We start from the raw sequence: 115,343 nt of genomic DNA on the forward strand, positions 1-115,343 counted from the left end.
GTTAGGCGGGCAGCTTCACCTCTGCGTAGTCCTGTCGTTCTTACCAATTCGTATAGAAACTCTCTCTACGGCCCCGTCATGCCTTCAATGCACTTAGTTGAGTTAGCGGCGGCAGGAACTAGAAGTAAAAACTCCTCGTCGTTCAACGATCGTCGCGGATGCCGAATATCGACCTGCACATTCCACATCGGCAGGTGCACCAACGGGTCTTCGTACTTGAAACGAACGCCCAGGCGGCGAAGCCCAATGCCTTGTTCATCATGTCCGTTGACCAAGGCTTTTGCGATTTTGGTTTCACCGGGAATCCGGCGATCCGAACGTGCCATCTCGATCAACCGGCCGCAGTGTCGGCTGTCTTTGCAAATTTTGTCGTGGCTCCGGCCTGTTCGTCTTTGCGGATACAGCGTTCTTTACTGGCGAGAGCATTCAGCCACCAGCGAGTGGGCGTGCCCATGCAGGGCAGTCTTCATCCCTACGAGGCTCTCATGTCTGCATGGCTCAGGCCTGCTGGCTATGACACATTCTGCTCAGGCAAGCGTGATCTGGGCGACCACTTCGCTTCTCTTCCTGGGAGGTAGCGCGCGGAAGCCGCATGACGCATTTCGTTACTCGCGTGTCGCAAAAACGCAGTTGCGTAGCGTTTTTGTCGAATACAGTTGACTTCGCAAATCAGAAACAATTTTGCCGATTAAGTAGATTGCGTGACCGACAGGCTTTCTTGGTTCAGCTATACTGAACGGATATATCGCTATTATTAGTGCACGAATCTGCGTATTTCGATGGCCGATTGTGCCTCCAACGAAACGAACACCACATGAACAAATTGTACCAAGCATTCACTTTTTTAATTCTGCTGTCTGTGTCTGTTGCTGATGCCAATGCAGATTTAGTTCTCATGATGGATGATTTTAGCGCAAATACCGTTGAACAAAGTACACGTTTTAATAATGGAGATATTGATTCGGGCAACTGGATAAAGCGCAACGCTGATTGGTCCGTGACAGGCGGTGCGCTGGTGAACCCAGGGAACGATGCGGATGATGAAAGAGGTGCGCATCTGATTAATTCGGTAACCAGCACGGATACAAGCCTGACGCAGATCAAGGTTTCGTTCGACTATTCGGTAGGGGCAGGAACCACGCTGTATTTCTCTTCCAGCCTGTTTACTGGAGACCCTGCTGCTGCCGGCTTAAATGCGAGAGTGACCCAAACGAACGGCGCATGGTTTGCTAGCGACTTTAATAACGAGAGTGGTTCTTTCGGCGGTTTTGTCGGCTCAGATTACAACCTCAACGATGGAAGCAACCCTTCAGGCGGCACTGGCGGTGCCCTCGCTTCATTTGCCGGTGCAACTACCGGGACGTTTAGCCAGACTTACGATATTTCAGGATTTGGCGGCGGACCCTTCAGCATTGCTGATGTCAACCATGTGATGGCCGTTTTCACATCGAACAACGATACCACTGGTGGCGAAATCTCAGTCACCAACTTCAATATGACGGCAACTGCAGTCCCGGAACCGTCCTCATTCGCCTTACTCGGTGGTGCTCTCGCTTGCTTCGCAGCCGGACGTCGCCGACGCCGCGCAAAGGCCGCAGGCTAGTCGACTTTGTCATGTCAAATCCCCGGACGCCCACGCGGCATCCGGGGATTTTTTTTCGCGCTCTGAAACATTGGTGCGGGAGTAGTCAACGCACGAGACGAGCTAAGCGAGCGTTGCCCGAACCAATGATTGAATATCAGGAAATGGTGAAACGAAAATCAAACGACTCAAAACTGCAGTGCTTACTCTGCTGGTATGCGTTCTCGCAATTGCGGTCACTCCCCTATCTGCTTCGGCAGACCAGCGACCCAATGCCCTCATCTTCTAGGTGGACGATCTCGGATGGCAGGACATCCAGCTCAATGATCTGGACGCGCCGTGTCCGTACGAAACGCCGAACGTCGTTAAGATGGCGAAGCAGGGCATGAACTTTACCCAAGCATATTCCGCGGCGCCGACCTGCCGACCTGCCGACCTGCCGACCTGCCGACCTGCCGACCTGTGCTCAACGCGAAACCTGGGCTGACAACCATCGGCTGATTCATCCATTTAACCAATAGCCACGGTTTTCCCGCTCGCATTCCCGCACAACCCTCGTTCGCACGAAAAACATTTCATGATACGACTCCACTTGCTGCTTGCGACGGCTGTTCTTTTTCAGACCGCAACGTCCTGCGCTCAGTCGATCGATTGGCCTGAATTTCTTTCACGACACGACATGGTTTGGGATCAGATTCCCAATCGGTGGGAACTCGCACCTTACAGCGGAAACGGCAATGTTGGTTTTCTGTTTTATCAAGCCGAAGGCGAAGCCAAAAATGTGATCTCGATCCATGCCGGTCGCCATGACTACTACGACCATCGCTTGCCACACGAAGGCGAACAGATGCTGTGGATTTACCGCAGTCGACTACCGCTGGGGCATTTCAAACTGCAATCAAAGGGCGACATCGAGTCGGTGGATCTACGACTGGGATTATGGAATGCCGAACTGACCGGAACGATTAAGACCTCCGTCGGTTCGTACAAGTTGCAAGGACTCACGCACAGCGGGCACGATGTACTGTTCTTTGAAACCGATGCGACCGACGAGTCGATCCAAATCAGTTGGCATCCCGACGCACCCTTCGCGCCGGTCAAAGAGAAGCTTGATGCCGGCGGCGGACCCAAAGGCGTTAGCTGGGACAAAATGCGCAATGCTCCTTACCCGCTACCACCCGAGCCGACCCTGAGCGAAGAAGGTGGCAATTACTTCTGCCGACAACTGCTGTATGAAAACCGTGGTGAGACCACGACCGGCTGGCAGGTCACGGGCGATGCTGCGGGGAAACAACAATTCACTGCCAGCGTTCACCACAGCTTTCCGGCGCACGATAGTTTGGAAATCGTCAAACAGAATTTGATCGACGCGCAGGATTTATTGGACAACGAATCGTTTGTCAGCAGCCATCGAACGTGGTGGCATGACTACTATCCACAGAGTTTCCTGACGCTCAACGACCCGGAAAAGGAATCCTTTTATTGGATTCAAATGTATAAGCTCGGATCGGCAATGCGTGAGAACGGTCCGATCCTGGATTTGATGGGGCCCTGGTATCACAAGACCTTTTGGCCGATGGTTTGGGGCGATTTGAATGTGCAGCTAATTTATTGGACACACTTGACCGCCAACCGCATGTCCCTGGGCGAATCGCTGCCAAACAACCTGGACAAATACGCGGACAATCTGGCGAAGAATGTTCCGGATCGCTGGAAAGACAGTGCCTCGATCGCAGCTTGTTTTCCACAAGATTGCCTGGCTTCCAACCGCGCGAACACGCCCGACATGCTGGCGTGGGTACTGCACGATTACTGGTTGCACTGCCAATACGCCGCTGACGACACACGGATGCGCGACGGATTGTTTCCACTGTTGCGTAAGACCGTCAACGGTTACCTGAACTACCTGCGTGATAACCCCGTCGCATCCGACGATGGAAAGATCCACATCAAAAACAGCTGGTCTCCGGAATACCCCGAAGGCCGCGGCCAGGACATCAATTTCACCATTGCGCTGTTACGTTGGAGTTGTCAAACGTTGGTGGATATCAATCACCAACATCAGCTGAACGATCCGCTGGAATCCGAATGGCAAAGGATTCTTGATAACCTGGTCGAATTCCAAACGGACGAGAACGGCTTGCGAATTGGCAAAGACATTGCCTTTGAAAAACCCCACCGTCACTACTCACACCTGCTGGGTTTCTATCCGCTGTCCGTCATCACGCCGGAAAACGATGTCGACACTAAATTACTGCGAACGTCACTGGATCATTGGTTGAACGTTTCGATCAATAGCAAAGTGAAAGTCAAAGCGATGCCGGTCACCGGATACACAGCTACGGGCGCGGCCTCGATGTATGCCTGTCTGGGTGATCCCGAGCAAGCCTATCACTATCTGGACTTTTTGATTCAGCACAAAAACGTTTCGCCCACGACGATGTACGCCGAAGGCAATCCGGTGATCGAAAGCCCGCTCTCGTTCGCGACCAGTTTGCACGACATGTTGCTGCAAAGTTGGGGCGGCAAGATTCGTGTCTTCCATGGAACGCCAGCAAGGTGGGGCGACGTCGCGTTTGAACACCTTCGCACGCAAGGCGCGTTTTTGGTGAGTGCGAAGAAGAAAGGTGGTGTGACCCAATTCGTGTTGATTGAAAGCTTAAAGGGCAAGCCCTGTCTGGTGCAGACCGATATCTCGCATCCTAAGATTTACATCAACGGTGTGTTAGCAAACGAAACACAAGTGTTCAAAAACGAAGGCTTCTACGAACTGAAAATCCAGCAGGGCGATATTGCGATTCTGACTCCGACCACGATCGAGGAAACGGACATGAACATTCAACCGATCCCTGTCAGCGCCGCCAGCCGCAACCTATTTGGTTTGAGTAAGAAAACTCAGCGATTGCCCAGCCACAAATTCTATTACCAATAGGTAGGCGGTCTGCATCAGGTCGTTGAAAACATGACAAGGAATAAACATGATTCACATTAACGCAGGACTGCCGTTTACACTCGGCATTTTCATAGGGTTTTTCTCTTTCGGGATCACGGAAGCGGCCGGGCAGAAGACGGACTCGGCCACAGTTTCGTACGGCAAACCCAACATCGTTTTGATCCTTTGCGATGACCTTGGTTACGGTGACGTCCAATGCCTGAATCCCACGCGCGGAAAAATCAAGACACCAAGCGTCGATAAACTGGCGGCCGAAGGCATGATCTTTACCGATGCCCACTCCGGTTCATCCGTCTGCACTCCGACGCGATACGGATTGTTGACGGGCCGTTACAGCTGGCGCACGAAGTTGCAACGCGGAGTGGTTCAGGGGTTTGCGCCCAACCTGATTGTTGAAGACCGCCCGACGGTGGCGAGCTTCCTAAAAGCGCAGGGCTATCACACGGGGATCATTGGTAAGTGGCATCTCAACTTCCAATACGTCGATCCCGCGACAGGCACTCCGATGAAGAAATTGAGGAAGAAGGCGCCAGCGCCGGTTGGTTCCACGATTCCAGACGGACCGGTCCAGCGTGGGTTCGACTATTTTCATGGCTTCCATCATGCCGGCAGTATGAAGTGCGTCATTGAAAACGAAAAGGTTATCGCTCACGACGATCAAATTAACATGCTGCCGCGTCTGACTCGCAAGGCAGTTGATTTTATCGACGAGCGATCCACCGAAAAGGAGAAGCCATTCTTTCTGTATGTTCCGTTTGGTTCGCCGCATACGCCGATTCTCCCTACCAAAGAGTGGCAGGGAAAAAGTGGGCTCGGTGACTACGCCGATTTCGTGATGCAGACCGATGCCGGAGTCGGCGCGATTACTGACGCATTGGAACGCAACGGCTTTGCGGATAACACGCTGGTCATCTTTAGCAGCGACAACGGCTGCTCCAAGGCTGCCAATTTCAAGAGATTGGAATCGCGCGGGCATTTTGCCAGCGCTCACATGCGTGGGTCGAAGGCAGACATTTGGGACGGCGGACATCGCATTCCGTTTATCGTTCGTTGGCCTGGGAAGGTAACGCCCGATTCGTCTTCCGACCAATTGATCTGTTTGACGGACTTTTTTGCCACATTTTCTGAGCTGATCGGCAAACCTCTGCCCGCAGACTGTGCGGAAGACAGCGTCAGTATTCTGCCGGCGTTGTCGGGGAAACCAATTGTATCTTCCCGCGCAGGCGTGATTCACCATTCGATCGATGGGCACTTCGCCTACCGGCAAGGAAAATGGAAGCTGTGCCTGGCGAAAGGCTCCGGCGGTTGGTCGGCTCCGAAAGAAGAGGACGTTCCGGCCGATGCCCCCAAGGCACAGCTCTATGATTTGGAAAAGGATCCTGGCGAAATCACCAACCTCTATACAACGCAACCTGAAGTCGTAGAGCGTCTTCTGAAACAGTTGGAAGCGGATGTCATGGGCGGACGCAGTACAGAAGGGTCGCCTTCAAAAAATGATGCAGAGATTGACCTCTGGAAACTCAATGCAGCGGAGCGTGGAAAAAATTCCAGGAAACAAAAAGAAGAAGCGAACGGAAAATAGTGAAAAAGCATAACACAATATTACTAGTCTCTTTATTCGCTTGTTTTCTAAGCACGGCGCTAACATTGCCTGCCCAAGAAGTGGCGGAAGATCCGGGGGAAACGGCTCTGCCACAAACGGGTGATTACTATCGTGCAGATCCGGCATCTCAGCCAGTCAAGTTGCGACTCAATGATCTGACCACCATCGTTGCAGCTCGCGCTAAACTCGACGGCGCCGTATTCGAGGGGAAGGGCTTGACCGGGCAGCACGGCGTTGCAGGTTTCTACTCAGAGAAGGACCAACTGACATTCTACGTGGATGCACCAGAAGCCGATGATTATGCGCTTAGCATTATTTTGGCCTCACCAGCTGGCCAGACGATGGAGTTCAAGTGTGGCGAATCTGTGATCACAACGCCTTCCTTGAAGAGAACGTGGAGAGGTTCGCCCAAGAATTGGCGTCAGCAAGTTCCCGGAGTGCTACACCTCAACGAAGGAGTGAATCAGATTACGTTTCGTTTACCGGAATCCACCGTCAAGCCAACGAAGAAGAATAAGGAATTGGCGACACATCGAGACCAAGGGCAGTTTATGCTTTATTCAATCGAGCTGGGAACTCCCTCAGCTCGACATGAGCAGCTTGAGCGAGCCAAAGAAATTCGCGGTGATTCTTCTTGGATGGTCGAAGGGAAGTATGGACTCTTCATACATTTCTCGGCCAATATGTATGGGTGGAAAGGCGATAAGAAGAGAGCTGAATGGTTTCAGGAATCGATCGACATGTTTGATGTTCAGCACTTCGCGGATCAAGTCGAACGCACGGGCGCGGCATGGGTGAATTTTACCGTTACTCATCAGGGTTTTTATTGGCCCGGTCCAAACAAGGCGGTCGATGCAGTCATGCCCGGGCGGACGACGGAGCGGGATTTGCTGATGGAGATTGTCGACGAGCTGGACTCGCGCGGTATCGCTACGTTGTTCTATCTACACAGTGGCTATAACGGATTCGAAGCTGCAGCTTGGCGTGATGCCTTAGCGGCAGATTATGGTGCGGCGGATGTTTCTAAATTTAATGACAACATGGTCGCCATTCTACGTGAATGCAGCCTGCGCTACGGCAAGAAGATCAAGGGCTTCGGTTATATCGACGGCTGTCTCATGCACGATTATCCCTTGGATCCACACTGGGAAAGTTGGGCTCGTGCGATCAAGGCGGGCAACCCAACAGCCGTGATTGGTTTCAGCTCAAATCAAGGGCCCGCAGTCAGCCCCTTCAGTGATCTATCCACCCGAGACGGTGGATCTTCGCTCGCTGAGTTTAACTCTGATCTGGTGGGTCCTGGCAAACAATATGGAATCATCGATCCGGCTTGGTGGTGTTACATGGATACATGGATTCCCAAGAAACCTATGAGCGAAAAATGGGGGAAGGGGCCTCGTCGCCCGACGAAGGCTTATGTGCAATATTTCAAAAAGATGGCTGAAAAGGGAGTGCCTGTGACCATCAACCTTTCGATGACGGCGGATGTCACTGATGATCATCCGATCTTCAATCCCAAGTGCATGGCCGTGATGGAAGAGGTGCGTAAGGCCATTCGCGGAAAAGAATAAGAAAACAGGAATCACAATTAGTGAAAACAAAAACGAGCATGCTCACAACCATGTCCTTAATCCTCACCCAATATAAATCTATGGAAAAGTGGTATGCAAGAACGATGAACATACAAACAAATAAAAGCATCCTGGCTTTTTGGGTGGTGGCCTTATTGGCTGTGGGGCTGTGTGCCGAAGCGTCTGCAGCGGAGCGGCCCAATATTGTTTTCATTTATGCCGATGATCTCGGCTACGGCGATGTTCAGTGTCTGAATCCCGAACACGGGAAAATTGCCACGCCAAAAATGGATCAGCTGGCAGCAGAGGGCATGGTGTTCACCGATGCGCACACCAGTTCGTCGGTCTGCACGCCATCGCGTTACGGCTTGTTGACCGGGCGCTACAACTGGCGCAGTGAACGCCAGGCGGGTGTGATCAATGGCTATGGCAAGCCACTCATTCCGACCGAACGCATGACCGTCGCGAGCCTGCTGAAGGCTCAGGGATACAGCACGGCGATGGTCGGCAAGTGGCATCTTGGTATGAACTTTGTGAAGAATGGTAAAGGTCAGCACCAAGTTGACTGGAAGGCCCCGATTACAGGCGGCCCCAGTGATTTAGGCTTTGACTATTACTTTGGTATCTCCGCGTCACTGGACATGCCTCCCTATATCTATATCGAGAACGACAAGTTTGTTGGTGAATGTACAACTACCAAAGACTTTAGGCGTACGGGGCCGGCACACGAGGATTTCGAAAGAATTGATGTCTTAGATGATTTTGCTGACAAAGCCGTTGGTTACATCAACAAGCAGGAAGCTGCGAAGCCATTCTTTCTATACGTTGCGTTGGCTTCACCGCACACACCCATTGTCCCGACGCCAGCATGGCAAGGCAAAAGTAAGCTCGGCGCGTATGGCGATTTCGTCATGCAGACCGATGCGGCGATCGGCCAGATTGTTCAGGCCGTCGATGCCGCACGGCTCACCGAAAACACACTCGTTATCGTCTCTAGCGATAATGGATGTTCGAAAGCGGCCAATATTAAAGGGCTCGAAGCGAAGGGGCATTATCCCAGTGCTCAATTCAGGGGTTCCAAAGCTGATTTATGGGACGGCGGGCACAGAGTTCCCTTCATTGTGCGTTGGCCGGCTGGCGTCAAACCGGGAAGCCAGTGCGATCAAACCATCTGCCTGACTGACTTGATGGCGACCTGTGCTGATCTTGCCGAAGTCAAACTGCCGGATACGGCAGGCGAAGACAGCGTCAGCTTTCTGCCCGCGTTGTCGGGGGAATCTATTGAGTCTTCCCGCGCGGGGGTAATTCATCATTCCATCAGTGGGCACTTCGCTTACCGGCAAGAAAAATGGAAGCTGTGCTTGGCGAAAGGCTCCGGCGGTTGGACGGCTCCGAAAGAAGAGGACGTTCCGGCCGATGCTCCCAAGGCGCAGCTCTATGATTTGGAAAAGGATCCTGGCGAAACCACCAACCTATATACGACGCACCCTGAAGTCGCCGAGCGTCTTTTGAAACAGTTGGAAGCTGATGTCATGAACGGGCGCAGCACCGAAGGCTCGGAAGCAAAGAACGATGTTGAAGGGATCAAGCTTTGGAAGAGTGGGCGCTGACGCGCCTCGCCATTTTTACGAGAGCTACCGAGGTTCACTGGAAAGAATACATGAAAAGAAGCATCGTTTTAGCAATTGCCTGCCTGTTGACGATTTCGAGCACAGTGGTTGCGGAGGAGGTCTATATCAGTCCTTCCGGACGTGATACCAACTCCGGCGAAAAAGATAATCCGTTGGCATCTCTGGATGGCGCACGGATAAAGATTGCGTCCGAAAAACATGCTGGAAAAGAACCGGTGACGGTATGGGTCCAGGGAGGCACGTATCATTTGGATAAAGCCTTCCATCTGGGAGCAGAGGACTCGGGTACGGCAAAGGCACCCATCACCTATCGCGCGGTGCCGGGCGAAGAAGTGCTGCTCAAGGGCAGTCTGCCGCTTTCTTCCAATGAATGGAAGCTTTGGAAAGATGGCATCTACATGCAGTCGCTCAAGGGCACTGCCCTGGAAGGGAAGGAGATTAACCAGCTCTTCATGTCAGACAAGCGGATGGTTCGCGCGCGCTTCCCCAATTGGGATTTTGAAAATCCGCTGCGCACCGGGTTGGGATACCTGCATGCAACGAATGAAAAATCGATGGAGATGCTCACATTTGACTCGGCGGACCTGAAACAACGTGCAGCGCAATGGAAGGACCCGCAGACGGGGATCGTGCATGCCTTTCACGCTCACAACTGGGGGAACTTCCAGTTTCGTATCAAAGAAATCGACACAGCAAATCAGACGATTCATTTTGGCGAAGGCGGCTGGCAGGCGCAGCGTCGTTATGGGGTCGGTGCGGGGAAGAGTCACGGTGGCTCTCCATTCTATATCGATAATATTTTTGAAGAGTTGGACGCCCCACTGGAGTGGTTTCATGACGCGAAGACCGACACGCTTTATTTCAAGCCACCGGCCGGAACCGATCTGAAAGATGTTTCCGTCGAGGCTGCGGTGGTCGACCGCATCATCGAATGTGTCGGCTCGGAGCATATCCATTTTGACGGATTTCATCTCACGCAGACACATACGACTTTTATGGATGCTTACGATGACATCGCGCGCGGTGACTGGGCGGTCCATCGGGGCGGCGCGGTGTATTTTAACGATTGCCAAAACTGCTCCGTTCGCAATTTCCATATCGAGCAGGTCGGCGGAAACGGCATCTTTGTGGATGGGTTTAACCGTGAAATTCATATCACAGGTTGTCTGGTTGAAGAAACCGGCGAGAGTGCAGTCTGTTTCGTAGGAAATCCTGAATCCGTTCGAGACTACCAGACGTGGGAGAAAGCGGTACGCAAGATCGTTGACCTGGAACCCGGACCCAAAACGAAAGATTATCCCGCGAACTGCAGTGTGAAAAATACGATCACCCGCGATGTCGGGGTCTATGGGAAACAGACCTCCGGCGTGTTGGTTTCCATGGCCATGGATATCACGATCGATCATTGCAGCGTGTATCGCATTGCCCGCGCCGGCGTGACATTGAACGACGGTACCTGGGGCGGTCACGTAATGTCGCATTGCGATATCTACGATACGATTCTTGATACGGGTGAACACGGCCCCTTCAACGCTTGGGGACGGGAACGTTTCTGGAAAGGAAGACACCTGAACAAAGATCTGGTGCTGCTCGATGCCATGAAGCCGGTGAAATTGCATAACAACCGGGTGGGCAACTATCGCTCCGGAGTCAGTGCGGGTAACTGGACCATCGACCTGGACGATGGCTCGTCAAACTTTCAGATCTACAACAACCTGATGCTCGGCTCCACGCTCAAGCTGCGCGATGGATATCATCGCGAGGTGTGGAACAACATCATGGTGAGCGCGGTTCCGATCGGTTTACATTGCTGGCCGGCGGACAATAGCGAAGATGTTTTCGAGCGGAACATTGTGGTGGTCTCAGGTGCCGTCGAAGGTTCCAAGCGGATATCAACAGGCATGATCGGTTCAGCCCGCATGCCTAAGGATTATGGGAGTTGGGGGCGGTTCGATTCCAACATTTGGTGGAATACAAATGCGAAAGATTTTTCAGCGGGGAATCAAGTAAAGAGTCTGGCGCAGTGGCAGGAAAAACAAGGCGAAACCGATGCGTTTGCCGACCCGCTGTTTGTTGATCCGGAAAATCGAAACTACAACGTTAAAGCTGACTCGCCGGCGTTGAAGCTAGGCTTCAAAAACTTCCCCATGGACCAGTTCGGTCATCAGATGACGCGGGTCATGTGTGGCAGCACCGAATTTGAAGATTCCATCGAAGTCGTGATTCGCCCCGATGCCCGTGGAGGCGAGGTGCATTATTCGCTCGATGGTTCTGTCCCGACGGTAGATTCGCCGACCTACAAAAAGCCGCTGAGTATCGGGCAGACGACCACACTGATTGCGAGCTCCTTTGATGCACAGGGCCATGAGGTCGGGTTTGCCGATAAGGTGATCTTGAAGAAAGTGGACGCCGTCGTGCAACAGAGCTGGTTGGCTTCGTTGTTGGCGGGGAAGCATGTGGGCTCCGCAGAAAAAAGAACCGCATCCTCCAAACGGCCCCGCAGTTGGAACTGGGCCGGGATGGAGCTAGTCACTATTTCTGACTTCCCCGACTACATCGATGCGTCTGGTGGCCAAGACTACGGTGCGTTTGTCGTGAAGCTGGATGCCGATTCTCCGGCCGCTAAAGCGGGTCTGAAAAACGGGGATACAATTATTCGGGCGGGCTCAACGGAGGTTCAAAACCTGGAAGATCTGAAGCGTGCACTGACGTCAGCCAAAGGTGCCGTGACTGTGAAGGTTTTCCGCGACTACAAGCAGTACGATTACACGTTGGCACAGTCGTCGATGCCATGGACGATCGATACGCAAGCTGAGTGGGAACAAAGTGTCGACTCGAAGAGTCAGCTTGAAATAAAGGACGGCATGGCCACGCTAACGGCGAAAACCGCGACGTTTCGGAGCACGCTGAAAACCTTCGACGATAAGCGTTCGGCGGAGTCGATTACGATTGCCCAGTCTCCGGTTTGGGAAAACTGGAACCCGATTGGGCAGATCGGGCCGAAGAACGTCAAGAATGCACCTGTATTTCTACGAATGGGAGAAGACGATTACTGGTTGTTTGCTGGGTATAAGGAGAGTAAGGATGCCGAGCCTGTAGCATCGGCTACCCTGGAAGGGTTTGATGTTCCGCTCATGAGCACGAAGAATCCACACCTGTTTATCGCTCCTGGAGGAGTGAATCCTAAGCGCGGAGGTTACTACGGCTGGCAGAGCCGAGATATGGTTAACTGGGTATTCCATGGGCCGATGTCACCTCCGAAGGCGGGAAATGCGACAACTGCTGAACTCGTGGATGGTAAGGTCTATCTTTACTATGACTATCCCAATGACCAAGACCCGCATTTGGCAATCGATGCTGATTTAACCGATGGCGAACCAGGGGTAGATATGGGAATGGCTTTTCTCGATCCTTCCCATGGGTCCGATTGCGCGGTGATTCGTGACCTGGATGGAAACTTTCATCTGATTGTGGAGGACTGGAATCCGATCGATGCGTCCACCCACGCTTGGGATTCTCCGCTCGCTACGCATGCGGTCAGCAAGGATGGCAAAGGGGATTTCAAAATATTACCGCCAGTGGTCGATGAACGCACGAAACCGACTGGGAAAATGGGCGAGTACTTTCATCCGCACTGGCATAGAGGAGCGCGCAAAGACGAATTTCCCGCCAAGCCAGTGCCGCAGGACATTCCGCGACAAAGAATTAAGAAGGGGGATATTCGTGCGTTTGCAGAATACGAAATTCACGAGCCGGAGCAGAACGCTTTTGGTGACTGGGCGGCCATTTCTATCGGTGGCCAATATTATCTCTTCGGTGATTTCGACCCCGCCACTGCTCATGGCGATAAGAATGCCATGAGTGTCGCGTGGTTTACTTCCTCTGACATCAATGAGCAGTTCACCTTCTGTGGAAACGTTGGGGCTGGCCATCCCGATCCAGATATTATGTTCGCGGAAGATAGATTCTATCTGATCACTCAGACCACGCAGGATTTCGTAAGCACTGGTCCCTGGGTAGAAGGCGTCGAAGTCCATGTCGGCGTGGATACCAACAAAGACGGAGCCATCGACCAGTGGACAGACTGGCAGACGATCAAAGAAACGTACGGACCGATCCCCGGCTTCGCCAAACAGGTGGCGAAAACGCCGGCACAAATGGATCTGTCCAGTCTCCCGAAGGGCTATGGTTTTCAGTTCGAGCTTCGTCTGACGGACACGACAGAGAACAAGTCCAAGCCGATAATCCAAGCGATTAAGATGAACTTCCGATAAAAAGTCAGGTTGGCAACACGGTTTTCAGTCACGACAACGACGACAAGCAATAGCCACTAAGTTCGATGAAAAACCCTTTTATAAACAGAGCCTAGCTTCGCTCGCCGCGGAATGTCGTATGAAAATTAAGATCGTTTTGGTGCTGGCCAGCCTGCTGAGCGTCGCATGTATCGCCCAGGCAGAACCCGTCGATCCGCCGGATGCGTCTTCCCGACCGAATGTCATCTTCATCAAAACGGATGACCAGCGATTCGATTCGCTCAGCATGACCGGGCACCCGGTGACCAAGACGCCAAACATCGATCGGTTGGCCGCCGAAGGTGTCTTTTTCAATCAAGCCTTGATCACTAGCCCGATTTGCGGTCCCAGCCGGGCGAACTTTTTCACCGGACAATGGGAACGAAAGAATCGGGTTGGCTTCACGAACGTCTCGAAGAATTTCATCTCCAACGGTCTATTTGACAACAGTTGGCTGATGCAGTTGAAACGCGCGGGCTACTTTGCCGGGTATCTCGGCAAGCATCACACCAATATCGGTGAGATCAAGCAGCGAAATCGTTACATGCAAGAGAGCCTGGATTTTTGTTACATGAAACCGGGGCATCTGGGTTTTGATCTGATGAAGTGGAAACAGTTTCAAAACCTGAAACACAGTTCGCAGATTGAAGGTCTGTTTGAGGCGACCGACGCGTTCATTCGGCCAGACAAAGACAAAGACTATTTCTTTGAGAATACCGACGCATCGGTGAAAGACTTTTTGCAGCACCGCGATCCAGACAAGCCGTTCTGTCTGTCGATCAATTTCAATCTGCCCCACGCCGCCAGCATTGGCGGGATGGGAGCGGGGCCGACCGATCCCGAGATGTACCGGTCGCTCTACAGCGACCAGGCAGACGACTTTGCGTTCCCCGCAGGGTATCCGAATATCAAAGTGCCACTTCCCGCCAGCGTTTTTGAACAAGACGATTTGATGGGCTACTATCACACAACGAATCCGCGGAAGTTGCTCGATAAGAAAACCAAAATGGCCCGCGCCGTGGCCGGGATTGACCTGTTTGTTGGCAACCTGCGGCAGGTGTTGGATGAAATGGATCTGGCCGGCAACACCACCCTAGTTTTCATTTCGGACCATGGACTGCTGCTGGGAGAACATGGCCTGGGCGGAAAGACGTTCCTGTACGAAGAGTCGATCCGCGTTCCGCTGATCGTCTACTCGCCGCACTTTGACCAGAAAGAGCGGGGGAAAACGATTGATAATCTGGTCGTGGGACAAGACGTGCCTGCGACGATACTGGAATTGTGCGGACTGCCGGTTCCGTCCACATATCAAGGCAAAAGTCTGTTGCCGCTTATTCAGGGTCGCCAGGTTCCGTGGCGCGAGGATGTGTTCTGCGAAAACCTGTTTACCGATCAAGGTTATCCGCGTATGGAAGCTGTCCGCGGGAAGCAATGGAAATACATTCGGTATTTTTCGCGTGAGCACGATCGCACAAAGTATTTGCCAGACGCGTCCATTAACGGCGAACGGCCGATTTACGAGGAGCTGTTCGATCTCAAGAGCGATCCTCAAGAACAAAACAATCTGGCCAACCTCCCGGAATACGTATCCGTGTTAAAAAAACACAGAACGCGATGCCAAGTGTTGGTGACGGAATTGGCGAAGTAAAGCAGGCGTTGCCTGACGGATTAGCCGAATTCTAAACGCGTATGAAACGGAAAAAAGTCAAGGAAGTTGTTTCATCCCAACATCCTGAACGAACTCAGTAAGAATAGAAAACAGACGAATACAAATCAAACGAGGACGATGAATATGAAGCTGCTTCGAACGACAACAATTGCACTGCTGATGTGTGCTTCGGCAACCGCGTTCACCTTGCGTGCTTCAGCAGAGATGCGCCCCAACATCATCATCTTTTATGTGGATGATCTCGGGTGGCAGGGAAGCCAGCTAAACGACGTGGATTCACCTTGTCCTTATGAAACACCAAATGTGGTGAAGCTGGCAGCGCAGGGTATGAATTTCACCCAAGCGTATTCCGCCGCGCCGAGTTGTGCGCCTTCGCGGGCCGGAATCATCACGGGTCAGCATCCGGGTAAGCTCCGGTACACGCACGTTACGTTTGACAACTTTCCAAAAAATAGGCCGACGGAAGAATTCTCTGAACCCTATCTGGGTGCTCATCTTCGGATGGATGCACTCACCTTGGCAACGGCACTAAAAGACAATGGATATCACACGGGCCATGTGGGCAAATGGCACCTGGGATTGAGTTCGTCTCTTTTCGGCTTTGATTTCAGCCATGAGGATCGCGGGGTGCATCGAAAGACGGCCGATCGAACGAAGGACTTTTCAACCGCCGATGATCCAAAGTATCCGCTGAGTAAAATCAAATACCCGCCGTTTAGCACCAAGAAGCCAGACGGAATTTCTTATCCTTACGACGGGGTCACCGAGTCCGCTCTTCAGTTCATGGAAGAGAGCGATGACAAACCTTTCTTTCTCTACTTGGCCCACTGGATGGTTCACTGGCCGGCGATGACCCGCAATGGTGAGCTTTTGGAATACTACTGCGACAAGCTCGGGCAACCGTTCCCGCCCAAAAAAGGAGCTCAGTCGCTCGAAGGTCAGAACAACCCCTATTTCGCGTCCATGGTCAGCACGGTCGACTGGAGCTTGGGACGAATCGTGGATCATTTGGAAAAGACAGATGATCCACGCAATCCTGGCAAGAAGCTGATCGAAACGACCTATCTGTTTTTCAGCTCAGACAATGGAGGCGCAACGCGCCATGGCCAAGAAGTTCTGTCCGATAACGCTCCGCTGAAATTCGGCAAGACACATGGCGAAGAAGGCGGTATTCGTGTCCCGATGGTAATTCGAGGACCGGGCATTCCGAAGGCGTCGCAGTTTGATGGATTGGTGAATCAGCTCGACTACTTCCCTACGATCCTGAATTTGACGAAGTCCGCGATTGCACCGGAAGCAAAAAAAACGCTGAGCGGCTTGGACATCACTCCTGTGCTTTTGGAAGGTGCCCCGCAGATTGTGGATGGACAAGGGGCGGCACGAAAAAACCTATTTTGGCATTTTCCGCACGGTCAGGATTCGATGAAAGCCGCGCTTCGCGAAGGAGACTTTAAGCTCCTCAAGAACTATCAAACGCGGGACCACAGTCTGTATCGTCTCTACAAAAATGGGCAACGAGCGGATCTCGAGGAGATGAAGGATCTGGCGACGGATCCCCAGTACACTTCGGTTCTCAAAGACCTTTCAGCAAAGCTGGATCGCCATCTCGAAGAGAACCAAGTCGAAGGTCCGTACCTGAACCCTGCTTTTAAGAGCAAAACGAAACCATCCGCCGAGATCCAGAAGGTGGCATTCAAAGCGGAGAGTCGTCGGGCAAGCGTGAGGCTGAGGAGCCCTAGCCCCGCGATTGAGACCGCTTATGTCATTTACCGTGATCCGCCGGGGGTGGATAAAATCAAAGCGAAACGTGGCAAGGAATCATTCGATGAGCGTCTCGGCATGAAGATGCCCGCCACCATCGCCTCTTCCGGCAACACAGTCGTCGCCCAAATTCCGGAAGGAATCGACGCTTTTTGCTTTCTGTTGATCGACGAAAACAACTACCAATCCTTCAGCGATATCCAGCTAGCTCGGTAGTCGTGTGGTGACGTTCACGCCCGTCTCCATGAGCAACAAGAATGTTTCAGCCCGGGTCGCTATCGCGGGCGTTAGGTTTTCGGTTTTCCGCGAAGCGTATCATATGTCGTCTTTCACAAATGTGTTTGTGCGACTTGCCCCTTCAAACCGAGAGGCTCGACAGTGGTGCTCCGCTCCAACGACGACAAATCCGAGCCGCGATTTCTCGGCCAGCCGCCTGACTGCGAAATCCTACGTATTTCCTCTGGGGTGATGCCATGGTTTGCAGCGGTTGCCGCGATGATCTCGTCAGGTGTGATTGCTTTCAGTAGATGTAGGGCCGGTTCCGGGGCTAACCCCTTTAATTAGCCCGACTTCAACCAGCAACTCTCAGGATCGCAAAGCCGCTGGGAAACGTCATTCGCTGCGACGTGCTCGATCCCAAACGTTCCCCAAACCGCTGGCTTGTTCGGCGGCAGCTTTCTTGCGTTTCCGCTCGTCGAAGGCGATTGAGTACACGTACAACCGCTCGACCTTCGTCCGCGCCCAATCCGTCTTGCGAAGAAACTTCAAGCTACTGTTGATGCTCGGATTGGAGTTAAAGCACTGGATGTTGATCCGTTCGCCCAATCGCTCCCAGCCGTACTCCGCGACCAAGTATTCCAGCATCGCCTTGAGCGTGACGCCATGCAGAGGATTGTTGGGTTGGGATTGGTTCATGGCTATCTCGGTGACTCTCGATGTCCCGATCGCTTTTCGTCAAAGGGCAGGTCATGTTAACTAGCTGACCAAGTTAACAGAATGACATCGAGAGATTCGAATACCGGAGTGAACAGAGCGGCAGACAAACTTGTTGACGCACGCAAGAATCAAAGAGTCCTGACCCATTTGATACTTGGCCCATTTGATACTTGGCCCATTTGATACTTGGCCCATTTGATACTTGGCCCATTTGATACTTGGCCCATTTGATACTTTCTAACTCCACCTGCAGTGATTGCGTCGGGCTCCGCCCTAGGTCAACGGAAATCTGTCAGGAACAAACGCACGTCTCCAGGTTAGAAAAGGAACGCTGTATCACGTAGGGCCGGTTCCCACCGGCCGAAATGTGTTCACGATGGAATCAATTGCTTGTGACCCGCGGTTATCACGTACGCGACGATTCGCTCAGTAGAGGCGGGCGACAGGAATCGGCTTGCTCTGACCATATCAGGAGAAAGTGCCGCCGGGGTTCCACGTTGCATGGAATCCCGGCGAGCACAGCCGTTTGCCAGCACGATGCCAGCATCAAGAAACTAGTTCTTGATCAGGACACTGTCCAGCTCGTTCAGACGCTTCAAGTCTTGTTCGGTGAAGACGCCAAAGTGTTCGTTTTGCTCAAAACAGCGATCATTTGCTCATTGGTCTTGCATCCAACGACCTCTCTCGCACGACCCAGATATGTCCTGATCGTAGACGAAGTGATGCCAACCTTCTCGGATATTTCTGCCTGCGAATCGCCTTCCGCCAATAGCCTGACAATTTCCCATTCACGTTCGTGAATGCCTTCTATTGGTGCATCGTAAATGGCAAATGCAATCATCTGCAGTGGTTCAACAAATTCTGCGGTAACGTAGAGCGCCGTTCCATCCAACGCTTCGACCGAAATTCCCTCACAGATCCGATCATAAGTTGCATTTGCCAAAAACTGCTGCACTTTGTCTTTGTAGCGAGGAGGAAACAGCTGCCAGACGGGAACAGGACGATCAGGATTCGTTGTATCTTGACCAAGCGCAATTCGTGCTCCGCTGTGCGACACACCTTGCATGTCAACAAAAAGCACGTTTCGAAGATTGAGCTGTTGAAGACGATGCAGCTGCTTTTGAGTGAAGCCCATTTTTTTGCGTGCTAGTTCTTTGGACAAAAGTAAGTGAGATTGCTGTGAGCAGGCGTAACGTGTAGACGCCCTGCAATTCGTTAAGCACGATCCGTCAACGTCCAGATGCCGCTTCACGCAGCAGGCGTATTGTCGGCAAATCCAGCATCATTGCGGCAACAAAAAAAAACTTTTTCTTTGCGACGCATCCTTGGTCGGTACTCAGCGTTAATGTGTCAGGTACTAGCTTTCGCTGCTAGGCACGCTCACAGTGATTCAGGGCAACTCAGTTGCTTAATCTGCGCAGGATTTTGAGCATTTTCGCTGGTCTGGCTGCGAAGTCTCTAAGGGTGCGTGCGATTGCGTTACAGCCTGAATGACGAAGTAGCGTGAGGCTGGCGTTGCGAAGAGTCGCGAAATTCTCTGGTCCGTGACCCTTGCGAATACCACAACTATCTTCGACCCAGGTGACATCGCGAATCCAATGCAGGCGGTTTTCAATTCCCCAGTGGCCGCGACTCAGCGTAAGCAACTCGCGGGCACCCGCCCGGTCAGGACCAACGCTTGTGATCGCGTGGGACACATCTGTCGTTCGATTACCGTTGATGATGCGTGTTCGCTCAATCCGGATCGCTTGGGCGAAACCTGGCCAGTTGAGATAGCCCTTCAGGCGAGAACTGGCTTGCAAGAATCGAATTTCAATGCGACCGTGTCCTTTGTCGACATCGCGAACTTCATCAAGCTGATAAGTCAAGAAAGAGGCCTGCCCCCTTTCTTGCTTGACCCTTTCTTGCTTCAAACTGAGTCCCGCGACGTGTTCTCACATCTAACTGGGAGTTGGGGAGGCACGAATCTGTTCCCAGTCCTTTTTGCAACGACATAATAGCGAGGCGACGATCGAGCGCTCGAGCCGGGGCTTTGCAAGATGCGACCGGGTTTTGCAAGAAGACGGACCAAGCTGCACGCGTCGACTTTGCTACCGCGAGATTTGCACTTGCAGATTGTCGATGAAGTTTCCAACTGACTGATTGCCTGTCGCTGTGCTGACAGACTCGAAGCCGATCCTCAAAGTATCAACGCCATCAGGAACGACGTAAGAACCCGTGTAGTTGGCCCATGCCTGATTGCCGGTTTCTATCTGTTGCTGGAAGACTTGACTCCCAACGGGACCAATCAAAATATCGGCCGTGTCGACACCAGCTCGTCCACGATGCCAAATCGAGTAGAAAACCACGTCACCGGCAAGCACTTCAAACTCTTGGAAAAGCTGTGCCTTACGGTTGGCATTGATTTCAGCGTGGAAACCACCCGACTGAGATTCAACGCCACCGAATCCGGCTTCCCAAATCTCGATCAGTCCGTCTGTCGCTGTCGTTTGCCAGCCGCCGATGTCATTGTCGCGAAACAGAAATGCAGAAGGACCACGGCCGAATCGGCGAACGGCTTCATCAAAATCGATGTCTTCCTCGAAGTTCGCGTTGAACACAATCGGGTCCAGAATTTCGGGCACTGGCAGTGAATCGAATGTGATGCAATTGTCGGCTTGGCCGACTGTGTCATCATTGGAATCAATAATATCCAGCGCGTCGCCAAAATTCGATCCGACGGTGGCAGCATCGGCTCCCGTGATACCGGTGTAGCTGAAACTCTGATTGGAGTCTTGGACCGCTCCTGACAAATCTGACAACTCGCTAACCATCGCATCGCGAACGGCGGTCAAGCCAGCCAGGATCCCAATCAACGAAATCGTAGCCATTAACACCAATTCAGTGGAGATCACTGAACCCGCCTCGTCACGGCATAGCGTTCGAACGATTGATGTTTGCTGAGTTTTCACGTCAAAGTCTACAGCGTTACAAACAAACTGCGGGGGAATTCCCTCAGACAGAGGACTCATCATTGAAGGCTTTGCAGGTCATAACGATCAGACGCGTTGTACCGAAAATCAATGGCTCGAAGCGACTAGGAGAAGTAATCAGGCAACTTGTTCGCGCGGGAGGGTGAAACGAGACGAGTAGATACCAACGATTCTGGGCTAGTTGCCCGACTTTTGCACCGACCGCCAGTAATCGTCTTTCATCTTCTGGATGTCGATACTCTTGTAGACCCAGACCTTACGCGGCGTGTTCTCGGGCGGCGTCATGACTTGAATCTCGACACAGAAAAGGGGTCAGGCCTCTTTTTTGACAGCTAGTGGTGTAATTGCTACATTTCGGCTTCTTGTCCTTGCTGGAGAAATGCGATGCCCCGTGCTCCTCGCGCTGATGAAGCGGGTGGTCTTTACCATGCCCTGAACCGTGGAAATCTTCGCGCAACTATCTTCCACAAACAAGAGGACTTCGCGGCGTTTGAACGCATCCTGGGCGAGGCTCTTGAGATCCACGATGTCGAGTTGTTCAGCTACGTGTTGATGCCCAACCATTACCACTTGGTGCTTCGGCCCCTGGCCGATGGCGAAATGAGTCGGTTCATGGCCTGGGTCGGAGGTACTCACACGATGCGATACCACGCTCACTATCACACAGGCGGCATGGGGCACGTGTACCAGCAGCGTTACAAGAGCTTTCCGATCCAAGACGACGAGCATTTCCTGACAGTTTGCCGGTACGTTGAACGCAACGCTTTGCGAGCTGGCTTGGTCAAGCACGCGGAGGATTGGCTGTGGTGCTCTTTGTGGCGGTGGCTGCAAGCGAGGCCCCCACAACCTAGTCTCCTATCGTCTTGGCCGATCTCGCGACAATCCAACTGGAAAGCAAAGGTGAATCAGGCCCTAGGTGACAAGGAACTCGAAGCTGTCCGCCGCAGTGCGCAGCGAGGTCGCCCCCTCGGGAATGAAGGCTGGGTCGAGTCGATCGCCAGACGCCTCAACCTAGAGTCGACCATGAGGCCTCGCGGCCGTCCGAAACTGCGATTACCTCGGGGATAAGCGCAAAAAAGAGGCCTGACCCCTTTTTTTCTTTGACCCCTTTTTTTCTTCTTTTTTTCTCAATCAGACTCGTTACACGATTCCTTTAGCAGTCTTGCCTGTCATACTCGGAATAGCCAGCTACATACGTCGCAAACTCCTTACGTCACAAGAGCTGGCTGAAGAAATGCGAGTAGAGTCAAGGCTAATTGGCGAATTGGTTCCGATGATGGCAAGCCTTATGGATGGGCTCGGTGACAGCGAGGGTGTCGTTACCCGAGCGACTATGGAGATGCGTTTAAAACGGATTCAATTCGCCGCAGAGTTCGATTCTGAGAAGAGCCATAAAGCCAGTTTTCTGACTAGCCCACCGATTCGCGTTCTTTTTCGATTTCTCATGCCGTACACGTACGCTAGGGAGGTCGAACGTGAGCACATAACTCAACAGGCCTACGAACAGATGCAAGCGTTGAGAGAGCGGCGTCAAATGGAGCAGCGTAAATTGGAGGAAGGCATTAAGTCAAAGCGAACAACTCGAAAAACCCGCATCCGCCGTAAGTCAAGCTAGACTGATCCCGCAAACGACGGCCAAGATTGGCCAATACGTTCATTAGATGAAAAGACAGATGTTTGGTTCTGTAACCTTCCGAAGTGACAACAAATCACTCAATCACCATTGATTCTCTGCTCGATCGCAGAGAGTCCGTCGATGATTTCGAAAAATGACGGGACGTCGCCGAAGAACATTGGCTGCATGTCGGTGTAGTCGCGTTGCAGTTCTTGGCGACGTGGTTCGGGCGGAATGAGTCTCAGGGATCCCGGCTTCGCCTCCGTATATTTTGCCCATCCTGCACGGAAGTAGATGCGTTTGTGCGTTGCCACTCGTTCAAGTAGATCGAGTCGCTCCAGGGCCTCATCTGCGAATGAGTGGCCGGAAAGTTGAAAGAGATCGTAGAAATGGCGTGACTGTCTCGGACCAAGTTGCTTGTCTGCTGGTCGGTGATGAATCGAATGCAGGATGGTTGCCTTTTCTTAGAACGTGCGGGCGAGGTCCAAGACTCGGACGGTGACTAGGCTGTCGTCCATCAAGTTTGGAAAGACGTCCTTCAAGTAAGGGTGGACTGTTGCCGAATCGACAGGATACGGATCGGCGCGTGCGCCCAGTTCGATCTTGACCGAGGGAGCGAAGTATTGGCTTAGGCCTGTGACGATGGCGGACGGGAACTGAAAACGAGGTGACTGGTTTTCGCGATCGAGCGTGAGCGTCCAATCTGAATGGTCGAGCGATTCGGCGATCGCTTTCTCTAATGTCAGTTGCAGGCGGTCGGCGACAAATGATTCGCAAGCTGACACGAGCCGAGCGATCCGTCGCTCAACTTCTTGGTTGCTGCTTGCTTGCTCAGGTTCGTCCGCACCGCCAAATCCCAAGAACTCGCGTTCAACCGTTACATCGACGTCTTCCGAAAATCGCTCGATGACATTGAACACTTTGGAAAGCGAAGTGCCGCCTTTGAAGGTCAAGTGATCGGCAATCTCCGGAAGCGTGAACAGACGTCTCAAAATCCAGCAGACCCAAAAGTCCTTCTCCATCAACTGGGCACTCAGACGACCATGCTGGATCGCGGCTTGTTCAAAATAGGTTCGTCGCTCTTCGGCAGACTGGTTGGCAAGCGAATCCATGGCTAGGCGTCCTTCTTTGCAAGCTGACGGATAATTTCGCCGATCCAAGCGGGAGCAAGTTTGATGTCGCGAAGCAACGTCTTTCGATCCTCTGGACTCAATCGTCGATCAAGCGTGTCGATCACCTTTTGGTTGACGTGCTTTTGTCCAAGGTAACGCAGTGCTTGAATCACTAACCCGCTGATGCGACCCGCCGCCGCCATGTTCTTCGGCGTCGTCCGTTTGAGCGTGATCGTCTGGTTGCCCACCGTCACTGTTCGCGTTGCACCATCGGTCAAGAATGTGACCTCGGCAGGAACCTGCAACGTGAGGCCAAGAAGGTTAGCAGCGTAGGCACCTGACGGCTGGATTCTCGTTTTGTCTTTCCCTGCCAGCGCCATCGCGATCTGTTCGGGCGTCGGAGTCAGAACACCCAGTTTCGGATGCGATGCCGGATAGTCATACAGCCCCCGCCCCAACCGCCGGATCACACCCTTTTCAGACAGCGTCTGGAGTGCCTTTCTGACGGAGTTTTCGGACCCCAAATCGAAGAAACGGGGTGGTGTGAACACCATTCCCCTCTTTCCCGCGTAAATTCGCTTAACTACTTTGTCTTCAACGGATTGCATGTATGAGAGTGCACCCGTTTTTTCATGAAAACACACATCTTTTCATGAATTTCCTAGCGGGTGGCATGCCCCCTGGTTGATGCTGGGATCGTTGCGTCTTCTTAGGACGCCATCCTTCAATCGCGGTCACGAACCAACATCAAGATCGCATTCCGAACCGCGTCACTAAACATCAAGATCGCATTCCGAACCGCGTCACTGAGCGTCGGCCAACGTCGGACGAGTTCAGCAAGCTGCTCGGCGTCGGACGTGGTTAACACAGATGTCACCGCCGGTGACACCGCCGAATTTGGCAAGTGCTGTTTTTGCTGGGTTTCGCTTGCGTTGTTCGACACCTCTGGGGTGTACCCCCCCAAAGCCAGTAGCTGTTTAATCTGGTCTTTCTTGTTTTGGCACTGAAGCTGCAGCGGCTCTGCTTGCTTGGCGTTCGCTTTGACCTGGGAACCGCTGATCAGCTTGGAAGTGAATCTGTTCGTGTATTCGCTTCGAGTTGGCGGCAATGCGACTATTTGTCTTCTTCGATTTGCTGGCCGATTCTCTCTGATTCCTCGATTCTGCGGGTGAAAAGGCGGGCCGGTTGACGTTTGATGGGGGTTTGCCAAGCTGGAGGTTTTGACTTTCATTGCAGGGGAAACAATATGGGACTGGGGATCGCGTTGAAGGCGTTTTCGGCGGCTCTTTTTAATCGAGAGGCTTCCGAAAGACTGCGGCAGGCTCTGGACGCAAATACGCCGAGTGCGAATCTGCCTGAGCCGAAACCACCGGTTAAAGCCCCCGTGGTGATGGAGCAGATGCCCGCTCCGAAGACTCCGACTCGTAGCGACGCGATTACTTTGCTGTCGACTTTGCAACGGGAAGCTCGGTTGGTGGATCTGATCCAGGAAGACCTATCGAATTTCTCCGATGCCCAGGTCGGCGCTGCGGCGCGGCCTTGTTTGCAAACTTGTGCGTCGACACTCTCGCGTCTATTTGGCTTGGCCGCCGTCAGCGACGCTGGCGAAGGGGCCACCGTTGATCTTAATGACGCGATCACGAACGGCGGATCGCCGGCCCGCTACCAGTGGATTGGCGAAGGCAATTCGACATCGGGCAAACTGGTTCACCAAGGTTGGCAAGCGACTCAAGTCGAGCTGCCGACCTGGACTGGCGCAGACACCGATGCCAACGTAATCGCTCCGGCACAACTGCAGCGTTAAAACGGAGGGCCGATTTCCACCGGCCTTTCGCAGCCATCAAAGACATGCTCGATCACATGCGGCCGAAGACATCGGCTGATTAGATGCCGCCGGTGGGAACCAGGCCAACGAGATTCCCTTTTTTCCTTCAACGACCTTTTCCTAAATGAACGCTCGCTACAGTGTTGGCATTGACCTTGGCACGACCAATTCCGTCGTTGCCTATTCGCCGTTGGATAACCAGGCCGATTTGCGGTTGCTGTCGATTCCTCAATTGATCCAGCCCGGTCAGATTGAATCACGAGACGCACTGCCATCGTTTTTGTATCTCCCGCGGGACAGCGAAGTCGATTCGTTGGAGACGGCCTATGGTCCTGATCCCACCGGGGAATACGCGCGAGCACAGGCAGCTGAGAATCCACAACGCGTCGTGGTGGCCGCCAAGAGCTGGTTGTGTCATTGGACCAACGGCCCCGAAGACGACTCGTTGCCTTGGCAAGCGCCGCCCGAAGTGAACAAGACGTCGGCCTACGAATGCACCGTTCGTTTCTTGACGCACTTGGTCGCCGCATGGGATGAACAGCACACCGACGCTCCGCTAAGAGAACAGCAAGTTGTCTTGACCGTGCCCGCTTCATTTGCGCCCGCCGCGCGAGAGTTGACTCGGCAAGCCGCGGTTGCTGCCGGACTTCCTGCCTCATTTGTTTTATTGGAAGAGCCGCAGGCTGCCGTCTATCGTTGGTTGGCCAACCAAGGTGAACAGTGGCGAGAGACTTTGAAACCGGGCGACGTCTTATTAGTCGTGGACGTCGGTGGCGGAACAACCGACCTGACGCTGGTGACTGTGTCGGAAACCGATGGACAGCTTTCGCTGAAACGATTGGCAGTGGGCGACCACTGTTTACTGGGTGGCGACAACATGGATTTGGCGCTCGCGCACTTCGCCAGTGGCAAATTTGCAGAGCAAGGCCATGAATTGGATCCTTGGCAGAGCACTTCGCTTTGGCATGCGTGCCGAAACGCCAAGGAGTCGTTGCTTTCAGGTGACGGCCCCGAAAGTCAAACCATTTCGGTGCTTGGTCGCGGTAGTTCGCTGATCGGGGGTACGATCAGCGCGGAGCTGACCAAACAGGAAACAAGCAACTTGATCGTGGAGGGATTCTTTCCGAAATGCGATGCGACGGATCGGCCCGTACAGCAAGCCGCATCGGGTTTTCAAGACATCGGATTGCCGTACGAATCGGATGCCGCGATCACGAAACACGTCGCAGCGTTCTTGGCGGACCAAGCGGGCTCTGATCAAGCCAGTGGCCCGCTGCGGCCTTCGCACCTCTTGTTTAACGGCGGCGTATTCCGAAGCGAAACGTTACGGGATCGGATGCAAGAAACCGTTGCCAGTTGGTGCGAAGCGACGCCCCAGATTTTGGGCGGACGGGGAGACTTGAACACCGCCGTCGCGATCGGTGCGGCGTATTATGGATGGAGCAAATCAAATGGTGGGATTCGGATTCGCGGCGGCACTGCGCGTTCTTATTACGTGGGAATCGAGACGGCCGGGTTAGCGATTCCCGGTGTGCCGCGACCGCTTCGGGCGCTGTGCGTTGCATCACGTGGTATGGAAGAGGGAACGGAAGCCGACGTGCCCAGCGCCGAAGTCGGCGTGATGGTTGGCAAGACAGCGCAGTTTCGGTTCTTTTCCTCATCGGTTCGCCCCGACGACGTGGTCGGGAATGCACTGAGCCAATGGACCAAGGAGGAACTGGTGGAAACCGAACCAATCACGATTAGTCTGTCGTCTGAATCGGCAAGCGGCCAGTCGTTTGTGCCGGTCCAATTCGCCAGTCGAATTACCGAACTGGGAATGTTCGAACTGTGGTGCCATTCGACGCGGACGGATGACAAATGGAAAATGGAGTTCAGCACGCGCGACGCATCGTGATGCCATGTGATCAAATGCTCCACGGCCGACGCTGAAGAACCAACCTCGCAGCATTCGACCACACATTTCTGGATCCACTCAATCGACACCACCGTGACCACCACCTCGCCTAACACAACCGACGACGACGAACTGCAACTCTCCCGCTACGTCGTTGGCATTGATTTGGGCACCACCAACTGTGCCCTTTGTTTCATTGACAGCGAAGACGAATCAGCAACGATTCAGAATTTTCGGGTATCGCAGTGGGTCGACATCGGGCAACGAGAACAACGGGAGACGCTGCCGTCGTTTCACTATGAATTGACCGCCAGCGAAACAGACGGCGGGCACCGATTGCCCTGGCAAACGGAGCCGACAAAGTTCAGTGTGGGGGTCTTGGCTCGAGACGCTGGGCAGCGCCATCCCGGACGCCGGTCTGCTTCGGCCAAGAGCTGGTTGTCCCACGATGGCGTCGACCGAACAGCCGATCTGTTGCCGTGGCATGGCGACGCGGATGTGCAGTGCTTGTCGCCGGTAGAAGCTTCATCGCGGTACTTGCGACATTTGCGATCTGCCTGGAACCACGAACATCCCGAACATCCGCTGGAACAACAGGACGTCGTGATCACCTTGCCGGCGTCCTTTGACGAAGTCGCTAGGGAGCTAACCGTTTCTGCCGCCAAGAAAGCGGGGCTGCCGCGGGTTTATTTGATCGAAGAACCCCAAGCGGCATTTTACGCTTGGATCGATCGACAAGGCGACGACTGGCAATCCAAGGTCCAGCCCGGCCAACTGATCTTGGTTTGCGATATTGGGGGCGGCACCACAGACTTGACGTTGATTCGCGTTCGCGCGGCGGGCGACGAAGGATCCCAAATCCAGTTCCACCGCGTCGCCGTGGGGGCCCATTTAATCTTGGGTGGTGACAACTTGGATTTGGCGGTGGCGAAGTTGGCGGAATCAAAGATCGCTGATCAAACGCTGTCGCCATCGCAGTGGGACCGCTTGGTTCAGGTGTCGCGGAGCGTGAAGGAAACGATGTTGTCGGACAACCGGCCCGACACTTACACGATCAATTTGCCGGCCGAAGGATCCAAGTTGGTGGGCGGAAGTCTGCAGATCGAATTGACCGCCGAAGAGATTGACGGCGTGCTGTTGGACGGTTTTTTTCCCGATGTTGCGTTGACAGACGCGGCAGCGTCAGGCGAAAGCGGTTTTCAAGAATTCGGATTGCCCTACGCGGCTGACCCGGCAGTGACGCGGCATTTGGCTGAATTTCTGCATACGCATCGTCGGACTGGACTGGACGAGAACGACGCCCGCAACGAACGAGAAGCGGATCGGCCCGACATGGTGCTGTTCAACGGCGGCGTCATGGCGGCGCCGGCGGTGGGGCGGCGAATTGTCGATTCACTTTCGCGCTGGTTTGCAGTTGGCGACGAAACTTGGAAACCCGACGTGCTGGAGTCGCCACGTTTGGATTTGGCGGTGGCTCGTGGTGCGGCCTACTACGCGATGGTTCGCCGCGGTAGAGGCATCCGGATTGCTGCGAATCTAGGGCATTCCTACTACATGCAAGTCGAAACGGATCCGCCGCGTGGGATCTGTTTGATTCCAGGCAGCGCCGAAGCTGGCCAGCGTTTTCGCGCTGACAGTCATCCCTTGAAACTTCAAATTGGTTCACCGATCCAGTTTCCGTTGTGGGTTAGCAGCACTCGGCTGGCCGATTCGGTGGGCGAATTGATCGACATTGATCGCAAGGAAGCATCACCGCTCCCACCGATTTGCACGGCGCTGGTGATGGGAAAGAAACGTCAAAACGCTGAAATCAATGTCGTGATCGAATCCGAACTTAGCGAGATCGGGACGGTCGGTTTGTACTGCGTTGACGCCGAGACGGGAAAACGCTGGCGGCTGGAGTTTGACATTCGCAGCACGCTAGAGACGGACCGCGATGCCCACGAGGGAATTGGCGAGGCCGCAGGAATCGTCGATTCAGAAACGGTGGCCGAGTGCGCCGGTGCCATCGAATCCGTCTTCGGCGAACCGATTCCAGATCAGCCAATTGGCAAGCCCGCTCGGTTGGTCAAACAACTGCAATCGATCACGGAGATGCATCGTGACAAATGGCCGCCGTCGCTTTTGCGCGAGCAGTGGCAGATTCTGTTCGATCACAATCAGGGCCGTCACAAGTCACCGCAGCATGAATCGCGTTGGCTGAATTTGGTCGGATACTGTTTGCGGCCCGGCTACGGAGTCGCGGTCGATGATTGGCGAGTTGCGAGTGTCTGGAAAGCCGTGCACTCCAAGTTAGCTTTCTCTGCACCAGCATCGCGAACCGAATCGATGATCATGTGGCGACGCATCGCCGGTGGCTTGACCGCGGGTCAACAAGTACAGCTTGCAGATCCTTGGTTAAAAGAACTGCGCACGCAAAAATGGCAATTGGCACCTCATGAAGCGACAGAAGTATGGCGTTTGGCGGGGGCGTTGGAACGATTGACATCCAGCGACAAAGTCGACTTGGGTCGCGCGGCAATCGACGCGGTGGGGAAGCGAAAGAACGAAAAGATTCGCAGCGCTCTGTTGTGGGCAATCGGCCGGATCGGTAGTCGACAACCGATTTATGGTCCTTTGAATGCGACGGTCCCAGCGGGTGACGCGGCCGCATGGTGTGAAAGATTGATCGATTTTGACTGTCAAAATCCAGGTGAAGAAATCGATTCCAAGATGATGTTGGCGATCGTACAACTGGCGCGAAAAACAGGCGACCGTTTCCGCGATTTGCCAACGGAGACTCGCGAAAGAGCGATCGAGCACTTGGTTGATCGCGGAGCTCCAAAGCACAACATTGAACTGCTCCGCAAAGGCGGTAAACTAGAAACCGAAGAAGCCGCGACCATCTTTGGCGATTCGCTGCCGCTAGGCATTCGCCTGGAAAGATGACGGCGTTTGCGGCTTCGATGCCATGCAGATTCAATGCCCGTGCAGGTCCAAACCAGTGCCGCTCACTGGCGGTTTTCCACCCGTGAACGGCACAAAGATTTTACTCCGACTGGGTTCCAAATCCAATCGATTGATTATTCTTGCGGTGCATCGTCGCTAGCTTCACACTCGCGCTGCCGCGGTAGATGGCGATGAAATCATAGTGTTCTTCGTACGGTGTCCATGGTTCCAAAGCGGCGTAATCGTTGTCCATTTTGTCTTGACCAAGGTAGCCAAACGCGTCCCCACTGGGAGCGAATTGCTGCCCAATGCCACCGATCTCCTCGAACTCCACGCGGGCGTAGCCGGTGTTTCGACTCTTGTCCAATTCGTGAACCTGCATCATCCAGTTTCCGCCGACATCAGCAAAGACTTCTTCTTGTCCGATCTGGAAACCGTCCTGATCGTACAAGCGTCCGACGATCTTTGTGCCAGGACGCGCCGAACCACTAAACATAGGGTCGACAGCGAGTTGCCAAATCTCTTTGGTCAGCAATCGGCTGCCAGGTCGTTCGCTGTCCGGGTGACCAAACGGCTTGGAGAAATTGTTGAACCCATCGAACGTAAAGAACTTGATCGGCGTCAGCGTCGGGTCGCCCCACGTGCCCGTATCGCCAGGTTGACCAGGGTTGCTGCTGTGTGGATCGGAACCACTGTCACTGTTGTCAGTGACGCTTGCGACTGGATTGCCAGCGTCGTCAGTGATGGGGTCGCCATTTTCATCGACGGGGTCACCTCCCGCGACGGCTTGATTCTCCAGCACAATTTCGGCCTGTCCTGGAAGTGCTTTGACCAAAACGCTCAAGCGTACAACAATCTGTTCGCCCGGTTGGAGCAGTCCGCTGGCACCATCGAACAATTCAATATCAGACGATCCGTCAAAGTCAGCGTTGAGCGCTGGATCTGTGGTCGCGGTGCTGGACAAGATGATCGGTGCACCGGTGATGCCGACAAAATTGCCGCCGTATTGATCGGCAAAGTCGTCTTGCAGAGTCAAGCTTTCCAGGTCGACCGTGCCTGTGTTTTCCAGCACTAAGTCGATTGTCAGAGTGGCCTGCAAACCGTTCATTTCGACGTTGACAATTTGTTTTCCAGTGCCGATGTCAGGAATTTGCAGCGGAGTCGGATCCTCCGTGCCGCCCGAATCGCCTGGTTCGTCTGGGTTGTCGCTCGTCGCATTTTTGCCACTGTCCGACGTGTCACGAACAATGACGCTGGGGTTGGCGGGATCGGTCGCGACGATCGCCGACTGGTTATTTAGCGGCTGCGCGGTGCCACCTGCGTCCGGGTCCACGATGACATTGAACGTCACAACGAATTCGTCGCCGGGGCGAAGACTACCGCCGGCAAGCATGTTCAAAGAAGTGTCATTGGTCCATGCTGCATTGATTGATGGCGGGCTGCCACTGGTGATTCCGCTGACATCAATTTGCGGCAGATCAACACTGACAAAGGCCGTTCCAAACGATGTCGCGATGTCTTCGGTTAGATCCAAGTTCGTCAAATCGGTCACGCCAACGTTGCGAATGACCAAGGTGACGGGAACCGACCACTCTTGATAGTTGGGTCCCGCTGGCACCGGATCGCCGTGGTTTTTAGCGATCGCCACACCCGGCGGTAACGTCGGGTCGTCTTCGCCACCCGTGTCACCGGTCTGGCCCGGGTTGTTTCCTTCCGGATCGACGCCTGTGTCGGACGGATCCGTCACCGTCAATGTACCATCGTTACCGCCTGAGACGGCTTGATTGTTGGACGTCGCCGTCAGTTGATCCACATCCAGTGCCAAGGTGTACTGGACGACGATCTCTTCGCCTGGTTTGAGCAATCCACTTGTGCCGTCAAAGATGCTAATGTTTCCGCTGCCGCCCAGGTTGCCATCGTAAGAAGCATCCAAGACTGGATCGATAGTCGCCGACGATGCGATGATGATCGGCTGGGAAACCATGCCAACGAACGATGGCCCTAACAGGGTTTGCAGATCATCAACCAGCGTCAAGTTCGTCAAGTCGGTACTGCCCAAGTTGCGAACGCGTAGTTCGTAGACGAGATCCAAGTCACCGGCCCCCGAAGCCGGGCTGGAACTGACGATGCGTTTTGCGGCTCCGATGTCGCTGAACGAAATCACCGTGGGGTCATCGGGGTTGTTGTCGTCGTCGCCGTTGGTCGATGCGTCCCCGTCGACATTGGTGGAATCGTTGACATCATCCGACTGGTCGCTGACGGTCGCACCACTGGTTGGGTCCACACCGGACATGTCGGCTTGGTTGACCAAGTCTCCGTTGGTGTAGATTGCTCCCGCAGCATTCGGATCCAGTTCAACGGTCACGCTGACTTCAAAACTTTGTCCGGCAGTGAAAGATCCGCTTCCGTCAAACATATTCTCAGACGCACCGCCGGTGTAGGACGCGTTGGCGCCCGGTGCCGTGGCAGCATCGACATTGTTGATCAAAACCGAACCCGGAATGATCCGCACAAACGCGTTGCCGAACTGGGCGGCCCAGTCGTCGGTCAGCCGAAGGTTTTCCAACATCGTTGTACCCGTGTTGGTCACCGTGAACTTGTACGTCACGTCATAGTTGGCAAACACGCCACTTGAAGCCGCCACCGCTGCACCGTCGATGACTTTGTGCAAAGTGATATTCGGGATGCGAATCAAGTTCGGGTCATCAGGATTATTGTCACCACCTGGTGTCGCCGATTCATCGACATTGTCTGGATTGGCTGGATCGTCGGATAAGTCATCGACGCTGGCAGCGGAGTTTTGGCCCGTCGCGGAGACTTCGGCTTGGTTTTCCAGGTTTCCGTCGATGTAGATTGCATCGGTGGCATCCGGGTCAACTTCGATCACGACTCGCACGGTAACCGACTGACTGATATCGAGGAACGCGGCGGAAGAGTCAAAGATTTCGTCGTCGGAGAATCCACCATCGAAACTGCCGTTGATGCCCGGATCGTCCGTCGCTGTCGAAGCAACGATGAGCGGCGTGCCAACGATGTCGATGAAAGCGCTGCCGTACTGCGAACGCAAATCTTCCAGCAACGAAATGGTATGCAGTGGATCGTTGCCGGTGTTGGTGATTGTCAAATCGTAGGTGATGTCAAAGTTGCCTTCGATCAGACTACTTGCTGGCACTGGCTCGCCCGACGGTGTCTTTTCTAGCGTGATATCGGGAATAATCAGTGCTGTAGGGTCGTCCGGTTCGCCGTCGTTGGTCGTGTCGTTGTCACTGGTGTCTGCCGGGTCATCGGAAAGGTCGACCACGACCAATCCATCCGGGTCTTCGCCACTGACTTGAGCTTGGTTTTCCAAGTCCTGATTACTGTCCCCCGTGATTCCATCGTAAGTCGCACCGGCGTTGTCCGGATCAATCTCGACGATGACTTGGACGGTAACGGATTGACCAACGAGCAACTGATTGCTGTTCGTGCCCGAGTTGTTAAACATTTCGGAGACAGCGTCGCCGTCGTACGCCGTGTTGATTTCCGGATCATCCGACGCAGTGCTCGCCGTGATCACAACGGGTGAACCCGACTGGGGTACCAAGCGAACAAACGCACCCCCGAATTGTGCTGCAAAATCGTCGGACAGTTTCAACGCAGAGAGCGGTGACTGGCCGTCGTTGGTGATCGTGAACTGGTAGGTCACGTCAAAGTGGCCCTGAGTCCCACTGACCGCCGGAACAGGCGATCCGACGATGCTCTTTTGCAATTGAATATCAGGAACCGCTAATACCGTCGGGTCATTGGCGTCTCCAGTTGGATCGGTGGGATCATCGGAGACATCAGTGACAAGGGTGTTGCTCGGATCGGCTGGATCTTCGCCGGCGACGGTGGCCAGATTTTCTAAATCATTGGTACCATCGGCGGTAACTGAATCGTAGCTCGCACCGGCATTGTCCGGGTCGATTTCGACCAGCAATCGCACGGTGATGGATTCGCCTGCAGCCAACAAACTGGTGTTGGCACCTGAACTGTCAAAGAGCTGGTCGTTTCCAGTGGTCAGTCCGCCGTCGTAGCTTGCGTTCAGTTCAGGAGCATCGGTCGCAGTACCCAGGATCGTCGCGACTTGTCCGGACTGCGGAACAATTTGAACGAAGGCTCCGCCGAACTGGGATGAAAGATTCTCGACCAGCGAAAGTTCTTCCAATGGCGTCGTGCCGCTATTGACGATTGTCAAATCGTAGAACACGTCCATGTTGCCCGGGGTGCCGCTGGCCGCGTTGCTGGGGGCACCAAACTTTTGTTTCAAAAGAGTGATGTCCGGGATTCTTATGACGTTAGGGTCATCTGGATTGTTGTCGTCGTCGGCGGTCGTTGACGGATCGCCATCATCGTTTGCCGTGTCCGCCGGATCGTCCGAAAGATCTTCGGTCGTTTGGCCTGTGCCGACACCGGTGCCGGCCACGCTGGCCTGATTTTCCAGTCCGTCATCGACAAGGATTGCGCCGGGAGCGTTCGGATCGACTTCGATGACGATCCGAACCGTGACGCTTTCGCCCGTTCGCAGCAGATTGGCATTGGGAGCTGAGTTGTCGAACAACTGAGCATCGGTCGCACCACCATCGTACGCCGCATTGATCTCGGGAACATCATTGGCTGTCGACGACACGATGGTCGCTTGCGTGCCCGATTGAGACACGATGCCAACGAACGCACCGCCATACTGTGCGGCCAAGTTTTCGACTAACGATAGGTTCCGTAGTGATTCACTTCCCGTGTTGGTGATCGTCAGATCGTAGGTCAGGTCAAAATTGCCAGCAGTGGCTGATGACGCGGGCACGGGACCGCCGACGGCGGCTTTTTCCAAGGTGATGTCTTGAATGATCAAGCCGGTTGGATCGTCCGGATCGTTGTCGATGTCGGTAGGGTCTTCGCTGTTGGACGGATCATTCGTGTCGTCCGAAACGTCGGTCACATTGCCGCTGTATTGAGCATTTCCGCCGGCAGTGGCACTGTTTTCCAAGTCGCCGTTGCCGTCGCCTGTAACGCTATCGTAAACCGCACCCGCATTGTCCGGATCGACTTCGACGACCAGCACAATGGTAAACACCTGACCTGATTCAAGGCGGTCGGCAGGATCACCAATCAGCATATCACTGGCTGCGGTGCCGTCGTAACTGTTGTTTACAGCAGGCGCTGTCGTCGCAGTGGAACCAGCCAACATCGAAATACTGACAACGGATTCCAACGCGCCACCAAACTGCGAATCGATGTCATCAAACAGCGTCAAATTGCTCAGCGTTTCACTGCCGGTATTGGCAACCACCAGATGATAAGTGACATCGAAATTGCCCGGCGTTCCACTGATTGACGGAACGGGACTTCCGATGATGTCCTTGGTCAACGTGATGTCGGCAATCCCAAGCGGGGTTGGATCTTCGAAATCCCCATCATTGTCGGTGTCGATGTTACTGACGTCGTTTGTATCGTCGGAATTGTCATCGACAGTGACCGACGGCCCGGTGGTCGGCGTGTACGTACCTTCGGCGCTGGCGACATTCTCCAGTCGTCCATCGACTAGTTTGGCTGGATCGGCGTCGGGATCCACTTCGACTGTCACGAGCACGACGACGCTTTGTCCAGGATCGATGGCCCCCAGTCCGTCAAGCAGGTTGTCGGTGGCCAGTCCGTTGTAAGCGGCGTTGCCACTGATGCCAGATGTTGCCGGAGCAATGACGTCATCGGACAGATCAACGTCAACAATGCGTACAAACCCGTCGCCAAATTGCCCGGCCCAATCGTCGGCAATCGTGGGGCTCGTCAGCATGACGGTGCCACTGTTGGTGTAAGTGAATTGATAGACAGCATCAATGTTGCCGGCAATTCCGCTGGTGGCCAAGGACTGGCTGACCAAAGACTTCTCCAAGACGATCTCAGGGATAACCAACGGCGTAGGCAGGTCATTATCGGGCGTTTCGGAAATCGGGTTACCAGTGTCGCCGGACTGGTCGGTCACAATGACAGGGTTGCCGTCATAGTTGGTGCCTTCACCGCTGACATTGGCTTGGTTTTCGTTGAACTGCGAAAGCCCATCGACTTCATCAGGATCCACAACGACGTTAAAACTGAACGTAAACTGCTCGTTGGACTTCAGTTCATTCGGGACCGTGGTGTCGATCACGCCAATGGCGGTGTCGCTTGAATCCCAGTTCGTATTGAGCGTTGGCAGCGTGCCCGTGAACGGTCCAGTCGCTGTGATCGACATACTGTCAACGCTCACAAACGCGTTGCCAAAGAGGGCGGCGACGTCTTCGATCAACGTCACGTTGGTTAGGTCGACGTTGCCGCTGTTGGCAACGACGATTGTGACGGGAACGATGTAGTTGCCGGTGCCATCAATCGTTTTAATAGCCGTGCCATGTGTTTTGCCCGCGCGGATCTGGGGCACTTGAAAGGGCGTCGGATCGTCATCCGTGCCGTTGCCATTATCGCTGTTGGGATTGGTACCTGCATCGGAATTGTCACTGGCGGTTGTCCCACCTGGGCCATCAGCGGTCGCGACGACGGTGTTGGTAAAGTCGCCTGCACCTGTGGTGTCGCCACCATCGGGGAGAGTGGTATCGACTTCGATCGTGAACATCAATGTAAAGCCATCACCTGGTTTCAGCAGGCCGCTGCCAGTGGTCAACTGAGTATTGCCTGGACCAGCAAGACCGCCATCCCAAGACGCATTGACAACCGGAACGCTGGCACCGCTCGACAGATCGCTCGCGACCAAGGTGGGAGCTGAGATCACCGCGTCGAATCCATGACCGAATTCTGCCACCATGTCTTCGGTGACGACGATGTTTGTCAAATCGTTGGTGCCCGTATTTTCAACGACCACGACGTACACCACTTCAAACTTGCCGGTGCCAATCGGTGTGACGCTTTCGACTTGTTTGGCAACACCGATATCACTCAGATATACGCCGGTCGGGTCATCTGGGTTGTGATCGCCGTCGGGATCATTGTTGTCAAAGTCAGTCGGATCGTCCGAAGCGTCATCCACGGTGGTGCCAGGACTGGATGGATCTTCCGCCGACGTTGTCGCTTGGTTGAACAGGCCTGCAGCGCTGGAGCCCAGTGCGTCCGGGTCCAAGTTGACAGTGACCGAGATCGTGAACGAATCATTGACGTTCATCGACCCCGTTCCGTCAAGCATGTCTTGAGTCGGGTCGGCAAACCAAGCCGCATTGAGTGCCGGAGGATCGCCAGTCGTCAGGCCGCCGGTGTTTAGCGTCACGCCAAGTGTGCTTTGCCAAGCGGTCCCAAAATTGCTGCTGCTACTGACGTCATCCAGCACGGACAATTGATCCAGCACGGTGGTGCCCGTGTTTTCGACCGTCAAGTCAAACGTCACGTTCCATGTGCCGTCGGCTTGCTTGGCAGGTGGCGTCGAGGTGGAAATGGCCTTGACCAAGTTGACGTCGGCTATGCGCAGCACCGTCGGATCGTCGGGGTCACCGTTTCCGTCCGTGTCGCTGTCCGAACTATCAGTGGAATCATCCGACGTATCGGAGACGGGCACGCCTGCGGGATCGGTCCCGGTAGCGATGGCGCTATTGACCAACGAACCGGCATTCAGATTTGCTGTCACATCGTTCGGATCGACTTCGACGGTCACAAGAATGGTCACCGACTCGTTGACCGCCAACGTGCCCAAACCATCCAGCAAATTTTCTAATGCACCGCCGGTGTAATTGCTGTTGCCGCCGATGCCGCTGCCGCTGGGCACGGTCGTATCGTCGGAAAGATCAATATCCACGATGCCTTTGAACGCACCGCCAAACTGAGTCGCCCAGTCATCGGTGATGGTGGGATTGGTGAGTGCCAGTTGGCCGTTGTTCGTCAGCACCAGTTGATAAGTGACGTCAAAGTTGCCGTTCACACCGCTGGCTGAAGGAACGGGGACTCCAACAACCGTTTTCTCCAGCTGGATGCGGGGAATTCCCAAAACGGTCGGATCGTCAGGGTCGTTGTCGGCGTTGTTGTTTGTATTCGCACTGTCGGCCGGATCATCGGAATCATCAACCACGGGCGTGTTAGACACGTCGAACGGATCGATCGCAGAGACCGTCGCTTGGTTTTCCAGGTCCCCCGAACCGTCACCCGTCACGCTGTCGTAGTTTGCCGACGCGTTGTCTGGATCGATTTCGACAATGATCCGAACGGTGACACTCTGGCCAACTTGAAGCAAGCTGACGCCGAGGGGATCAAACAGATTGGCGTCGGTTGCCCCGCCGTCGTAGGCGGTATTGATTTCCGGATCGTCGTCCGCCGTCGACGAAACAATACTGGCCACGTTGCCCGACTGAAGCACGATTCCTTCAAAGGCGCCGCCAAAGTGCGTATCGAGGTCTTCCACCAAACTCAGTCGATCTAGTGGAGTCGACCCGGTGTTGGTGATCGTTAGATCGTAGGTCACGTCTTTGTTGCCAACCGTACCGCTAATTGCGATCGCTTGCGACACAATGGTTTTGTTCAACGTGATATTGGGAATACGGATGGCCGTTGGGTCATCCGGGTCACTGTCGTCGCCGAACTCCGCTTCGGTCGAATCATTGGGATCGTCGGACGTATCACTAACGACGGTTCCATCGACAGGATCGATAGCCGAGATCGAAGCATGGTTTTCTAGATCACCCGTGCTGCTGGTCGTGATGCCATCGTAAATCGCCGCCGGATTGTCAGGGTCAATTTCGACCGTGATCTCGACCGTTACACTTTGGCCGACTTCCAACAAGTTGGTATTGGCGGTGCGAATCGTAAAATTGCTTACCGTCAGCTCAGTCCCGGTGTTGGTGTAGTCTGCCAGAATCAACGCAGAAATCGAATGAGTCCCTGGTCGAAACTGTGTCTTGTTGTAAAGTGCGGACGTGTTGACGGAACCACCGAACGGGGCCGTCAATGTCGTTGACGTTTCGGGAATGTGATCGTATCCAGCCAACGTGTACTGATACGAGCCGCCGGATCGCCCGTTGCCAACGGCATCGCCCGCACTGAGTGTCGGCCCCGTCCAAGGATCGCGTAATGTGATCACGTTGCCGCTGATGGCCCCGGCATCCCACAAATTGGCTCGATAGTTGCGAGTGTACGTGTAGTCGTCATAGACATGTCCGGTGCTGTCGGCGTATCCGTACCACTGCAAGGTGCGTTGATGTGCCGTCCCGCCGTCAAGCCAGCCCGTTGCATCGTTGAGCGTGATGGTTGTGTCGCCCGGTTTCAGTTCGACCGCGAGGGTGGTTTCGGCCGCCCCGGGGTTCCGCATGAAGTGATAGGGCGAGATCCGGTTTCCGTCGATGTCGTAAGATGCGACGCCGATGTAGTGGCGTGAAGCAGGATCAAAATTCCCGCCCGCTCCGTCGCCCGCGAAAGCGTCGACGCTAAGGTCATAGGATTGTTCGGGGTTGATCACAAAACGCTGATCGCCAATGACGGTTCTTTTGGCAGTCGTATTGCTTTCGTTGCTCCCGCCAAACGTAATCGGATAGTCGGGGTCAGGCACATTGGCAAACACGTCCGAATTGGTCGCGCCACCATCGTATAAGTAGTTCGGATCAGGGTCGTCGGTCGCATCGGACGACGTAATTTTGGGGCCGTCGACGATGCCGACAAACGCTCCACCCAAGTTCGCTGCAAAATCTTCTGTTAAGGCGATCTTGTCCAAGTCCGTCGTACCGGTGTTGGTGACCGTAAACTGGTACGTGACGTCGTAGTTGCCTTCGGTTCCGCTGGCCGCGTGAGTGGGAGACCCGACAACTTCTTTTTGCAAATCGATGGTTGGCAAGATCAGCGGAGTCGGGTCGTCCACGCCGCCGGCGCCATCGTCCCCGCGGTAGTCCGCGTTGTCGCCATCAGGGTCATCCCCATCATCCGACAGATCGCTAACAAGCGTTCCGCCGGGGCCTCCCGTTGCGCCGCCGGCTTCGACTTGGTTGGTTGTATTCGCCGGGTCGACCAGCAATAACGGATCAACCGCAACGGTGTAGGTGACGGTGATGCGGTCGTTGGGTTTCAGCAGTCCCGTGAAACCGTCAAAGATTCCCGCGTCGCCGGTACCGCCTAAATTTCCATCGAACGAACCGTTGATCGTTGGCAGAGAACCACCTGTCGAAATCGTGCTCGACAGAATCGCCGGGCCGGTCACCACGCCCTGATACCCGGGGCCAAAGGCAGCGAAGATATCTTCGGTCAGAGTTAGATCTGCCAAATCAAACACGCTGGTGTTCATCAGTTCAACTTCGTAGGTCACGTTGAAGTGAGCTGGATTGGTCGTGCTGCGAACGGCATCAGTTTGCTCTTTGGAAACGGAAATTTCCGACACGAACGTAACCGACGCATCATCGCTGTCACTATCAGTTTGGGCAAACTGATCAATGACGTCGACGGAGGCACTGTTCGTGTACGAAGTCGCGTCAACAGTGCTTGTGGTAAACGTCACATACTGCGTTTGACCGGCAGCAACATTGACCGTCCACGTCGTCGGAAAACCACTGATGTCACCCAACGTGGTGCTGGCTGAACCTGCGACATAAGACAACCCAGCCGGGATGACATCGTCGACCGAGGCAACAACATCGGCAGTACCGGTGTTGACCAATTTCAGACGCCAGGTCACTTCGTTGGTGTCGTCGAACGTTGCGGTTTCTCCCCAATGCGAATCATTCAGCGGATCGCAATTCACGCCCGTTTCATCCAAACACGTTTCTTTTTCGATCTCGATCTCAGGTGCAACAACCACCGCCGTCGCGGGCGGCGACTGAACGGGCAGCGGCAGCACGCCTTCGGCCGTACGCGCGGTCAATTTGTTGGTATAGGTGTCACTCGGAATCCCAGAATTGCCCTGCGTCTGCAGATGCAGCAACCAAGTTTCACTGGAACCCTGAGGCAGATGCGGTGTCGCAGCGGGCAGGCGATAAGAAGGGTCCGAGACAAAACGCAGCCCCGTGATTTGATCCATCGTAGGTGCACCGACCACGTTGTTCTTGACGTCGTCCAACGTGTACTGCCAAATGCCGGTCCCCGGCGAAACGTACCAGGTCGACGAACCTTCCACGCCCGGATCACTGTAGCCATCATTCGGCGTGTCATCTTGGTCGTCTAAAACACTGCCAGCCACGGTGGTGACGTAGACATTAATGTCCGAGGACAAATTCGACACATCGACATTGGTGTACGATCCACCGAATGACGAACCGTTGTCGTCGGCGTTGTAAGGCAGGATATCGATCGCATCAAACCAAGGAATCACTTTGTCGTCGGAAATGTTGGCGACGCCGAGTTCAAAGACGACAGTTCCGTCTTCGGGGATCAATGGCGTGACAACTTGTTTTCCCGTTGCCATCGCAGCGACTTGGACGGCCACTAAACCGGCTTGTGAATCTCGCCAGCCTTCCGGGGAAATGTCCGACGGGGAGTCGATGACTGCGGTGTTTTCCCACGTCTCTCCGTTGGTCGCGTCGAATGGAATCAACACGTCAAATGTGATCACGGGCAATGTCGTGTTCAGCGGCACATCGCCGAAACCCACTCGAATTCCCGACGCGCCATAAGCCCAAGTGGAACTCCAAACAGTGCCGTCGAAATATTCAACCGCTTCGATGATTTGAATCGATCCATCCCCGGCGACGAATGTGTCTCCGGCTGCGACATTAGCGCTGCCACCAACGACCGACAGGCCAGCGGGCAAGATGTCGGTCACCCAGACATCGTCTGCCGGATCTCCGTTATCTGGGCCAGGAACTGTGACGGTGCTTTCGAGCTGGATCTTGGCCGAACTGCCTGCCAAAAACAGGTTCCCCGAGCCGATGTCAACGACGGTTTTGTCAACGCGAACTTGCGCGGTGACCAGGGTCAGGCGGTCACCACGGTATAAGTCACTTGAACTGCCTTCGGTGAACCAAGAGTTGTCTGACGGATCGTATTCACTGGTACGCCAGTCGTTATTGGGGTCGGCGTCATCGCGCAAGTACCCGACACTGGAGGCAAGAAAGTTTGCAATGATCGTTCCGTCCGGATTGTTGGCCAAGTCCAACGTGGATGGACCAGTCGTTTCGAGCGAAACAAAACCTCGCATCACGCCTCCGGGACGAAGCGGACCGAGCATTTTGAAGCGAAACTTGGTAATGGCATCGCTGACACCGGAATCGGGATCGGCGGTGCCACCCAAGCTGGCAATGTCCGTTGGATCAGTCGTCCAAACCGTAGACGTCTGGTCGTCGGCCAGGGTCGCGTCACCCATGGAATTCCAATCGGTCCAACCGCCGGCAGCGCCATCGACGCCTCCGGTTCCGAACTCGACAACATAATCAACGCCTTCTTGAAGCCATTCCGCTGGACCACCACCACTGAGGTAGGCGCGTGACCATTGGTGATTGGAACGGTTTGCGCCCGCGTAGTCTGAGATCGGCGCTATCTTGGTCGCCGTGTTGTCAAACTTGTCCCCAAATATGACACCGTCAAGTTCTAAGATGCCACCGTTTTGCCCAGAGTGAACACTCGCGTCGTACTGGTGACCAATCGACGTCACAGCGTCTCCGGCATGCCAGTACGTTCCCGTCTGCACCCATTTCCATTGACCATATTCAAAGTTCCGTTTGCCGGACCCGCCCAGGCTGGTGGTCTGTACCGTATGCGTGTATGAGTTATTGGATTCGTCTTCGATGCCCGAACCAAAATTATTGGTGGCACCAAAGAGATCGTCGGGGTCGAAGTTCGTGATCTTGGGAGTGATTTTCAAAACACCGTCGTCGCTGGTCCCCAGAACACCGTCTTCGCCGGGTGCAATGTCATCGACGGGTACCCAGACGTGCACGATGCCCGATCCAAACCAATTATCGCCAGCAGGAATAGTTCCACCGCCCGCGGAGTAGTCAGGAAAATGGCTGCCCGTCGTATCAGCTCCCACCACCTGCGTCGTAAAGATGGCCCCTGCGGCAGTCGACGTCGTTCCGGTGATCGTCCATTCGCCCGAATCAGGGGTCGATTTTTCCTCTGACCACGTCGTGCTGGTGGGATGCTCTTGCGTTCGACCGGCCGGACGTCCCGAGTGCGACCAAGCGGTTGACGTGGTCGCGTTCCATTCGTAGTTGCGTCCAATGCCATCGTGTGAATCAAGTTCCCCGATCAGCGGCCCCCAGGAAAAGACTTGAGCGTTAGGCGTCACATCGGTCAGATCAATATCGAACGTGTACGGGTCTTGAATCGGCGCGGATCCTTTGACACCGTCGGCGCCAGTCCGAGTCGGGTGGGCACCAAAAATCCCAATGCCGTACGAGTAAACGACTCCGTCGATATTCCCGGTCGCATCGGTGTAGGCGCCGCGAAAGGTCGGGTTGAGCAGTCGGATGTCCATGTTGGCAGCCGACGAGATGGTGAAATCAATATCATCGTCGGTGATCAAAGACGTGGCGTTTTCGTCGGAGTTACCGTGAAAAACGATGTCATTGACTTGGGTTCCGTTCTCCACTCCCAACGCTCTTGCCACCACCGTCACATTGCTGGAAATCGTTCCGGAGATGTCCGGCAAGTACATTTTCATGTGCCGCGAATCACCACCAAGCGTGACTCCGTCGGAATCGTAAATCCCCGATCGCGAATCCAGTGCGGCTTGAGCCGGCAGCGCGTCAAACACCATGCCCTCTGGCAACGTTACTTCAAAGTAAGGGTTCGTAGCACCGTTGGAGTCCGTGTTGTAGAAAAGGTCAATCGTCACGATATCGTGTGACCGCACGATCCCGTTCAGCGATCCCGAGTCGTTTCCCGCCGAATCGTCGGCGTCAAAGGAAGGTGTTCCATCAGCTACGACGACCGCAGTGATATCCAAAAATTCGAGGGTGCCCATGAAGGCACCGCGAGCCGCATCACCAATCACTACTTTGGCCTGGATCGCACCGGTGGCGTATTCCAATTCCCAGTCGCCGCCAAGTGTGGCATGTCCGGTCGTGTCGTCGGACGCTGCCACGTCGGCGCGAGTCAGCAATGCGAACGTGTCGATAAACTCTTGGCCGTTTTGACCGCCCGCCAAATCGCAACCATAAATTAAGATGTCTGCATCGGAACCTAACGACGCGCCGATGCGATCCAGCGTATCGGCGTAAAGCCCATTTAGCTGCTCGGTCGTGACTTGAGTATTCCCAAGTGCGATGCGTCCTTCGTCACCGTGTGAGAGGATATGAATCGCTTCGATTTCGGTCCGCCCGCTCACGTGATTGGCGATCTCAGTGAGACCGTTGGTGGTGGGATCCAAAAAAACCAGTTCGAACTCGTCGGTCTGCTGATTCAGATCGGCCAGCAAAACATCAAGATCTTCAACACCTGTATCGATAAAAACGATCTCGGACGCTGATGATGCGGCACGAGCACCCGCGACCGTACCAATCCGTTCTATTTCGTCGTCAATGTTCTGAATCACGTTCACCGATTCAAAACCGGCAGCGTCCGTCACATCAGCGGCGGGTTGAGCGTCGATGTCATCCACGACAGCATCAAACAGGACGCGGTCTTCCATCTGCTCCCAAAGCCGGCGGCGGGAGAGCAATGATTGATAGATCGTCTTGATTGTGTTTCGTTTTTTCATTTCAATGACCTCAACCTGGCTTTCGAGCCCTCGTCGACGGTCGCTGGACCTGCTTACGCAAAAATGGCCATCCAGTGCGAACCGACGGGGATAATGAAAGCGTGACTTTGTTGTTTGTTCACGTGGGGAATTGCTGATCGCTCAATCTGATCAGACACAAAGTGAGTGCGATTTATTGACCACGACTGCACCATCGGACCGCCGAGTGCTGCCCGGCATTTAGCGTGAGAACATTCGTTCGGGATGAGCGGAGTGGTCGCGGCGTGCAACTACGGCGAATAATTGATCGGTGCCACGTTGACCGGCTTCATCGCGGCAGGAACTGCGATCGGCTGTGGCGGTGCAGCAAGTGGCGCTGCAACCAGTGTCGTAATGGGCGTGGGCGACTGGTTCACAGCACCCTGGTCACTTGGCAGATCACTTTGATACTCAACGTGCGCCTGATGCTGTGAGTGCCTTGGCTTGTCGACAATCTGCTGAGGCAGCCCACAAGAGCTTGTTCTGCCAACGGAAACGTTCTCGTTTTTCATTAGCGTGCCCATCGCACGCTTGAGGTTGAAAATCGAAAGTTTGAATGTCAACTGCGACTGCAGGTAGTCAAATTCGGATTGAGCCAAACGGTCCTGGGACAACAGTAGGTTTTCCAGAGCCAAGCTTGCCGTCACGTCTTCGCCGGGCAATTGTTCCCAGCGCTGCGTGAGTGCATCCAGCTGCGCGGCTCGCGCTTTCATCGCTTGTTGTTTGGTCGAAAGCTCTGTTTCGGAAGTCTGAAATTCGCGAACAGCAACCTCCACTTCCAGTCGCACAGTTTCCAGCGTGGTGCAGTACTGGTTCCTCAGCTGGCGGATTTCCAACTGGCGGCGACGGTGCCGAGCTTCGGCGGCCCGATTACACACCGGAAACTCATACTGCAATCCGATTCCGTAGCTAGGACGGCCTTTGGACCACTCATTTCCAAACGCTTTGCCGACGTCGCCGCTTCCGGCCAGACCGCTCAAGTAGCCATCGGTGATCAGATTCAGTACTGGCAGCAATTCATGCTTGGCCATGTTCAACCGAACCGAAGCGGCTTTTATGTTCTTAATGGCCTGCTCCAATTCCGGACGCATTTGAAACGCAACCGTGACGGATTGATTCAAATCAACCGGTAGGCTCTCAAAGCTGGGCTGATCCGAAGGAATCAGTTCGTTCTCCATCAGCGAATCGTCGTTGACCAAAGACCGCAGCCGAGACTCGGCATTTTTGACAGCCGCGCGAGCACGGACCAATTCTGAAACGCGCTGTTTTAGCGATGCTTCAGCACTGACGATTTGGTTGGCTTGAGCATCAATGTCGCGACGACTGTTCAGCCGATCAAAGACTTCTTTGCCGCGCACGTACGAATTGATTTTTTGATACAGAACCGCGCGTTCCAAGTAAAGTGCCCAGTAGGATCGAGCGACTTCAAGCAAGTGCGATTGAATCTGGCGATTGAATTCGTCATCCGAAACGGACTTGTCAATCTGAGCCAACAGAACCAGGCTTGTGTTGTAGACCTGCCCCCGGCCGCGCCAAAGCGGCTGTGTGAAGCTGACGTTCAGCCGTGCTGTTCCCTGAGGATTGGGCACGAAGAACGTTGAATTGGTACGTTGATGCCCCAACTGCTGATTGACATCCAACTGACCACCGCTACGTGTCCGACGTCGCATGCCCGCGCGTCCGGACAGATTCTCGTCTTCAAAAAACTGAATCCCAGCTCCAGCTGTCAACGAGTTCCCGATCGGGTCGTTGTTGTCGTCCCAGCGGCCTTCCATGTACGCCGTCCAGTCAAACGCAGCGTCGGCTTCGATGACCGCGGTTTCGCGAATCAACGGGAGCTCGCTGAACACTTTGATCTGTTTGGAATTTTCCAGCGCCCGAACAAGTGTTTCGTCCAAGCTGAGAATCAGCTGCGGTTGGTCGTTGCGAATCGGCCGCGAAACCAGCGGTTGCCACCAGCCCGAATCAAACTGGACTTGAGTGGGGGAGGCCAGCTCGGCGTCGATCGTTTGGTTAACATGTTGCAATTGATCGTAGTCGGCAACACTCGCCCCGCGTCCTTGCGGTTGTTGCGCGGACACGGAAGTCGACAACGCGATGGTGGCGATTGCCAGCCTGCCGAATGTGCGATTGCACGAATTTTTGATAAGGTCGTAAAACACTATTCATCCTTGAAAGTGTGGGGATACATTGCCCAGGCTAAGTGGGCATACGTCTACCTGGCATTTAGAACATCGGAATGGTTCGGTGCTATCTTGCCAAACGATTGGTGAACAAATGGTCGTTCAATTGCAAGCATTTTGCTTGTGCGGATTGTCTTGTTTCTGACATCATTTGACGCTTTGTTCGAATCCAAAGTCGAACCGCGTCGACCGCGATCTGCCCAATGGTTCCGCTGCGGTAGTGAAGCGTGGCGTAGCCAGATTGGCCAGGCAAAACCGCCTCAGATTCACAGCCGGCGAAGTCAATCAAGATTGGAAAGCGTGGTTGCACCAACTCCACTTGGTCGCCGTGCTGTTCACCCTTTTGAACTTTGGGCTGAACGGTGAGCGGACCACCCACGTGAGCGCCCAAGGCGGCATGTTTCAGATCGGTCGATGCACGTGGAAGCACTCGTCGCACGGTACCTTGAAACGATTCTCTACCCGTTCCCCAAACGTGAATGTCAATCGATTCGCCATCTCGATCGCGAAACGCATCGATGTCACGTTGATCGATCAGCCCATAAATCATCTCGCGATCGTTCGTGCCCATCACGAACATTCGGTCACCGGCTTTCAGTACAGTTCCGCGCCGACTCTCGATGTCGCTTTCCGCAATGATACCGTCGCTGGGAGCGACAACTCGCAACGAAACAATCTGCTGACGAACTTGATCGGCTCGCGTCTCTAACGAATGACGATTTCGCCATTCAACTTGAACAGCTGCAATAGCGCCATCAACGCGGTAGTCGCGAGCCCTTTGCAAAGACTGTTCGATCTGCAAACGCAAGTTATCGGCTTCGATTTCCAACTCACGATTTGAAAGCACCGCTAGGACTTGTCCCTTCTTAACTCGGTCGCCGACCCGAACTGCGTTTTCAACCAGAAAACCACTGACGCCGCAGCGAATTTCTTCGGCGGGATGGTAGTCGACCACCACCGGTACCCTTGCTTGCGAGTACCACGGAACGACCGACCAAGCTCCCCACAGACAGGCAGCCCCCAAACCGCTGATCAATAGCATCCGGGCGTAGCTGGCTTGTTTCGTTTTTGTCAACGTATTGATCGATCGGTAGAGTGGAATCGCGATGCCGACTAAAAGTGACGTTACAGCCAAGACGACACCCGCGCCGTGAAACAAAACTTCGGCGGTGATCGCAATCGATACCGTGATCAATATCCGCCAGACGAATGACAGAATCGCGTAGACAACGACGATAGCGTGCTTGCCTTCTGGCCATTGCGGGCATTTGACTTGCACGCCCATGAAATACCGACGCATGAAGTACGCCATCCACTGACGACCGTGAGTCGCCAAGTTTGGCATCTCGATCGCATCGGACAAAATGTAGTAGCCGTCGAATCGCATCAACGGATTCGCATTGAACAACACCGTCACCAAAGTGGCCGTCACGATGACATTGACACAGTGCTGTTTGACTAAGGGATCGAAGGTGTTGCACCAAATGATCGCCGCAACCGCCGCAACAAAGATCTCGGCGTACATGCCAGCAGCCGAAACCAAAATCCGTTTCCACTTGGAATCCAACTTCCAAATACTTGTCACATCGACGTACGGCATCGGCGCTAACACGATAAACACCAGACCGGCTTCGCGAACATTGCCGTTGTACTTGCGGCAAGCCATCGCGTGACTCATTTCGTGGATCAATTTCAATCCGACCCAAGATGCCAATAGCCAAACCCAATTCGATGACGATAGCAAACCTTGCCCGGCTTGGCTGAACTGATCCCAGTGCGACCAGAGTTGGTAGGCACCGTAGGTCACGACAACAGACCAGATCACTGCACCGAACCAACTGAAAACTTGCCGACTGACCCCATCGATTGGTCGCAGCAAGGGCATTGGGTTCACGAGCGGCAGTTTTTGCATGATCGGGTTTGCTTTTCCGAGCACTTTTTTTTGCGAATCTTTGTCCCTTGATTCGGTTTGCCGCGTAGCACTGCGCGATTGCGATGTCGTCGCGATCCCCGAATCGAGTAGCCATTTGCAAAGAGTGCCGGTTTCGCGTTCGCTAAGAGCGTCCGCACCACAGACCGATGCGGTTCGCCCCATGGCCTCTGCAATCGTCGTGTCACCGTCCAACAGCGACACAAACGTGTATTCGGCAAGTCCCAATCGATAGAATTTACTGCTGATCTTGTCTTCAATTACGTAACAGGTTTCGCCCGCGTAAGTTTGGACGCTGACGCTGATATTGTCGCGTACGCGCGGCATCATCGCCATGATCTCGTACGCGACGTGTTGTTCGGTTTCGTGCTGCGATGCGTCAGGATCTGATAGGTTCATCATTTCTTACCAAGGCAATGCGGCGCGAGTTTGTTCGATGGCCCGGTGAAACGCGATCCATGCGACCGATCGAGAGTCAGTCTTGACCTTTGCGCGGCCTTCCATTCCAGGCCGCAGCCCAAGCTTGTCGTTGGCGACGGTTACTTCGGCGATAAAGACATTCTCCGCCCCGCGAATCTCCGCACGCGGTCGAAGTCGGTCGATGACACCGTCGACTGCACTTGTACCGAAGCCATCGAAATACACACTGACTTGATCGCCGACTTCGACGTGCATGATTTCATCCGCCGGAATTGCCACTTCGATGCGAAGGTTGTCCAGCGGCGCGATCTCGTACAGAACTTGTCCCTTGCTGACCGGGAAATTCTCACGCCGATCCAGACTGCCCGAAAGCACAATGCCGTTGATCGGGCTACTCATCTCCAAGTGCGATTCTCTAAATTCCAACAACGACTCTTGATTCTCCAATCGTTGCCGGTCCAAGTCCGCCATCAAGGCCTCTGGAGTTTCGTGCTTCGCCAAATGAGTGTCACGTTTCTTGGCCGCGCGACTCTTTTCAGCGGAAACGCCCGCCAACTCCCACAAGATTTCGCGCCCATCCATTCTGGCCAGTAATTGCCCCTGATCGACGACTTCGCCCGGTTCGGCGAGAGTGTTTTGCAAAAGCCCATCATGCGGTGCGACACAGAATCGACGCTCAACGGGCTCGATCAAGCTTTGGCAGGTAATCGTGTAAGTCCACGGCATGCAGAGCACTGCGGCCAGCCCAACCACGCCACAGACGGCCGCGGCAAATTTCAGCCGATGCTTGTTAGAAGTGATGGTTCGCAGCGCGCGATTAATCCGTCCCCGTTGCTTCTGGCGGACCGTCTCCAACGTTGTCCCCAGTGGCTCCCCAACGGCAGAAACAAAATGTTGCAAATTTGGGATGGTCGCCATTTCGCGACGCCCCACCATGGCCAGCGCGCCTACCGCTTTGCCGTCGCCGGTCGTTAGCGGTGTGCTGATGACCAGGGAATCGCGTCTGGCAAGTTGTTTGTGCGCCAGCAGCTGATGCGGTTCAGCGCCGGGCAGAGGCGGCCACGCGCCCCAGGCTTCACGGCCCAGACATTCGTCTAGCACATTTTTCATCAGCATCGTGGATTCAGCATTACCGTCGATGATTGCAACATCGGACGCTGCAACCATTTTGCAGTTCGATCGATCACCGCAGAGCCCGATAAAAACCTGATCGCACTTCCAATGTTCTTTCAGATCGACGACGGCATTCGTACAAGCCTCTTCGATCGTGGCCGCCTGCTGCGTTCGCATGACCAATTCCAAAGTCGATGCCGTAGTGCGCATCTGGCTGGTCGCCGACAAGGACTTTTCACGGTTGGCGATTGAGCTTAAGAAAGTCGATTGCAGTTGTCCGATCGCGAGTTCCAAGCTGCGCTGTTTGACCGACAGCGGCGCTTGCACGATGGTCACCATCGCGCACAAGCTTTGCACTTCGGTTGGCACCACAATGCACTCGAACCCCGCCTTGGGCACCGATGCGACCAACGTCGAATTCGCCGCCAAGGCATGTTCGACTCGCGGGAACAACCATTTACTAATCGCCTTTAAGTCAATGGCAGCGTCCTTTAGCACTCGGTGTCCAATGCTGATACCTGTCGGCCCTTTGGACAACAACAGACTACCGATCACATTGCTACGCTCGGCTTGCATTTGCAAACAGCCAGCCGCCAAATCCGACACGCTTGCCCCCGACTGCGTTAGTTCTGCGAGCCGACGTTGGATTTGCGCGGTCGCCTGCAGCTCTTCTTGATCTGCTTGGGCTGTTTTTTGAGAGCTACTTGCATTGCGATGCGCACTATGCACGACCAATTTCGGCGAAGGGCCAGCAGCGGTTTTGGTGGATGGTTGCATGGTGGTTGAATCTTGGATGATTGCCGTCGACTGAAATCAAGAGGCGTGAAATCACTAAACGCGAATTCACTGAGCGGCGAAAACGCATCGCACGCCGCTGCGATAACGACCGTCACGGTTTTCGATCAAAACATCTAAACGCACGCGGCCACTGTCCGCTTCGGTGACCGCGCCGATGTATTCGATCTGGCCGATCAATTGTTGGCTTTCTTCGTGCGGAAGGTCGCTGGGTATAACAAGCTGCAGCGTTTGGTCGGCGGTTGCCTGATCTGCTGAACGGTCGGCCAATCGACGGGCCAATCCGGTGGGGACAAAGAATGTCACTCGCAACGAATCTAGCTGCACGACAGTGGCCACTTGTGGTTCGTTCAAAGAAACGTACTCGCCCGTTTCCTTCAGCACTTCGGTGATCACGCCGGTGATGGGACTGCAAACGCGGCGTTGTTCGATTCGGGCTTCGATCTCGGCTAGTTCCAACTCTGCCAAACGTTGATCTTCGATGGCCGACTGCACGTTCAATTGCGCAACACGAGCATCTGCCTTGGCGCGGCGAGTTTCTTCTGGGCTACCCGCTCCGCTATCATACAATTTCTGCAGTTTTGCAAGACGCACCTCTTTCATCTCCGCTTCGACGCGGAGAGCTTCGATACGCGAAGAGTTCTCAGCCCTTGCCTTGGCGATGCGACGTGACGCGTTTAGCACGTTGGAATCCAACAGCATCAAGGTTTCGCCCTGACGCACGCTGGCACCTCGTTCCGCCATCACTTCGGAGATTCTGGCTGATTCGGAGCCAGCAACACGGATCTTGCGGATCGGTTCCGTGAAACCTTCATACTGCATCGGTTGGCGGCTGCGCGTCGGATTTTCGCTGCGCGTCGCACCGATCGCCGAAACACACGCAACGCAAACAGCGAGCATCGCGATCGTTCTAGGAACGAAAGAACTTTGGGACTGTTGGCTGGTTTGTTGACTCATATCAGATCCAGTCTTTGGACAAATTTGAAAAGAGGTTACGCGCTGCGTGCCAAAGAAGACTGGACGGATTCCAGCCAATCGTCGTACTCGACCATTTCTTGACGCGATTGAAAGGCGCGTCGTTCCACTCGCGACTGGACTCGCGAAATCGCATCATGAAAATCGCCCCGGCACTGTCCCTGTTCGTCGGCGGCTTTCGTCATCCGGGCTGCCAGATCAGGAGCATTCGCGGCAATGAGTTCGTCCTCTGCCGAAGCAAAAAACTGGCAACTGCCAGGGTCTCCCTGCCGTGCCGCACGCCCCACCAGCTGTCGATCAACACGCTTGGAGTGGTGAAATTCAGTCGCAACGACATGCAGTCCACCTGCTTGTTTGACCATGTCACTGAGCCGAATGTCGGTGCCGCGACCCGCCATATTTGTCGCGACAGTGACCGATCCCGCCGCGCCCGCCTTGGCGATCAAGTCCGCTTCGTCTTCGCTCTGGGTACCGTTGAGGACAACATGCTTGACCTGTTTGCGCGTCAGTAGCTCGCTCAGCTGATTGCTTTCCAGAATCGTGCGGGTGCCAATCAGAACCGCCTGCCCCGACTGCCGCCTGGACGCTGTATCGTCCGCGATCGCTTCGAATTTGGCGCGAAAATCGGCGAAACTACGCGTGGGCAGTGTTTTGCGAATGCAGGGTCGATGTGTATCGATGCGAACGACTGGCAACGCGTAGAAAGTGCGAAGTTCAGACTCGCCGCCCGATGCGGTTCCCGTCAGCCCGCACATCCCGGAATAAAAGCCGCTGTAGCGTTGGCGAGTGATACGAGCCTGAGTTTCGTTTTCGGGAGTCAGCGGAACTGATTCCTTCATTTCGACGGCTTGATGCAAACCGCTGCTCCACGTTCTCTCGTCGTGAATTCGTCCGGTGTTTTGGTCAACGATCATGACCTTTTGATTTTGGATGACGTAGTCGACGTCGCGCACCAGAATGTGAGTCGCACGAAGCGAATTCTCGATTAGCTTGGACCATTGGCGTGACAATCGACCCGGTGGACGCTGGGCATACGATTCATGAATCGATGCCCAGCCCGCATCGGTCAAAGTGATTCGCTTGCGTTCGCGTTCGACTTGAAAATCAGCATCGCCAAGCGAATCGGCGACATCCTTGGCGAACGCAAACAGGCTGGGCGAAGTCCGAATGCCGTGATTTCCACCGCTCATGATCAGAGGCGTGGTCGCTTCATCAATCAAGACACTGTCGGCTTCGTCAACAATCGCAAAGGCGTGCCCACGCTGAGTCAGCGGAGCCGTATTGATTGCGACACCTTGCAATGATCGCAAGAACCGTTCGCCCATCGGCTCCTTGAATCGAGATCGGATGGCGAGCTGGTCCTTTAAGAAATCAAAACCAAATTCGTAGCCTGGACCGTAAGTGATGTCGCACGCGTAAGCAGCAATCTTATCGGGAACGGGACCTTGAGATTCAAGCAAGCCACTGGTCAACCCAAGTTGCGAGAAGACACCTTGGAGCTCTTCGTGATCTCGCGCGGAGAGATAATCGTTGGTGGTCGAAACATGGACGCCTTTACCATTCAAGGCATGCAGTATTGCTGGCAACCCCGTCGTGATGGTCTTGCCTTCACCAGTTTGGATCTCCGCAATCGCGCCGACTGCCAAGACAAGTCCGCCCAACAACTGCGCGTCGTAGTAGACCATTCCTTTGGCGCGGCGCATCGCCTCCGTTGCCAATGCGTAGCAGCGACAAACGATGTCCAGCGATGTCACCGGCTCTCCCGCAGCAACACGCTGACGAAGCAAGGCGTACTGATCGATCATTGCCTGCTGGCTGAAAAGCCGCACACCATCTGTTTCGAGCCGAATTCGCGAGATTAGCGATCTTGAAGATCGATGCGCAGTCAATACGCCCGCTCGTGGAGATCCGATCGCGTTGCGATAGGACGGAATCGTTCGATAACGAGAAGCAATCATCCGTGATTGGTTTCTATAACAGTGAACGTTAGAGCAGTGGCACGACAAGCTCCAGTTCTATCGACAGTGCGGGCGCCCGCAGTTCAACCCACAAGATACGAAAACTCCGAACAACAATTGCAAGCAGAGAGGAACCTGTACAAACGCAACCTGTGTACTAACACGCAAAGTCATCGCGGACGTCCTGATCCACAAACTCTACCAGCCCTCAGCGTCGGCTTTTCACTCAAATGGAGAGGCAGACGTCGTGCAAACGCCACGCAATTGGCAACTAAAGAGACGGTGCATTCAAAATCACCGCGGTCGCATTTCCCTCGGGCGTGTGAGCCAGACACAGCACGAATTCTTTCTCCAAGGCAGTGGCTTTGGATTGCAAATTCACGTCGTTTGCGCCGTCAGCGGAAAGTGGGGGAGGGATCAGTTGCCGTTGAATCACCATTGCTGCAGTTGCGATTCCGATCGCGCCGCTCGCTGCACCGGTATGCCCGACCGATGCCATCGGCGCGATCATTGGCACGGACTGAAGATCGGTCGCGAGCGCCGTTCGTTCGGCGGCGTCCAGTTCGGCGTCACCACTACCGTGACTGACAATCAGACCGATTTGTTCGGCAGAGATGCCCGCTTGTTTGAAAGCCGCATCGATCGCCAAACGAATCGCTGCCGCTGAACCTCGACCGACGCTTCCGTTCTGTGAACTTTGTCGGTCTCCATGCGACATCACCTCAGCTGGCGAAAATCGAGAAACACAAGCCACAATCTGAGCAACCACCGCGGCACCACGCTGACTTGCATGCTCGGCCGTTTCAACCACCATGCCTGTCGCTGCTTCGCCACCGACAACGCCTTGTGAATCAAGCGAATGGGGGCGCGAGCTATTCGCGATAGGATCCGCAACCTTTGGCAAAGGCAAATCGTTTCGGTAGTTCATGCGAGTCGAGTTAATCAGCGTTCCCGTCGCTCCTGTGATCACGACATCGCAAAGATCACGATTGAGGTACGAGATTGCTTCGATTAATGCAGCAGGTCCCGACACGTCGCCCAAGATAAGCGAGTTATTTGGTCCATGTGCGTTAACAGAAATTCCGATGTGGCACGCCGGCATGTTCGGCAAATACTTCAACATCCACAACGGCATCACGCCGCGCCGCGCCGCCGCACCGAACTTGCCTACTTTGATTTGGCCGTCGCTTTCGATGCATTCTTGGATCGGTTCGACCATGTCTTCTGGTGGACCAAAATACATTTCTCCACCGAAAACAGTACCGACGCGCGAGGGCGTGATCGGCGAATCGGCTGACGCAGGCAGTGATGATTCCAATCCGGCCTTTTCGATCGCCAATTGCGACGCAGCAAATGCGGTTTGAATTTCTCGGCACATCACCTTGAGTGCCTTCCGCGGTCGCACGTATTGCTTGGGATCGAAATCGATGATCGGCGCACCAATCCAAAGCCCGGCATGGGCACTTGCCAGATCGGCGGGTTCATCGCTTGGCTTGGCACCTTCGTCGGTTCGCTCGGCCAAAGATCGGACGCCCGACTGCCCATTTAGCAACGCGTCAAAGTACTCGTCGCAACCGATACCGATCGCAGACACGATGCCTAACCCCGTGATGACGGCTCTGCTGGACGGCATAGAAAATCAAGGACCTGAAAGGAGACGCCAAATGGAACACCCGAGTATGATCCGCCCATACCCGACTGACTAGCAGGCTCTCTTTGCAGCGTCCTGGTTGGCAGCGACCTCGTTGGCATCTTTGCCGGTACTGATCCCGAAAATCATTCGGCGGTGATGTCGCTGAGGGAACGGTCATAAATTCGCTGGACTTTGGTTCGTACCGCTCCGCCACGCTCGACCGTGCCCCAAGAAAGCGAGTTGCTCTCTAGGATCCAGGAAAACTCTCCGACTTCGATTCCATACTCGATCGCACCGGGCATCATCCGAGCGAGTGTGACGAGGCCGAGCCCCCATTTTTGGTATTCCGGCAACACATTGGTACTAATCATCCGCAGTCGCTTCAGCTTTTTCTTTCCGGTTAGAATTTTGAGCCAGCCAAAGGGGAACAGGTTGCCCCCGATTTGCTTGACAATCGGGTTGTAATCCAGCAACCCAAATCCCGAACCGACCGGGCGGCCATCGATCTCAGCGATGCTGGTCAGCTCCGGCACGATCAAATGTTTCAGCCCGGTCGCCTGATGCTTGATCTCCGCTTCGCTCATGGGGACATAGCCCCAAGTTTGCTGAAGCGACTGGTTGTAGATGTCCAGAAAAGTGAAAACGTCTTTCGTGAAATTCTTGCGGCTGAGTGGTCGACACTCGACTTTGAAACGCCGAGTGGCTTCTTCGATCACAAACTTCATCTTGGGATCCAACGTATCCAGCTGATGGATACTGGCGTCGTAGCAGTACAGATCTTGTACTTTCTCGAACCCAAACGCTTCGATCAGTCGACCGTAGTATTCGCAGTTGTAGGAGATCAAAAACGTCGGCGGCGTATCGAATCCTTCGACCAACAATCCCACTTCGTAATTGAGACTCGGATTGGCTGGCCCACGAACATCCGTCATGCCTTGACCTTTCAGCCAAGCACAAGCGGTCGAAAGCAACAAATTGCTGGCTTCGATATCATCGTAACATTGGTAAAAACCAAAGAAGCCGCGTTTCTCATCGTGATAGCGGTTGTGAGCGTGATTGACGATCGCAGCCACGCGACCGACCACGCGACCATCGCGCCGCACGACAAACGATCTTGCATCGGCATTGTCGTAGAACGGGTGTTTTTTAAAACCCACTCGCTCACGAAGGTCGTACCACAGCGGAGGCACCCAATTTGGATCATCGCGATAGATCTCTTTTTCTAGATCGATGAATTCACGTTGGTCGCGCCGGCTCTGTACCTGGCTACATTCCAAAGTTGGGGGCATGTAAGTCTGGTCGGGTCAAAGTGTAGGATTTAGGAGGAATTTCAGCGTTCTAAGATAACAGAGAAACGATGGCAGAAAACGATCGTCCCCCTTTGCAGAGCACGTCCAATCCGACCGTCCGTCGGCTGGTGCGACTTCGTGATAATCGGAATCGTCGTCGAAGCCGCCGCGTTATTGTCGATGGATGGCGTGAAGCACAGCGTGCAAGCGATGCGAAACTGGAATTGGTGGGAGCCTATGTACTGCAGCAGGACGCCGCACAAGCCGAATCGTTGATCGGCACGCCAGTTCAAGTTGTCAGCGCCGCCGTGATGGAAAAAATCAGTTTCGGTCAGTCGCCGCGTGGTGTCGTGGCTGAATTTATCGAACCCGATCGCAAACTAGACGATTTAGTGTTTTCTGATTCGCCACTGATACTGGTGCTGGACCGCATCGAAAAACCGGGCAACATCGGTGCAGTGTTTCGGTGTGCGGATGGGGCGGGTGTTGATGCCGTTTTGATGAGCGATTGCCAAAGCGATCTGTTCAACCCCAATTCGATTCGCAGTAGCCTGGGCGCGGTGTTCACGGTTCCGGCTGTTTCGGACAGCATCGAAAACGTGCAAGTGTTCTTGCAGAAGCATTCCATTCGCGTGCTGGCAGCGCGTGTGGAATCATCGTCCGAAATGGGAGACGCCGATCTATCAACCCCGTTGGCAATTGTCCTTGGTAACGAATCCAGTGGGCTGCAAGATCGTTGGCAATCCGTCGGTGAAAGCGAAGTGCATGGCGTACGAATTCCGATGCACGGGCACGTTGATAGCTTAAACATCTCCGTCTCCGCTGCCGTGCTAGCGTTCGAGGCGACGCGTCGCAAAGCCGTCTAACCGGCACCCGTTAGCTTTGCAAGCCGCGTTTTAACGCTGGTATTTCCCGCGATTTGTCGTCGGTTTCCTCGATAAGTTCTGTGCCGATCTGGCACGCTACGATCGTTCGATTCCGAACAACAGCGATGTTGCGCATCATTGCTACAAGACGTTGGACCGACAAAATCGTTAATGTCAGGGCAATCCGTATCCGATAGTAATTGCATCCGATGCTCTGGTGCGCGAGCACTGTTCATTGGACGGTGTGCCAAGGGGGGTGCATCGTCCCTACTGCAAGGACGCAAGGACGCGGCATGCGTGACCCAATGAAGATGATTAACCGACCCAAAAAATGGCGAATGGTTCGTTCGCACATTCTCACCAACGGGCGCCGTCGAGCGTTGGCGGCTTCGTTGATGTTGTTGTCAACACCTTTGGTGATGGCGGACGACTCCCAACCTGGGTCCAAGCTAACCTTGCCACCACTGCCGTTGCCGGCACAGCATGCGGGTGACTCCGCGGACCACGCCGGTGCATCGCCGCTACTAGCTGGCGATCCTGTTCAGCAGGTTTCAAATCATGAAATCTACGACAATCCGTTCTGCGAACCCGAGCTTCGCCCGATCCGCCAAGAAAACGTCACGCTGGCGTCCAGCCAAATGCAACCGGCAGTCCGGTTGAAATCAGCTGGAGCAGTCATCGGCTTGCAACCTATTGGCAGCGGAAAGCCCGTCCAGGTTCGTCCGCGCAGTGTCAAAATCGAAACACCACCGGTCGCTGGCGTTCAAGACAACCCTTTGATTCAGTCGCAGCATCACGACAATGCTGATTTGGTAGACGTCAGTTTGCCCAACGGCGAATTGGAAGAGCTAGTAATGGCGCCGCGTGGCGAATCGATTTCGGCCAAGCCCGAAACTTCGATCCGAATGACGATGGCTCCGGTCGATTCATTGCCAATTCTGCAAGTGACTCAGCCTGTCGCAGAACGGGTTCATCGATCGATCTTGGTTCAGAGTCCTCCACCTGTTCATTCGCCAGAACCAGTGCTCAGTCTTCCAGCGAAACCTGCTCCGGTTGCCGTCGTTGCGTCCCAACCAATCGCGACCCCAATCGAAAAGGCAGTGGTAGATTCGGCATTGATCACACCGCCCGTGGTGCAAGAAGTGGCGAGTAGCGAAACTGCAACGCCCTTGAAGCCGGCCGAATCGGTCGTCATGCCGATCTCCGAAGCTCCCACCGAAGAGCCTGAGAGCGTCCCGGTCTTCATGTCGATGTCCGATTCATCGGGCACGCCTTCGCCTGGCACGACTGCAGCGAGCAAGGCTTCGACGACTGAAACGGCCAGAATCGAACAGTCGATTCAATCGCCAAGTGATCAAGAGGCCAAAGGTCTGGCCAACAAAACGGTCAAGCCAGTTGTGATTAGCAAGTTGGATTCCCAAGCCAACCAAGGGATCGTCGCTGTGGCGGAACCAATCGGCTTGGAGCCTCTCAATTTGGCAGCGAGCGATCAACGACAAAAACTAGAGATGTCCGACGACGCTGTAGCGATCCCTTCACCGGTTCGCGGCACCAGTCCGATCGTTGGGCGACCGGCATCTGCAAATTCGACCTCGGTCAGAGCGTTGCTTTCCAGCCACAAACGGTATCGAGCTCCCGTCGCAGTGGATGCTCCTCCGGTCGCGATCACTCTGGCGCCCAGCAAAGGCACCATTGCCTCGACCGTATCGTCGCGTGCTTCAGTCAAGATGGCTCAGCCTGTCAATGTTCCTGGAGTCAGAAAGCAAGTCAAACGAAAAGCACCCGAGCTGACGAAGCTGCACTTGACGAAAGCTCAAGTGCGTTCGCTGACGATTGGTGGCATGGTTCGCCGAATCGACGTGACTGACAAAAGCGTCTGTCAAGCGATTGCGACCGGACCGAACCAGTTGAAATTGATTGGCACGGGAAACGGAATCACTCGATTGGTCGTCTGGGCCGACACGTCAGGAAATTCGCACACCCGGGCTCGGATGTTTGAAATCCACGTTCAAGATGCGGTGGAAGCAACCGGTGGCAGTGTTGGCACTAAAACGCAAACACTGAACCAATCGATTTACAACGCTTTTCCGAGTGCCAACGTCAGCGTTCAAGAGTATCGCGATCGACTGATCGTGTCGGGCCACTGTGGCAGCGAAGAAGACGCGAAGAAAATTATTCGTATGGTTCGCAAGACCTGCTTGATTCCTGTTCGAGACGAGATCAAGGTTCGCTAAGAATCGATTTGCTTCGAGCAACAGTCCATCATCACGCGAGATTTCGGTCGAGCGTCTAAGTCGCCATCCAATTCATACTGGTCCACCGCCTGCGGGCCGAAATCCGCATTGAGAGTTAACGAGGTTCGATCATGAAGATCCAAACGATCACACGCCAACTACTTCAACGTCAGCATCACCTTGCGGTGGTTTGTATCGCGACAATGATGTCGGTTGTTGCGAGCGGCGATATCAGTGCCCAGACCGCAAATATTCAGTATGGCAATGCCAACACGAATAATTTGCTCGGCTACGTCAATCAGGCACCCACTGCCAAGACGACTAGCGCCGGTCAAATGCTCAGCAACGGCGGCCAGGATTTTCGCGTGATGAGCGCTTCGGCGGCGAATGTTCGCACCGCTGCGGATTCGTCGCGAAAGTCTTCTGTGCAAACCGCTGGCGGACGAACAGCGTCCAACATGCGAGGAATGATCGGATCGGCTGTTCACGGTCAATCCGACGTTCAACAAGTCGCTTGCACATCGGGCTGCAACTCCTGCGGCAGCAGCAGCTGCGGTGGTTCTTGCGGTACTTACCGTGCCGGATCGATGGGCAAGTATGTCTCTGGCGGTGGTTGGGGATGCGGTTCTTGTACGCCATACAAGTTTTTGAAGATCGAAGGCTTGTTCATGGAGCGTCGTGGCGACAGCCGATTTACATTGGCGGATGATTTTCGCATGAACGGATTCGATTTTGAATTTGGAATGCGAATCACGGCGGGCGCAGTTCCCGATTGCGTGCATGGCTGTGAATTCACTTTCACCGGCCCCATGGAGTGGGACATGTCAGGCAGCCGTACAGATTCCACTGCCGGAATCAACACGCTGCTGGCAACCCGTCCTCCCCTGGCACCCGGAAACCTGAGTGCTTTCTACAACGCAACCGGCCAACGTCAGAACTACACAGCTGACTATTGGAGCATGGAAGCGAACAAAACTCTGATCGGCTGGGATGTCGCCAAACTGTTGATTGGTGCTCGCTACATCGACTACGACGAAGCCTACGGATACACCAGTCGAAACAACACCGGACAAACCGGATTGATCCATTCCACGACTGACAACCAGCTCTTTGGTGCTCAAGTCGGCATGGATCTGCTGTACCCCGTTGCACGTTTTCTGTACACCGATTTCCGTGCTCGAGCCGGAGCCTATGTCAACATGGCCGACGCCGACGTCAACATCATCAACAACGGTTCTACGATCGTCCGCAACCACGATGACAAAGCGGAACTAGCTGGCGTCTTTGAACTCGGCGGTGGACTTCGATACAACCTTGGCGAATCGCTATCGGTTCGCGGTGGCACCGAGATGTGGTACCTCTCTGGATTGGCGACGGTTCCTGATCAATTCACCAACGTGGTGACGCCTAACTTGGGACGACGCATCCGCATAGACGAATCAGTCTTCGTGTACGGCGTCAGCTTCGGTGCTGAGATTCGCTTCTAAACCGAATCCGCCACCGACGCTCTTTTGGGCGACGCAAGCATTTCAAAACCTGGACGTTCCGCTTGGCTGGAACAACCAGGTTTTTTCTTGCGCGATCAGGTTCATGCTTTATCGCACGACCAAAAGAAAAGCCGGGCAGTCGCACCCAAGAACGCGATGCCTCATCGACAAAACAACAGAATCTGCCTGGCTGTCTTAATCGCGTGGTTGATCTATTGCTCTTTGTCCTTGTTGCGGACTTTCTTCTTCAACCAATTCTGGACAGAACGGCCAGCGTTGGATGCGACATCATTTCCGCGGACATGAATCGTGTTTTCGACGATCTCTTCACGCGCTTTCTGAACGCTGGTCAAACACTTTGCACAAACCGTCGGCGGCGTGGAAATCGCAGCGTTGCAATTGGGACAGTAGCATGTGATTGTCGGACGGATCGCGGCTTCAAAGAGTCCGCCCACACTGGACGCACTGAACCAAGCCGAATCGCCTTTGCGAATCTGAGTTTCGGGAACCACATCGCCACTGCGCACCAAATCCAAAAGCTCGTTGGGTTTCAGTGGTCCCACAACCGCTTCGGGCGCATCAGAGTCTTCAGGTTTTACAAACCAATCAGCCACGTTGGCTCCAGAAAACGAGTGTTATCGACAAGGCTGCCACGCTGGCCATCAATCCAGAGACGAGTCACGGACAGGCCTTTCATCTTAAACGATCTAGATCGACTCGATGTGAAGGCTCCGCTTTCGCCTTTCGGCGCGACGAATGTCGTCGATCAATCCAGAAACCTCTTTAACCTTGGCGATCCCGTTCATTGACAACGTAGGGTGCGTCCGATCGCTACCGGTCAACTGTATCGTACCAACGCCAAATGCGCGTTGAATCGGCCCCTGGCTGTAACTGACGTCGTCAATATCGATCACTTCGATCCGATCAGTCTGGCGGGTAAAAATCCCCGTCTGGTGAATAAATCGCTGTGTCGTCAATTGGTAATGAAATCCCAGACGTCGGTAGCCGTAGAGCAGTCCTCCAATGATCCAGAGCAAAACGATCAGCCCTAGTGCAACAGCCCATGATAGCTGCGTCACCATGGCGGCCAAAATCAATATCGCGATGCTAGCGATCCCCATGACCACCCAAGTTCCGATCATGGCATTGGGGCTGTAACCTCCCTGCCACAAATTTTCTTCGGGTTCAAAGTCATCCAGGCCAGCCTGTTTGGACGCGATTTCTTGGCGAAATTTGGTCGCGGCCGTTTCTTCAGCGTCCAGCGGCGTTCCTTTCACTTTCAAATCGTGCTGGCGTTCTTCGTCCGAAATTTCGTCGGATTTGTTTTCTGAAGAGGTCATAGGTCTTATTGAGCAAAGACGGGTGGTGGATTTTTTAACAGCAAACGGGATTCTGAAGACGAAGCCTCTGAGCATTATCAATGCTGAATGCATAGGATTCGCATCAGGGCCTTGTTCTTCGGACTTCATTCCCCTGATAATGTACCGATTCTCGTTCACCGCGTCATTTCGGTTTTTACCATGCGATGCCCTTATTGCCATGTCGACAACGATCGTGTCCTAGACACGCGTGCCGCAGATGAAGGCTACATGGTTCGTCGCAAACGGGTGTGCAGTAATTGCAACCGGAAATTTGCAACGCTGGAGAAGATCGAACAACTTCTGCTCCGAGTTGTTAAACGCGACGATACTCGCGAACCACTGGATCGGGAAAAAATCCGACGAGGTATCGAACGGGCTTGTTCAAAACGCAATATCCAGAGCGCCGTCGTTGAACGTGTAGTGCAAGACATCGAAGCTGATGTCTACCGAGAATTTGACTCCGAAGTGCCCGCCAGCGAAGTCGGGCGCATCGTGATGAAGCATTTGGCCCGCCTGGACCAAGTGGCTTACATTCGGTTCGCTAGCGTTTATCACGAGTTCCATGACGCCCAAGACTTCATTCAGGCCATCTCGGCGATCGTTAAGCCGGTAAAAGTCGAATCTTGCTAGGCTGCCGCTAAGTCCCCGCTACGGTCATCTCAACTCCTGCGGGAGTTTCACGCGAGGAACTCTGGATTCTGGGATTGATCCGCAGGCCAGAGAATCGTTATCAGGCAAGTTTCCTTTCGGTTCGCAAACCATTTTGGTTTTGAACATTTTAAAAAAAACACGCGCCGAACCGGGCCCTTACCACCCTTCGCAAGAGAACGACAAAGATGACCCGCATTTCTTTTCGCTTGATCGCAGTGACGACCATTGTCTGCCTGTCATTTTCGACCAGTTCGGCTCAAACGGGCCGCCAACGCGGCGCAACGCTCGGCGGATTGGCTGGCGCCGTTGCAGGCGGATTGATTGGTGATCACAACAACGAAGCCGGAGCGGGAGCGGGAATCGGCGCGGTCGTCGGTGCCGTCGCAGGCGGGCTGCTAGGAGACGCGTCCGACAAAGATCGTGCCATTGCATCGCAGCAACGCTACTACCAAAACCAGCAGCAACAACTTCACTATCAACAGCAACAAATCGCGGTTCAGCAATCGGCTGTTTCGCTAAACGACGTCATTGCGATGTCACGCAGTGGGCTAAGTGAATCAATCATTATCAACCAAGTTCACCAGCGTGGATACGGACACCAGTTGCAGGTTGCCGAAATCATCTCGCTGCATCAAAACGGAGTCAGCGAGAACGTCATTTCCGCTCTACAACGTGCCCCCAGTGCTCAGCAGGCGATGGTATCATCTGTCGCCAAAGCACCGGTCTATGTCGAACGCCCCGTCATCGTCCAGCAACCTGTGATTCATCACCGAGTCGTTCCTGCCCCCGTGATCATCAACCCAACGCACGTGGTCACTCCGCGACATCACTACCACCACGATCGCCACCGAAACACACGGCGTTCCAGTTTCAACATTCGATTCTAGGCCTGCCAAAAACGCCGGACAAACTCGCGTACCGCTGATCCGAACTAGCGTGGCAATTGAACCGATTCATTTGCCAGTGCATCACGGTACTTGCTGACTTGTTCGTAAAGATGCCACTGCGTTGGATCATCCAACAAGCAACTCTCCTCGATGTGCAACGCCTCCTTTTTGCGTCCCAATCGGAACAAAATTTCAGCCAGCGTGTCACGGTAAATCGCACTGTCCGGTTCAAGAAACACCGTGCGTTCGGACAGCTCGACGGCATCGTCCAATCTTCGATCGTTCATCGCGGCGACCCAGGCGACATTATTACCCACGGTAACGTCCATCGGAAATCGCTTTAAGTGCGTCTTTCCGCGTTCAAAGAGTTCATCGAAGACTTTGTCTGCCAGTTCCGTCATCCCAGCCGTACGCATCTTGGGCAGTTGTTCTTCGGCAAACGAAATGTCCATCGGATCCAACTGGTTCAGTCGAGACAAGTGCTCCGCAACGGCAACGCGATCATTCCGATCGATCGCAGCTTCTAATGCCCAGCGACGAATGTAGATCGGCAACGTCACATAAGCTGACGACCGAAAATATGTCGACTCCAGCGTGCCGCCAACTGCCAAGTCAAACCAGCGAACAGCGGCCTCTCCATCTTGTTCGCGAATCATGGTCGAATACTTGCGAGCGACATCGTAAAACTCAGTCGCCTCCGCCGACCCCATTGCCGTCATTGGCAACAGAACTTCATAAACTTCTTTGGCCATCGATTCGGCGCCCAAATCGGCAAGATGCTCGGCTATCGAGTCGCAAAACTCTGTTGACGGAGAACACAACGTCAAATCGATCTGTCTGCGAAAATCCGCGGCCAGCACATTGTCGCCTTGATGCTTTGCCCCCATCCAGCGTCCAACCAGCGACTTCATGCCCGCAATGGCATCGGCCTCCCGGAAACGCTTCAGCCCCGGCGATTGCCCGTTGGCTCGCGCCCGTTTCCAAGTGAGATCAAAAAACTGATCCGCACGTTGCACGTTGCCGGAACTCGCTTCGTAGAGAGCAAGTTCATAAAATGCATCTAGATCTCCCTTGCGGGCCAGATCCGACAAACACTTTGTCGCCAATTCAGTTTGACCATGCCGAGCAAAAAACTTAACGTAATCATGATTGATCTGAGAGCGATCCAGCGGCGGCATTCTGCTGTTTAGAAAACCAACCGACGCTCGGCTGTTCAGAGCTTCGTACAAACGTTCAAAGTCGCGGTCGGGCTCAAACCCCTGAGGCATGTCACCTCGCAACAAGTCGCACGCCATGCTGAAACGCTCAGGGAACGATGCCTGGCGATACAGACGTTTCAACGCATCGGTCATCGAACGCAGCGTCATCGACTCGGTGTCGTCCAACAGCCTCGCAGCACACCACTGGGCGGTTGCGGAAACCGTTTTGGCATCTTCGGCGACCACCAGTTGAAACACCCACTCGCTGCGTGATGTCGACAACAAATTCTGAACGACATAGTCACGCAGCGGACGCGGATCACGTGAAGGCCCGAACTGCAACGGTTCATTAGCAAGACGCTCAGCGATCTCCCATGCCGCGTCATCCCGACCGACCGCAAGCAGGCATTTCATCAAGCCCATCAACTGGATGATTGCTTCATTGGGCACATCCGGATTCACTTGATCGCGGATGTTTCGGCGGCCAATAGCGGGTTGATTGCCACGCCGATTCTCGCCTTGGCCGCCCGCGGGTTGTTGCAGTAACGCAATGTCAGCAAGCTGCTTGTCAATGGTTTCATCGATCCACAAGTGCAGCTCACTGTCCAAATCAGAAAGCCGGAAATTCAGTTTTTCAAATATCGCTTCCGGACGAGAAGCAGCCAAGGCAACGTCGACCAGTTCATTGGGATGCTTGCGGTCCAGCATTTTCAAAACAAGCTCCATCTGCCCGTGCAGCGCAAGCGATTTCCAAGCTAGACCAAACCCCTCCTGTTCGCTGGGAACCTTTGAAAGAACGCCAATTGCCTGGGATGCTTTGGATTCATCCGAACATCTGTCTGCCGCGACCAACACATGAACCCAACGCGTGATCTCGCTAAGCGACATACTCTGATCGGACGACTTTTCAGAGGTATCTCCGTCGACCAACGACGTCTTCTTGATTGAGCGGTCGGCTAGTTCTTGCCATCGGCCCCCCAGCATCAAACCGATTCGAATCAGATTATCGTTGGACGACTCCTTCGCCAACTCGATCGCTTTGTCCTGCTCGCCCCGGACCATCACAATGGCGACCATTGCTTCGTCTTGCAGAGCAGGCACCCATTGGGCTGCCGCACTGGGCAACAATGCATCGTCGTCGATTTTGATTCCCATCGCGTCCATCAAACGAACGCGACAAACGGCCATTTCTTTGTTGGCAGCTGACAAGTCGATCAGACGGAGCAGGTCCGGCAACGAATCATCTTGCATTGCGTGTTCGATATAAAATGGAAAACGCATCGTAAAGGCATTCGTCACCTTTTGTTTGATTCGCTCAAACTCGATCGACTGGGCCGATTCTTGAACGGCAACCACCGCATCAGCAAACCGTCCAAGTTCAATCAGTTCGACAATGGCAGCGGGATCGTCACCCTTCTGAAGCAATCGCATCACACGCGGCGGCATGCCGGGCGATGTGCCGCGCCGCCACTGATCCAAGATCCATTTTGCTCTACCGGACACTTCTGGATTGGAGTCTCGTGCGGCCCGTTGAACCTGATCACGAAGCTCGTCGCGTGAGCCCCACATGCGGAGCGTTGCCTGCTGCCGACTGGAGTAACGTCCTTTCGAAAGCTGGTCCAGCAATGAAATTGTGTCTTCGCTCGATTCAATCTCTGCGGCATCGTCTTTTAGCAACGCGTCGGGCAGTTCGCTTCGCTTTGGTGACTGAGCGAATGACGGCAAAGCAGCCGCAGCGGTCACCACCAAGGCGAATGCGTGCGCTAACCCAATCAGTGCCGGCCGCATCAAGCGACTCGGTGTATTCGTCGACTTCTGTTTCATATCGCTAGGACCCATTCCAAATGAAGCCGGATGCCCAATTCGTCTACTACGATTCAATGCCGCCAAGACGTCTCGCCCGCACCATTATGACCACAAGTGGCCATCTGTCATCCAGTTTGTCACCCACGACGTCACTGGCCACCAAATACAGCTAAGATAAAGGACTCACTCGCGATAGAATCGCCACTAAACCATATACACCGACGCCACGAGGTTCTCTTTTACAATGAATCGATTTCGCCCTGATAACGTGATGACACGAAACTCTTCGACGCTGAAACAGCTGCTCGCCACGACGCTTGGCGTCACTGCACTGTTGATGCTGGACACTTCGGCGTATTCCGACGCTCCCACCGCTTGGCCTCAATGGCGGGGTAGTGCACAAAATGGTGTGGCCACGGGAACCCATTATCCGACCCAGTGGAACGAGGAATCGAACATTGACTGGAAGACGGAGATCCCCGGCCTGGGCGGCAGTACTCCTGTGACCCACGACAACGTTGCTTACCTCACGTCCGGTATGGACGGTAAAAACAAGTTGATGGCCATCGATACGGAATCGGGAACCGTCAAATGGGAAATCGAAATTGGCGACGACACGGGCAACAAACACAAAAAGGGTGGCGGCAGCAATCCGTCCGCGATTACCGACGGCGAATTGATCTATGCGTTCTTTCGAAGTGGCGATCTTGGCTGCGTCGACAAGAACGGAAAGCTGAAATGGCAAACTCAACTTAGCTACGACATGAAAGACGGACTGTGGTGGGATCTTGGAACATCCCCCATCCTGACTGACAACGCTGTTGTGCTAACCGTAATGCATACCGGGCCCAGCTATTTGATCGCCTTTGACAAGCAAACCGGAAAAGAACTTTGGAAGGGCGATCGCAGTGTGGATGCGCCCAAAGAAGCCGCGCAAAGTTACGCCACGCCACTGAACGTTCAAGTCGATGGCAAGCCGATGATTGCAGTGATGGGCGGCGACTACCTGACGATCCATGACGCCAGCAACGGAAAGGAACTGGGCCGACTGGGCGGATTCAATCCAACGTCACACGAATACTTTCGCTCGATCGCGTCGCCCGTTGCTCAAGGCAACCTTATCATTTGCCCCTATGCACGCGGGGCCTCGGTAACGGCGGTCCGCATGGACGACCTAGCAAAGGGAAAAGGCAAAGACGCTATCGCATGGTTTCGCGACGACATTGGCAGCGATGTGCCGACACCCGCAGCAAAGGACGGCCGAGTCTATTTCATCAGTGACGGTAAACAGACTCGTGGCTTGGTGACCTGTGTCGACGCCAAAACCGGTGAGACAATCTGGGACACAAAACTTCCCAAATCGCGGGTCGGCTTTAGTAGCTCGCCGCTAATCGCGGGAGACCATCTTTACATCACTGGTGAAAACGCAACGACGTACGTGATCGGCCCGCTTTCGGCTGGCAAGAACGAACTGGCCGCGACAAACGAAGTGAGCGATGACGTTCAATACACCGTCGCCAGCCCGACCGCGATTGGCGACGCAATCTTATTAAGATCCCGCAGTCACTTGTACAAGATCAAGTCCGATGACTAAGTAAAGCGTCAGGTGCAATGAGCCAACCGCCGATCCATTTGTTACGCACGATGCCGATTTTCGGTGGACTGAGCGAATCAGCCTTGGAGCTAATCTTTGAAGTTGCTCAGGAGAGGTCGATCTCTCTGGGCGACTATCTTTTTCGTGAAGGTGACAACGCCGAATCGCTTTTCGTACTGCAATCCGGCGAAGTTTCCGTCCAAAAACAGAATGGCAAAAAACCAATCACCCTGGGGCACCTTGGCCCAGGTGACTGCATCGGCGAAATGGCTTTGATTGATTTCCAGCCTCGATCCGCTTCCATTTTGGCAACGACCGATTGCCAAGTGATCGAAATTTCCTCATCGGGTCTGCGGCAATTGATGACCAGCGATTTGATGCAGTACACCATGATCATGATGAACATGGGACGCGAAGTCAGTCGTCGCTTGCGAATCGCCGACGAGCGTATCCTTCAGATGCAAGAAGACTCGGCCCGACGCCGATGACGACGTCAAGCTGACATTTCTACGAACCCAGCAGCTCTTCGATTTTCTTCTGAATCGCTGCCGCCGTTTCTTTGCCAGCACCTGTCTTGATCAGTTGGACGACGCCCTCCTTGTCGATCAGCACCACGTGCGGGATACCACGCACGCCATACTGGCCGTTCATTCCGCTACCCTCGGGAGTGACGATCACGGGGTGCTCCAATTTGTGATGCTCTAGAAAACGAGCGATCGTTTGACGTTCGTCGGCCGCCGAAACGTCTTTGCGTGAACGTGACGCTCGGTTTTTTTCTTCATCCCACTCAAAGTTGTAGTACGTCGTCACGCCGACGATCTCAAAATCCTCATCGCCGAACTCTTCGCGCCATTTGCGCAGATGCGGAAACGTCGCGATGCAAGGTCCGCACCACATCGCCCAAAAATCCAACAACACCACCTTGCCATCCAGATCTTCTCGCTGCATATCGATCGTGTTGACCCAGCCATCAATGTCCCAGTCGGGAGCCGGTTTTCCAACCAGTGATTCCTTGGGTTTGGCTGACGACATTTGCATCTTGTACAGTTCAATGCGTTTCAGCGTGGCGCGAACCGCCGCGTTCTTGTTGGCAAACGGCTCAAGCGTACTCAGGGCAGTATCGATAAGCTCTTTCGTTTTATCGGGATCTTCTTGGCTCCAGCGAGTGATCTTCAACAGTTGCGTTTCCGCATAGCTTGATTGCAACGGCAGCGAATCTGGGTACTTCTGGATTGCCGCTGCGACCAATGCTTCGAGTTCCTTTTTGGATTGGTCAAACCACAATTCGTTGTCTTCGCCTTCGTCCGTCAGTGCACGGAACATTGCGACATAAGCCTGCATTGATTCTTCGGTAGCATCGCTCGTCGCGTTCGTTTTCGCCAGCTTTGCGACGTGTTCTTCGACCAGATCCTTTGCTTCTTTGTCTTTACCGTCGTCCGCAAGCAGTCGAGCCTTCAGCACCGCAAGCTGCGAAACCGGCAACAAGTTCGCATCAAACTTTGTCAATCGAATGTAAGCAAGCTCAATCGCTTCGTTCAGACTGGCCGTGTTGCCAGACTCCTCGGCGACCTCCTGCATGCTCTGAATCGTCATCCAAGCTCCGTACTGGTTTCGCGCATCTTGTGCATGCTGGAGCTGAAACTCCAAGAGTTTCGCAAACTGTTCATTGGCAGCTTTGAAATTACCTTCGGAAGCCAACCGAGACGCCAAGCTTTGACGCAGCACATTCAGATCTTCCGATTCCGGGTCGACCTCAATTTTACTTTCTAAATAGATTGTCGCTGCAATTAGATCGTCCGCCATTTTGTCCCGTAGCTCGTCATGCAGTCGACGAAATTCCGCCAAACTGTTCTTTTCTTGAGCCGTCGTTCCGAGCGAAAAAAGAACAGCAAATAACGCAGCGCACAGCAGAGCCTTGGAGCAATTTTGCATATCAAAGACAATCAACCGAGAAAGAAAGAGTTGGCAGTGACGATGACTTGATCATAACACGTTGCACTGCTCAGCAGGTTCAAAAGTCGCGTCGTGCAAAGTACAGGCAACTGATCGACAGCATCACAATCACGAATCCCGCACAGCTCAAGACCGGACGCAGGATTTTGAAACGGATGCGGTCGCCGTCGTCGGCACTGTTCTGACCAATGGTGACCGATGACTTTCCGCCTACAAGTGCGGCTACCGTCTGGCCCAGTTCACCCGTCTGTGGCGTCAATGTCCGCAGTGGTGTTATCACCCAACGATCCACAAAACGCCAACCAGAAAGACTAGGACGAATCTTTCGCTGAACCTGAAAACTCTGGCTGTCCACAAAATCAATGCGATCGGTATCGTGAGCGATCATCAATTCGTCCGTTTCTCGATCCAGCGAGACTGATTCCACGTCGTCATATTGCAACGAGTAGTCCAGCGCAGCAGTGCCTGCGGCCGTGCTTACCAAACAAGACGATCCACTACTGTAGACAATCATGAACCTTTCGCCGTCGGCAAGCCCGATCGCTGAATGCACCGATCCGTCGCTCGAAAGTTCAATCCCACTCAACTCTCTGAGTGATTCGGCATCGAGAATTTTGATTGACTCTTCTTCGCGGGCGACCAGCAGTTTCGATCCACTGATTGCAATCACCGCTCCTTTGGATGCTTCGCCGTCCAGCTCACGTTTTGCAGTCGCCAACCAAATCGGTTGATCAGCGTCCCGCGATTTTTCCAATCGAGTGATCCGCCCCAGCGAATAAAGAATCATCCACTGTGCATCGTCCGACACGGCGACCCGTACCGGCTGAACAATCGTCACTCCTGCTGGCAGAATCGACTGAAAATCAGACGTCGCACCGCCGCGTTTGCGAATCAACTCCGTCAACCAATTGCCCGGCGCAGCACTCTCTGAATCGTTCTTTGCTTTGGCCTTGGTACCTGAAGTGCTTTTCGTTTCATCGCTACTCCACGCCAGCACCGAATCCCAGTCGGCGGCCATCAGTCCACCTGTGTTCATCGCGATCAACGACTCGCCCGGCACGGCAAAAATCCGCCGCGTTGCGATGGGAAGTCTCATCGCGGGCTCGGGTTCCCAGTCCGTACCGCGTTCGAGCAACTGAAGGTCCAGCGATCCGCTGCCGTAGGGATTGAAACGACCTCCCTTGATGCGTGCGGTCGCGACGGTGTCGTCACTTAGCTTCGTTAGCGGCAACACCAGATCGCCCTGCCGTTGGTCTGGTTCGGAAAGGGGGCTCCAGACGTTCTCCGTTTTGTCAAAGCGCTGCACCACACCACCGCGAGTCGTCGATAACACTTCATCGCCGGCCAAAACCATACTGCGAATAGCAGCCGGCTGAGAGACGAATGCGTCAAAGTAGCCGCCGATCGCACCGACGACCAAAACAAACGCACCGAACATGCACGTGATACCGATCGCCAAGATCGGTGTTCGCCATCGCAGCCCCGCAAAAAACGAAACGCTGTAAAACACCGAAAAAAGGAACACCGCCACGGGAATGCACCAGAGCAAGCGGACATTCCAGATGTCCAGCCGGAGCCCTGCAATCAGCCAAAGTCCGACCACCAGCTGGCAGACGCATAGAAACACGAATGCGCATCCACCCAGGAATTTGCTCAGCAGCAACAACGATCGGCTAACAGGTTTGCTTAACAACAAATGCAGTGAACCCGGCTGCAACATGTCGGGAACAATCGACGCGGTGACCAAAATGCCTAAGAAGATCAACGCGAATCCCAGCAGCCAATTCATCAACAACGGTAGGACGAATTGGTTCGTCACCATGTCAAATTGTTCTTTGCCAAACGGTAAAGGAGCTGGAAAATCAAAGCCCGCGTAGGTCAGCAGGATCGAACGCGATGCACGCGCCTGAAACACCCCTGGCAGCGCCGCTTCGATCCGCAGACGTGAACGTCGCTTCTTCATCACCTCGGAAAGTTCGTCGTCAGACTTCGCATCCAAATCACGTAGTTCACGAAGTCTGGCAGTCGCTTTCCACGCGTCATCATCGTGCCAATCCTGGCGATCCATGACTTCGTTTAGCCCGTCGGCCAGCGCGTTGGTTCGGATCCGAACCTCCTCCCCCTTGGCAACCCGCTTCAGCTGCCGCTGAAGATCTTCGGGCAGTGCGGCCGACACGCGGCCCAGCGCGGTGCTTTCTTGTTGCGGGTCGGCCAGTCCCTGTGCCAACATCGCTTTGAGCTGAGTGCCGTTATCAAAATCCCATCGCCGAAATTCCGTCGTCAGGTCTTCTCGGTAACCGATCGGTGCAAGTGCCCCCAGCAAAATCCAAATTGCGATGAATGCGATCCATAGCACTCGCGACGAAAGGGCAGCGTGAAACGAATCCAAGATCACGGCGAGGTAAGGACGCATTAGGCTGAAATCTCGTCAGTTACTTGGCTATCGGTTGCGTGGCCAGAAGATGTCGCGATTGGCTCGGCTTCTACTGCGCTGGGTTGATTCACCAGTCGCATAAACGTCTCTTCCAACGATGCCTGTTTTGTTTCCAGATGCAGGATCGAAAAGTTCGCGGCCCGGAGCCGATCAACCAGTCGATCGGTGGCAGCCTGGTCGCTTAAACCAACATTCATGGTCCACTCATTCGCGGACGGCCGCTGATCGACCGAAACCAACTCAACCGACTCATCCGCTGGATCACTGGTCGCCGGATCAACTACCGGATGATTGGCCACTACCGAACGCACCGATTCGATTGACTGGGTTTCGCTGTGCGCGATCCGCAAAAACACCGGACTGGCTTGACCAGACTTTGCAAGTTCGGCGATCGGACCGATGGCTTTGATTTCGCCCAGTGCCATGATTGCGACACGGGTGCAAACCAATTCGACCTCTTGCAAAATATGACTGTTCAGAAAAATCGTCTTCCCCGAATCGCTCAAACGCTGGATCACATTTCGAACTTCATTGCGTCCGACCGGGTCCAAACCATCGGTGGGTTCATCCAAGACCAGCAAGCTAGGGTCATGCATCAATGCCTGGGCCAGTCCCAGTCGCTGATACATGCCTTTGCTAAAACGGCGAACTGATTCCTTGTCACGCCCACGCAGTCCCACCAATTCCAAAAGCTCGTCACTTCGCCGATTGATTTCACTGGGCCCCATGCGGCTCATGCGGCCGTAATACCGCAGTGCCGAACGCGCGGTATGGTGACGATCTACTCGAAGTGATTCAGGCAGGTAGCCGACCTTTTGGCGGGCCTGCGTGCTGCCAGCGGGCAGACCAAAAAGCGATGCGCCGCCGCCACTCGGTCGAACGACTCCCAAGAGTGTTTTGATCAAAGTAGTCTTGCCTGCGCCGTTGGGGCCCAGCAATCCAAACACTTCTCCGGCATGCGCCTGCAGCGAAACACCTCGCAGAGCATGCACTTCACGCCGCCGTCCCCAAGACCAACTGCGGTACACCTTTCGCAAATCGCGAACATCAACAATGGCGTTAGGCACCGCGAACTCGTGGGGTACAAGGATCAGTGTTTAGAAGATCTTTCGTCGCAAAACAACGCAAATGAGTCTCCGATTAGACCGTCGCAGATTAGGGCGATTCGTCGCGCGGAGCAAGAGAGCGTTCACCAAATCGAATATCGGCAATAACAGGTCGGTGATCAGACAACGCAATGGGTTTGACCCAATAGTCGTCAACGATCCAGTTGCTCGGAACAAGAATCCAATCAATCACACGATCGGGCTTATCAGCGGGAAACGTCAAGAAGGCGTCCGACTGATTGCTGGGCGGCCGACGAAAAACACGTGACTCGTCAACTGCCGAAATCGTATTCTGTTGGTCATCGCTCAGCTGCGAAAAACGACACGACGGCGGAGCCGCATTAAAATCACCCGCCAATACGAATGGCGAATCGCCAGTCTGAGCGAGTTTGACTAATTGCGTGATCGATTCCACGCGTACGTGTTCGCTACGTGGTGAAAGGTGAACGGCGACGAGATGGAATTTCGATTGGTCAGCGAGCTGGATCTCACAATCCAACGCGCGCTTCTTTCCTGCCAAAACCGTCTCCCATATGGCATCCCCAGGGAGGTCAACGAGTGTTGCTTGAGAGATTGGTTGCTTCGACAGAACGGCGTTCCCGAATTTCCAAGTCCAGCCCAGCACGCGAAAATCAAAATTGCTTTGCTTCGCAATGTACTTATAGCCAGATCGATTGGCTACGTAGCGTGCTTGGTCAACATGATGGCTCCAACTGGCATCAAAATCGACTTCATTGAGCACGACGACGTCCGCGCGCAGTCTCCTCAACTCAGCAGCGATCGCGTCCAGCCGATGTATCCGCTGCTGACGAGTTTCCCCGGTCCAATTGGAAGTGCTCAAGCCACGACCATGAGCGATGTTGAACGTCGCAATTCGCAACGACGTCGTGTTTTCACGTGCATCCCAAGGCGATTGCTCGGCCAAGCATTCAATTTCGACCAGACGCGTCATACTGACGACACGACTGTACACGTAGGACGTCAAAATTAGGACGATCCCAACCGACGCGATGCGTTGCAGCCAACGTACTGTCAATTGGCGGTGGATACGGCGAATCATAGCGATAGAAAATGTGAAGCAAAAATCGAATCCGGAGGTCAATGCATCGCCCTCGCTGAGCTTGCATTACGTGAGTTTCTTTTGCAGGAGAGCCCGCCAGAAACCTTCGCCTTCGCACGAATCGGCGAAAAGCCTCCGCTATTATTGGTTGCCGCACACAATTGATTCACAAACCGACATACCGATGCCATGAACCATCCTTTCACTCTTCGCGTAGCAACGTGACTCGCAGTAAACTGAGTATGAATCGTGGCAACGGCGGGCCCGCTTCGCTTCCTTAACCAATACACTGTTGCCATCCAAGTTCGTGTTCGCCACCGTGGTCCGCAATGCTAAAAGTTAGTTCGCTCAGCAAAACCTTCGCCTTAGAACAGGGTGAGATCCGCGCGGTCGACGACCTTTCTTTTCAGATCGATCCGGGGGAAGTGTTCGGACTGCTCGGTCCTAATGGTGCTGGCAAAACGACAACCATGCGGATGGTGCTCGGCTTGCTGGAACCAGACACCGGTTACGCAGAAGTCGACGGAGTGAGGACAGCCGACGACCCGATCGAAGCCAAGTCCCGACTGGGATTCGTTTCGGCTAGCGATGGTGTCTATCCCTGGCTCAGCGTTCGTGAAATGCTGATTTATTTTGCCGATTTGTACGCCGTGGATTTAACGTTGGCGCAGCAGCGAATCGAAGAACTGTCTGCGATGATGCAGATCCAACCGCTGTTGGATCGACGCGCGGGAACACTGAGCACCGGGCAACGGCAACGCGTCACGCTGGTGCGTGGACTGATCCATGATCCGCCAGTCATGCTGTTGGACGAACCGACGCGTGGCCTGGATGTCGTGGGGGTGCAGACGATTTTTGACTACATCGATCACCTTCGCCAACTTGGCAAAGCGGTTGTTGTTTGCACGCATCGACTGGACGAAGCAGAACGGCTTTGCGATCGATTTGGACTGCTGCATCAAGGACGCCAGAAACATAGTGGGACGATGGAAGAACTGCGTTCAGAAACCGGGCGACAACACTTGGTCGATATCTTTGTTGACTTGCTTCGCGACGAACGCTCGAGTGATTTGCTTCAAAAACAGGAATCCATTTAGTGTCAAGCTTGGGTCTGAATGGCCGACTGATTCGACTGTGTCAAAAAGAGCTGAAAGAAACGCTTCGTGATCGACGCACGATCGTGACGCTTTTGCTGATGCCGTTGTTGGTGTATCCATTGCTAAGTATGGCGTTGAACCGCTTCTTGCTTTCGTCGGCTGCCGCGGATTCGTCCGCAACGATCGTCTACAAAGTCGGCATCGAATCCGAACAAGAAGGCCTTCTGCTCAGCAAATGGTTGGAAGACCCTCGCAGCCAACCTCCCGAGGTGATCTCAAAAGCCAGTGGGGGCGCGGTCGCTAAGTTTGAGTATTTCAATGTGGCTCCCGAGACAGCCGAAGAGGCACTGTTCAATAACGGCGTTGACGTTTCGGCAAAGATCACCGCTGAGAAACCTCCCACCGTCACATTCATTGCGTTCAATGGCGACGGCACTAGCCAGATGTGCCAACGGGTTCTGTCAGAACGCATGCACTGGCTGCGAATGCGTTTAGCCGAAGAAGCCGCCGCTGCCTCGAATAGTGGATACGTGCGACCAGCCGATGTCGACGTCACGGACGTCGGCGAACCGCAGGACACGACGCTGCTGGCAACGATCGTGCCATTGGTCCTGGTGCTGATGACTATCACCGGAGCGGTCTACCCCGCCATCGACTTGACTGCCGGCGAACGCGAACGCGGCACCATGGAATCGCTAATGGCGTCCCCCGTGCCGCGGTTTTACGTGCTGTTTGCAAAGTACACCGCAGTGGTCATCGTCGCGATGCTGACAGCAATCGCCAATCTGCTGGCAATGTTCACGACGCTCTGGGCGGGAGGGTTGCTACCACTGTTGACCGGCAGCGAAGGATTCCCATGGATGTCAGTGCTGCACATTCTGGGGCTTCTGGTTCTGTTCAGCGGCTTTTTTTCTGCGGTCTTGTTGTCATTGACCAGCTTCGCAAAATCTTTCAAAGAAGCGCAAGCGTACTTGATTCCCGTGATGCTTCTTTCGCTCACGCCAGGCATGCTGTCGCTGATGCCAGGAGTCAAATTGTCCGGCCCCATGGCGATCGCGCCCTTGGTGAACATCGTTATTCTTGCGAGAGATTTACTCAGTGACGGCGCAGACCCTGCCGCGGCATTTGCGGCGATCATTAGCACCGTGGTCTACGCGGCAGCAGCGCTGACAATCGCTGCGAAACTATTCGGCAGCGACGCCGTTACGCGCACAAGCGAACAATCGATTAGCTCGCTGTTTCGTCGCCCCAAAGCAGAATCCGCTGTCCCGAGCATCCAATCGGCATCGCTCATGTTGGCGCTGTTGGTCCCCATCTACTTTGTCGTTTCCAACGGTTTGATTCGCACCATGCAGTCGTTAAGCGAATCGCTTTCGCTCTCGAATCAATTGTCGCTCAATGCGGTCGCGTTGATCGCCACGTTTGGACTGGTGCCCTTGGTCGCTACCTTTCTGGGCCGAAACCGATACCGATCGACCTATAGGCTGCGTCCCTTTACCTGGGTAGCGATGTTCGGCGCGTTTTTAATCGGATGCGGCGCATGGGTGCTTGCCCACGAATCGTTTGTAATTGCCAATGCGATGGGAATTGGTGGTCTGGATGAATCTCGCATCGAACAGGCCCTAAAGACGCTCGATGCATTCACCCAGGTTAATCCGCTGGTTTTGGTTGCCACGATGGCGCTGACGCCAGCGATCATCGAAGAACTTTGTTTTCGCGGCTTTTTGTTTTCGGCCCTGTCAAAAGTGCTCACGCCCACCAAAGTCATTGTCATCACCTCCGTGATCTTTGGATTGTTTCACGTGCTAACTGGAAACGCACTGCTAATCGAACGCTTTATCCCAACCACACTGATGGGACTGATTCTCGGTTGGATTGCTTATCGCAGCGGTAGCGTCGTCCCTGGAATGGTCCTCCACTTCACCCATAACGCGTTGCTGGAATCAGTCGCTCACTACCACAAGGAACTCACGTTCCTGGGCGAACAAATCGACGGCACAGAATCGCACATTCCGATTTGGATTCTACTACCATGTTTGTTCACCGCGGTCGTGGGTGCATCCATTTTTGTCATGGCGACTCGCAACAAACCAAACCAACTTCCTACCTGAATCTATGTTCCGCAATGCACTTTGGATTGTCGTCTTCACTTGCCTCGGGTACTCAACCAGTGTCCATGGGCAAGGACCCAACGTCGTCCTGATTTGTGTCGATGATTTGCGTCCCGAGCTAAATTGCTTTGGCAAAGACTACATCCATTCGCCGAATATCGATGCCTTGGCCGAACGCGGAATGCGGTTTCGTCGGCACTTCGTTCAGGCGCCAACTTGCGGTGCTTCGCGGTATGCGATGTTGACGGGACTCTATGGCCCAGCAGGGAACCACGCCCTGTTTGACAGAGCCAAACGACTTGATCGTGACGCCGTGGATGTGCCACCGAGCATGCCAAAATGGTTCCGCAACAATGGCTACACAACGGTCAGCGTCGGCAAAGTTTCGCATCATCCCGGCGGACGCGGTGGCCCCGACTGGGACGACAGTGCGATTCCGGAAATGCCGGGCGACTGGGATCGCCATCTGCTCCCGGCAGGACCTTGGCAGCATCCACGCGGAGCGATGCACGGATTGGCCAACGGTGAGATTCGCAAGAACGCCAAGAACATGGATCTGTTTCAATCCACCGAAGGAGACGACTCCATTTATCCCGACGGATTGATTGTCGAAGAATCGCTCAGCCAACTGGACCGTCTTGCGGCTTCGTCGGATACGAAACCGTTTTTCTTGGCGGTCGGAATCATTCGACCTCATTTACCGTTTGGAGCACCCGCAAAATACATGCAGCATTACCGCGATGCAGAACTTCCAACGACGCCCCACCCGGAGAAGCCTGCGGGAAAAACAACTTGGCATGGTTCGGGCGAGTTCATGAAATACAACCGTTGGGGAAAGACCCCAAACACCGATCACGAGTTTGCTCTGGAAGTACGTCGTCATTATGCAGCGTGCGTCTCATACGCCGACGCGCAAGTAGGCCGTGTCACGCAGCGTCTGGCAAAGCACGGGCTAACAGAAAACACGATCATCGTGCTTTGGGGTGATCACGGTTGGCACTTGGGTGAACACGCAATTTGGGGAAAGCATGCGTTGTTCGAAGAATCGCTTCATTCGCCAATGATTATTTCCTATCCAGGCATGCCGCAGGCTGGCAAATCGACCGACGCCATGGTCGAGACGCTCGATCTGTTTCCGACGCTTTGCGATCTTGCCAACTTGCCGGCGCCCGAATATGTCGATGGACAATCGCTGCAGCCAATCCTTGAATCACCCAACGAAACTGGGCATCCAGCAGTCGCCTACACTTCAAAAGCAAAAACGATCCGTACGGACAAGTACCGACTGATCGTTCATCGCGGTGGAGAAACCGAGCTTTACAATCACGAATCTCCCGACGGGGAAACGAGCAACATCGCGGCCGCCAACCAAACCATTGTTTCAACTCTCAAGAAGCAGTTGAACGCTCGGTTGCAAGTTGCAAAATGATCGCCTGCCGTCTTTGTCGGAGCTGACAGATTTTGATGAAGGCAAATGATTAAACTATGCCGGCATTTCGCTAGTCGCGACGACAACGCCGCCCTCATCACAACTTTGAGCGCGACGTTGACTGCGGGCAGCGGACCAAATTAGCCAAGCCGTCAAAAGCAACGCGGCGATAGCACTCTGAGGAGTCCAGCAAAGAAAAATTGCGAGGAGAACTCGGTCAAAATCGATTCGCAAATTCAGCCCAACTCCGATGGCCGCGGCGATCAATCCCAGTGTGGTCGGAATGATAACCCAGACACGCGTTTGCCAAGAAAGTCTCCCGGGAATCATCGCAATCGCCACCAAAACGAGCGGCCCTAGCACATAAATCGCGATTAGCGTTTCGCGGTGTGCGGCAAACCGAGTCGCCAGCATTGCGATAACCGCTACCAAGGTTGTCGCGATCATCATTCCCCACAGTGAAAACTGAAACGGACGTTTCTGTGTTGGCTGTGATTCGTTGAGGTAGATCGACAACAGACTATTCAATCGGCGAGTGCAACACGCAACAACGCCACCAGCCAAAATACCAACGGCGATCGCTGCAAGTACATTCAGGCCGAGAACCGGATAGTCCACGTAGAAGCCGCCGTAAGCATTTCCGCCTTCCCACATCAGCCAAGGAAACCCAATCGATTCGTTCGAATCGGACCGAACGCCAGCCAAGCTGTTCCACTTTGCGGATCGAATGAAATACGAAGCCGCATTGAACGCTGCCATCAACATCACACCTGCAGCAAAGCCTCGCAAAAACCACTGCCGTGATGAATCGCCCGATGGTATTTGAGTCACGTTTACTCCTGCAGAGGTTGAAAAGAACGGTCTATCCCTCAGTACGCAGTTGATGCGAGACAGTTCACGCCAGCGAAGTTGGCTCCGCTTGAAGCGATGGCTGGTCAGGCGGAAGCGTTTTTTCGACCACGGCTGCGCCGACACTGTCTCCAAACGTGTTGACGGCGGTGCGGAAACGATCGAGCAGCCAATCCACCGTAAGAATCAATCCCACGTATTCTACCGGCAGCCCGACTGCATTGAGCACGATCAACATCGTGACCAGACCGGCTTCGGGGATGCCGGCTGCACCGATCGCAGCCAGTGTTGCCGTCACGGCGATGGTGACTTGCTGAAAGAAATCCAAATCGATTCCGATTGCCTGTGCGATAAAGATCGCCGCCGCTGCCTCATACAACGCGGTCCCGTCCATATTAATCGTCGCCCCCAACGGAATCACAAACTCGCTGGATCGCTTGGAGATGCCTGCTTGCTCAGTGCATTCCATCGTGACTGGCAAAGTCGCAGAGGAGCTGGCGGTGGAAAAAGCCGTTAGCAGTGCCTGTGACATCGCCATCATGTAGCGATAGGGATTTTCACGACGAACGATCCAGTAGATCAAAGGCAACACAATCAACGCATGTATGCCAAGACCGAGCACGACGGTGCCAAAGTACCAGCCAATTTGCGATAGTTCTTCCAGAAATTTGCCCTCGGATTGGGCTTTTCCAAAACGCGCGGCGACCAAACAGAAAATTCCCAACGGAGCAACATTCATCAGCAACATCACGAATCGCATCAGGGCGTTGTTCGCCTGTTGAATCAGTTGCGTGATGCTGCTTACTTCGTCGTGCATCGTTGTCAGCATCGCCCCAAAAATGATCGCAAAGACAATGATCGGCAGCAGTTGCGTTTCAGCGGCAGCAACAAAAAGATTGTCGGTGACTAGCATCAACAACAGATTTTTGAAGATCGTTCCAACACTGGGCGTTTCCGACTCACCGCTCGGCAGGTCGCCAAACACGCTGGTCACTTCGTCTTTGGTTAGCCCTGACAGTTCCATCAGCGACTCGGTCATTCTCTCTTTGGGTGCCCCAACAACAATGCCCGAGTATTGCTCCAAGACTGACGGATCAACCGTGCCGACTCCTGGCTTGATAACGTTTACAACCACTAGGCCAATGAGCACTGCCAAGATCGTTGTACAAAGGTAGTACCCAATCGCGGCCGCCCCCGGCTTGCCAAGTTTACGAACGTCACCGAGCCCCAAGATCCCGCTCAAGACGGAAGTAAACACAAGCGGCACCACAATCATTTTAAGTAGCCGCAGAAAGAGTTCTCCGCCGACTTCGACGGACTCCGCGACATGAGGTGCCGCCAGTGCCAAAGCGATAGCCCCGACGATCGCAGCACAAATAAAGTACGTTAGCAGCGAACTGTGCGGCTTGGAGACATCGGAGCTTGACGAATTGGACATGGCGATTCAGGCACTGGGTTAGATTGGTTGTCCTAACTAATCTACCGGTTTGCTGATGCAAATTGATCCGTGAGATCCGAAAATCAACGTTGCCAATCCGGTCGACGCTAAACACAATCAAAACATCCTCTCCTTCGACCTCCACTTCGTACCGTATCCGCCGAATGTCCACTTCGAACGAGACAACCCACCTCAACAGACCGCTTCGAGAACGACTATTCGACGATATCGATTCACTCGTTCTGGTTTATGTACGTGTTGGGATCGGTATCGCGATCTATTTCTGGGCATGGTTCTACACGCATCCTGTCGACTACGACGGCGAAATGCTGCCTCTGTACGACCCTGTTTTTATGAAACCGCGTTTCTTGTTTAAGTACGCCGGATTTGAGTGGGTCAAATTGTGGCCAGGCAATGGCATGGGCTGGCATTTTTTCATCACCAAAGTCGCTGCCATCACACTGGCGATCGGTTTTTTGACTCGATTATCGGGAGCGGTGCTATGCGGGGCGATCGCTTACGTGCTGTTAGTGGAGCGGCAAATCTACCTGAATCACTACTACCTACTCTCCTGCCTGGCCGGGTTGATGCTCTTTTTGCCAGCCGGTCGCCGACTGTCCGTCGATTCGTTTTTAGGTATCGAACACAAATCACAGGTTTTTAAGCGCTGGCAGTTCTGGTTATTGAGATTCCAAGTGGGAATTCCCTACGTCTATGGCGCGATCGCCAAGATGAATTCAGATTGGCTGGCCGGCCAGCCAGCAGGCATTTACTTGGAGCAAAACCGTGACGTCGGGCTAGTTGATGCGTACCTGCAGATCCCCGGTGCTGTCTTGATGTTCGCGTGGGGTGGACTGCTGTATGACTTGTTGGTTGTCCCCATGTTGATGTATCGAAAGACGCGTTGGCTGGCCATTGCGATGTCAATTGTCTTCCACGTGACCAATTCGCAAATCTTCAACATTGGAGTTTTCCCGTGGTTCATGCTGATCGCAATTGTCGTGTTCTTTCCGGAGGACAGCATTGCAAAACTGACTCATAGTACCCGGGCAATGGCCAAGGTTTGGCTGTCGAAATATTCCGACACGTCGTTGAGCTATCGCCAAGCATTTCAGTCAATCCAAAAGAACGAACACCCTGATCCATTGAAACTGGGTGATCAGGGCGCAAGCAGCATGACGCTGTTTGCAAAATGCGGCTTCGCCATGGCAATCGTGTACGTGAGCGTGCAGCTGATCCTGCCGTTGAGGCATTGGGTATTGCCAGGCAATCCGGCTTGGAACGAGCGTGGACATCGATTTGCTTGGCGAATGATGCTTCGCAACAAAACCGTGTTGACTACCTTCAAAGTTGTCGCGCCCGACGGAAGCTATCAATTTTTTCCGTCAACGGTCGTGATGACCCACTATCAATCTAGTCGTGCCGAAAGAATCCCCGAACTGATGCGTCAAGCCGCCGTTGAGCTGAAGAAGATGGCGAAGCAGACGGGTGTCGACAATGCAAAGGTCTACTGCCTTTGCTTGACTTCGCTCAACGGACGCCGCCCTAGGCCGATTATCGATACAAACATTGACTTGGCGTCGGCAAAGCGAGGTTGGCTGGTTGATGACTGGGTACTGCAGAACCATGGTCCGTTGCCCAGACAAACTTGGGATCGGGACAAGACAAAATGGTGGCGTCAGTTGGTATTACCAGAGCAATTCAAACAACTCGAGATGCGAAATCCCAGCGAATTGGAAGCGTTCGTGGAGCAGCAGCGCCAACAAGCCTTGCGTCACAACTCGACCAAGTGATGTTGCCATAAAAAAACGCCCGATGATCCTTGGCAGGAACACCGGGCGTTTTCTAATTCAGTTTGTTCAAACGCTGGCTAGTTGTTTCGCAGCAGAGCTTGGACCCCGTAGGTGAAGAATGCACCCAGACCGAAGTTCAACAACTCTTCTTCGCACTTGTACTGCAGGATCAAAGTGTCACCAGCTTGAATCAGAGGCCGTTGACGCGGATCGTTGATGGCGGACGTCAAATCCACCTCGATCGCAACTTGTCCGTTGCACTGCGTCTTTCGCAGGATGTAAAGTTTTCCAGGAGGTACCTGGCCAACGTTTCCGGCAATGCCTCCGCCACCTGAGCTTGTTTGTCCGTACGCTCCTGTGCCAGCCAAGGCCATCGCACCCAATACGTCCAGGTCGTAGTCACGAGGCAGTGGAAACTCACCACCATTTAGCAAACCACCGGTGTAAAACACTTCTGTTTCACGAGATTCGATATAGACGATGTCGCCGTCCTGAAGTTCGATGTCTCGTTCAGTAATCTGAGGCACTTCGCCTGGCGGCAGTCGAAGGGGAATCCGTAGGATCGAAGGATCTTCTGGAAGTTCTGGTGGGCACACGCAGGGGTCAAGCATGGCCGCTTCACGTTGGCGGTAAAACTGCTCCATGAACTGAGCACGCATGCGTTGATCCGCACGACTGGCTCGCAAAACTTTGACTTGGTTCTTGGCATTCAAACCGGGCAAACCGCCGGTTTCGACCAAGGCGTGCAAGATATCGTTTTGATAGGCCTTGAGTTTTACCAATCCGCCCGAAGCACTACGGTCGCTGCCGCCCCGAATGAACTGAGCTGCAAGATTCGCTGTGTTGAGTCCTTGAGATCCGTTCCCTGCCGTGTCTTCACGAACGACGATCACATCAACCGTGCGTTCTTGAATAATCGTGACGATCGGGCGAGCTTTCTCGGGACGCAAGATATCGTTGTCGATATAGGCATCGCGAATCGCATCGCGAACCTGCTCCAGTGTCAGACCATCGACGTTCAGCGGCTCAATCAGCGGTAGGGCCAACGTTCCGTCATCCTGAACCGCGATTGGGTATCCGATCGAAGGTGGCAAAGTGCTTTCCTTGTCAGGAAAGTTTACCGGAGGCGGCTCGGGTGGCGTATTGGGCGGATTGAAAGGCAAAACGCCTTCGATGTAGACGCCCAGAATGTCACCGTTGCTGATCAGATAGTCGCGTGGCGGTTCTAGCGACAGCAGCGAAATATCGACAGGCACCAAATCGTTTTTGGGTTCCGCGAAGAACTCTTGCGGCAAACGGTTTGCAGGAACACCATCGATTGGCTGTGTCAGTGTCGAACAACCTGTCGCAGCCGTCACGACAATGCCTGCGGCAACAGCCTTGAGTGCTGACCGAAGGGCGTCGATCGCTCGGTAGTTTGTTAAAGATTTCGTCATCCCTAAACTCGCTTCCTGAGAAGGCTCAAATGAGTAGCAAAGGTCACGCACTAAGCGATCTTCTGCCGCATGGTTCGTTTGCTCGAGAAGAGCAAGATTTCAAAGGGTCACATCAAAGCCGTTTTCAATCCGTGAAAGCGGCGTGGCAATTGTCTTTTCAACTCAGAGAGTTTTTGTTCACTCGAATGTAAAACGCAATTCTTCGTCTGCGTTCGCTGTTCGTGGCGAGTCAGGCTTGATCACTTCGACGGTTGGATCCGAATCGCTGTCGGCCGTGATTACAACGTGCACTTGATCGGAGCTCGTCGATTCGTAAGGCGGTTCGATGTACGGTGCGTCCACCCGAGATCGACCAACAGGCGAACTGGGATAGGGCGATCGGATGCTTGCCGAATCGTCATCCAATGGTGCGTCCAACGCTTCGCGGATCGCATCACTGATGTCTTTCGGTTGCGCCGGTGTATCGTCGAGATCCATCTCGTCGTTGACACGCTGGTCCATCGGACTATTGATCGCATCGTCGTCGGTCATGTCGGCTTCCTCGTCCGAATAGCCTGCATCGTCTCTCATAGGCTCATACGGATATCGCTGATTGCCAGATTTTGGCTCGCCGTAGAACGGATTCTCATCCTCATAGCGACCTTCGCTCGGTACGGGCGGTGGCACAAAAACAGCTTGACGTTGCTGTGGTGCATTGGCCCCCGACGGACGGATGTTGCTCCAACTGTTGACGCCGTCCTGTTCAGCAAGCTGAGCCCCCTGTGGATAGCCAGCAAACCAAGCGTTGACGGCGTTTTGGCCGTCCGCCGATTGGTATCGCCACCCCCAATAGCTCGACGGCGCAACCGAAGGCACACAACCGTTGCTGCCATCGGCAACATCCATGTAGCCTTGCATAAATCCAGCTTTAAAATCTCGCTGGTGCTTACGATTGGCAAAGCAGTGTTTTTGTTCGTGCCACGCTTTAGCAGCGAGTACCTGGTTGCGGTAGCCAATCATAAAATTGTCGAGACAGTCATGCTGCTTTGCTATCCGGCAAGCACCGGATGTTAACGAGCAACCTGTCGCTGAAAATGCCATCGCAGCAACACAGGAAGCTGTGATGATTTTGGCAAGCGAGCGAGACAACAATTTTCGTGATCGACGACTATATTTTGCGACACGCTTCCCTCGTACATCCGAGGAATTCGTTTCGTTCTTAGGTCGTTCTGAGTTTACTTGTGCGAAGATCGCACTGAGTGAACAAATCGCCATGGGGCCCCCCTTGGCATCAACGGCATACGGTGGTTAGGTCGTGCAGGTTGTGCGGATGATGCCATTTGACATACCCGCTCAAGCCTATTTATCGCCGTATTGGTCGTGCGGAATTAACCAAAAGTGACGGAAAGAACATCTGTATCGCCTGCCACGCTTGGCGCGATCATGTTGATCATCCGCAATAACCGGTTCATACACCGTGATTTACTGAACAGTGCCCCTGCTAATGCGGTACAAACCTCACCCTCAACCTAATCAACTTTATTCCTTTGCTTTGCTTGGTTAGATGCCAACCGCTAGCCTCAAACCGGTAGGTCTCATCTATAGTTGAACGAGCGAAAGCTGCAAAAAGAGGCCTTTTCAGGATAATCTGTCGGTAACGCTCTTTTTTCTGCAGATGCCGTTGCGCGACGCGCATCGAAGCACTCATCAAGTCAAACTTTTCCCATCACTGCGCAGCAAAATGGCATCGTTGATCGTTACTTCGGTGATTCTCTCACTCAGCTTGGCTTTGGTTCTGGTGCCGTTCGTACGGTTCACCGCTCGCAAAATCGGCATGGTTGATCGCCCAGATGCTGAGCGGAAACTACACCAAAAACCCGTGGCACTTGGCGGAGGCATTGCAGTCTTCGTGGCCGCCACTGCATCGTTTGCTTTGACCGTCATCATCGACCGCTGGAATGGCACTGCAACACTCGGATACATGCAGCCGCAATGGCATATCCTGTACTTCGCTGCCGCATGCATGCTTGCCGTTGGCCTAATCGACGATGTGTTCTCTCTGCGTGGTCGCCAAAAGCTTTTGATGCAGTGCCTGATCATTGCTGTGATTGTCGGAAGTGGCACAATCATCGATTCGATTGGGCTCCTCGGATTTGAAATCGAACTAGGGGTTTTCGCTTTCCCAATCACAGTCCTTTGGCTCTTGATCGCCGTGAACGCGTTGAACTTGATCGACGGAGCCGACGGCATGGCGACGACTGCGGCAATCATTATTTGCGTTGGTCTTGGAGTACTTAGCCTCGCAGGAGGTGCCGCGCTCAACGCGGTCGTAGCATTCGGGCTCGCCGGTGCGTTACTGGGATTCCTTTGCTTCAACCGACCTCCCGCTACGATTTATTTGGGAGATGCAGGCAGCATGACCATCGGGCTTTTGATCGGCGTGTTTGCGATCTGGAGCAGCGTCAAGGAATCAACAGTACTTGCATCCGCGCCGGTAGCCATTCTTGCCATTCCGCTTTTCGATTCGTCCGCAGCCATTGTCAGACGCTGGTTAACCGGCCGAAGTTTGTACGCGACCGATCGTGGACACCTTCACCATTTACTGCAAGAAAAGTTTGGCCCCTACGGCATGTTGCTGGTCGTTGCCGTGCTCTGTTCCTCTACCACGATTTTAGCCGTGCTGTCGGTTACCTTCGATCTCCCGTGGCTTGCCGCTGCTGGAGTCGCCGTGGTGTTGGGCGTGCTGGTTTACACTCGTTCGTTTGGGCACGCTGAATACCGTTTGGTGCTGGGGCGCGGAATGAATTTTGCGAAATCATTTGCAACCCGTTCACACTCAGCAGACAACGCAAAGCTACACACCCGCATACCGATTCAGGGTTCAGGGAATTGGGATGCTGTTTGGGATCAATTGGTCGAGTTCGCCGAAAACCATGAACTAGCAAAAATTCGAATCGACTTGAACATTGCTTGGTTGCAAGAAGGCTATCACGCGACTTGGAAAAGTGTTCGACAGCCTGAAAAGGCGTTCAAGCTTGTCGTCAAGCTGCCCTTATTCACACGCCGTCAGAGCGATGGAGAACAAGCGAGCATCGGAATATTGGAGATCGTTGCACCGGCGATTGACAACACTGTTTACGAACGGATTGCTGACGTGAGCAACAAGCTTGTCGAACTCGTTCCTCAAATCGATGCGATCATCGTTGACCTTGAAGCAAACCAGTCCGCTAAACGAAAAGCGGTCGCTGCTCAACAGGATGGGCTCTCGCCCGTCGATAAAACAGCTCCGACGGATTCCATTCCGGTTTCGCACAGCTAAACCTTTCATGAATGGCTTTCGCTGCCTTGATAATCGCTTACTTATCGCAGACGCTGCTAAGCCTTGAGCCAAATGTTCAACCGTCGCATCATCCAGAAGTGCGGCAAATTCTCATCACAAGCTCTTCCAATCGTTCATGCCGATCCTACCTCCCGAACCTGACTGTTATCCAGCGGACCTGCTCGAACTGATTCCGGAAGCTGATCCTCCTTGCTGGCTTGCGTATACCAAGTCCCGTCAGGAGAAAAAGCTGATGCGAGAGCTACGTCACCTTGAAATTCACCATTACGGTCCTCAAGTAGCGCATCGCCGCCGATCGCCTGCAGGCCGGGTGCGGACGACCTATGTCCCCTTATTCAATAACTATGTGTTCATTTTTGGTGACGAAAAAGCACGATATGGTGCTGTCTGCACTGGCGCAGTCACCAAAATAACAGCCATCACCGACGGGGAAAAACTAGTCTCTGACTTGATTCAGATACACAGTCTGATCAACCTAGGGGCTCCTCTGACAATCGAGAGTCGATTGCAACCTGGGCAGCGTGTCCGAGTCAAAACTGGCTCGTTTGCTGGATACGAAGGCATCGTCATTCAGCGGCATCAGGAGACCCGTCTTCTGGTTGCAGTCCAATTCATGGAACAGGGCGTGAGTGTGAAATTGGATGATTGTCAGCTTGAACCGCTAGAATTGCAGGTTTGAACTTTGATTGATTCTACTTCGCAATCGACCCACCCCACTGCTATTTCAACAAGCCAGCTATTGCAAAACCATGCTTAAGAACCCATCCCCGATCGCTGTTAAGAAAATCTGTTGCATTGGCGCCGGTTATGTTGGTGGACCAACAATGGCGATGATCGCCAAACAATGCCCCCATATTCAGGTCACTGTTGTTGACATCAATCAACAGCGCATCGACGAATGGAACTCCGAAGAGCTCCCTATCTACGAGCCTGGTTTGCACGAAATCGTCAGCGAATGTCGTGGCAAGAACCTGACATTCACGACAGACGTCGACGAAACGATTCGCGACGCCGACATGGTGTTTATTTCCGTCAACACTCCCACCAAGACTTTTGGTGTCGGAGCAGGACGTGCAGCCAACCTTGAGTTTGTTGAAAAGTGTGCTCGGAAGATTGCCGAAGTTTCGATCGGGCACAAAATCGTTGTCGAAAAATCAACGTTGCCTGTTCGTACTGCAGAAGCCGTTAAGACGATTCTGTCCAATTCGACTACTGGGGCCTCATTTGATGTGCTCAGCAATCCGGAATTCTTGGCGGAAGGCACTGCCGTTGAAGATCTAATTTCGCCGGACCGAGTTTTGATCGGCGGCGAGAACGAAACCGCAATCAATGCGTTGGTAGAAGTCTACGCCAATTGGGTTCCGCGAGAGCGATTGCTGACGACCAATCTGTGGAGCAGCGAACTATCGAAGTTAACGGCCAACGCATTTCTCGCTCAGAGAGTTTCTTCGATCAACGCAATCTCAGCCTTGTGTGAAGCGACCGGCGCCGATGTCGACGAAGTCTCGACAGCTATTGGAACCGATTCACGGATCGGCCCCAAGTTCCTGAAAGCATCGGTTGGTTTTGGAGGCAGCTGCTTTCAAAAAGACATTTTGAATCTTGTCTACCTCTGCGAGTACTTTGGTCTGCCAGAAGTTGCTCAGTACTGGGAACAGGTCGTCACGATGAACGATCATCAAAAACAGCGTTTCGTCAACCGAATGGTGCGAACGATGTTCAACACGGTGTCTGACAAACGGATTGCGATTTGGGGATTTGCGTTCAAGAAAGACACAAATGACATTCGCGAATCTGCCGCGATCTATGTTTGCCGCGACTTGCTAATGGAAAAAGCCAAGCTGGCGATCTACGATCCTCAAGTCAAACCCGAGCAAATGCGAGCAGCGCTAGAAAGCGTCATGCAAGACGAGAACGGGGAACTCAACGCGATGAAGCGAGAACTACTCGACAACAACGTGCAGTACTGTGACAACGGAGCGGCAGCGGCTGACGATGCACATGCCATTGCGGTTCTGACAGAATGGGACGAATTCAAGGACTGTGATTTCGAGGCAATTCGCGACAGCATGAAACAGCCTGCGTTTGTGTTTGACGGTCGCAATCTGCTTAAACATGCCGATCTCTGTGACAAAGGATTCACCTACTTCGGCATTGGGTTCTGAGTGCGTGCATGTTACCGGGTAACACGCCTTTCCATTCAGAACCAACGTTTCTCCAGGCAAAACGTGTGACGAGGCCTGTCGACGGCCGCGAGACCGATCGCTGCGTAGAGCCGCATTGCTCTCATCTCTGATTCTTAGCTTCGCGCAACGGAGATCGCGTATAATAATCGCTGTCGTTCTTCCAAATGCGAGCAGATGATCTCGCCAGTAGTTTTTGCCCTTCTTAAGTCATTCAAATGCTTCGCTACATCAACCCGTTAGCTTGGATGCGATGGTTTGCCGAATTCGTTTACTTATGGACCGTTTCTGCCCCCTGGCGTGACGCTCCCAAAGCAATTCCTTTCATCGTTCTGATGGCGCTACTGACCATTGCTGGGTTCATATCTTTTTCCGATGCTTCGCAGTGGCGTGGCCGCCTCCTAGACACCCAATTGTCCAAAGCCTGGGAGCGAGACGACTTTGCAACTGCCGAACTGGTATTGCGGCGCAAGCTATCAACACGTCCCGATGACTCAAAGCTGCTTCATCAACTGGCACTTACTCGTGATGCACAAGAGAAACACGACGAAGCGACCTCGATCATGCGACAGCTGGCAGAACAAAAAAAGCATGTGGTCTCTGCCGAATGGCTATTGCGTGATCAGTACGTCGGCAAGTCATGGGGTGAACTCGATGATGAAAAGAAAGCCGAGTTCGGTCGACTTTTGAAGCTGATCAGCGAGGAAAAACCCAAGGATTTTGGAGTCAAGCAACTCTACGCAGATTACTTGATCGCGTCAGATCGCATGTCGAGCGCTGTCCCGCTTCTGGAACAGCTGGCCGAGTACCAGCCGATGCGCGGACTTCAAGCGGCAGCAATCCTTCGGCAATTGGGCAATTTTTCCCAAGCTGATTTGATGGCCGAAAAGACTCTGGAGAAAGTAAGCGAAATGCTTACGGAAGATCCCACCAACGCGGACCTTGCTCTCGCTGTCGCTCGAAACCAAGTTTTTCTAAAACGCTACGGCGATGCTGTCAAAGTGCTCGATGGATCAATCAAGCGAATTAAAACGAACGCAGACAAACTGAAAGTCAACCAGGCGATGGGTGACGCGATCGTTGCCTGGGTTGTTTTCATCGAACAGGTTCCTCAAAAGTCCAGCAAAGACCAGCTACGTGTCCTGAAAATGCTGGATGCAGCCCTGCGTTATGCCCCCAACAATCCACGAGTCCTGACAATTGTTGCCGACAAAGTGCTCGCAACGAACGACAATGACAACGAAGAAGTAAAATCGCTTCGGCAGTCGTTACTCAAAGGTACTTCACCCGGCATCTCTCACTTTTTGCTGGGCACTTCAGCCCTCATGCAGGACGATTTAGAAGCCGCAACGATGCACTTAAAGATCGCGGTCGAACTGATGCCGCGAAGTGCCGCGATTCTGAACAATCTAGCTGTCGCCATCACGATGCGTCCCGACCCAAATCTCGATCAGGCGCTGAAACTTTCAGCTACTGCCATCGAGCAGTCACCGCGCCCGACCCCGCATTTCTTCGAGACCCGTGGCCAAATCCTGTTCCGGATGAAGAAGTATCAAGCGGCAATTCCTGATCTCGAACGAGCTTTGGCAGTACCGGCGCTGGCAGCGAATGCACACGAATCCCTGGCCGAGTGCTACGCCGGGCTTGGGCAGAGCGAAATGGCCAAAGAGCACCGATTGGCTGCCCAGCAGAGTTCAGAGCAAGACTCGCAGCCCAACGACGCTACACAGCCCTGAATCGGGCCGTATTCAGCCGTCTCGTTTGTCGCAAAGTCTCGGTCCAGAAAATGGTCGCATTCGCCAATCGCGACCTCCGCTTCGTGCTCTAGTTCACTAGCATTGCTCACTAATCGATTCCGAGCGAATACTTGAAAAATCGGCGCAGTAGCGATCCTGTGATGCTGATAGAGTCGAGTCTCAACATGACTCATTCGCCGAGGCTCACCACCTATGTCTAACGTCGTTTACAAACTGCCGTCCGACGCAACCTCACTCAAGGGCAAACGGTGCCTCGTGACGGGGGGGGCCGGATTTATCGGCTCAACACTGATTGATGCCCTTCGATCACAGGGAGCTATCGTTCGCAGCCTTGATAATTACAGCACCGGGTTTGCTGAGAATTTGGCGCACGTCACGGAAGACGCTGGAGTCGAAATTGTTGATGGCGATGCGGCTGATGCAAAGATAGTTGGGCAAGTCATGAAGGACGTCGACATTGTCTTTCATCACGCTGCCATGGCCAGTGTGCCGCGTTCGATGCGAGAGCCAGCGTTGTGCCACGCTTGGTGCACGACTAGTACCGTCGAATTGCTAAATGCAAGTGTCGCCGGCAACGTGAAACGATTTGTCTTGGCCTCGACGAGCGCCGCGTATGGCGATTCACCGTTTGTGTCCAAACGTGAATCCGACGCCGTAGGTCCCTTGTCACCCTACGCTGCCGCCAAACTGGCTGCCGAATCTTACCTGCAAGCATTCCATCGCGGCTTTAATTTAGAAACCGTCATTCTTCGGTACTTCAATGTCTTTGGACCGCGGCAAGATCCGCAGAGCGAATATAGCGCTGTCATTCCGCGTTTCGTTTCGATGATCCTTTCAGGTGAACGCCCCATCATTTACGGCGATGGAAATCAATCGCGTGACTTTGTTTTCGTTCGCGACGTAGCCCTCGCCAACATGCTGGCCGCGACCATGCCTGAGGCCCCCGGTGGAACCTTTAACATTGCGCGAGGCGAACGCACGACGTTGCTTGAATTGCTTCAAACACTCAGCGACCTGTTGGGCAAAACCATCGAACCAATCCATGAACCCGCACGTGCGGGTGATGTCCGAGACTCATTAGCCGACATCACGCAGGCTCGCGCTCGGCTTCAGTACGAACCCACGGTCGACATGCACGAAGGGCTTCGCCAGAGCATCGACTACTACCAAAGCATCACAGCGGTAGCCAAGTAACTACGCGACGTGGGTCTGAACGACCTTTCAGCCGATTCCTGTTTCAACGCGTCGTTATGCCGAAAACCACCTAGGCTGTTCGCCGGGTTGGTAGCAACGCAAAACAAGCGGTCGCAAATGTGGCGGCATACAACCAGTGAGCCCCTATCACGGCCACGACGAGACACCAGCAAAGCAGCACTCCGAGCCCCACTTTGGCGATTCGGTTCGATGCTCCGAACCAACCTGTCCAAGCAAGACCTAGGCCGATCGGCAGCGCCAAAGCTAGAAAATGCGTCACCATTTCATGGGCGATAGTAGTACCCAAAATGCTCGCCGGTCCAAATTTGCTTCCGTCGATTTGCGACGACAGGGCGATCGAGCCGAGCCCATTCCACCAGACATCGTGAGAAAGCATCGTCATCCACGTGACGATCCCAAATACGGTGAGCTGCAAGCCTAACAGTCGCTTCGAAAATGCGGCCGTCCAGTGACGACTTGGCAACGAGTCAACCAATTCAGCTCTTCGGAACCAAGCCTTTCCTGGTGGCGCAATGGCGCACGCAAAGAGGCACAGGCTAAGCAAAATCTCCACAGTGCCGGCCAAGAAAAGGATTCGATTCGCCCATCCAGCGAAGAGGGCCCACAACAACCAGGGAACAATGCGTCCTCCCTTTCCAACGATTACGGAAACGCAAAGACCGATGCCCACCAGTAGATAAGCAAAGTGAATCCACGTGTGGTTGCCCAGCAGTGACTCCAACACGAACAGCGGCGACCAGATCCAGCGAGTTTCGTGCTGCAAGTCGGCCGTCGCAAAGAAGCTGGCGACGTTTTGCTGCGAAAACGCATCGCCTTGACCGTACCACTGACCGACATCTGCCATCGAGCTTGCAAAATAGATCGCCGTAATCACGCAAAATACGCCGCGAATACTGCAAACACTCTGAGGACACTCCGAGGCAAACCAGAACCGATCCCAAGCGGTTTCGTTGACAGAATTATTCATCACTGCCTCCTTCCGCTTCCCAGCCCTCATCGCGGCTCATCGTGCGTAGACGCAACTCATCGATTCGGACGAGAGATACAGAGTCTGACGACCGAGCTACCGCGGCCACATACACAGGATCAGGCTCCGCGTCGGTGACCAATGAAAGCTGAGTCGGCAAGCGAACAATCCTAACAGCTAAGATCGAATCATCACTGCGAATGATTGGAAGCAACAATTCTGCAATCAGGCTAGGTGAACCACTGTCAATCAGCGTCACCATCGTCGAAATCCAGCGTGCATAACGATCGTCGACCGCCAGCCCTGGTATTCCCTGCGATGGCATCACTTCCCAGGCCAATGAAGCGTCTAGAGAGCCGATCGCATCATCCTTGGTTGCATCGGAAACGTACAATACTTGCAACTGGTGAGGATTCTCAATTGCTTCGCCAGATGCCAAGTACACTCGTTCGCCTTGAGTGCGAAAGTGAGTTGGCATGGTGTAGGGCTGCAGGACTCCATTGAGCCACGCCTGCGTTTGCGAGGATGCTCCGACCGCGGTCATCGAAACGGCGACCGCTACTAAATGAAACAAAACAAAAATTGACAGCAGCCGTCTTATCGACAATGGCGGAAAATTTTCGGTAGAACAGCGCTCCCCATTCTCAGTCCCTTGGCGTCCATCCGATCCCTGCTTCGAAATCTCCTGTGAAGGTTTCTGACGCAGCGAATCAGACGACAGATCCGTCTGCGCTAGATCCGGCACCGGCCCCGAATTCTTCTTGGGCGACTTTTTTCGTCGGCTCATTATGTTTCGTTCGATTGGAACTCTCACGGGACCGCAACCACGCGAGATTCAGGCTTACTAGGACTTCATGCCGGACATTTCTTGCCGACTTCTCAGCGGCCAGGATAGTCACCGCAGAACACAAATAAGAGTGATTCAGAGCGAGAGTGAACCAGATTGCCCGGAGATCCGTCAAAAGTCGATGGCGGGAGCCGACAGAAGTCGAATTTGGTGCTTCAGGAGGCGGGAGTGGCCGTTGACCGCAGCAAGCCGGAGCGATAAATTCCCAATACCCAGTAGGCGGTTCATCCGACGAAGTTTGATGACTGCCTTTGGGAAAACACACGGTGGGTGTAGCTCAGTCGGTTAGAGCGTCGGTTTGTGGTACCGAATGTCGGGGGTTCGAATCCCCTCACTCACCCTTGTGGTCTCTTGGCTGGTCGCGGCCCTTTTCCGCTCCAGCGGTCGTTCTGCACAAACGATCATCTTTGGGCTCGACGATGGTCGGCGGTCATGAATCGATTCCATTCGCCGTTTTTGCCTAGAATCTGCGATGAGAGTCTCCAACAATCTTGGTCGATGACCTCGATGATGTCCTGGTAGATGGCCATTCCACTGCCATCAAGCGTGGGTCCTTCGACGTCCAGCACCAATCGCTTGCCAGATTCATCGAGAGCGCCTTGGTAGACCCAAAGGTGGCTCATCATGGATGCGACAAACGTACCGGCATAGTGATTTCGCCGCGTGTCGAACCCCAGAGTCATCAATGATGTCCAATTACTGCCATCTGGTGATTCGCCGGCTCCTTCCATTAAAACCCAAAGCCCGCCCATTGTCCGGCAGGTCATTCGCCCGGAAGATTTCTGCGCGGGCTGACCGGGTAAGACGCATTCCGAGTCCGCCGTCCAATCCCCCAGCAATTGCGAAAGCCATTCGTGTTCGGATTGAGGTTTTGCAAACATGACTCGGTTACACCTGAACACAGATTGAATCAAATAATCGACAACCAAAACGATACGGAGACGTCGGCCCGATTCATTTTTGCGAACGCTTTGCTTTTTCCCACGGGCTAGCAGGTTCTGAATTCGGCTGCACAGTCGGCTTGCCCTCATTCTTGCTGCCAGCAACGAATTTTTTCATCGCAGTCGGCAACGGCGAATCAAAAGCCATCACGTTTTCTGAAACGGGGTGGACAAAAGAAAGCGTGCGAGCGTGCAATGCGATTCGCTTGCGAATCCATCGCGGATGTATTGCGTCGTCCGAATTGCAGCGTCGGTCACCCAGGATAGGATGGCCAGCTGCGGCGAACTGCACTCGAATCGAATTGCGTTGCCCCGAATCGAGCAAGATCTCGACGACGGTCGTGTCCTGATGCCGGGAAAGCACCTTGAATTGCGTGGGAGTCTCTTTGATCTCCTCCTGTACCAATTCACTTCTACCGCGTGGATTTTTTGATGGCACTTCAAGCGGTTCAAACGCGCCCCCCTCTTCTTTGATCACTCCGGCGACGATCGCCGTGTAACCGCGGGTCGGCACCAAGCGTTTAAACTGGTCGACCATGGCGGTGCTAATCAACTCTTGTTTTGCAAAAACGACCAAACCACTGACGTCTCGATCGAGACGATGAACCACCCAGGCAACCTTATTGCGCCGTGAGTGGTTTAGGTAAGTCGAAACCCGATCGACCAAAGTGTTCGGATCGTCATTATCTGTGGGCACGGTCAAAGTGCCTGCTGCTTTGTCGACCACGATCAAAAAGTCGTCCTCGTGAACGATTTGGAATGTCCGATCATCCCAGGTACGCTTCTTTTCTTTGTAGCGTCGGTGAGGATCGTAACAAACCGCGACGCGGTCACCCGGACTAAGCGACTGGTTGATGCTATCGCACGGTGCATCGTTGATCATGACACAGCCGTGATCGAATAACCCTCGAACCTGGCTTCGTGGAAGCTCCGAAAGGTCACGTACGAAGAGGTCGACTCGGCTGGCGGATTTTTCGTCAGCGACAGCCGTTAGAGTTTTGTAGGCCATTTCGCTTGTGTCGGCTCGCAATGATACAGGTTCAAAAATATCCGCCAGCAGAGAGAAATTGCTGTGGGACTGGAAGTCGGCGTTCAGCACGCGGCAGTGGCGCGAATTGCAGGCCGGCTTTCTTGGATTCGGCTTCAGCACCACTTACTCTCGACTGGACGCATCTTCGTTGGCACCATTGGGTTCGTCAATTGCTCCAACCAACGCCACCCCCCGCTTTTTGGACTTCGTCGATCTTGACCAACCGTTTGAGTTGGCTTTCGCGTAAAAATGGTTTGAGATGATCGCGATTCCCAAACCATGGGCGAACATTTTGATCAGCCTGCCCAACACTTGAAGGACGCTGGAGAGTGATCGTAGGCAGCATCGCAGCGGTGACACTCTTGCGAATCGCGTCCTGTTGAAAAGCGGTCAGAAATACCTGAGCGTCCAAAATCGCGAGCGATTGACTGACGGAGGCATCGACAAACACTCTGTTTCGATTTCGACAGTGGTCGTCATACTTTCGATATTGAGCTGGTGAAAGCGTTGACTTAATCACCTTTCCCCAGAGCGGACGTTCGTTGAGTGCCTGTTGAAAACGAGTTTGAATAACAACAAACCCATCGCCTTTCTTGGCCCGAAAAGGTGTCAGGACATCATCGAAAGTTTTCTGGATTTCAGCGGCGTCGGGCGGCAGAGGCACCAGACCACTTTCGTAAATGAACTGCCGCATCTGCTTTCGTCCTGTCACCAATCGACGTTGCGAAACAGTCATAGCGGCCAGTTTCAGTTTCTTCGACTCGCCTTCGCTCAATCCGCAAATCTCAGTAAGCAGCTCTATCTGCAAATTCAATTCACCCGTGGTGGCGACCCGCTCACGATCCGCCCAATCTTCGATTGTCTTTTCCGCATCGACATCCCCGAATCCAGTCAGCCGGACACGTCCATTATTAATCGAGACGCCTTGTGATGATGCGAACTGCGGGAAACACAAGACTAGCAACAGGACAACGCAGACACGCTCAAGGATTCTGACGCACATTATTTTCGAGCCTTTCATAACCCCGGAAACGGGAACAGGAATGCTGTTAGCGAATCGATCGGCAGTCTTGTTCCCATTGATCAAGCAGCGAACTTAAGGCTGCCGCGTTGTCGCCGTCAATCAAATTGGTTTGCTCGCCCGGGTCATTTGCGAGATCAAACAGGAACTCGTGCTGCTCTTCACCCACTCTTTGACGCAGAAACTTCTTGTCACCATCGCGCACGGCGGACCATACTTTCTGACCACGCTTCCCTCGCCAGAACAGGGTCCGTTTGTAATTTTGCTTCTCTGCCACCAGGTGACCGATGATGTCGTCGCCCTCCAAAGCGTTCGGCACATCGGCGTTTGCAACTTGCAAAAATGATTTCGTGAGATCAAACGTCATACATGGTTGATCGCAAACTGTTCCTGCCGCGATCTTTTTTGGCCAACGCAAAATCATTGGCACGCGGATCCCGCCTTCGTGCGTGGTGCCTTTCGCTCCACGCAGTCCACCCATGTGCGCCGCTCCGGCAAAACCACCATTGTCGGACGCAAACACGACGATTGTCTTTTCGCTCAGGCCCGCCGCATCGATTCCATCAAGCAATCGCCCGACTTCGCTATCCAAGTCTTCCAGCATGTCGACGTAAGTATCAGTGTCGATCTTCATCCAGTTCTTGTCATTAATGTCTTTGTCGACATCACCAGGACCTTGATACGGAAAATGCGGACACTCGTGAGCCACATACAAGAAGAACGGCTTATCTCGATTGGCTTCGATAAATGACAGGCTGTCATCGGTGATCAAATGCGTCATGTAGCCGTCACGGTAGACCGGCAGTCTGCCGCGAAACAGAACATGCAAATCACTAGTTTCGCGATGGTTGAAATAGTGGACGTTTCCGCCGGTGTATCCAAAGAAAGAATCCCAACCATGGTTCGTGGGGTTGAACTTGGGTTCGTATCCCAAATGCCATTTCCCGAAGAGACCGCAGACATAGCCAGCACGCTTCAGATTGCCGGGGATCACTGTTTGATCGGCAGGCAGTCCCAAATCACGCTGGTCTGCCAGACGTATCGCATCGTCGTATCGCCCCACATTGCCTGTACCAATCGCACACTCCATACCGCCGGCGCGTTGCTGATAGCGTCCGGTCAGGAAAGCCGTTCGGGTGGGACTGCACTCGGTACCGTTGGAATAGTGCTGCGTGAACCGAACGCCTTCTTTGGCAAGCTGGTCCAGGATCGGAGTTTTGGCGACCGGATGACCGTAGCAGCCAAGGTCTCCGTACCCCAAGTCATCAGCAAGGATGAAGACAATATTGGGCTGGTTCGCCGACGCAACGCTTACGAAAGCGAAGCCGAAAACGCCGGCAAGAATTGCGTGGATAACAACGTCGAAATTGAGATACCGAGAACAATACGATGAGTGCAACATTTTTTTTCCAATGAGTTGCAGGTCATTCTATCGTAGCCAAGCTGAGCCAGTAGCGTGTTAACGAACCGTCCCGCGAAAAGGCATCGGACCGACGCCGCTCGCGGTGTAGGCAGTTGGCGCGTTGGGATTGAATGGACTTGTCGTTGGCATAGCACGGGTCGCCGCGGACGATCCTGCGCCTGCCGAAACCGAATTCATCGCGGCGGCTCCGCCGGAAGCTGATAGCTGCGTGAGGTCGACCGCATTGGAAGCTGACGTGGGCATCGTGAAGACTTGTGGATCGCCGGTCAGCAACTGATTGACAGCGTACGAACTGACGTCGATTTTCATTGCCAAAGGCGGACCAACAGATGGCTGCAGCCTGAGCGTCACGCTGTGAGGCAGTGCGCACTGATATTCGTCGTAGTACTTGTGATTGCTTGCTTCGCTGCTGGCAACCAAATTGCCTGAGGGAGCATACAAAAATTGATGAGTGACGTACCCAAAGCGGGGATGAATCAAGCAAACTCGCTGGTACATGCCGTTGGGTAAATTCATCGTACTGCGAATCTCCAACAGTCCATCGGCGCGACGAACAGGCCCAGCGACCACCAACGCGGGATCAATCTGGACCAAGCCCAACGCATCCATCACCCAACTTGGATCGACTGGCAAAATTGCTCGATTGAGCTGCTGCCGGTACTGCTGATGATTGGCATAGTAAAGCGTTTTGGAGACGCCTTCGGGCACTTCGAACCAAAACACATCATCGTTGCTACCCAAGTCCATCCCAGCACCCAGGATGATGGGCAGGCTTGCTTTGAGCCGAAAATTCTTTTCACGCTGCGCCGACATTGTTGCGTTCAGCTTTGGCAGATTGGGCATTGTCAGGACATCAACCGTAGCGGAGTTGGTTGACAACTGCGTGATTCGGCCCGTGCGATTGACAGCAGTAGCGACTTGGGCGGCCGAGGGCGTTTCGGTGAGCACGGCGGGCGCAGGTGGAAACGGCAACGGAACGTCACGGCGTGCACAAGTCGCTCCGCCTGAGACGAAACAAACCGCGATAATCATTACCCAAGAAAGTGTTCGCATCCGTGCGAATCTCCGTTTTCAAATTTGGCGGCTAGTCATCTGCTGGCTCGTCGTCTGTCTCTAGTTCCGTCGCATCACAGTACAGAAGTTCGTTGAGCTGCCCCAACAATTCATCTGTCTCACTGCGACCGATAGCGCAACTGGGTATTTCTAAGATCGAACTGTCTTCGACAAACTGGACTCGTAACATTCCGTCATTAACCTTCGCCCCTTCACCGTCGGGAGCGGGCCGCAAAATTCGCTTGCGAAGCATCGTGAGCGCCAATAGATAGCGAGGTTTTGCTTTCTCCGGAAAATCTTCCATTTGCCGCAGTAAATCGATCAGCACTTCTTTGGGAGCCAGGACCAATTTTCGCTCGGCCGATTTTGGCATTCGGCATTTCCAATGTCCAACCGCCTCCTCGGGCGGTCCTTGCCAAGCTTCAGCTGAATAGTCGCGTCGTTCGAAGTCTTCGTCTGCTTCGATGATCACCGAATAGTACACTTCGCCTTCGCGCAGCGGTCGCTGCTGTGCAAAGCACTGACGGGAACAACGGCCAACTTTGTATTCACCGAGCATGAAACGAAGCGTGAAACAGGAAACGAACAAAAGGATCTGACAACTTTGATCGACCGTATCAAAACGACATCGCTAAAGCCAACCGAGAAAGACTCGCGTTTTTGCTTGCACTAGCGAAAACGCTTACTCTTCGTCTCGCTGCATGGCCTCAATCGACAATTTTAATTGCCGACGTGCTCGACTTAGACGACTGCGGACCGTCCCGATCGAGATCTCTAAGATTTCGGCGATGGCTTCGTACGAATGCTCTTCCATCTCTCGCAGCACCAAAATCGAACGATGCTCTTCGGTCAGCGTGTGCATGGCTTTGCGTACCAGCGCGATGCGTTCGCGTTGCAACATCGGTTCGTCAACGCCGTCCGCATCATCGGCAATTTCCAAGCCTGTGTTTTCACGACAGTAGTCAAGTGACACTCGGGCACGCCGGCGGCGACGGCGCGTCAGGGCACTGTTAAACGCAATCCGGTACAGCCAAGTAAAGAACTGGCTGTTGCGTTGGAACGTGTCTAGTTTGACAAAGGCGCGAATGAACGCCTCCTGCACGACTTCTTCGGCTTCATCCGGCGAGCCAGTCACCTGCAGCATGGACGCAAACAGACGGTCTTGGTGGCAATGCACCAGTTCTGTAAACGCGGACCGGTCGCCTTGGAGTGCTCGGTCAATCAGATGAGCCTCTTCGGCCACAAGCGTCTTCCACGAAAAATTGCGTACACTCAGACGAAGTTGCTCCGCCTGCATCACTCACTCTAAAACGCGTCGTTTTTACAACGCCCTTAGTCTATCAGCGTACACACAAAAAAACCGCAGCCCACGATTTGATTCGCGGGCTGCGGCAATGAGAAGCTAGAGAACGTGAAAACGCTGCGTTTTACGTCGCTTGGCGGTCACAAATTTCTGTGAACTATTCGCCCGTCGACGCGTCGGATTTGGTTTCGCCTGAGCCGTGGGAAATCACGATTCGGCGAGACTTCTTTTCTTCGACCAATTTGGGCATCGCAATCGTCAGCACTCCGTGTTCGTAGTCGGCAGTGATCGCGTCTTTGTCGACCGTTTTGGGCAATGCAATCGCACGCCGAAAAGTACCGTGCGCCCGTTCAGTGCGATGATGGACTGTCCCTTCGCCTTCTGATTTCCCGACACGTTCGCCCATCACGACGACCTGATCGTTCTCCATATCGATCGACACGTCATCGGGCGCGACACCTGGGAGATCCAAATAGGCCACAAAGGAGGTCTCGGTTTCGACAACGTCCATGCGAGGCGCGTATCCGGCGGGGCTGTCTTTGGTTTCATCGCCCAAAACGGATTCGACAAACGTGTTCATTTCAGAGGCCAAGTCATCCAAAAACCGGCCGGTCATGTTGGTTGGAAATACCATTCTCATCGTTCTTTTCTCCTTGGGAAAAGTCGCTCGGGCATGGCCGCTAAACGACTAGGTGTCTTGCCCCGCGGGCGAAACGCCCAAAACGGAGAGTCGAATGCGTCTGCCAATCCGGCAGTAACACGCAACCCAGGAGAAAATACGCAAAGGCTATGCCAATTCACTCCAACGCATTGCACAGAACCGGTGCAAAACATCGCGCAGGCAGCTGATTTTGCTCACCTAATTGAGCTCACCGTCGCCGAGTTTGCCGTTCAGATGACCTTGGAGATACGAAGCTCGCTGGATATTGCGATCCGACGAACTGAGCAGTCGACCATGCAGTTTCTGCAAGTGCGCCGGCTGAGTATGAATGAACAATTTGTTGATCGTCCCGACTTGCACGTTTTCGATCAGGCCCAGATTCACGCCCATGCGAACCTTGGAAAGATAGTGCATCGTCTCTTCGCTACTGATCTTTTTTGCCGTGCTCAAAATCCCCAACGCACGACTAACTTCGTCATTCAAATCCTGCTCGCCTTGATCGATCAAAAACGACCTTGCCTTGCGTTCGTATTCGATGATTCGCGGGACCACTTCGTCGCCGACCAAGCTTAGCAATGACTCTTCGCTGTGCCCGAGTGTGACTTGGTTGCTGACCTGATAGAAATCGCCAGTGTACTGAGAACCTTCTCCATACAGCCCTCGCACAGTCACGTTGATACGCTGCATGGACCGAAACACTTTTTCGATTTGGCCAGTAATCACTAGAGCTGGCAAGTGCAGCATCACGCTGACACGCAACCCGGTGCCGACGTTGGTGGGACACGCAGTCAGGTAGCCATAACGAGAGTGATAGGCGTAAAGAATTTCGCCTTCGAGCTTATCGTCCAATGCGTCGATTTGTTTCCAAGCGGCATGCAAGTCCAAACCGCTGTTCATGACCTGGATTCGCAAATGGTCCTCTTCATTGACCATCACGCTGTATCGCTCCGCAGGATCGAGGGCCACGCCGCGTGAACCTTCTGCGTCGGCAATCTCACGACTGATCAATTGTCGTTCGACCAAAAACTGCCGGTCGATCTCTGAAATGTCCTCAATGTCGACGTATCGAATATCGTCCCAACCGTCGAGCGTCTCCATCCGAGCTCGCACGGTTCGTTCGATACTGACACGGTCTTCGTCACTGCAGCGGCGGATGAACGGAAAGTCGGCTAGGTTTCTCGCCAATCGGATTCGGCTGCTAACCACAATGTCCGACTCGGGCCCGGTGCCGCGCAGCCACTCACCAGAACTTTGGGCAAGCTTTGCAAAATCAGGTTGGTGTTTCACTCTTTGTCGCCCCCATCTACGCCATCGCTGGCACCCGCCACGTCACTGTCTTGCGAGTGGGCGTCTTCTTGCGAACCACCGCCGTCGACGACCGACTGGGAAACCACGGCTTGGACTTGTGATTCGATCTGCTTCAGTTCATCCCGAATCTCCGACGCACGCTCATAGTCCTCGCGTTCGACGGCCTCTTCCATCTCTCGACGCAACTGAATCATTTTGGCGTGCGAATCGGCGGTCGCTGCGGCACGCTTGGGGCGTTTCCCTTTGTGCTCCGTGGCATCATGAACATTGATTAACAACTGTTCCAAATCGCTTTCGAAGTGCGAGTAGTCAAATGGGCACCCCAATCGTCCGCTGTTGCGAAACTGATAGAAAGTGATCCCACAAACCGGACACTCTTTCTGGTCCAGTTCTTCAAGCTCTTGCTTGGTTTGCCCCAGCTGCAGCTGTTTCTCCAGCACGCCTGCGATCGACGCGGCAGGCTGACTGGCATCTTTCTGCAAGAATCGACGCGCGTGCTCCTCACACAGATGCAAGATCTGCGGCCCTGACGGTTCCATCAGTTCAGTGATGTGAAACGTGGCGGGTTTTTCACAGTATTGGCATTTCATCGGTCAATTCAGGTCCGTTTATTCAGGTCCGATAGCGCCGACGAAACGGGCATCCCTGGGTGGGGTCGTCAACTGTGTCAGCGGACACAGAAGGAGGCGTTTGTCGATTGGGAATCGTCGTGCAACTGTGAAGAATTCAAGCTGAATCTACCACAAATTGATTCTATCGCTGGCATAATTGGTGTCAACGCGAGCAGTCGTCGTTAAATCACCGTATGAAATCCACAGAGGGACAAAAATGAAGCGATGCCGCCGGGTCCCGCCTACCCGAATCGGAGATCGACGGTGAAACTATCCAATGCGTGCAAGAGGCGGCAGAACGTTGGGTCCAATGGATCATTGCCTTCGACCCTGAACGCTTCTGCGTCGAGTCGCTAATATTGCTACCAGAAGTTGAGCTACTGGAACCTCTCTATTGGCACTTCCAACTGGCACACGCACTAGGCTCGTTGTCGGAATTTACGAATCAACAAGAACTTACTAGCTGCTGACATCCCCTGATATGCATCGTCCTGATACCAAGTCCTTTGAATCGCTGGCCATCGAAAACGATTTCGTTCCGGTCTACCGGCGTCTGCTCAGTGACACGTTGACACCCGTATCAGCCTTTCGACTGCTCACCGCCGACCAGCCGGCAACCCAAGCCAACGGCGCTTGCCTTTTTGAAAGCGTGATTGGTGGCGAAAAGGTCGGCCGGTATAGCTTTCTAGCTGCCAACCCCATTCGGCGTTTCAGCGCGACACGCGAAAAAATCGTGATCACCGACTTTGTAAACGGCGGCGAAGAACAGCTAACGGCCAAAGATCCACTCGATACATTTCGCACGCACTTCAACTACCAAGTCGCGCAGTTTGATGAACTACCGCCGTTTGTTGGTGGTGCCATCGGCTACGCTGGCTACGACGTCGTCCGCTACGTGGAACATCTGCCCAATGCGCCCGAAGACGACCGGAATCTGCCGGATCTGGACTTCGCGTTTTATCACACGCTATGCGTTTTCGACCACGTCGATAAAACGATCAGTGTCGTCTCGCTCGCCGACTGCCGCGATGTGAAATCCAGCGACGATATCCAACGTGCCTACGATGCTGCCTGTGAACAAGTCAATCAGTCGATTGAAAAACTCTCGCAACAAGTTCCCGCTGTTGCCGATGCTTGGAATCCCGAACAGTGGCAAGAAGACAGTGCCGCTTCGCCACTGGATGTGACCTCGAATTTTACTCGCGAATCGTTTTGCAAAGCCGTCACGGACTGCGTCGAGTACATTCGCGCCGGAGACATTTTCCAGGTCGTGCCCAGCCAACGGTTCTCGGTCAAGACCGATGTCGATCCGTTTGAGATTTACCGTTCGCTGCGAGTGGTAAACCCCAGCCCGTTTATGTTCTACGTGCAAACGCCCGATTGCGAACTGGTCGGCTGTTCGCCCGAGATCATGTGCCGAGTCGCAGATCGCTGCGTAACGGTGCGTCCCTTGGCCGGCACGCGCAAGCGAGGCGCGACGGAAAAAGAAGATCGTGCATTGGAAAAAGAACTGCTGGCAGACCCCAAAGAACGCGCCGAGCATGTCATGCTGGTCGACTTGGGACGCAATGACGTGGGCCGCGTCGCCGAATTCGGCAGCATCGAATTGACCGAAATCATGGTCGTCGAACGCTACAGCCACGTCATGCACATCAGCAGTGAAGTGCAGGGCACTTTGCGAGAAGGGCTTGATGCCTTTGACGCTCTTAAAGCATGCGTTCCTGCTGGTACGGTTTCAGGAGCACCAAAAGTACGTGCCATGGAAGTCATCGATTCGCTGGAACCCCATCGCCGCGGGCCTTACGGCGGGGCGGTGGGTTACATCGACTATCGTGGCAACATGGACACATGCATCGCGCTGCGCACGATGGTTGTCGCCGATGGCGTCGTACACGTCCAAGCTGGATGTGGCGTGGTGGCTGACAGCGATCCCAACGCAGAATATGACGAAACGATCAACAAAGCTAAGGCGTTGATTTCTGCAATTGAGCTCACGTCGCAGCGAGTCAAATGATCGCCTGATTTCGCTCACGCTCACACGCCGATGTCTTCGTTCCATAGCTCGGGGTGCTTGGCAATAAAGGCGTTCATCAGTTCAACACACGTTTCGTTATCCAATACGGTCAGACTGACACCGCGTGAACGCACATATTTCTCTGGGCCTTGAAACGTTTTGTTTTCGCCGACGATGATCGTCGGAATCTGATAAAGCAGCGCGGCCCCGCTACACATGTCGCAGGGTGACAAGGTGGAATACAACGTCGCACGACCATACTGCGCCGCGGTCAGTCGCCCCGCGTTTTCCAACGCATCCATTTCAGCGTGCAAAACACTGCTGCCTTTCTGCACACGGCGGTTGTGCCCGCGACCAACGATCTGACCGTCAATCACCAACACGCTGCCGATTGGGATGCCGCCTTCGTCGCGACCGATGATCGCTTCGTCGATGGCTGCTTGCATGAATTGATCGTTCATTGCCGGTTACCAAACCAACGGGAGTTTTTCGTCGCCATCGGCCAGTTTGCCAATTGGCCGGACTCCTTTGCCGGTACGCTTGGTCAACTTGTCACCCAAGTCCTCGCGAGCACGCTCAGCAGCAGCCTGCAATTCCTTGACGACCTCGGGGTACTTCTCTTTCACATCGGTGGTTTCCGACACGTCCGTGTCCAGGTCGTACAAAGCAAAATCCGCCATCATCATTTTGTACGGTACCGGAAAACCGTCGGCGCGCGTCTCAGCGCCCTGAAGCGACCGATACTTGTGTGGAAACATCAGCTTGAATCGCTCGTTTCGCACCGCTTGCAACTGCCCGCCGCCGTAGTAGCAGTAAAACGCCTCGTGCGGCGACAGGGCATCCGGTTCGCCAATCAGCAACGGCTGAATATCGTGACCATCGATTTTATGCGGTGGCAATTTAGCGCCGATCATGGCCGCCACGGTAGGCAAAAGATCGATGGTGCTGCAAAGTTTGTCGCAGGTTGTACCTGCTGGGATTTTGCCTTTCCATCGCATGATGGTCGGTTCGCGGTAGCCGCCTTCCCACATGGTTCCTTTGCCTTCACGAAGCGGCGTGGCTTTGCCGCCGTGCGTACCGTAGGACAGCCAAGGACCGTTGTCGCTGGTAAAAACCACCAACGTGTTTTCACTTTGGCCGATTGATTCGACTGCATCAAGAATCTGCCCGACCGACCAGTCGACTTCCATCACCACGTCCCCAAAAATTCCTTGACCGCTCTTTCCCTCGAACTCTTTCGAGGCGTACAGCGGCACGTGAACCATCGGATGCGGTAGGTACAGGAAGAAGGGCTTGTCGACATTCTTTTTGATAAACGCCACCGAGCGCTGCGTGAATTGACGCGTCATTTGGCGTTGGTCGTTCGGCTGAACGCTTTCGTTGACGATTGTTGTGTTTTCGATCATCGGAAGTTCCGCCCAAGGAATTTTGGCATCCGGATCCTTCTTCCGTTTCTCGATCGAAGCTGGGTGCAGCGGCCACATGTCGTTGCTGTACGGAATTCCAAAATACTGATCAAAGCCATGATTGGTGGGCAAAAACTTGGGGTGATGCCCAAGGTGCCACTTGCCGAACGCGGCAGTCGAATAGCCAACCGATTTGCATAGTTCAGCGATCGTTGTCTCGTTCGGATTGATTCCGACGTTTGCTTTGGGACCAAGTGCGCCGGAGAAACCAATTCGGCGGTGATAGCAACCGGTTAGCAGTGCCGACCGGGATGCACTGCACACCGCAGATGAAACGACGAAGTCAGTGAACTTGCGACCTTCGTCAGCCATTCGGTCCAGGTTGGGCGTGGGATACGCCGTGCCACCAAACGGATTGATATCGGCATATCCCATGTCATCAATAAAGATCACAACAATGTTGGGCGGACGATCGTCTGCGAAGGTTGAAAACGCAGGAGTCATCAACAAAGCGGCAAGAAGCAAACGATGCATTTTGGTGATCTCTTCGGTGAGCAATTGGAGGGCAAATTATTCCTCCGTTATACACCAGAGCAACAGGGACGACACACGATTGGCACTGCTGTAAACGCGAGACGCAAGTCTTGAACCTGCGTGCTACCTAACGAGCCCAACTTGCGAAATGGCTCTCCAGATCCCGAGCCAATCCGATCGGATCGACCAGGAGGCTGCTGCGAAATCTTTCGTCGATCATGTGCTGCATCGCCCTGAGAGATGGAAGATCATAAAGCAGCTGAACGGCGATCTCGGTGTACTCGTCCGCGGTCATGCGCTCGCAGAATCGGCAAAATGATTGTGCCTATGGAGTGCGTGTAGAAATCGCTGCCCAAGTATCCGATCCGTCTTTTTTCGTGGGCACCCCGAGTCGGCTTAGCCAGAGATTCGCAGCCGCACCCAAGTGGTTGCGATCCAACTATAGTTGTCGCCGATAATAAGCCAGTGATTCGTCGTTTTCTTCGACACCGCCCAGCAAAACGGAAAGCTGAAAGAGATTGTTTTCGTTCACGGAAGCAATCTCTGCGAAGCGACGGCGAAATTCGATCGCCTCAAATTTCCGCTCGGCCCTTTCCAGCGGTTCACAAACCAGCGGGAGAAACTGCGCCAATACATCAGCAGCTTCGTCGAATTGTCCAATCCATCGCAGCGCTTCGGCCAGCCGAAGGAATGCCGCGACATTCTCTGGAGAATCGTCGCAAACGCCACGCCAATGAACCACTTCCTCGTCCCAGTCCTTGGCAGAAGATTCGTCATGAACTGAGCCGCTGTCGCTAGCCACGGGCCTTTTCGTAGATCCATCAGTGTGAGCAATGCCCGTGGCTAGCGCCAACGGCTCACGAATCTGAAACCACTTGCGCCAGAGCGGTTCGGAAGTTGGATACCTGAGCAACTCAAGGCCAGCGAAAAAAAACTCGTCCCCTCTCAGTCCGCGTCAAAATCCTGGTTCGATCGGCTGTCACTCGACCGGATTGACCTGCTCCCCGAATCTGTACCAGCTTTAGTGAGAAAACCAGGGCTTCATCTGGCCGGGCTAGCCCGGCCAGATGAAGCGAAATCTTTGGGGCCAGGTTGCCCAAAACGCTGTGGGGACGACGGTGGTTGTATCTTTGACGCGAGTCTTCGTGCCAGCGAGTAGCGACTTGTCATCGTCAAGGTCGAAAAACATCGGCGAAGGGTGATGGATTTGTCGCGGCAGTATCCGCTGCAAAAAGAGTTGTTAGTCGTCGATGTGCAGTGGCAGAATTTGCTGGATGATCGAACCAAAGTGCAAGAAAGCCGATGATAAAATTGTTTTCAAAGGACGCATTGCTCTTCGGCGTGGGCGAGCTTTACGCACGACGCAGCGAGGAGTGGGCTAATTCGGCTCTCACTGCTGTAACGCGTCGTCGGGCAACCACAACCTTCCCCGGCCGCTAACGCGTCCGACCCTCCCGCTGCGCAGGAGGGTAAAGACAGGCACGACACTTCAACGCAATTTAACGCTCTTGCCGCACGTTGGTCTTGGCGACACCGGTCGCCCAGCAGCCCGTGCCCGAGACAATGGCGCGCACAATCAGCGGTCCAGTCGTGCTGATGGGCAAGACAATTCTGTGGGTGGCCGTTTGCCCAATTTTGATCGGTGACGAAATCGAAGCCACTGTTGTCGCGTTGGGGTCGCCCGCCGTGACTGCTCCGAGCGGACGATCCAGCGTCAACGTCAACAGACCATCAACCGAACTGGTCACTTTCATTTCGACCGTTTCACCGTGATCGATTCCCGATGCGACTTCGATCGTTGCCTCACCCGGATGATGCATCAACAACAGTGGGTCACCCAGCAGATTGTAGAGCCCCATGTGTTCATGTCGTTCGTCGATCAGCTTCGTTCCCGCCGGGCTGACCATGGTGGCGACGGCGTCGATCATGATTCGCGACGTGGCTTTGTCCGTCGGGTCATCGGCACGCATTTGCCGCAGCGTGCTGAACCAAGCGTCGCCCAGTCGCGGCAGTTTTTCTTCGTAGACACCTTTGATCAAACCGACTGCTGCGGTCGTGTTACCGTAGGGCATGGTCATTCGGCTACCAGCGAAAACAGCGATCGGACCTCCCTGGGTCAACAACATGCGTTCTCCAAGTGAGTCGTTCGACGCATCGATTGCACCGGTGTAACACGCCAGCATCAACGCAATGGGGGCCGACTTAGCCTGACGATCCAAACGCAAAACACTCGTCTTATCCAAAACCGGGACACCGTCGCGCGTCTGAGGGACACGGTCCAGCGCAGTGACTTGACCATGACCCGCGTAAACCCAAAAACGGGAACCTCGGGCATACTGCTGCAGCACCGCATTCGTAAACGATTCTCCTGGTGGATAAAACAAGTGACCGGGACTGGCGTAGGCGACGTTCGTTTTTGTTTCTGCCGGCAGTACGCTGGTGACGACCGTGCGGGTCACCGATTCGATCGCAGCGTCTGCCATCATGCCAAACCCGCCGATTCCGCCCACTAATTGCACTTGTCCACGCCACGGACCAAAGTCGTCACTGTGTTCGTACGCGATAATCCGTTTGATCAAATTAGTAAGGTCATTTGCCCGTTGCACTGGCAGTCGTCCCACGACGGCATCGGGTTCGCCGTCGGAATCAAAGTCGCCATAAGGCAAGTCCGATGCAAACGTCGGCGTCGATCCCCATTTAGCGGTCACGCTGGTGGGCAAGTAAACGGTGGGAACTTCGCGGTTGAGATTCGTTTGCGTACCAATGACCGGGCTATCTCCGATCAAAATGACGTAGCGAGTCGCATCGCTGGCAGCATCGCGAATACTTTCTGAAAGAGCCTTCGCGTCACTCACTGTGTCAATGATCTCGACGCCCAACTGCTGAGCCGATCGGTGATCGACCCAAGTCTGAAACGCCGCGCGAAACGGTTTGGGGCAAACCGCAATGACTTCGGCAGCGTGCAAACCGGTCGCCCCCCCCAACCCAAACAGGACGCAGGTAGATGCCAAAGCGACAGTGGTTCCGAATCGGTTCATGACTTCGTTTTTCACAAATTGCATTATTGATCGGGGCGATTCATTGCGTCACCGGATTCGCTAAGCTGTTGCTCGCTATCGACAGGCACCCCGGGCAGCTTCATCCATGACGCTGCAACTATCTCACTTCATCTTACCGCTCAGCACCAGAGCAATGTCCAAAATCGGCTCTTCCCAATCGCTACCTCGAATCGCTATCACGGTGGGTGATGTTGCTGGTGTGGGACCAGAATTGGCGTTGAAATGCGCTGCAATCGAGAAAATCAAAAGCCGGTGCGTACCGCTGGTATTCGGGCCGAAAACGGTGCTTCAAGCAATCGGAGCGAAGCTCAACCTAAACGTCCCGCCGTCGATTGCCCCAACCGACATCGCCGGGGCGGACTCCGCCGCGATCGTTGACGCGGGTGACATCACAAGCGACCAGTTTGAAATCGGTAGCGTGAACGAACATACCGGCCGAGCATCTTTTCAAGCCGTCGATCTGGCCATCACCCAAGCTCTTCTGCAAGATGTCGACGCAATTGCGACGGGCCCCATTCACAAAGAAGCTTGGCACGCCGCAGGCATCCAATTCCCCGGTCACACCGAATTGCTTGCAAGCCGGACGGGCACTTCCGATTTTTGCATGATGCTTACCAGTGAAACGATTTCGTGCGTGCTGGCGACAATTCACATTCCCTTGGCCGACGTCGCGACTTTGCTGACGACCGAAAAGGTGCTTCGAGCGATCCGGCAATCGCATATCGCTTTGTCGCGTCGCCTGGGACGATCCCCCAAAGTCACCGTCTGCGGTTTGAATCCGCACGCCGGCGAGAATGGCCTGTTCAGTCATGGTGAAGAAACCGATATCATTCAGCCCGCGATCGCCCAATCGATCAGCGATGGCATTGAAGTCATCGGGCCACTACCGCCCGACACTGCGTTCACGCCTGCGATGCGTGCCACAACAGACGTCTACGTTTGCATGTATCACGACCAAGGTTTGATTCCGCTGAAGGCTTTGGCATTTGACGACGCAGTGAACGTCACGCTGGGGCTGCCGATCGTCCGAACCAGCGTCGATCACGGGACTGCCTTGGATTTGGCCGGTCAAGGCAAAGCAAACCACCAAAGCATGATCGCCGCCATCGAAATGGCAATCGACTTGGCGTAACGAGACACTCGCTCATCGGTGCATCCATAACTTGCAAACCATGCCAACAAAAGAGTCATCGACGAAACTGCGAACGATTGTCGAAATCGTATTGTTGACGCTATTGTTTTTTGTATATGCCGGCGACATGGCGCCGATGGTCAACGAAGCCCACTATTTGGTCAAAGCCAAAAACTTCTGGGACGCTGCTTGGTGCCAAAACGATTTATTCACGGCGTCCGGCAAGGCGCACACGACGTTTTATTTTCTGTTCGGCTGGCCAACCAAATTCCTTTCGCTCTCTGCAACCGCGTGGATCGGACGCGTCGCTGGATGGCTGCTTCTGGCGTTTGGACTTCAGCGATTGACTGCCCGAGTCATCCCCGGTGAATTCGCGTCGATGGTCGTCGCCATCATCTGGATCGCCGGCGTCGAGCACGGCAATCTGGCAGGCGAATGGGTCGTTGGCGGCATCGAAGCCAAAGTGCCCGCGTATGGGTTTGTGTTGCTGGCTCTATCGGAAATGGTCGATCGACGATGGAATCGCGTCTGGCAATTGTTGGGAATCGCGTCCGCCTTTCACGTCCTCTCCGGCGGTTGGTCGGTCATCGCTGCGTCGTTGGCCTGGCTGATGACAGAACACAAGCGACCCGACGGCAAAGCCTTTTTTACGCCGGCGTTGTTCGTCGGTGGTGCGATCGCATTGTTTGGTCTGGTGCCTGCGTTTTACCTGACAATCGGCGTTCCGCGCGAAGATACTGTGGCCGCTGCTGAAATCTATTCCTACTTTCGAATCAAGCATCATCTGCTGCCTGCGGATTTCCAAATTTGGTGGTTCGTACGTCATGGAATCCTGATCGCTCTGACAGTCATGCTGTATACGCTGACACTCAAGTCAGCGAGCGCCATACCGGACTCCCAACGCCAGCAGTTGCGGTTGCTGCTCTGGTTCACGATGGGCGCCGTCTTGATCGCTTTTGCCGGATTGGTGGTTGGATCGCTGCCCGCCTATGCACCGGAGTTGGCTGCCAAACTACTTCGTTACTATTGGTTCCGACTGACCGATGCGATCGTGCCGTTAATGCTCGCGATCCTGGCTGCCAGTGCCGTTTATCGCCAGCCAATCTTCTTTTGCAAACCGGCAGATTCGGCATCGACGGATGCGGCGTCAGCGATCAAGTCGCCTACAAACGGTGCGTCGAAGAACGGTCCCCCCATCACCCCGAAACCGTCCCATTGGGGCAACACCGGATCGTGGCTGGTGCTGTTGGCGTCGGCAACCTTTTTTGCCATGTCCACCATTAAACGATCCCACTTGGGCATACCTCCCTCGGCCAGTCACAAGCTCCTTGGCTGGGCCCCCGATGCGACGGTCCAGCAACAACGCGCCGGATTTGCAGATTGGCTAGCAGTATGCGATTGGGTTCGCGAATCGACGGCAAAGGATGAAGTATTGCTGACGCCTCGGCATCAACAATCATTCAAGTGGTACGCCGAACGCGCTGAAATCGTCAATTGGAAAGACGTTC

General features: G+C 54.0%; 74 protein-coding genes, 1 tRNA gene and 1 pseudogene (1 of these 76 running past the window's edge). 33 read left to right on the top strand and 43 right to left on the bottom strand.

Annotation, left to right across the window (positions count from 1 at the left end):
- Positions 1-65: 65 nt before the first annotated feature.
- The gene (locus tag K239x_RS28930; protein ID WP_419190131.1) at positions 66-326 is read right to left on the bottom strand and encodes a hypothetical protein; all 261 of its coding nucleotides are present in this window, start codon (positions 324-326) and stop codon (positions 66-68) included.
- On the opposite strand from K239x_RS28930, the gene K239x_RS23975 reads away from it, so the two are divergent.
- The 9 genes from K239x_RS23975 to K239x_RS24020 all read left to right on the top strand — a co-directional run bounded on the left by K239x_RS23975 (position 261) and on the right by K239x_RS24020 (position 17,278).
- Positions 261-578 carry an alkaline phosphatase family protein gene (locus tag K239x_RS23975; protein WP_419190113.1) on the top strand — a complete coding sequence of 106 codons (318 nt, stop codon included), beginning with the start codon at positions 261-263 and terminating at the stop codon, positions 576-578. The genes K239x_RS28930 and K239x_RS23975 overlap by 66 nt on opposite strands.
- Positions 579-814: 236 nt before the next feature.
- Positions 815-1,603, top strand: coding sequence for a PEP-CTERM sorting domain-containing protein (locus K239x_RS23980; protein WP_145420862.1), 789 nt, complete (start codon positions 815-817; stop codon positions 1,601-1,603).
- Positions 1,604-2,159: 556 nt separating this feature from the next.
- Entirely contained in the window at positions 2,160-4,514 is a 2,355-nt protein-coding gene (locus K239x_RS23990; RefSeq protein ID WP_145420864.1) for a glycosyl hydrolase family 95 catalytic domain-containing protein, read from the top strand.
- A gap of 46 nt (positions 4,515-4,560) precedes the next feature.
- Positions 4,561-6,117 carry a sulfatase family protein gene (locus K239x_RS23995; RefSeq protein WP_145420865.1) on the top strand — a complete coding sequence of 519 codons (1,557 nt, stop codon included), beginning with the start codon at positions 4,561-4,563 and terminating at the stop codon, positions 6,115-6,117.
- Positions 6,117-7,709 (top strand): carbohydrate-binding protein, encoded by a 1,593-nt coding sequence (locus tag K239x_RS24000; protein ID WP_145420866.1) that lies wholly within the window; start codon positions 6,117-6,119, stop codon positions 7,707-7,709. Before K239x_RS23995 ends, K239x_RS24000 begins: the two co-directional genes overlap by 1 nt.
- 20 nt (positions 7,710-7,729) lie before the next feature.
- On the top strand, positions 7,730-9,319 hold the full coding sequence (locus K239x_RS24005; RefSeq protein WP_419189335.1) for a sulfatase family protein: 1,590 nt from the start codon (positions 7,730-7,732) through the stop codon (positions 9,317-9,319).
- Positions 9,301-13,614, top strand: a complete 4,314-nt coding sequence (locus K239x_RS24010; protein ID WP_145420867.1) for a chitobiase/beta-hexosaminidase C-terminal domain-containing protein — start codon at positions 9,301-9,303, stop codon at positions 13,612-13,614. Before K239x_RS24005 ends, K239x_RS24010 begins: the two co-directional genes overlap by 19 nt.
- 118 nt (positions 13,615-13,732) lie before the next feature.
- The gene (locus K239x_RS24015) at positions 13,733-15,280 is read left to right on the top strand and encodes a sulfatase-like hydrolase/transferase (RefSeq protein WP_145420868.1); all 1,548 of its coding nucleotides are present in this window, start codon (positions 13,733-13,735) and stop codon (positions 15,278-15,280) included.
- Positions 15,281-15,424: 144 nt separating this feature from the next.
- Complete coding sequence (locus K239x_RS24020; protein WP_145420869.1) at positions 15,425-17,278, top strand: sulfatase; 1,854 nt, start codon at positions 15,425-15,427, stop codon at positions 17,276-17,278.
- Between the two features lie 396 nt (positions 17,279-17,674).
- Here K239x_RS24020 and K239x_RS24025 read toward each other — a convergent pair whose 3' ends face one another.
- From K239x_RS24025 to K239x_RS28935, 4 genes are all read right to left on the bottom strand, one after another.
- Positions 17,675-17,977: a VF530 family protein gene (locus K239x_RS24025; RefSeq protein WP_145420870.1), complete on the bottom strand. Its 303-nt coding sequence runs from the start codon at positions 17,975-17,977 to the stop codon at positions 17,675-17,677.
- Between the two features lie 616 nt (positions 17,978-18,593).
- Positions 18,594-18,953: a helix-turn-helix transcriptional regulator gene (locus K239x_RS24030; protein WP_419189336.1), complete on the bottom strand. Its 360-nt coding sequence runs from the start codon at positions 18,951-18,953 to the stop codon at positions 18,594-18,596.
- Between the two features lie 445 nt (positions 18,954-19,398).
- Positions 19,399-19,911: an ISAs1 family transposase gene (locus tag K239x_RS24035; RefSeq protein WP_145420872.1), complete on the bottom strand. Its 513-nt coding sequence runs from the start codon at positions 19,909-19,911 to the stop codon at positions 19,399-19,401.
- A gap of 177 nt (positions 19,912-20,088) precedes the next feature.
- A complete protein-coding gene (locus K239x_RS28935; protein ID WP_419189337.1) occupies positions 20,089-20,868 on the bottom strand; it encodes a hypothetical protein in 780 nt (259 codons plus the stop codon).
- Positions 20,869-21,354: 486 nt separating this feature from the next.
- On the opposite strand from K239x_RS28935, the gene K239x_RS24045 reads away from it, so the two are divergent.
- Positions 21,355-22,038, top strand: coding sequence for a transposase (locus K239x_RS24045; protein ID WP_145420873.1), 684 nt, complete (start codon positions 21,355-21,357; stop codon positions 22,036-22,038).
- A gap of 645 nt (positions 22,039-22,683) precedes the next feature.
- Here the strand turns inward: K239x_RS24045 and K239x_RS28940 are convergent.
- The 3 genes and pseudogenes from K239x_RS28940 to K239x_RS24065 form a co-directional block, all read right to left on the bottom strand.
- Positions 22,684-23,697, bottom strand: a pseudogene (locus K239x_RS28940) (nucleotidyl transferase AbiEii/AbiGii toxin family protein).
- Between the two features lie 2 nt (positions 23,698-23,699).
- Positions 23,700-24,251 (bottom strand): DUF6088 family protein, encoded by a 552-nt coding sequence (locus K239x_RS24060; RefSeq protein ID WP_419189338.1) that lies wholly within the window; start codon positions 24,249-24,251, stop codon positions 23,700-23,702.
- A 170-nt stretch (positions 24,252-24,421) separates the two neighbouring features.
- Entirely contained in the window at positions 24,422-24,805 is a 384-nt protein-coding gene (locus K239x_RS24065; RefSeq protein WP_145420877.1) for a hypothetical protein, read from the bottom strand.
- 138 nt (positions 24,806-24,943) lie between these two features.
- Between K239x_RS24065 and K239x_RS24070 the strand changes: the two genes are divergently transcribed.
- The 3 genes from K239x_RS24070 to K239x_RS24080 all read left to right on the top strand — a co-directional run bounded on the left by K239x_RS24070 (position 24,944) and on the right by K239x_RS24080 (position 30,347).
- Positions 24,944-25,501 carry a DUF2760 domain-containing protein gene (locus K239x_RS24070; RefSeq protein ID WP_145420878.1) on the top strand — a complete coding sequence of 186 codons (558 nt, stop codon included), beginning with the start codon at positions 24,944-24,946 and terminating at the stop codon, positions 25,499-25,501.
- A 145-nt stretch (positions 25,502-25,646) separates the two neighbouring features.
- On the top strand, positions 25,647-27,419 hold the full coding sequence (locus K239x_RS24075) for an Hsp70 family protein (RefSeq protein WP_145420879.1): 1,773 nt from the start codon (positions 25,647-25,649) through the stop codon (positions 27,417-27,419).
- 93 nt (positions 27,420-27,512) lie between these two features.
- A complete protein-coding gene (locus tag K239x_RS24080; protein WP_419189339.1) occupies positions 27,513-30,347 on the top strand; it encodes a hsp70 family protein in 2,835 nt (944 codons plus the stop codon).
- Positions 30,348-30,447: 100 nt separating this feature from the next.
- Here the strand turns inward: K239x_RS24080 and K239x_RS24085 are convergent, their stop codons facing one another.
- The 8 genes from K239x_RS24085 to K239x_RS24120 all read right to left on the bottom strand — a co-directional run bounded on the left by K239x_RS24085 (position 30,448) and on the right by K239x_RS24120 (position 57,260).
- Complete coding sequence (locus K239x_RS24085; protein WP_145420880.1) at positions 30,448-44,946, bottom strand: DUF4347 domain-containing protein; 14,499 nt, start codon at positions 44,944-44,946, stop codon at positions 30,448-30,450.
- A gap of 269 nt (positions 44,947-45,215) precedes the next feature.
- Positions 45,216-47,126 (bottom strand): TolC family protein, encoded by a 1,911-nt coding sequence (locus K239x_RS24090; protein ID WP_419189340.1) that lies wholly within the window; start codon positions 47,124-47,126, stop codon positions 45,216-45,218.
- 88 nt (positions 47,127-47,214) lie between these two features.
- Complete coding sequence (locus K239x_RS24095) at positions 47,215-49,479, bottom strand: HlyD family efflux transporter periplasmic adaptor subunit (RefSeq protein WP_145420882.1); 2,265 nt, start codon at positions 49,477-49,479, stop codon at positions 47,215-47,217.
- A gap of 3 nt (positions 49,480-49,482) precedes the next feature.
- Positions 49,483-51,387, bottom strand: a complete 1,905-nt coding sequence (locus K239x_RS24100; RefSeq protein WP_145420883.1) for an efflux RND transporter periplasmic adaptor subunit — start codon at positions 51,385-51,387, stop codon at positions 49,483-49,485.
- 66 nt (positions 51,388-51,453) lie between these two features.
- Positions 51,454-52,362, bottom strand: a complete 909-nt coding sequence (locus K239x_RS24105; protein ID WP_145420884.1) for an efflux RND transporter periplasmic adaptor subunit — start codon at positions 52,360-52,362, stop codon at positions 51,454-51,456.
- Between the two features lie 35 nt (positions 52,363-52,397).
- The gene (locus K239x_RS24110; protein WP_145420885.1) at positions 52,398-54,338 is read right to left on the bottom strand and encodes a preprotein translocase subunit SecA; all 1,941 of its coding nucleotides are present in this window, start codon (positions 54,336-54,338) and stop codon (positions 52,398-52,400) included.
- A 271-nt stretch (positions 54,339-54,609) separates the two neighbouring features.
- Positions 54,610-55,971 carry a beta-ketoacyl-[acyl-carrier-protein] synthase family protein gene (locus tag K239x_RS24115; RefSeq protein WP_145420886.1) on the bottom strand — a complete coding sequence of 454 codons (1,362 nt, stop codon included), beginning with the start codon at positions 55,969-55,971 and terminating at the stop codon, positions 54,610-54,612.
- A gap of 143 nt (positions 55,972-56,114) precedes the next feature.
- Complete coding sequence (locus tag K239x_RS24120; protein ID WP_145420887.1) at positions 56,115-57,260, bottom strand: N-acetyltransferase; 1,146 nt, start codon at positions 57,258-57,260, stop codon at positions 56,115-56,117.
- A 68-nt stretch (positions 57,261-57,328) separates the two neighbouring features.
- Between K239x_RS24120 and K239x_RS24125 the strand changes: the two genes are divergently transcribed.
- From K239x_RS24125 to K239x_RS24135, 3 genes are all read left to right on the top strand, one after another.
- Complete coding sequence (locus K239x_RS24125) at positions 57,329-58,126, top strand: TrmH family RNA methyltransferase (RefSeq protein ID WP_145420888.1); 798 nt, start codon at positions 57,329-57,331, stop codon at positions 58,124-58,126.
- A 293-nt stretch (positions 58,127-58,419) separates the two neighbouring features.
- Positions 58,420-60,360, top strand: a complete 1,941-nt coding sequence (locus K239x_RS24130; protein WP_419189341.1) for a pilus assembly protein N-terminal domain-containing protein — start codon at positions 58,420-58,422, stop codon at positions 60,358-60,360.
- Between the two features lie 131 nt (positions 60,361-60,491).
- The gene (locus K239x_RS24135) at positions 60,492-61,847 is read left to right on the top strand and encodes a hypothetical protein (RefSeq protein ID WP_145420890.1); all 1,356 of its coding nucleotides are present in this window, start codon (positions 60,492-60,494) and stop codon (positions 61,845-61,847) included.
- Positions 61,848-62,059: 212 nt separating this feature from the next.
- On the opposite strand, the gene K239x_RS24140 is transcribed toward K239x_RS24135, so the two are convergent.
- Complete coding sequence (locus K239x_RS24140; protein ID WP_419189342.1) at positions 62,060-62,461, bottom strand: DUF4339 domain-containing protein; 402 nt, start codon at positions 62,459-62,461, stop codon at positions 62,060-62,062.
- A gap of 93 nt (positions 62,462-62,554) precedes the next feature.
- Positions 62,555-63,187 carry a PH domain-containing protein gene (locus tag K239x_RS24145; protein ID WP_145420891.1) on the bottom strand — a complete coding sequence of 211 codons (633 nt, stop codon included), beginning with the start codon at positions 63,185-63,187 and terminating at the stop codon, positions 62,555-62,557.
- Positions 63,188-63,367: 180 nt separating this feature from the next.
- Between K239x_RS24145 and nrdR the strand changes: the two genes are divergently transcribed.
- Both nrdR and K239x_RS24155 read left to right on the top strand, forming a co-directional pair.
- Complete coding sequence (gene nrdR, locus K239x_RS24150; protein WP_145420892.1) at positions 63,368-63,838, top strand: transcriptional regulator NrdR; 471 nt, start codon at positions 63,368-63,370, stop codon at positions 63,836-63,838.
- 206 nt (positions 63,839-64,044) lie between these two features.
- Positions 64,045-64,746: a glycine zipper domain-containing protein gene (locus tag K239x_RS24155; protein WP_145420893.1), complete on the top strand. Its 702-nt coding sequence runs from the start codon at positions 64,045-64,047 to the stop codon at positions 64,744-64,746.
- A 44-nt stretch (positions 64,747-64,790) separates the two neighbouring features.
- Here the strand turns inward: K239x_RS24155 and K239x_RS24160 are convergent, their stop codons facing one another.
- Positions 64,791-67,769 (bottom strand): hypothetical protein, encoded by a 2,979-nt coding sequence (locus tag K239x_RS24160; RefSeq protein WP_145420894.1) that lies wholly within the window; start codon positions 67,767-67,769, stop codon positions 64,791-64,793.
- Between the two features lie 253 nt (positions 67,770-68,022).
- Between K239x_RS24160 and K239x_RS24165 the strand changes: the two genes are divergently transcribed.
- The gene (locus K239x_RS24165; protein ID WP_419189343.1) at positions 68,023-69,345 is read left to right on the top strand and encodes an outer membrane protein assembly factor BamB family protein; all 1,323 of its coding nucleotides are present in this window, start codon (positions 68,023-68,025) and stop codon (positions 69,343-69,345) included.
- Positions 69,346-69,395: 50 nt separating this feature from the next.
- Positions 69,396-69,833: a Crp/Fnr family transcriptional regulator gene (locus K239x_RS24170; protein ID WP_419189344.1), complete on the top strand. Its 438-nt coding sequence runs from the start codon at positions 69,396-69,398 to the stop codon at positions 69,831-69,833.
- A 19-nt stretch (positions 69,834-69,852) separates the two neighbouring features.
- On the opposite strand, the gene K239x_RS24175 is transcribed toward K239x_RS24170, so the two are convergent.
- The 4 genes from K239x_RS24175 to K239x_RS24190 form a co-directional block, all read right to left on the bottom strand.
- On the bottom strand, positions 69,853-71,277 hold the full coding sequence (locus tag K239x_RS24175; RefSeq protein WP_145420897.1) for a TlpA family protein disulfide reductase: 1,425 nt from the start codon (positions 71,275-71,277) through the stop codon (positions 69,853-69,855).
- Between the two features lie 79 nt (positions 71,278-71,356).
- Entirely contained in the window at positions 71,357-73,711 is a 2,355-nt protein-coding gene (locus K239x_RS24180; protein ID WP_145420898.1) for an ABC transporter permease subunit, read from the bottom strand.
- Positions 73,711-74,799: an ABC transporter ATP-binding protein gene (locus K239x_RS24185; protein WP_419189345.1), complete on the bottom strand. Its 1,089-nt coding sequence runs from the start codon at positions 74,797-74,799 to the stop codon at positions 73,711-73,713. Before K239x_RS24185 ends, K239x_RS24180 begins: the two co-directional genes overlap by 1 nt.
- An 88-nt stretch (positions 74,800-74,887) precedes the next feature.
- A complete protein-coding gene (locus K239x_RS24190; protein ID WP_145420900.1) occupies positions 74,888-75,898 on the bottom strand; it encodes an endonuclease/exonuclease/phosphatase family protein in 1,011 nt (336 codons plus the stop codon).
- 329 nt (positions 75,899-76,227) lie between these two features.
- Between K239x_RS24190 and K239x_RS24195 the strand changes: the two genes are divergently transcribed.
- The 3 genes from K239x_RS24195 to K239x_RS24205 are packed head-to-tail and all read left to right on the top strand — an operon-like array spanning position 76,228 to position 80,535.
- Positions 76,228-76,995 carry an ATP-binding cassette domain-containing protein gene (locus K239x_RS24195; protein WP_145420901.1) on the top strand — a complete coding sequence of 256 codons (768 nt, stop codon included), beginning with the start codon at positions 76,228-76,230 and terminating at the stop codon, positions 76,993-76,995.
- Positions 76,995-79,106, top strand: coding sequence for an ABC transporter permease subunit/CPBP intramembrane protease (locus tag K239x_RS24200; RefSeq protein WP_419189346.1), 2,112 nt, complete (start codon positions 76,995-76,997; stop codon positions 79,104-79,106). The genes K239x_RS24195 and K239x_RS24200 overlap by 1 nt, the downstream gene beginning before the upstream one ends.
- A gap of 4 nt (positions 79,107-79,110) precedes the next feature.
- Entirely contained in the window at positions 79,111-80,535 is a 1,425-nt protein-coding gene (locus K239x_RS24205) for a sulfatase (protein ID WP_145420902.1), read from the top strand.
- 54 nt (positions 80,536-80,589) lie between these two features.
- Here K239x_RS24205 and K239x_RS24210 read toward each other — a convergent pair whose 3' ends face one another.
- Together K239x_RS24210 and K239x_RS24215 are read right to left on the bottom strand one after the other, a co-directional pair.
- Positions 80,590-81,366, bottom strand: a complete 777-nt coding sequence (locus K239x_RS24210; protein ID WP_419189347.1) for a hypothetical protein — start codon at positions 81,364-81,366, stop codon at positions 80,590-80,592.
- Positions 81,367-81,430: 64 nt separating this feature from the next.
- Positions 81,431-82,822 carry a dicarboxylate/amino acid:cation symporter gene (locus tag K239x_RS24215; protein WP_145420903.1) on the bottom strand — a complete coding sequence of 464 codons (1,392 nt, stop codon included), beginning with the start codon at positions 82,820-82,822 and terminating at the stop codon, positions 81,431-81,433.
- A 164-nt stretch (positions 82,823-82,986) separates the two neighbouring features.
- On the opposite strand from K239x_RS24215, the gene K239x_RS24220 reads away from it, so the two are divergent.
- Entirely contained in the window at positions 82,987-84,615 is a 1,629-nt protein-coding gene (locus K239x_RS24220) for an HTTM domain-containing protein (RefSeq protein WP_145420904.1), read from the top strand.
- Positions 84,616-84,692: 77 nt separating this feature from the next.
- Here K239x_RS24220 and K239x_RS24225 read toward each other — a convergent pair whose 3' ends face one another.
- Together K239x_RS24225 and K239x_RS24230 are read right to left on the bottom strand one after the other, a co-directional pair.
- Positions 84,693-86,051, bottom strand: coding sequence for a polysaccharide biosynthesis/export family protein (locus K239x_RS24225; protein WP_145420905.1), 1,359 nt, complete (start codon positions 86,049-86,051; stop codon positions 84,693-84,695).
- 177 nt (positions 86,052-86,228) lie between these two features.
- Positions 86,229-87,050, bottom strand: coding sequence for a hypothetical protein (locus tag K239x_RS24230; protein WP_145420906.1), 822 nt, complete (start codon positions 87,048-87,050; stop codon positions 86,229-86,231).
- Positions 87,051-87,771: 721 nt separating this feature from the next.
- Between K239x_RS24230 and K239x_RS24235 the strand changes: the two genes are divergently transcribed.
- The 5 genes from K239x_RS24235 to K239x_RS24255 all read left to right on the top strand — a co-directional run bounded on the left by K239x_RS24235 (position 87,772) and on the right by K239x_RS24255 (position 94,504).
- On the top strand, positions 87,772-89,349 hold the full coding sequence (locus K239x_RS24235) for an MraY family glycosyltransferase (protein WP_419189348.1): 1,578 nt from the start codon (positions 87,772-87,774) through the stop codon (positions 89,347-89,349).
- Between the two features lie 136 nt (positions 89,350-89,485).
- The gene (locus tag K239x_RS24240) at positions 89,486-90,049 is read left to right on the top strand and encodes a transcription termination/antitermination NusG family protein (protein ID WP_145420908.1); all 564 of its coding nucleotides are present in this window, start codon (positions 89,486-89,488) and stop codon (positions 90,047-90,049) included.
- 70 nt (positions 90,050-90,119) lie between these two features.
- Positions 90,120-91,535: a nucleotide sugar dehydrogenase gene (locus K239x_RS24245; protein ID WP_145420909.1), complete on the top strand. Its 1,416-nt coding sequence runs from the start codon at positions 90,120-90,122 to the stop codon at positions 91,533-91,535.
- A gap of 236 nt (positions 91,536-91,771) precedes the next feature.
- A complete protein-coding gene (locus K239x_RS24250; protein WP_145420910.1) occupies positions 91,772-93,289 on the top strand; it encodes a tetratricopeptide repeat protein in 1,518 nt (505 codons plus the stop codon).
- Positions 93,290-93,502: 213 nt separating this feature from the next.
- Positions 93,503-94,504 (top strand): NAD-dependent epimerase/dehydratase family protein, encoded by a 1,002-nt coding sequence (locus K239x_RS24255; protein ID WP_145420911.1) that lies wholly within the window; start codon positions 93,503-93,505, stop codon positions 94,502-94,504.
- 70 nt (positions 94,505-94,574) lie between these two features.
- Here K239x_RS24255 and K239x_RS24260 read toward each other — a convergent pair whose 3' ends face one another.
- Complete coding sequence (locus tag K239x_RS24260) at positions 94,575-95,492, bottom strand: hypothetical protein (RefSeq protein WP_145420912.1); 918 nt, start codon at positions 95,490-95,492, stop codon at positions 94,575-94,577.
- A complete protein-coding gene (locus K239x_RS24265; RefSeq protein WP_145420913.1) occupies positions 95,485-96,279 on the bottom strand; it encodes a hypothetical protein in 795 nt (264 codons plus the stop codon). Before K239x_RS24265 ends, K239x_RS24260 begins: the two co-directional genes overlap by 8 nt.
- 326 nt (positions 96,280-96,605) lie before the next feature.
- Here K239x_RS24265 and K239x_RS24270 point away from each other — a divergent pair.
- A tRNA-His gene (locus tag K239x_RS24270) sits at positions 96,606-96,679 on the top strand.
- Positions 96,680-96,740: 61 nt separating this feature from the next.
- Here the strand turns inward: K239x_RS24270 and K239x_RS24275 are convergent.
- The 10 genes from K239x_RS24275 to K239x_RS24320 all read right to left on the bottom strand — a co-directional run bounded on the left by K239x_RS24275 (position 96,741) and on the right by K239x_RS24320 (position 105,669).
- Positions 96,741-97,220, bottom strand: a complete 480-nt coding sequence (locus K239x_RS24275; protein ID WP_145420914.1) for a DUF1579 domain-containing protein — start codon at positions 97,218-97,220, stop codon at positions 96,741-96,743.
- A 73-nt stretch (positions 97,221-97,293) separates the two neighbouring features.
- On the bottom strand, positions 97,294-98,289 hold the full coding sequence (locus tag K239x_RS24280) for an RluA family pseudouridine synthase (RefSeq protein WP_145420915.1): 996 nt from the start codon (positions 98,287-98,289) through the stop codon (positions 97,294-97,296).
- Between the two features lie 187 nt (positions 98,290-98,476).
- Positions 98,477-99,313, bottom strand: a complete 837-nt coding sequence (locus tag K239x_RS24285; protein WP_145420916.1) for a hypothetical protein — start codon at positions 99,311-99,313, stop codon at positions 98,477-98,479.
- A gap of 46 nt (positions 99,314-99,359) precedes the next feature.
- Positions 99,360-100,733, bottom strand: a complete 1,374-nt coding sequence (locus K239x_RS24290) for a sulfatase-like hydrolase/transferase (protein ID WP_145420917.1) — start codon at positions 100,731-100,733, stop codon at positions 99,360-99,362.
- Between the two features lie 57 nt (positions 100,734-100,790).
- The gene (locus K239x_RS24295; RefSeq protein WP_145420918.1) at positions 100,791-101,807 is read right to left on the bottom strand and encodes a hypothetical protein; all 1,017 of its coding nucleotides are present in this window, start codon (positions 101,805-101,807) and stop codon (positions 100,791-100,793) included.
- Positions 101,808-101,838: 31 nt separating this feature from the next.
- Positions 101,839-102,366, bottom strand: a complete 528-nt coding sequence (locus K239x_RS24300; protein ID WP_145420919.1) for a hypothetical protein — start codon at positions 102,364-102,366, stop codon at positions 101,839-101,841.
- Positions 102,367-102,489: 123 nt separating this feature from the next.
- Positions 102,490-103,104 carry an RNA polymerase sigma factor gene (locus tag K239x_RS24305; RefSeq protein ID WP_145420920.1) on the bottom strand — a complete coding sequence of 205 codons (615 nt, stop codon included), beginning with the start codon at positions 103,102-103,104 and terminating at the stop codon, positions 102,490-102,492.
- Positions 103,105-103,267: 163 nt separating this feature from the next.
- Positions 103,268-103,750 carry an Hsp20/alpha crystallin family protein gene (locus K239x_RS24310; RefSeq protein WP_145420921.1) on the bottom strand — a complete coding sequence of 161 codons (483 nt, stop codon included), beginning with the start codon at positions 103,748-103,750 and terminating at the stop codon, positions 103,268-103,270.
- Positions 103,751-103,969: 219 nt separating this feature from the next.
- A complete protein-coding gene (locus K239x_RS24315) occupies positions 103,970-105,058 on the bottom strand; it encodes a protein arginine kinase (RefSeq protein WP_145420922.1) in 1,089 nt (362 codons plus the stop codon).
- Positions 105,055-105,669 carry a UvrB/UvrC motif-containing protein gene (locus K239x_RS24320; protein ID WP_145420923.1) on the bottom strand — a complete coding sequence of 205 codons (615 nt, stop codon included), beginning with the start codon at positions 105,667-105,669 and terminating at the stop codon, positions 105,055-105,057. The genes K239x_RS24315 and K239x_RS24320 overlap by 4 nt, the downstream gene beginning before the upstream one ends.
- Before the next feature lie 502 nt (positions 105,670-106,171).
- On the opposite strand from K239x_RS24320, the gene trpE reads away from it, so the two are divergent.
- The gene (gene trpE / locus K239x_RS24325; RefSeq protein ID WP_145420924.1) at positions 106,172-107,704 is read left to right on the top strand and encodes an anthranilate synthase component I; all 1,533 of its coding nucleotides are present in this window, start codon (positions 106,172-106,174) and stop codon (positions 107,702-107,704) included.
- A 20-nt stretch (positions 107,705-107,724) separates the two neighbouring features.
- Here trpE and K239x_RS24330 read toward each other — a convergent pair whose 3' ends face one another.
- The 4 genes from K239x_RS24330 to K239x_RS24345 all read right to left on the bottom strand — a co-directional run bounded on the left by K239x_RS24330 (position 107,725) and on the right by K239x_RS24345 (position 112,706).
- Entirely contained in the window at positions 107,725-108,165 is a 441-nt protein-coding gene (locus K239x_RS24330) for a nucleoside deaminase (RefSeq protein WP_145420925.1), read from the bottom strand.
- A gap of 6 nt (positions 108,166-108,171) precedes the next feature.
- Complete coding sequence (locus K239x_RS24335; RefSeq protein ID WP_145420926.1) at positions 108,172-109,644, bottom strand: sulfatase family protein; 1,473 nt, start codon at positions 109,642-109,644, stop codon at positions 108,172-108,174.
- Positions 109,645-110,083: 439 nt separating this feature from the next.
- On the bottom strand, positions 110,084-110,446 hold the full coding sequence (locus tag K239x_RS24340) for a tetratricopeptide repeat protein (protein WP_145420927.1): 363 nt from the start codon (positions 110,444-110,446) through the stop codon (positions 110,084-110,086).
- A 697-nt stretch (positions 110,447-111,143) separates the two neighbouring features.
- Positions 111,144-112,706, bottom strand: a complete 1,563-nt coding sequence (locus K239x_RS24345; RefSeq protein WP_145420928.1) for a C25 family cysteine peptidase — start codon at positions 112,704-112,706, stop codon at positions 111,144-111,146.
- Between the two features lie 130 nt (positions 112,707-112,836).
- Here K239x_RS24345 and pdxA point away from each other — a divergent pair, with 130 nt between their 5' ends.
- Both pdxA and K239x_RS24355 read left to right on the top strand, forming a co-directional pair.
- A complete protein-coding gene (gene pdxA, locus K239x_RS24350) occupies positions 112,837-113,835 on the top strand; it encodes a 4-hydroxythreonine-4-phosphate dehydrogenase PdxA (protein ID WP_145420929.1) in 999 nt (332 codons plus the stop codon).
- A gap of 40 nt (positions 113,836-113,875) precedes the next feature.
- Positions 113,876-115,343, top strand: the 5' portion of a protein-coding gene (locus K239x_RS24355; protein ID WP_419189349.1) for a DUF6798 domain-containing protein. The gene runs 251 nt beyond the window's last position; the window shows 1,468 of its 1,719 coding nt (coding positions 1-1,468); its start codon is at positions 113,876-113,878; its stop codon lies beyond the right edge, outside the window.

This window comes from Stieleria marina (genome assembly GCA_007741555.1).
Lineage (GTDB): Bacteria > Planctomycetota > Planctomycetia > Pirellulales > Pirellulaceae > K23-9.

Bases quoted from the DNA above. Each gene is read 5' to 3' on its own strand.
- K239x_RS24255 (WP_145420911.1), top strand. From the start codon at position 93,503: ATGTCTAACGTCGTTTACAAACTGCCGTCCGACGCAACCTCACTCAAG.
- K239x_RS24060 (WP_419189338.1), bottom strand. From the start codon at position 24,251: ATGGTGTTCACACCACCCCGTTTCTTCGATTTGGGGTCCGAAAACTCC.
- K239x_RS24310 (WP_145420921.1), bottom strand. From the start codon at position 103,750: ATGAGAATGGTATTTCCAACCAACATGACCGGCCGGTTTTTGGATGAC.
- K239x_RS24220 (WP_145420904.1), top strand. From the start codon at position 82,987: ATGTCCACTTCGAACGAGACAACCCACCTCAACAGACCGCTTCGAGAA.
- K239x_RS24300 (WP_145420919.1), bottom strand. From the start codon at position 102,366: ATGCTCGGTGAATACAAAGTTGGCCGTTGTTCCCGTCAGTGCTTTGCA.
- K239x_RS24100 (WP_145420883.1), bottom strand. From the start codon at position 51,387: ATGCAACCATCCACCAAAACCGCTGCTGGCCCTTCGCCGAAATTGGTC.
- K239x_RS24095 (WP_145420882.1), bottom strand. From the start codon at position 49,479: ATGATGAACCTATCAGATCCTGACGCATCGCAGCACGAAACCGAACAA.
- K239x_RS24145 (WP_145420891.1), bottom strand. From the start codon at position 63,187: ATGACCTCTTCAGAAAACAAATCCGACGAAATTTCGGACGAAGAACGC.
- K239x_RS24175 (WP_145420897.1), bottom strand. From the start codon at position 71,277: ATGCAAAATTGCTCCAAGGCTCTGCTGTGCGCTGCGTTATTTGCTGTT.
- K239x_RS24235 (WP_419189348.1), top strand. From the start codon at position 87,772: ATGGCATCGTTGATCGTTACTTCGGTGATTCTCTCACTCAGCTTGGCT.
- K239x_RS24115 (WP_145420886.1), bottom strand. From the start codon at position 55,971: ATGCCGTCCAGCAGAGCCGTCATCACGGGGTTAGGCATCGTGTCTGCG.
- K239x_RS23990 (WP_145420864.1), top strand. From the start codon at position 2,160: ATGATACGACTCCACTTGCTGCTTGCGACGGCTGTTCTTTTTCAGACC.
- K239x_RS24015 (WP_145420868.1), top strand. From the start codon at position 13,733: ATGAAAATTAAGATCGTTTTGGTGCTGGCCAGCCTGCTGAGCGTCGCA.
- K239x_RS24345 (WP_145420928.1), bottom strand. From the start codon at position 112,706: ATGCAATTTGTGAAAAACGAAGTCATGAACCGATTCGGAACCACTGTC.
- K239x_RS24330 (WP_145420925.1), bottom strand. From the start codon at position 108,165: ATGAACGATCAATTCATGCAAGCAGCCATCGACGAAGCGATCATCGGT.
- K239x_RS24160 (WP_145420894.1), bottom strand. From the start codon at position 67,769: ATGAAACAGAAGTCGACGAATACACCGAGTCGCTTGATGCGGCCGGCA.
- K239x_RS24020 (WP_145420869.1), top strand. From the start codon at position 15,425: ATGAAGCTGCTTCGAACGACAACAATTGCACTGCTGATGTGTGCTTCG.
- K239x_RS24045 (WP_145420873.1), top strand. From the start codon at position 21,355: ATGCCCCGTGCTCCTCGCGCTGATGAAGCGGGTGGTCTTTACCATGCC.
- K239x_RS23995 (WP_145420865.1), top strand. From the start codon at position 4,561: ATGATTCACATTAACGCAGGACTGCCGTTTACACTCGGCATTTTCATA.
- K239x_RS24135 (WP_145420890.1), top strand. From the start codon at position 60,492: ATGAAGATCCAAACGATCACACGCCAACTACTTCAACGTCAGCATCAC.
- K239x_RS24245 (WP_145420909.1), top strand. From the start codon at position 90,120: ATGCTTAAGAACCCATCCCCGATCGCTGTTAAGAAAATCTGTTGCATT.
- K239x_RS24265 (WP_145420913.1), bottom strand. From the start codon at position 96,279: ATGAGCCGACGAAAAAAGTCGCCCAAGAAGAATTCGGGGCCGGTGCCG.
- K239x_RS24280 (WP_145420915.1), bottom strand. From the start codon at position 98,289: ATGGCCTACAAAACTCTAACGGCTGTCGCTGACGAAAAATCCGCCAGC.
- K239x_RS24155 (WP_145420893.1), top strand. From the start codon at position 64,045: ATGACCCGCATTTCTTTTCGCTTGATCGCAGTGACGACCATTGTCTGC.
- K239x_RS24230 (WP_145420906.1), bottom strand. From the start codon at position 87,050: ATGATTGGCTACCGCAACCAGGTACTCGCTGCTAAAGCGTGGCACGAA.
- K239x_RS24190 (WP_145420900.1), bottom strand. From the start codon at position 75,898: ATGATTCGCCGTATCCACCGCCAATTGACAGTACGTTGGCTGCAACGC.
- K239x_RS24130 (WP_419189341.1), top strand. From the start codon at position 58,420: ATGCGTGACCCAATGAAGATGATTAACCGACCCAAAAAATGGCGAATG.
- K239x_RS24165 (WP_419189343.1), top strand. From the start codon at position 68,023: ATGACACGAAACTCTTCGACGCTGAAACAGCTGCTCGCCACGACGCTT.
- K239x_RS24170 (WP_419189344.1), top strand. From the start codon at position 69,396: ATGCCGATTTTCGGTGGACTGAGCGAATCAGCCTTGGAGCTAATCTTT.
- K239x_RS28935 (WP_419189337.1), bottom strand. From the start codon at position 20,868: ATGGCTACGATTTCGTTGATTGGGATCCTGGCTGGCTTGACCGCCGTT.
- K239x_RS24305 (WP_145420920.1), bottom strand. From the start codon at position 103,104: ATGCAGGCGGAGCAACTTCGTCTGAGTGTACGCAATTTTTCGTGGAAG.
- K239x_RS24295 (WP_145420918.1), bottom strand. From the start codon at position 101,807: ATGCGAACACTTTCTTGGGTAATGATTATCGCGGTTTGTTTCGTCTCA.
- K239x_RS24085 (WP_145420880.1), bottom strand. From the start codon at position 44,946: ATGAAAAAACGAAACACAATCAAGACGATCTATCAATCATTGCTCTCC.
- K239x_RS24075 (WP_145420879.1), top strand. From the start codon at position 25,647: ATGAACGCTCGCTACAGTGTTGGCATTGACCTTGGCACGACCAATTCC.
- K239x_RS24260 (WP_145420912.1), bottom strand. From the start codon at position 95,492: ATGAATAATTCTGTCAACGAAACCGCTTGGGATCGGTTCTGGTTTGCC.
- K239x_RS24285 (WP_145420916.1), bottom strand. From the start codon at position 99,313: ATGTGCGTCAGAATCCTTGAGCGTGTCTGCGTTGTCCTGTTGCTAGTC.
- K239x_RS23975 (WP_419190113.1), top strand. From the start codon at position 261: ATGTCCGTTGACCAAGGCTTTTGCGATTTTGGTTTCACCGGGAATCCG.
- K239x_RS24110 (WP_145420885.1), bottom strand. From the start codon at position 54,338: ATGATTGCTTCTCGTTATCGAACGATTCCGTCCTATCGCAACGCGATC.
- K239x_RS24105 (WP_145420884.1), bottom strand. From the start codon at position 52,362: ATGAGTCAACAAACCAGCCAACAGTCCCAAAGTTCTTTCGTTCCTAGA.
- K239x_RS24025 (WP_145420870.1), bottom strand. From the start codon at position 17,977: ATGAACCAATCCCAACCCAACAATCCTCTGCATGGCGTCACGCTCAAG.
- K239x_RS24275 (WP_145420914.1), bottom strand. From the start codon at position 97,220: ATGTTTGCAAAACCTCAATCCGAACACGAATGGCTTTCGCAATTGCTG.
- K239x_RS24240 (WP_145420908.1), top strand. From the start codon at position 89,486: ATGCCGATCCTACCTCCCGAACCTGACTGTTATCCAGCGGACCTGCTC.
- K239x_RS24320 (WP_145420923.1), bottom strand. From the start codon at position 105,669: ATGAAATGCCAATACTGTGAAAAACCCGCCACGTTTCACATCACTGAA.
- K239x_RS24070 (WP_145420878.1), top strand. From the start codon at position 24,944: ATGGGACTGGGGATCGCGTTGAAGGCGTTTTCGGCGGCTCTTTTTAAT.
- K239x_RS24125 (WP_145420888.1), top strand. From the start codon at position 57,329: ATGGCAGAAAACGATCGTCCCCCTTTGCAGAGCACGTCCAATCCGACC.
- K239x_RS24250 (WP_145420910.1), top strand. From the start codon at position 91,772: ATGCTTCGCTACATCAACCCGTTAGCTTGGATGCGATGGTTTGCCGAA.
- K239x_RS24215 (WP_145420903.1), bottom strand. From the start codon at position 82,822: ATGTCCAATTCGTCAAGCTCCGATGTCTCCAAGCCGCACAGTTCGCTG.
- K239x_RS24195 (WP_145420901.1), top strand. From the start codon at position 76,228: ATGCTAAAAGTTAGTTCGCTCAGCAAAACCTTCGCCTTAGAACAGGGT.
- K239x_RS24335 (WP_145420926.1), bottom strand. From the start codon at position 109,644: ATGCATCGTTTGCTTCTTGCCGCTTTGTTGATGACTCCTGCGTTTTCA.
- K239x_RS24120 (WP_145420887.1), bottom strand. From the start codon at position 57,260: ATGCCCCCAACTTTGGAATGTAGCCAGGTACAGAGCCGGCGCGACCAA.
- K239x_RS28930 (WP_419190131.1), bottom strand. From the start codon at position 326: ATGGCACGTTCGGATCGCCGGATTCCCGGTGAAACCAAAATCGCAAAA.
- K239x_RS24180 (WP_145420898.1), bottom strand. From the start codon at position 73,711: ATGCGTCCTTACCTCGCCGTGATCTTGGATTCGTTTCACGCTGCCCTT.
- pdxA (WP_145420929.1), top strand. From the start codon at position 112,837: ATGTCCAAAATCGGCTCTTCCCAATCGCTACCTCGAATCGCTATCACG.
- K239x_RS24290 (WP_145420917.1), bottom strand. From the start codon at position 100,733: ATGTTGCACTCATCGTATTGTTCTCGGTATCTCAATTTCGACGTTGTT.
- K239x_RS23980 (WP_145420862.1), top strand. From the start codon at position 815: ATGAACAAATTGTACCAAGCATTCACTTTTTTAATTCTGCTGTCTGTG.
- trpE (WP_145420924.1), top strand. From the start codon at position 106,172: ATGCATCGTCCTGATACCAAGTCCTTTGAATCGCTGGCCATCGAAAAC.
- nrdR (WP_145420892.1), top strand. From the start codon at position 63,368: ATGCGATGCCCTTATTGCCATGTCGACAACGATCGTGTCCTAGACACG.
- K239x_RS24205 (WP_145420902.1), top strand. From the start codon at position 79,111: ATGTTCCGCAATGCACTTTGGATTGTCGTCTTCACTTGCCTCGGGTAC.
- K239x_RS24225 (WP_145420905.1), bottom strand. From the start codon at position 86,051: ATGACGAAATCTTTAACAAACTACCGAGCGATCGACGCCCTTCGGTCA.